This is a genomic window from Catenulispora sp. GAS73, from assembly GCF_041262085.1.
Taxonomy (GTDB): Bacteria; Actinomycetota; Actinomycetes; order Streptomycetales; family Catenulisporaceae; genus Catenulispora.
The window spans coordinates 1-101,851 of the sequence record NZ_JBGCCM010000042.1 but is presented as its reverse complement, the minus strand read 5'-3'; the positions used below and the strand labels follow the sequence as shown (position 1 = coordinate 101,851).

Genomic DNA, 101,851 nt, shown 5'->3' with positions numbered 1-101,851 from the left:
GGCGTTCGGGGCCCAGGGCAAGTACAACTACGCGACCGTGACCGGCGGAACAGCCTGCAACAACACACTCTTCGGCGACCCGGACCCCGGCGTGCCCAAGGCCTGCTACATCGAGGCTCCGCCTCCCGGGGTCACGACGTGGACTCCGTGCTCTGCTGAGACGATCAACTGCGCCTTCACCGGTACTCACGAGGTCGCCTTCGGCGCCAATGGCCGCTACGGATACAGCACGGTGACCGGCAATACCGCATGTGACGACGCGGTGTTCGGGGACCCCGATCCCGGGCAGGTCAAGGCCTGCTACATCCAATGAAGACGGCGCCACCTCGTCGTCCGGGCCGATGATCTCGACGTCCCCCTCGACCGCAGCCCAGTCCCACGCGGCCCGCGTGACGAACGTGGCGTGCTGTGGTTGTCGGAAACGTCATCCGTGGCCTGGCCACGACTGGCCCGACGCCAGTCGGCCTGGAAGGATCCCGAGATCCTTTTGCTGCGCCACCAGGTCGCGGTCCTGCAACGCTAGAGCAGGAGCGGGCCGAGGCTGTCCTGGGCCGACCGGGCGCTGATCGCCGCGCTGCTCGCGGTCATACCGCGTCGGCCCTACGGCGGCCTGCACCTGGCCGTGGCGCTGATTGGCTCAGGCCGAGCGCGGTGCGCCGGTCGTAGATGGCCTAGGCGATCTGTCCGGCCAGCCGGGCCTCCTCATAGACGGCGCGGGCCTCGGGGTCCAGGTCCTCGTCAGCGGCGAGCAGGTCACGGGCTTGGGCGGTCAAGGCCGGGTCGACCTTGGCGCTCTCGCGCATCCGTGTCTTACGGAACGCGGTCAAACAGCACTATGCGCCGGCCTGGGCCTGCCAGTACGTCACGCGCCAGTCGTTGGGTTCCAGGCGTATGCGAAGCTCGCGGACCGGACCACCGAGGTGTCGTGAGCGCGGTTCACCGAACGTCTCAGGTATGTCGGCGAGATCCCCCAGACCAACTTCGCCCAGAGCTCACCCATCCGCAGCTGGACCAGTTACCCGGCCAAGGCTGCGTGACGAGCTACTAGAATCCACCCGGGCTCGGCGAAGCGCGCTGGCCGCGGGAGGGTGGGATGTTCGACTTCGGCTTGCCTTCGGACCGGCCGCTCGATCTGGCGGTGATCGGTGCGACGATTGTGGTCACCTACTACGCCGGTCTTCTGTCCCTGATCCTCGTCATGCCCCCGCTGCGGATGTCGCTATTCTCCGTCCAGGTAGGCGCCGGCAAGGTGCTGCTGGTACGGCCGGGCCGGCGCGTGACGGTGCACTGGCGGGCCGCGCCGTGGAATCTCGGCGTGTCCGGCGTCTACCGGGACGCCCGGTCACTCGCGACGCGTATGTGGATGTTCCGGCTCTCCCAGCTGCTGGCGATTCTGGGGTGGGGGCTGCTGGCCTGTCTGCTGTTCGCGCCGGGAAGTCGTTTCCAGCGAGACGTCTTGGCTGGCACGCTGCTGGCGGCGTGCTTTTTGCTGGTGAGTCGCACCCGGGACAAGCGCCTCTACATCGCCTCGTTACTCAACCCGCGGTTGAAAGCAGATCCGCAGGCCATCGCCCGTGCCATCGCCGTGCGGTACGCCCACATCCGTTTCGGGCAGGGCGATGACCGGCCGATGCGTGAACTCGCCGCTGAGCAGGATCTCGCCTCGACGGTGGCCGCGCGTGTCGCCTACATGGAGGGCCGTTTCGCCGACGCCCTCGATGTCATCGATCGACACGTATCGCTCCTGGCCGCCCAGAACCCCGACGCCGCCGAGAAATTCCGTGCCGGGCAGGCGGTACACCTCGCCGAGCTCGCTTTGTACGCGGTCGAGTCCCGGCAGATCCCGGTCACCGAGGGTGTTCCGCGGGCGAAGGCCGTGATGGCCGGACAGCCGCTTCCACCCGCGTTCCAGGCTCTGATCGCCGTTTTGTCCGGCGATCCGGAAACCGCACTGCCCTTGGCGCGCAAGGCCCGCCGGCAGCCCGGCTCCCGACTCGATCTGGCCGACATCCACTGCACGCTCGCCCACGTCCACGGCGTCCTAGGCGATCATGCCAAGGCGAACGAATCTCTCAACCGTGCCCGTGGTCTGGTCCCGACCTATGCCCGCCCCGCTCACGTGGCCCGGCGGCTGGACAGTGCTGGCCCGCAGGTGGTCAACGCCGGCTGACCCGACGGAATCCCAGGGCTGAGGGCGCCGATAACCTATGCGACCTGCCGATACTCGTGGAGCAGCCCTCCGGCGCGATCACGCCCTTGCATTACCTCGCCAACGGTCAGGCCGACAACCGTGCCATCGTGTGCCCGAGCACGGCAACGAGAGCGCGGGCTGCACGCCGATCCTGGACGTCACCACCGCGGCGGGCACCGGCCGCACACCGGCGCACGGCGTGTGCACCGTGACCCAGGTCGGCACCGACGACGACGTGGTGTGGGGCCTGGTCACGCTGCCTGACGGCACGATCCTGTTCAACGAGCGCGACGCCCACGACATCGTGCACCTGAACCCGAAGACCGGCGCGAAGAAGAGCATCGGCACGGTGCCGAACGCGCAGAGCACCGACGGCGAGGGCGGCCTGACCGGGCTGGAGATCAACCCGGTGAGCTTCGGCTCGGACCACTGGCTCTACATCATGCACACCTCGCCGACCGACAACCGGATCGTCCGGATCAAGTACGACCCGACCACCGACTCGCTGCAAACCGCCACCGAGCAGATCCTGCTTACCGGCATCGAGCGCAACAAGTTCCACAACGGCGGACGGCTCCGCTTCAGCCCGGACGGCAGGTACCTCTACGCCGGCACCGGCGACGCACAGAACGGCGCCAACGCCCAGAACACCAGCAGCCTCAACGGCAAGGTGCTGCGGATCGACCCGGACGGCACCATCCCGCCGGACAACCCGTTCCACAACGCGGTCTGGAGCTACGGACACCGCAACGTCCAAGGCCTGGCCTTCGACTCCCAGGGCCGCCTGTGGGAGCAGGAGTTCGGCAACAACATCATGGACGAGACCAACCTGATCGTGAAGGGCGGCAACTACGGCTGGCCCTCGTGCGAGGGCACCTCGGGCACGTGCGGCACAGCAGGCTTCATCGCTCCGAAGCACACCTACCCGGTGGCCGAGGGCTCGTGCAGCGGAATCACCATCATCCGCGACTTCCTGTACGTGGCCTGCGAACGCGGCACCCGGCCGTACCGGGAACAGATCAGCGGCAGCAGCAACAACCAGATCTGTCACGTGACAGTGGCCTGACTCGGCGGGCCGCCCCGGGGATGTCGGGGGGCACGTCGCCCGGGGCGGTTCCATGCTGTCGGAAACGGGGAGCCAGACGTGTCCGACTCTCATCGTGGTCGCCCCGGTGTCGGCGTTCGACGCTAGCTTCGGTGCATGGAACCGATCTATGCGGACTTCTCCGTTGATCCGGCAAGGCTTGGCGGCGCCAGCGTCCGCCGCGGTGGTTGTTCCACCGCTCCCTCGCATCTGATGGTTGACGGTGGCGGGTGGGTGGAGGTGCACTTCGACGCGACCGGGCCGGGGGAGACGCCGCAGGCGGCGGTCACCGTGACGGCGCTGGTCTCCAAGCGTGGGCCGCTGCCCGGGTACGCTCCGATCGACGTGCTGATCAACGGGATCGTGCTTGTTGAGGGCCATGTCATCCCGGGCGGGGACCTTCCGGCGGACACGGCGGTGGCGGTGCCCGGTGAGTACCTCATCGCCGGGACCAATGTTTTGAGGATCCAGACCTCGGCGACGTCGATCACGCGGTTGTGGCTGTACCGGATCACCGTGGAGACGCTGGAGAACCGCGGGGGTGCCATTCGTGCCCTGCGACGTGAGGCTGCGGAGGCGGTCTCGGTCCGCGCCTTCCGTGCCGAGCGTCGCCCGGCCGGGACGGATGCCTGGCAGTCCGTCCCGCGTGTGCTGGTCCACATCGACCGCGGCGAGCACGCGGAGCTCAGCCACCTGTCCTGGCGCGGCGAGGACGGGGCGGAGGCCGCAGTGTCGTTCCAGGCCTCGATGGCCTCGTTCTACGGCCACCACCGGGCCGCGGACGCTACCGTCTCGGAGTTCCGCGGGCAGCTCTCCGAGTCCTGGGCCGCTCCGGAGCAGGTCGCGTCGGCGGCAGTGCACGTGTTCGGCACACAGGAGGGCTGGGGCGGGGGCTGGCACGACTCGGGCGAGCTGCGGGTGCTGCTCGACGATGGCGGCGCCGATGTGGAGCGCGTCAGTTGGCGTGACTGCGCGGACAACTCCGGTTCCGTGGCGCTGGACCTGGCCGTGCCGGGGCCGGACAGTGCGGTCGGGCGCGAGGGCGCGACACAGATTTCCGGTTTGGTAGCACAGATTTCCAGTTTGGGAACACAGACTTCCAGTTCAATACAGATCACGGCGAGCGGACAGAATCCGGGCGCCGGCGAGATCGCCGAGAATCTGCTTGAGGGCTCGGTCCACAGCAAATGGCTGACGTTCTCCCGCATCGCGCGACTCGACTTCACACTTGGCCGCCCCGCAGCCGTCGGCTTCTATGAGCTGACGTCGGCCGACGACTTCCCGGATCGTGATCCGCGCGACTGGACGCTCAGCGGCTCGCCGGACGGCCGGACGTGGACGGCGCTCGACACCCGCACGGGCGAGGCCTTCGCGGCGCGGCATCTGAGCCGGGCGTTCCGCATCCGGAGCCGGGAACAGGCCGTGTACCGGCACTACCGCCTGGAGATCTCCGAGAATGCGGGGTCGACTGAACTCCAGCTCGCGCGCATCCGATTCTTTCGCCCGGCGCTCGCCCCCGCTGTTGGATTCCTCGGCTACTACCAGCGGGCCGGGGAGGGACCCATCGGGTATCGGGGCACGGCCCTGGCGGCGGCCACGCCCTTGGGGAGGCCCTTGACGACCGGGCTCGCGGCCCCGCTCAAACCATTGGCTCCGTTCAAGGCCGCGGCTCCGCTCAGGGCCGCGGTGCCCTCCGTTCCTGCCGTGCCCGCCGCGCGCAGCGTTCCGGCGAAGCGTGGCGTTCCGGCCGAGGCCAAAATCGCGGCGTCCGCGCCGCCGCCCGCTTCCACCTCGCCGCTCACCACCGTCGAAGGATGGACGGCGTATCTGACCGAGTACGGCATGGATGTCGTGCGCGTCATGGACGAGCGGGAGCGCCGGGAGTTCACTGACGACCAGCTGTCCCGAGGCTGGCTCGGCGGGGACCCGGTCGACGAGTCGCGCATCGCGGCGCTGGAGGAGCGGCTCGGCGCGCGGCTGCCGGCGAGCTACCGTGCCTTCGTCGGCGCCAGTGACGGCTGGCGGAACATCGGCGAGTTCATGTGGGCGATGCGCGGGATCGACGAGATCGACTGGTTCCGCGCGGCCGATCCGCAGACCTGCGACATCCTCGGTGACGCCGATGACCTCGGCCCCATTGTGAAGCGTGCGCTGCTGATCTCCAAAGAGGGGGACGCACAGCACTGGTTCCTCGACCCGGCAGACGTCTCCCCGGACGGCGAGTGGGCCGCCTACACGTGGTCCTCCTGGGGCTTCTTGAGCGAGCGTTTCCCGTCGTTCGCGGCGCTGGTGGCCGACGAGCGCGAGTCGATGGAGCAGCTGCGGGGGTACAGCGGCTCGCCCATGCATCCCGACGGCGCCGACGAACTGCTCGCCGAAGGCCGCGCCCAAGCGCTGAACGGCGATGTCGACGCGGCGCTGCGGACGTTCGACCAGGCTGCGGTGAAGGGCTCCGGCGCGGCGGCGTATCTGAAGGTGATCCTGGAGATCTTCCTGAAGAGCGCCCATGGCCACCACGCCCTGCGCAACGGAGTGTTCGGTCGCCCGCACGTCATGGCCGCGGTCGGCCTGGAGCAGCTGCGCGCCGAGGCCGTGCCGCTGTTCCTGCACCTGACAGAGAAGGACCCCATCAGCGGCGTCCCGTCCTACCTGCCGCTGCTAGAGGACCTCCTGCCGCCGCTGCCGAGCGAGCTCGCCGACGGCTCCCGGGGAACGCAGGGAACGCAGGGAACGCAGGGAACGGAGACGAGCGACCCGGACGCGGAGGCCGCGAAGCGCCTGTTCGATCCGAACCGATTCCGCACGCAGCGGTCCATACCGGAGCTGACCGCGTCGCGGGAGAAGATGATTCCGCGGGCCGCAGCCTTCGTGCCGCCGGTGCTCCCGGAGCCGCCGGCGTTTCAGTGCGCCCTGGAAGAGGCCCGCGCGCTCGTCAGGGCCGGAAACGCGGACGGCGCGTGGGCGGTGATCGAAGCGGCCGTGCCGGGCTGGCACTCCGACTCCCCGACGCGCGTCGCCCCGGTCGTCCTGCTCGTCGATCCGGTGCTCAACACCTTGATCACGCCGATTCGGTCGCGACAGATCGTCCGGGTGCCCCGAGGTACCCAGGGGAGTGGACGTTGAGGTTCGCGCTGCCGAACATCGACCAGTGGTCACTGTTTGGAGAGCATTCAGTCTCAGATCATTGAGTCTCAGAGCTCTTCAACCCAGGAGGACACATGCGCGAGCCGTCCGCCCGCCGCCGACTCCTGACCGGGCTGCCGGTGCTGGGCTACCAGGGCCGTGGGAGACGATCAGAGCGTCCGCTGACCGGTTGATGTTTACGTCACGATGGTGAACTACGGAGAAATCCCACCAGTCTGGTAAGAACCAGGGTGATCGTGACCGAACGGGCAGTGGTACGGGCGCGAACGGGCAACCGCGTGGCGCATATCAGGGCTCTTCAGCACCATGGAACCTGTTCACCTGTTTACGTGTGAGCACTGGGGATTCGAGGAGGAACGATATGTCTACTCGCCGTTTGCGCACCGCCTTCGCCGCGGTCGGCATCACCATCGCCACGGCCACGGTCGTCATGACGAGCGCCGCCGCCGCGTCGGCCGACGGTGTGTTGGACCAGTGGTACCCGACCTACTACGACTGCCAGTACGCCGGCGACGTTTACGCTCAGCAGGGCATCATCCACAACTTCTCCTGCAACGCGGGCAACGGTGGCTGGATTCTGACCGGCTGGAACTAGTGCTCCGGTCGTGGCCGCCCGGCATCGAGCTCTGATCGGGCGGCCACGGCCCTGGGATCGCCGTCGTGCCCGTGCCGATCCCCGCGATGCGGGCGCCTCGCCGACCCGCGGACACCGCCGCGTCAGATCCTGGACGCACTCCCGTCGAATCGTGTGAAGTGGGCTGCCTCCGCGCCCCTGTAACCTCATCGTCGCGCTGCCGGTTTCCCTTGACAGGCAACGAGAACAAGCCGGAACAATACAAGACAGACAACGAACACAGGCAAGGCCAACAGCGCGATGGCAGGACGTTGACTGGCATGGATGACGGCCGCCTCAGGGTAGAGACCCTTGGACCGCTGCGCGCGTTCGCCGGGATCCGGGAACTCACGCTCGGACCGCCGAAGCAGCGAGCGGTGTTCGCCGTACTCGCGCTGAGCACGAACAGCGTGGTCTCGCGCGACGATCTGATCGATCACGTCTGGGGTGGCTCGCCGCCCGCCACGGCGGCCGGGAACCTCCACACCTACATGTCGGGCCTGCGCAAAGCCCTGGATCGGCTGGGCGAGCCGTTGAGCAGCTCCGGGTCGGGCTACTCGCTCCGGCTCGCCCCGGATGGGCTGGACGTCGCGGCGGCCCAGCGGTCGGCGGCGCGCGCCCGCGCGAGCCGGGCCGGGCAGGATCGCCTCGCCGCGGTCGCGGCTTTCGACGAGGCGCTGGCCCGCTGGCGTCCGGGCTCGGCCCTCGGCGGCCTGCCCGGCCCGTTCGCCGCCGAGCACCGGGCCCGGGTGGCGGATCTGCGGCTGCGGCTGCTGATCGAGCGCGCCGAGGTGCTGATGGAGCTGGATCGGCCGACCGCGGTGGCCGACCAGCTCCGGGACCACGTTCCGGCGAACCCCTATCACGAGCCGCTGCGAGCCCTGATGATCAGGGCACTGCACCAGGGCGGGCGGACCGCCGAGGCGCTCGCGCAGTACCGGGAGCTCAGGAAGCTGCTCGCCGACGATCTCGGCATCGACCCGTCGGCCCAGATGCAGGCCTTGCACGCGTCGATTCTGGCCGGCGACGCCGGATTCGCTTCCCCCGCGCCGAAGGCCGCCGCCGTGCGGGACCGCGTCGCTTCGCCGAAGCCCGCCGTCCAAGCCACCGTCCAAACCACCGTCCAAGCCGCAGACCGGGCCGCCGTCCAAGCCGCCGTCCAGCCGCCGATACAACCGACACAACCGACACAACCGATACAGACGCAGACACAGATGCCGCCGCCGGAAGCCGGCCCCCCGGTCCGGCCGGCGCAGCTGCCGCGCGGCATCGGGAACTTCGTCGGTCGTGTCGCCGCGATCCACGAGGTGCTGGAGGCGGCACGCGTCGCAGGCGTCGGCGCCGACCCGGAGGGAACCGACGGCCCGCAGATCGTGATGATCGTCGGCGCCGGCGGCATCGGGAAGACCGCCCTCGCCGTGCGGTCCGCCCACCTGCTGGCCGCCGCGTACCCGGACGGCCAGCTCTATGTGAACCTGCGCGGCTTCGACCCCAGCCACCCGGCGCGCTCACCGGAGGACGCCCTATACCACCTGCTCACCTCGGTGACCGGAAGGAGGATCCCGGACGGTCACGAGCAGCGGGTCGCCCTGTGGCGCAGTATCGTCCGCGATCAGCGCGTGCTCATCGTGCTGGACAACGCCGAGTCCGCCGACCAGGTGGAGGACCTGCTGCCCGGGGGCGGACCCTCCTTCGTCATCGTGACCAGCCGCAACCGGCTGTCCGGCCTGTCCGTCCGGTACGCGGCCCGGCGGGTGCGGCTGGACCCGCTGAGTCCGGAGGAGTCCCTGACGCTGCTGTTCACCTCGATCGGGAGCGTGCGGGTGGCCGCCGAGCTGTCGGCAGCCCGGCACCTGGCCGAGCTGTGCGACCACCTGCCGCTCGCCCTGCGGATCGCCGCCGAGCAGGTGTCCGCGGGGTCCGAGGTGAAGATCGTCGATCTGATCACCGGCCTGGAGAACGTGCGGCGCCGGCTGGACGCCCTGCAGATGCCGGATGACGAGCTCTCCTCGGTGCGCGGCGTCCTGTCCTGGTCCTACGCCAGGCTCGACACCGAGGCCGCCCGCGCCTTCCGCATGCTGGGGCTGGTCCCGGGGGTGGACATCCGGCCGGAGGCGGCCGCCGCGCTGCTGGGCGTCACGCTCGCCGAGGCCGCCGCCGTTCTGCACGACCTGGCCGCGCAGCATCTGGTCGAGACCACCGCCGACGGTTATCGGATGCACGACCTGACCCGCATCTACGCCGAGGAGGCCGCCCGGCGCGGCGAGACGGCCGCCTCCCGGCGACGGGCGCTCGAACGCATGCTGGAATGGTATGTACGGACCCTGGCACAGGGGTACCAGTCCGCCTCGATACCGCTCCCGTTCACCCTCGCCGACGACTTCCCGCACGAACCGGCGCACCTCGGCGACCAGAAGGAACGGGTCACCTGGTGCGGCCAGGAGTGGGACAACATCGCGCCGCTCGTGCGGGCGGCCCAGAAGATCGGGTGCCACGATCGCGCGTGGCAGCTGTGCTACCTGCTCTTCGACTACTTCTACGCGGCCGGACAGGCCCGCGACTGGGTCGAGACGGTGCGGATCGGGATGCGCGGCGCCGAACTGCTCCAGGACCGCAAGGCCCAGGCCGTGCTGCACAACCACCTGAGCGTGGCCTACTCCCGGCTGGGGCGCAACGATGACGCCGTGCGCGAGCTCCACAGCGGTCTGCGGCTCGCCGAAGACCTCGGCGAGGACCTGCTGCGCACCAGCCTGCTCGGCAACCTGGCGTCCACGCTCCGCGAAGCCAAGGACTACTCGGCGGCTCTGCCCTATGCCCTACAGGCCCTGGCCCTGGCGCGGCGCAGCGGGCTGGTCTACTACGAGGCGGGGTGCCTCGACGTCCTGTGCGAGCTGTACGCCGAACTCGGCGAGTCCGAGGAGTCGCTGCGGGTCGGCAGGCTCGGCCTGGAAGCGGCGCGGGCCTGCCAGAACGTGATGCTGGAAGCCAACATCCTGGTCAACCTCGGCGCGGCCGAGCACGGGCTGGGGCATGCCGACACGGCCCTGGGCTACTTCCGGGAAGCGCTGGCGATCAGCGAGTCCTGCGACGACTACCACGCGGCCCGAGCCCTGTTCGGCATGGCCAAGGTGCACCGGGCCGCGGCGGCACCCGGGCTCGCCGCCGACCTGGCGGGCCGGGCGCTGCTGCTGTTGCGGGACCTCGACGCCGAGGACGTCGACGAGGTCGCGGAGTTCCTTCGCTCGCTGCGCGCCGATCCGCCGACGCCCGTGCCGCGGGCGCCCGACCGGGCCGTGAAGGATCCGTGAAGGATCCTTGAAGCCCCATCCGTCACAATGGCAAAGTGCTGATAAAGCCGCATCAGCCGGCCCCTCCTCGCGGAATCGCGACGCTGCGCGGTTACGCACCGGCCGGCGTCGAGGACGTGGCCGACCCGGTGTGGCCCGTGTTCCCCGCGGACCCCGCGGACCCCGTGCGGATCGACCCCGTGCGGATCGCGGCGGATCCCGTGCGGGCGGGCGATCCGCCGGCCGCGCCGATCCCGGTCCGCGTCCTGGCGGATGATCCGGTCACGCGGGATGCCACGCTGGCCTGTCTGCGGTCCCGGCCGGGGATCAGGGTGCTGCCGGCCGACGACGCCGGTGCCGCACGGGTGGTGCTGGTCATGGCCGGGCGGGTCACCGACCGGACGTCGGCCTTGATGCGGGAGGCCGCGCGGGCCGCCGCGGGTGAAGTCGGGTTCGTCCTGGTCGGCGACGGCCTGCGTGAGCACCACCTGCTCGCGGCCGTCGCGTGCGGACCGCTCAGCGTGATCGCCCGGCGGGACGCGGACGCCGACCGGATCGTGCGGGCGATCCAGGGGGTCCCGCGGGGCCGGCTGGAGTTGCCCGACGAGGCCGTCGGATGGCTGGTCGCCAGGCTGCGGACGATCCACCGCGACGTGCTCCAGCCCCGAGGGTTGACCGCGGTGGGGCTGGGCACCCGGGAGGTCGATGTGCTCCGGCTGCTCGCCGACGGCCTGGACACCGCCGAGATCGCCGAGCGGATGAACTACTCGGAGCGTACCGTGAAGAACATTATCCACGGCGTGTTGACGCGGCGCCGACTGCGCAATCGCGCGCACGCCGTCGCTTTCCTGGTGCGGGCCGGGGCTCTGTGATGCCGGTGCCGGAGCCGATGCTGATTTTGCCCTCGAACAGGCAAGCACGCAGGGCGTCGATGGGCAATTAAATTCGTGTGAATTCTTTGAGAATTTGCAATCTCTTGGACGTTCTTCTGCGCGGGTTGGTATTCGTGCTATACAGATTGCTGATACGCGAAATATCCGCCGGCTCGCATCGTCATCATGACGCTGATGATGGGCGAGCACTTGGGGGAAGGTCCGATCGCTGTGTTGGAAACGACGTCCACGACCGCCGAGACTCTGCTCGCCGAGTCCCCGCCCGCGCAGACTCCGGCGCCGCCGGTCTTCGCGCCGGTGCCGGCCGACCGCCGCCCGCCGGGCCGGCGCGACGGGGCGCCGGCCGCCCCGATCCCGGTCGCCGTGCTCGCCGGCGACCCGATCACCGGCCAGGGGGTCGCCGCGTTCCTGTCCTCCTGCCCCGGGATCCTGGTCCTGCCGGTGGACCGCCAGCACGAGGCGGAGGTCGTGGTGATCCTGGTGTCCCGGGTGACCGACGACACCCTGGAGTGGATGCGGCAGGCCGCCGACCGGGCGCGCCGCGAGGTGCGGTTCGTGCTGGTCGGGGACGGCGTGCGGGGACCGCAGCTGCTCACCGCGGTCACCCACGGGCTGGTCAGCGTCATCCCGCGGCAGGAGGCTGATTTCGAGCGCATCCTGCGGGCGATCGAGGCGGTGCGCGAGGACCGGCTGGAGCTGCCCGAGGTCGCCCTGGGCTGGCTGGTCGACCAGGTCCGGGCGATCCAGCGGGAGGTGCTGGAGCCGATGGGGGTGACTCCGGCGGGGCTGGAGGCCCGGGAGGCCGACGTGCTGCGGCTGCTGGCCGAGGGTCTGGGGACCCCCGAGATCGCGGCGCGGCTGAACTACTCCGAGCGGACCGTGAAGAACATCATCCACGGCGTGCTCACCCGGTGGCGGCTGCGCAACCGCGCGCACGCCGTCGCCTTCGCCCTGCGCAACGGGGCGATCTGAGGCACCGGGGCGATCTGAGGCACCAGGGCACCAGAGCGCCAGGACATCGGGCACAGGGCATCGGGGCATCGGCGGGTGTCCGATCGGGCAACCCTCGCGGCCGGACCGGCACAGCCGCCCGGCCACCACATACCGTCGGCGTCGAGACACTTCAGCGGAGAAGGCCACACCACTCATGGGCACCGTCATCGTGAAGCGCCCCTCCCGGGCGGCCGCGCCGCCGCTCCCGGAAGGGCAGGTGGAGCTGGCCGAGCCGCCGGTGCTCGGCGAGCCGGCCACCGCCGATCTGGGCTCGATGATCGGCATGATGCCGATGGCCCTGGGCATGGGCACCATGGCCATGATGTTCTCGGCCGCCAAGGGCTCGGCGGGCACCTACCTGATGTCCGGCATGATGGGCGGCTCCATGGTCTTCATGGGCCTGGGCCAGGTCGGCCGGTCCGGGCTGGACCGCAAGCGGCGGATGCGTGCGGAGCGCCGCGACTACCTGCGCTACCTGGCCCAGCTGCGCAAGCAGGCGCTGGACGCCGCCGAGGCCCAGCGCGCCGCGGTGGCCTGGGACCATCCCGACCCGGCTGCGCTGTGGTCGCTGGCCACGGGTCCCCGGATCTGGGAGCGGCGCGGCGCCCACGAGGACTTCGCCCGGGTGCGCATCGGGCTGGGCGAGCGCCGTGCCGCGCTGGAGTTCATCCCGCCGCAGACCAAGCCGATCGAAGACCTCGAACCGCTGTGCGCGATCTCGCTGCGGCGTTTCAGCCGGGCCCACCAGACCGTCGCCGGGGTGCCGATCGCGCTGGGACTGCGCAACTTCACCAGTGTCGAGTTCGCCGGGCAGGGCGATCCCGCCCTGGGCCTGATGCGCTCGATGCTGGGCCAGCTGGCCGTCTTCCACTCGCCGGACGAGCTGCGGATCGCGGTGCTCACCGACGAGCCCGGCCTGGCCGAGTGGGACTGGCTCAAGTGGCTCCCGCACTCGGCCCACCCGGTTCTGGAGGACGCGGCGGGCCCGCTGCGCCAGGTGACCACCGACTACGACACGCTCGTGGAGCTGCTCGGGACCGAGGTCGACGAGCGGCCCGAGCACGACCGGGCGGCGGTGCCCGGCGGGGCGGAGCCGTTCGTCGTGGTGGTCGCGCACCGCACGGCGCTGCCGGGCACGTCCCGGCTGCTGGGCTCGGGGCTGCGCAACACCGTGCTCTTCGACGCCACCGGCGCGATGACCGGCGGCCCGAAGGTCCTGCGGCTGCACGTGCGGGACGGCAGCGTCGACTTCCCGGTCGGGGACGCCACCGCCTCCGCGGCCGCCGACGCGCTCTCCCCGGGCGCGGCGCTGTCGCTGGCCCGGGTGATCGCGCCGCTGCGGACCTCCGGCGCGGTCGACCTGGCCGACAAGCCGCTGGAGAGCGACTTCGAGCTGACCACGCTGCTGGGCATCCGCAACCCGCGGACCTTCGACGTCGCGGCGAAGTGGCGCCCCCGGGCCGTGCAGTCCGCACGCCTGCAGGTGCCCATCGGCGTCACCGAGAACGGCGAGGTCGTCGAGCTCGACGTCAAGGAGTCCGCGCAGGGCGGCATGGGGCCGCACGGCCTGCTGATCGGCGCCACCGGCTCGGGCAAGAGCGAGCTGCTGCGCACCCTGATCGTCGGCCTGGCCGCGACCCACTCCTCCGAGGTCCTGAACCTCGTGCTGGTGGATTTCAAGGGCGGCGCGACGTTCATGCACATGGACCGCCTGCCGCACACCTCGGCCGTGATCACCAACCTGGCCGGCGAGCTGCACCTGGTGGACCGGATGCAGGACTCGCTCAACGGCGAGGTGATCCGGCGCCAGGAGCTGCTGCGGGAGAGCGGCTACTCCTCGCAGTTCGACTACGAGAAGGCCCGGGCCGGCGGCGCCCGGCTCGCCCCGCTGCCCTCGCTGCTGGTCGTCGTCGACGAGTTCTCCGAGCTGCTGGCCAGCAAGCCGGAGTTCATCGAGCTGTTCGTGACGATCGGCCGGGTCGGGCGCAGCCTCGGCGTGCACCTGCTGCTCGCCTCGCAGCGGCTGGACGAGGGCCGCATCCACCGGGTCGAGGGCCACCTGTCGTACCGGATCGCGCTGCGCACCTTCTCCTCGATGGAGTCGCGCAGCGTCATCGGCGTCTCCAGCGCCTACGAGCTGCCGTCGGCGCCGGGCAACGGGTACCTGAAGATCGACACGACGAACCTGGTGCGGTTCAAGGCGGCCTACGTCTCCGGGCCCTGCCCGGTCTCGCCCGAGGCGGCCGGCTCGGCTGCCGCCGCCGAGGCGGTCGCCGCGGAGGTCGCGGAGTTCGGCCTGCGCCAGCGGACACCCCGGCCCGGCGGATCGGCCCCGGCGAGCGCCGCGGCGGGCGCCGCCCCGGTGCCGATCCTGGCCGATCCGGGCCCGGAGTCCGGCGAGGACGCCGACAGCCTGCTGGAAGTGCTCGTCGACCGGCTCGCCGCCGGCGGCGGCCCGCCGGCCCGCCAGGTCTGGCTCCCGCCGCTGTCCACCGCGCCGAGCCTGGACGAGCTGCTGCCCGGCATCGTGCCGGACCCGGCGCGCGGCCTGCACGCGGCCGGCTATCCCGCACTCGGCGCGCTGCGGGTCCCGGTGGGCGTCGTCGACCGCCCCTACGACCAGTCCCGCGAACTGCTCGTCGCGGACCTGCTGGGCGCCGAGGGCCACATCGGCATCGCCGGGGCGCCGCAGAGCGGCAAGTCCACCCTGCTCCGCACCCTGATGCTCTCCCTCGCGCTCACCCACACCCCGCACGACGTCCAGTTCTTCTGCCTCGACTTCGGCGGCGGCCTGGTCTCCACCGCGGGCCTGCCGCACGTCGGCTCCACGACCACGCGCCTGGACCGGGACCGCGTGCTGCGCACCATCGAGGAGGTCGCGCAGCTGATCGAGGTGCGCGAGGCCCGCTTCACCGAGCTCGGGCTGGAGTCGATGGCCGCCTACCGCGCGGCCCGGGCACGCGGGGCCTTCCAGGACCCCTTCGGGGACCTGTTCCTGGTCGTGGACGGCTGGGCCACGCTGCGCCAGGACTTCGAGGAGCTGGAGGCGCGGGTCAACGAACTCGCCGCCCGCGGCCTGTCGTTCGGCGTGCACCTGGTCGCCGCCGCGGTGCGCTGGTCGGAGTTCCGGCCGCGGCTGCGCGACCTGTTCGGCACCAAGCTCGAACTGCGGCTCGGCGACCCGATGGAGTCCGAGATCGGCAGTCGGCCGGCCGCCACGGTGCCGCAGCAGCCGGGCCGCGGCCTGACCCGGTCCGGGCACCACTTCCTGGCGGCCCTGCCGCGCCTGGACGGCGACGCCGGGACGGAGGACCTCACCACGGCGACCAAGACCGCCGCGAGCGAGCTCGAACTGTTCTGGACCGGGCCCCGCGCGCCGGGCGTGCGCATGCTGCCGACCCGGCTGCCCGCGGCCTCGCTGCCCGCCCCGAGCGGGGACCTGCGCATGTGCCTGGGCTGGGACGAGAAGCGCCTGCAGCCGGTGTGGCACGACTTCGAACACTCTCCGCACCTGCTGGTGTTCGGCGACGACGAGACCGGCAAGACGAACGCGCTGCGGTTGGCGATCAAGGCCATCACCGCCCGCTACACCCCGGCCGAGGCCCGGATCCTGCTCGGCGACCCCGGCCGCGGGCTGCACGAGCTCGTCCCCGAGGAGTTCCGAGTCGGATACGCCGTCGACACCGACTCCCTCGCCTCCCTCGCCGGGAGCGCCGCGGTGTCGATGACCGCGCGGCTGCCCGGCCCCGACGTGACACCCGAGCAACTCCAGCGCCGCGACTGGTGGCACGGGCCCCGGCTGTTCGCCGTCATCGACGACTACGACCTGTTCACCACCGGCAACGGCGCGGGCGGCCCGATGGGTCCGCTGGTGCGGCTGCTCGGCAGCAGCGCGCACATCGGCCTGCACATCGTGCTGGCCCGCAGTACCTCCGGCGCCATGCGCGCCATGATGGACCCGGTCCTGCGCCGGCTGTGGGAGCTCAACAGCCCCGCCGTGCTGTTCTCCTATCCGAAGGAGGAGGGCAAGTTCATCGGCGAGGCCAAGCCCCGTTCCCTGCTGCCCGGCCGCGCCCAGCTCGTGACCCGCCGCGACATCCGGCTGATCCAGACCGGGCTGGTCGGCGGCGATGAGTAAGAGCCCTGCCGTCGACGGGCTCGCACCCGTGGTCCCGCTCCGCCCCTCCGCCGACCCCCACGATCCCCACGCCGCGCTTCGCGCCGAGACCGGCGATGACGCGCGGCTCAGGAGCATGATGAACGCCACCGCCCCCACCGTCTCCACCACCACGCCCCGGCTCGCCCCCGGCGGAACCGACCTGTGCCGGATCACCGTGTCGGGCCCGGAACGGCGCGTCGACCTCGCCATCCCGGCCACGGCGACGCTCGGCGAACTGCTGCCGGTCGTGGTCCGGCACGCGGCCGGGACCGACGCGGCCGATCACGCGTGGGTGCTGCAGCGGCTCGGCGGCGCGCCGCTGGACTTCGGGGCGACCGCCGAATCCCTCGACCTGCGCGAGGGCGAGGTGCTGTATCTGAACCCGGAGGCCGCCGCGCTGCCGGCGCTCGACTTCGACGACGTCAGCGTCGGCGTCGCGCACTCGGTCGCGGCCCGTGCCGACCGGTGGCGCCCGGAGTTCACCAGGATCCTGCTGCTGGCCGCCTCCGCGCTGGCGGCGGCCGCCTTCGCGATCGGCGTCGCGGGCGTCCGGTCGACCCCGACGCGGATCGTGGACTACGGGCTGGCCTGCGTGCTGCTCGCGGTCGCGGCCGTGGCCGAGGGCCGGCGCGGTGCCGACCGGGGGAACGCGATCGTCGTGGGCCTGGGCGCCTGCGTCTTCGCCGGACTCGCCGGGTTCGCCGCCCGGCACGGGGCCCACGGTCTGTTCACCCTGGATCGCCGGGCCCTGATGATCACCGGATGTGCGACCGCGGCGGTCGCGATCCTGGTCGCGGTCGCCGGCCGGCTGTCCACGGCGGTGTTCGGCGCCGTGGCCGGGACGGGGATCTGCGCCGCCCTGGGCGCGGCGCTGGCCAGTGCGTTCGGCGCGAGCGCCGTGGCTGTCGCCGGGATCATCGCCGTCGTGGCGTATGCGGCGACGACGGTGAACCTCAGGATCGCGCTGCGCGTCGCCAAGCTGCGTGTCGCGCAGCTTCCCCGTACCGCCGAGGAACTGCAGGAGGACATCGATCCAGCGCCCGAAGCGCAGGTCACCGATCGCACCGGGCGCGCGGTCGCGCACCTGGACGCGCTGTTCGTCACCAGCTCGCTGGTGTACGGCACGGCCTTCGTGCAGCTGGTGCGCCAGCCGGGCTGGGCCGGCCAGACGCTCGCCGCCGCGTTCGGCCTCGCGGTCCTGCTCCAGGCCCGCGGTCTGAACCTGGCCTGGCAGCGCGCGCCGCTGGCCCTGAGCGGGGCGACCGGGCTCGCCCTGGTGGCGCTGAAGGTCATCGCGGGCCTGGATTCGTCCAGTCGCTCCACGGCTCTGCTCGTGGTGCTGCTCTGCGTCGGCTTGCTCCTGGCCGCCGCGCGGGAGATGCCCGGACGCCGCCTGCTCCCGGTCTGGGGCCAGCTCGCCGACAACCTGGAACTGCTGAGCTCGGTCGCCCTGCTGCCGCTCCTGCTCCAGGTGCTCCACGTCTACGCCCACTTCCGCGCGCTCATCAAATAAGGCGTGACATGCAGACCCGACGCGATCACATCCAGGCCTACCAGTTCGCGACCGGCCGGCTGGTCCACGCGCTGACCGCGGGCGACCCGGGGACCGGGGAGCAGCCGATGCGGCGCGCCAACCTGGGCGTCGTGCTCGGCGTGGTCTTCGCGCTCCTGCTGTCCGGCGGCGCCGTGGTCTTCGGCCTGATCTCCCCGGCGCCCGACAACTCGTGGCGCTCGCCGGGCTCGATCATCGTGGACAAGGACACGGGGACCCGCTACGTGCTGCTCGCGGGGGTCTTGTGGCCGACCGCGAACTACGCCTCGGCGCGGCTGGCCGGGAGCGGCAAGCCGGTGAGCGTGGTCGCCCACAAGACGCTGGCCGCGCTGCCGGTCGGGGCGCAGATCGGCATCGCCGGGGCGCCGGAGCGGCTGCCGGCGCCGACCGGGCTGCTGAACGGGGCGTGGGCGCTGTGCCTGGGGTCGGCCTCTGCCGGCGGGACCGTGGTCGACCTGGCCCCGGCGGGGCGGACCGACCCGGTGCCGCGGCAGCCGATCCTGGTCGAGGCCGTCGCGCCGGCCTCGCAGCCGGCGTCGAACAACTCGGGCGGCTCGAACAACTCGGGCGGCTCAAGCGTCTCGGGCATCTCCGGTGAGTACGTGCTCTGGGGCACTGAGAAGTTCCAGGTGCCCAACACCTCCGTCCTGGCCGCCCTCGGGCTCGGCGACCGGGCCCCGATTCCGGCCGATCCGATCTGGCTCGCCGCGTTCGCCACCGGCGACCCGCTCCGCCCCGCGACGATCCCGGCTGCCGGCGCGGGCGCACCGAAGGTCGCCGGACAGCCGGCGCGCGTCGGCCAGCTGTTCCAGACGACGGCGGCGGGTGTCTCACAGTTCTACGTCATGCAGAAAGACGGTCTGGCACCGATCACCCGCACCGAGGCGGCGCTGTTCGCCACCGTGCCCGGATACCGTCAGCCGGCCCAGGTCGGGCCCGCCGACATCGCCGCCGTGCCGGCCTCGCCCGACCAGTCGCTGCTGCGGCGCCTGCCGGACCTGCTGTCTTCGACCCCGTACGCGGCCGACGGCGTGCGGCTGTGCGTGCTCCAGCCGAGCGCCGGACCCGGCGCGCAGATCTCGGTGGTGACCGAGGCCGACCGGCTCCTGCCGGCGGACGCGCGGGTGGTGGTCCCGGCCGGCGCGGGGCTGCTGGCCGAGACGGCGTCGGCGGTGCCGCAGACCGGCTCCCCCCGGGTCTTCCTGATCACCGACGCGGGGAAGCGGTTCGAGATCCTGGGCACCGACGCGCTCGGGTCCCTCGGCTACACCGGGGTCACGGGGCACGTCGTGCCCGACGCGATCCTGGGCCTGCTGCCGGCCGGTCCTTCGCTGAGCGTCGCGGCGTCCAAGAAGGCGGCCTCGTGATGCGTGCCCTGAGCGCGCGGCGCCGCGGCGGGTCGCCGTCGATAGCCTGGACCGACCTGGGCGGCGCGGTGCTCCTGCACCCGGCGGCGGGCCCCGATCCGCAGGTGCTCGAACGCTGCGAGGACCTCGCCGCGCGGCACGAGCCCACGCTCGTCTTCCTGGACCTGCCGCCGGAAGCGGCCGTCCACGAGCGGAACACCGTCGCGGCGTGCCTGGCCGAGCGGCCCGGCGAGCTGCGGCTGGTCCCGGTCGGCCGGCCCGCCTCGTCCGCCGCGGGCCTGGGGGAGTGGCTCTCGCACCTGCTCGGACGGGTCGTGGTGGCCCCGGACGGCGCCGCCGTCGAGGTCGCCGAGGGCTGGTTCGTCCCGGCCGGGGCCGGCGCCGGGTGGACGCGCTTCGAGCCGGGCCGGGTCCCGGTCGCCCACTCGCGCCGGCTGCCGACCCCGGCCTGGGAGGGCCGGCCGTTCGCCGAGCCCCGCGACCTCGGCGGCGGGGTCCGCGTGGAGCCCCTGCCCGCGGGCGCGTGGATCACCGGGCCCGGAGCACCGCAGGCCGCCGACTCGCTGCGCAAGTGGCTGACCGGCGGGCTGCAGACGGACCCGGGGTACCCGCGGGTGGTCGTCGGCCATCCCGGGCCCGCGTCGGTGCCGCTCGCGGCCGTGGCGGAGTTCTGGCACCAGCTCGACGAGCGGACCCGGCTGGCGGTGCGCTTCGCCGAGTTCGGTGCGACGGACCAGACGGACGGGACCTGGGACCCGGAGACGGAGTCGGCGAGCCCGCCGGCCGGGTCGTTCGGCCAGGCGCTGGCGGACATGTTCGCCACGGCGGTGGTGGCGGCGACCGGCGTACCGGTCCTGGCCCCGTCGGGATCGGGCGGGTCGCGGGTCCGCGTCCTGCTGCCGAACGGCGCGATGCGCTGGCGGCCGTATGTCTGGGACCTGCGTTACCTGCCGCGGGCCGCGAACGGGACGGCGGGCGACCCCGGGCCGGTGGGCTACCGCGCCCCGATCGCGGGACTGGCCGAGGTGGCGTCGGGGGTGTACGAGTACGCGCCGGACGCGGTGCTGGAGGTGACCCGCAGCGGGCTCTGGATGCGGCCCCCGGGGCGGCCGGCCGACGGCGCCGCGGTCCGGGCCGCACCGGCCGAGCCGGACCGGACCCGGGTGTTCCACGCCGCACAGGAATCCGCGGCGGTCACCGAGCGGATGCGCCAGCTGGCGGACGAGGCGCTGCCGCGGCTGGAAGCGGAAGTGCGCGATATCGCCGAGGTGCTGCCCTCCACGGCGGCGACCGCGGTGACGGAGACGGCGGCGGTGACGGCCGCGCTCGGTCTGACGGGCAGCGAGCTGGTTCCGGAGTGGGAGTCCGGCGCCGCGGTGGCCGGGATCGCTTCGGTTGACGAGGCGGCGGGCGCGGTCTGCGAGCCGATTGTCGCCGAGGCCGAAGTCGCGGCGGTTGCCGGGCCGGTTCCGGCTGGCGTTGCCGGAGCGACGACCGAGTCGGTTCCGGCGGCCGCGGTCGAGGGGGTTGCCGAGGCGATTGTCGCCGAGGTTGACGTCGCGGCGGTTGCCGGGCCGGTTCTGGCCGGCGTTGCCGGAGCGACTGCCGGGCCGGTTCCGGCGGCCGCGGTCGTGGGGGTTGCCCAGGGGGTTGCCGAGGCGATTGTCGCCGAGGTTGAAGTCGCGGCGGTTGCCGAGCCGGTTCCGGCCGGCGTAGCAGGAGCGACGACCGAGCCGACCCTTGTCGCTGAGGGGGCTGCCGAAGCAGTAGTGGACCTCGTCGCCGAGTCGGTGGCACCCGCTGAGGCCGAGCCGGTACCCGCCCCCGAGATCGAGCCGGTTGTCGCCGAGGTCGAAGTCGCGGCGGTGCCAGAGCCGGCCTCCGTGCTCCCGGCCTCCACCCCGCCGCCGGTCGGCCGCTTCAGCCTGGAAAGCGGCTCACCCACGCTCGACTTCGCACTGCCCGTGGCTTCCACGCAGCCTCAGGTCCGCGCGAGCACGGGCGCGCCCGCCACCACGGCGTCGCCACCCTCGGCCCCCACACCGGCATCCGCACCGGTTCCGGCGGCTCCGTCCTCTGCCCCGAAGTCCACTGCCCCGAAGTCCGCCGCCGCCGGGTCCTCGGCCGCGCTCGCCCCCGGCCACACCATCACCCCGAACCAAGCCGCCGCGACCATGCGCGCCGCTGACACCGACCCGCTTCGACCGCCGTCCTTGCCGCAGTCGCCGCAGTCGCCGCAGTCGCCGCAGTCGCCGCAGTCGCCGCAGTCGCCGCAATCACCGCAGCCCCGGCGGATGCCCGGCGCACCCGGTCCCAGCTCCGCCGGTCTCGCTCCGACCACCACAGCGGCCCCGGGCCGCGATCGCGCCGCGCCCGGCCTCAGCCCCGCCGGCGCCCGCGTCCAACCGGTCCCCAGTCCCGAGACCACCGCGGTGCCGCCCTCCCGGTCCCTCGACCTCGAACGCCAATGGCTTCGGCGCAACCTCGCCGAGCAGTACGACGCCACTGTCGGCTCGGTCGTGCGCGTCCTGTCCGAGTTCCCCGGACTGCGCGCGGGCGGCGCGCCGACCGCCGACGTCCTGGTCGACCTGGTCGCGGTCCAGCTTTACCTGTCCGGCCACACCCGCCGGTTCGACGACCTGGTGCGCTCCGCGGCCGGCGGGCCGCATGTGCCGCTGGCCCGGTGCATCGCCTCCGGGCTGCGCCGCCTGCCGTCGCATCGCGGCCCGGTGCTGGTCCGCAGCACGCTGACGGAGCGGGAGCTGCGCTGGTACGGCGAGCGCAGGCTGGTCACCGAGTGGGGCTTCGCGCCGGGCCTGACCAGCGGCCGGTTCCGGCTGCCCGGCAGCGTCGACGTCCTGATCTGGTCGATGACCGCGCGGCGCACCCAGCTGGTCGCGCCCGAGCGGGGCGACCAGGTGGTCTTCCTGCCCGGGACCAGTTTCAAGGTGCTGAGCGTGGCGACCGGGGACGGCGCCCGGGTGCTGCTGCGGGAGCTGTCCGCCTCCGAGGTCGGGGCCGACGGCCGGGTGGACCCGGGCCGGGTGCCGCTCGACGAGGTCGCGCTCGACGGCCTGACCGAGGCGGGGGAGCGGTGGCGTTCGGAGGAGCCGTCCGAGGAGCTGCCCGAGCCCCTGTCCGGAAGGTACGGCAGTCCGCCCGGGCTCATCGTGCCGGCCGTCCCGGCGCCGAACCCGAACCCGAACACGAACACAGCCCCGAACACGAACCCGAACACGAACCCGAACACGAACACAGCCCCGAACCCAGCCGCGGCCCCGACCGCCGGCGCCGCCTCGACCGAGCGCGGCGGGCGGCGGGCAGGTGCCGCGGATCCGCCGGGTCCTGCCGCGCAATGGGAGGGGAAAGCCTCTTGAGAGATCACGCCAACCGGCCTCCGGCCGCCGCACCAGGAGGCACGGCCTCATGACCCGCCAGATACTCGTGGTCGCCCCCGACCGGCCCGACGCCTATCCGACCATCGCCGGCGCGCTGCGCCAGGCCCGCGACGGCGCCCTCGTCTCGATCGCCCCGGGCACCTACCCCGAGCGCGTCGTCCTGGATCGCGTCGTCACCCTGGCCGCCGAGCAGGCCCCGGGCAGTGTCCGGCTGGAGGGCGGCCCCGAGGGCAGCACCCTGATCGTCGACGCCGACGCCGTCCAGCTCTCCGGCCTGGTCCTGGTCGGCGCCAGCGAGCAGGCCCCGGCCGTCGAGGTGCGCCGCGGCGAGGCCGCCCTGGACGACTGCGAGGTCGGCGGCACGGCGTGGACCGCGGTGCTGGCGCACGCCGCCGGGACGCTCGCCGTGCGCGGCTGCCGCATAGCCAACCGCACCGGTGCCGGGATCGTGGTGACCTCCGGCGGCGCCAACGTGGTCGAGCGCACGGTGATCGAGGACGTCGGGTCCTCGGCGATCGTGGTCGCCGAGAGCGGCCGCCTGACGGTGCAGGGCTGCACGATCACCCGCCCGGCCGGGAACGGGATCGTCGCCAACGGCCACGGCCGGGTCGTCGTCGAGGACTGCGAGGTCACCGGGTGCGCCAAGCCCGCGCTGGCCGTCGAGCACTCGGCCGGCGCCCGCCTGGCCGGGGTGACCGTGAGCGGCGGCGACGTGCTCGACCTCTACGTCGCCACGCGCGGCGAGGTGGAGGTGACCGGCTGCCGGTTCACCGGGTCCGCGGGCCAGGCCGTCCACGTCGCCGAGGGCTCCGCGCCGGTGCTGACCGACTGCGTCGTCGCCGACGCCGCCCGCGGCGCGATCCACGTCACCGGGCAGGCCAGGCCCCGCTTCGAGCGGTGGCGGATCAGCGGCTCCCCGGTCGGCGTCGTGGCCGACGGCGGCAGCGACGCCCTGTTCATCGCGGTGGACGTCCGGGACGCGAGCCAGACCGCGGTGCTGGCCGCCGGCGCGGCCACCGCTCAGTTCGAGGAGCTCACCGTCGTTTCCGACGGTGCCGGGGTCACCGTGCAGGCCGGTGCCGTGGTCCAGATCCGCGGCGGCGCGCTGCGGACCGGCCGCACCGGCGTCGAGGCCTCCGGGGGCGCGACCGCCGAGCTCGGCCGGGTCGAGATCCACGCCGCGGACGGCAACGGCCTGGCCGTCGCCGACGGCGCCGGGGTCCGGTTGGAGTCGTGCGCGCTGCGTTCCTGCGGCGCCACCGCAGCCGAGGCCACCATCACCGCCGACGACACAGAGTTCGCCGAAGCACCGGCCGCGGCTGTGACGCTCCAGAACGGCGCGGTGCTCACCGCCACCAGGTGCCGCGTGCACGGGGCCAAGGGCCACGGCCTGGACGTCCACGACGGCGGCCGCGCCGAGCTGCACGGCTGCCGCGTCGTCGGCAACGCCGGCGACGGCGTGCACGCCGCCGACGGCGCGGTCGACCTGCTGGACTGCGAGATCCGCGACAACGGGGAGCCGCCGCGGCGCACCGAGGCCGGGGAACGCCGGAGCCCGCGGATCCGGCCGGGCGGCTTGGGCGGTACGGGCGGCCCGGGTGGCCCGGGTGGCACCGACGGCGCCGGCCGGGGCGAGTCAGGCCACGCCGACGAAGGCTCCGGGCGCGACCGGGACGACCGGCGCGACCCGGACGACCGCGACGGCGGGGACGACCGCGGCGCGCCCTCCGACGTGCCCGCCGGCGGCCGGGCCCGGCACATCGGCACCGGCCCGTTGGCCGACCTTGAGGCCCTGGTCGGTCTGACCAACGTCAAGCAGGAGGTCAACGGTCTGATCGACCTGATCAGGATGGCGCAGCGGCGCGAGGAGATGGGCCTGCCCATGCCGCCGATGAGCCGCCACCTGGTCTTCGCCGGCCCTCCCGGTACCGGCAAGACCACGGTCGCCCGCATCTACGGCGCGGTGCTGGCCGAGCTCGGCGTGCTGCCGAAGGGCCACATGATCGAGGTCGCCCGCGCCGACCTGGTCGCCCAGTACGTCGGCGCGACCGCGATCAAGACCACCGAGGTGGTGAACAAGGCGCTCGGCGGCGTGCTGTTCATCGACGAGGCCTACACCCTGACCAACCAGTCCAAGGGCGCGGGCCCGGACTTCGGCCGCGAGGCGGTCGAGACGCTGATGAAGATGATGGAGGACCACCGCAACGAACTCGTGGTGATCGCGGCCGGGTACTCCGAGCACATGGACCAGTTCCTGAGCTCCAACCCCGGCATGGCCTCCCGCTTCTCGCGCACGATCGAGTTCCCGAACTACAGCGTCGTCGAGCTCGTCACGATCCTGCGGGGCATGTGCGCCGCGCACCGCTACGACCTCGGCGACGACACGGTCGCCGCGCTCACCCGCTACTTCGAACAGGTGCCCAAGGGCCCCACCTTCGGCAACGGCCGCGTCGCCCGCAAGGTCTTCGAGGAGATGGTCGGCAACCAGGCCACCCGGCTGGCCTCGCACCCCGACTCCCACGACTCGGACCTGAGCCGGTTCACCCCCGAGGACATCGGCGCCCCGGCCGCCGGCGCCGGGGACGCCGGGCGCCGCGACAGCTTCGACGACACCCCCGGCATGCGTCTGCTCGCCGCGCTGGCCGGGCTCGACCAGGTGCGCGAGGCCCTCCGGGCCCGGCTGACCGGGCTGGTCCGGCTGCGCGACGGCGGACAGCCGACCACGGGCCTGGCCAATCTGGTGCTGGAAGGCCGCGCGGGCTCCGGCCGCGGTGCGGTCGCCGAGATCTACGCCCGCTGCCTGGCCGACCTCGGCCTGATCCGGTCCCGCGCCGTGCACGAGATCGCGCTCAGCGCTTTTCCGGCCCGGTGGCAGGGACAACCCGCCTTCTACGCGCGGTCCGTCTTCGCCGAGGCCGCCGGGGGAGTGCTGCTGCTGCGGCTCGACGACGCCTTCGCGGCGTCGGCCCCCGAGGCCCGCGACGCGGTGCTGGAAGCCGTGACGCAGGCCGTCGCCGACCATCCCGAGGTCGCCGTCGTCCTCGCCGTCCAGCCGCCGCACGCCGCGGACCTGCTGCGCGGCCGTGCCGACCTGCTCGACTGCTTCGCCGAGTCGCTGGTCCTGGCCGACTACTCGGCGGCGGACCTCGCCCTGCTGTCCGGCCGCCGGCTGGCCCGGCGCGGGTTCCAGATCGGCGACGCCGGGATGAGTGCCCTGGTGGACTGCTTCACCGGGGCACCGGCCGACACCGGGGTGCGCGTCGCGTTCGCGCTGGCCGACCGGGTCGGGGACCTGGCCCGCTCGCCCGTCCTGGACCCCGAGGACGTGCGGCTGGCGGCCGACGACCTGCCGTTCGCGCGCGCTGAGCACGAGCGGGAGTTGGTGTCCTGATGGGGCGGCCGGCCGACGCGGCCACTGACGCCGCCACTGACACAGCCACGGATACGGCCACAGATACGGCCACGGCCACAGCCAAAGCCGCAGCCGCCGCCCCGACCGCCGACGACGGCCCCCTGCCCCTGGTCGCCTACCGGGTCTCGCGTAACCACGTGGACATCGAAGCGGCCCCGATCCGCCGGGAATGGATGGACGCGACCAACGAACGCTTCGCCAACCGCTGCCTTCCGCTGCTGATCGCGAACCAGGCCGGCTGGTGGCTGCTCAACCAGGAGACCTTCGTCGCCCGCTGGGACGGCGGCGACGGGGCGTCCAGCCTGCGTCTGGAGTACGACGGGATCGCCCGGCACCACACCGCGTCGAGCCACTTCGGCTACGGCGTCGTGACCTGGCGGGTCCCTGTGCTCTTCCGCACCCCGCCGGGCTGGAACCTGCTGGTCCGGGGACCGGCGAACCTGCCCAAGGACGGCGCGTGGCCGCTGGAGGGCGTGGTCGAGACCGACTGGGCGGTCGCCTCGTTCACCATGAACTGGAAGATCACCCGGGTCGGCGCCGACGTCGAGTTCCGCGCCGGGGAGCCGTTCGCCATGATCGTCCCGCAGCGCCGGGGCGACCTGGAGCGGTTCGAGCCCGTGCGCGCCCCGCTCGCCAGCATGCCCGAGCAGGAGGAATACCGGGCCTGGTACGACAGCCGCTTCGACTTCCTCACCCGCCGGGAGACCCCGGGCGCGGATCCGGACGCGCCGCGGTGGCAGCGCGACTACATGACCGGAGTCGCGCCGGGCGTCGAGCGCTTTCCCGAGCATCAGCGCAGGCTGCGGCTGCGTGAGTTCGTGGACGAGAACCCCGGCGGTGCGGACGCCTCCGCTCCGGAATCGGAGCCGACCCGCTGCGGACGTCCGCCCGAGCCGCTGCCGGGCTGACGGCTGGGGTGACCGCTGGGGCAGCGGTCCATGGTGAGTCGGGCACCGCTGCCCCGAATCCGTGGTCACCGCCCGGGCGCGGACCGGACCATGAAGGCAAGGCGGCTGTCGAGCCGCGTCCCCCTCAGGAAGGAGGCCACGTGGCTACTCCGAACACTGCCGTCGACGTCCAGGGAATGATCGGCGCTCAGCAGGACTTCCAGAACGCCCTGGACCAGGTCAACACGGCGTACTCGGACATGTCCGAGGAGCAGGGCACTCTGGCGGCGAACTGGACCGGAGAGGCGGCTTCCACCTTCGGCACGGCCCTCACCGCCTACCTGGACGACCTGGGCGTCGTGCGGAGCCAGCTCGCGGCGATGTGCGAGAAGCTCTCGTCGCACACCGGCGTCTACACCAACACGCACGAGCAGTCCAACGAGATGGCCGGCGCCTTCAAGGGCGGCCTGGCCGGCCTGCAGGGCCTGTGAGCCCCCGGTCCGACGTCGAAAGGTTCTGATCCATGGCCACGTACACCGTCAACATGAGCAACGTCCAAGAGGTCGCCGCTCAGATGGGCATCATCGCCGGGCACATCCAGCGGCTGCTGACCGATCTCGACGACGGCTCGAAGCAGCACCTCGCGGAGTGGACGTCCGACTCGCAGCAGGCGTACTACGCCGCCAAGGCCGTCTGGGACGCGAAGGCGGCCGACATGGCCGTGCAGGCGCAGAACGCCATGAACTCGCTGGGCAGCATCAACGACGCCTACGCCAACGCCGAGTACCAGGGACTCGGCCTCTGGGAGCAGTGACCCGTGAGCGACGATCCGACCAGCGACATGAACTGGACGTCACCCGACGGCCAGTATCTGTACGACTACACCAGCAAGACATGGTATTCGAACACGTACAACGCGGGCTACGGAGACGGCGCCGGCTACTACTCGTGGGACCAGTGCGATCCGCCGCCCGGGCTCAATCCGCCGGCCCTGCAGTGGAATCCCGGCGACGCCAACCGGCCGAACACCAAGCCGCTGCCGAAGGACCCCGGCCCCACCGGGCCGAAGATCCCCGGAGGCAAGGGGACCGACGGTAACACCTCGGTGGACACGCCGTCGCTGGATCTGTTCGCCACCAACGTCAAGTCGCTGCAGGACCCGGTCAACGGCCTGATCAAGACGCTGAAGGGGATGACCCCCGTGCAGCCGGGGGCCTTCTACCACGCCGACCTGGTCCGGCAGAACATCAGCGGCGACAACGGCGACGCCGGCATCCAGGCGAAGTACCACAGCGTGGTCACCGACCTCGGCAACGGCCTGTTGAGCCTGCACGACGCCATCGTCTCGCTGAGCGGCAAGTACAAGACCACGGAGGACGCCAACAACGGAACGGCCGGGGACGTCTCGAAGGCGCTCAACGGCGCCCAGGGCTACTTCGGCGGAGTGGTCACCGACGCCGGCGGAACGGGTGGTCCGCCCGGCGGCAGCTGAGCGCCGTCCACAGGCCCGGCCCGGGCACGCCGAGGGACACACCTGGCGTGCCGCGGCCGGGTCCGTGGCGTTCAGCGGTTCAGCGGTTCAGCGGTACCAGTGACATCGGCGACCGGTTCATCGTGACGACGGCCACAGCGCTCCAGACCGTCGGGGCCGGACCGGACATCCAGCGAGGAACGGACGGGCATGGGCGACAACTCCGGGGTGTACGGCGACCCCACTAACCACGGGAGCAAGAACGACTACGCCGGCTGGGACTGGCACCAGATCGAGGCGGCCATCAACGGCGGCTCCGAGCTGCCGCCAGGCGACACCGGGGCCCAGTCCCGCGCCCGTGGCATAGCCGACCCGCAGACGCTGATCGACGCCGGGTACGGCTTCTACACCGTCCAGACGACGCTCCAGATGGTCGGCCAGAGCATCATGGACCAGGCGAACGCGCTGGCCGGGAAGGACGGCCCGTGGAACGGGGCCGCGGCCGACGCGTTCCTGACCGCGATGACGACGTTCTCCAACCAGGTGCTGGCGGTCGCCGAGAACCTGGCCGGCGGGCCGACCGGGGCGGACTCGATCCCGAACCAGCTCGTGAACAACGGCAACTACCTGGCCTGGGCGCAGTCGCAGATCTCGTCGATCGACTCCTACTACGCGAACGCCGCGCTGAACATGACCCCGCCGGCCTCGGTCGTCAACGGGCTGGTGATGATCCACGAGAAGCCCGAGCTGGTCACGATGATGACCAACGACATGCGCGGGGTCCTGAACACCCTGGTCAGCGACTACCAGGTGACGATCGACGGCGTGAAGGCGCCGCCGGCGGTCAACAATCCCACCGGCGCGGGCGGGAATCCGCCTCCGGTGCCGCCCCCGCCGCCTGTTCCGCCGCCGCCGGAGGTGCCTCCGCCCCCGCCCGTCGCGCCGCCTCCGCCGGTGGCTCCCCCGCCGCCGGTCGCGCCGCCTCCGCCGGTCGCGCCCCCGCCGCCGGTCGCGCCGCCTCCGCCCGTTCCCCCGCCGGGGACGGTGCCTCCGCCTGCGAGCGTGCCGCCTCCAGCGAGCGTTCCTCCGCCCGGGAGCGTGCCTCCGCCGAACGTGAAGTCCGTGGTGCCGCCCCCGGACAACGCGTTGGTGCCGCCGCCTGCGAGCGTGCCGCCACCGGGCTCGACGTCCGGGGCGGTGCCGCCCCCGGCGTCGGTCGCCCCGCCGCCGGGCACCGGCACCGGTCCCGGGAGCACCGGGCCGGGATCGGCTCACGTCGTGCCGCCGCCCTCGACGGGATCCGGCCCCGACGCCGTGCCCCTGCCCCTGCCGATCACCAACAAAAAGGCCACCAACCCGGACAACGCGCCAGTCGGCAACCCGCCCGGCGTGCACGACCCCGGGGTGTTGAACCCGGTCATGGACCAGGCGTTGAACCCGGGGAACTCGAAGGACAAGGGACCGGCGGGCACCACGCTGCCCAAGGACCTCTCGCTCTCGAACCCGCCCGGGTCGAGCGGGCTGCCCGGAGGTGCGAACAACCCGCTCGGGACGGGACTGCCCCCGACCGAGACGAGCGGGCTGCCCCGGAACCTGTCGGTCCCGGACCCGCTCGGGGGGAGCTCCAACCTGCCGTTGGAGACCGCACAGCACGATCCCGCGGGCTTCCCGATGACGCCACAGCCGGGCATGGGCGGGTCGCAGCCCAACAACCACCTTGAGCGTTCTGATGCTTCCGGCCTGCTCGGCGGGGTGAAGACGCCGTGGCAGGGCTCCACGCCGCCCGGCACCGTGGGCGAACCCGGTTCGTTCACCGGGGCGCCCGCGGGTGGACTGGGGCTGAAGGGTGCCACCGGCGGCGCCAACGGGCTGCCGAACGAGTCGGGCCTGCCGAACGGGTTCCCGAACGAGTCCGGGCTGCCCGGGAACGAGTCCCTGCCCGGCGGCCCGGCCGGTTCGGGGCTGGGCGGCGGGATGCCGATGGCGCCGCCGATGGGTGGCGGTGCGCAGCGTGATCAGGGTTCTTCCGAGCGTCCGGATGCCGCGGGTCTGCTCGGCGGGATCAAGGACCCGTGGACCGCGGAGGCTCCGCCTCAGCTGGCCGGCGAGATCGGTTCGTCTCGCGGCGCCGTCGGCGGTGGTCCGGGCTTGGCCGAGACGGTCGGCGAGCGGACCCCGGTCGCTCTGGGCGCCGACGGCCGGCCGTTGGCTGAGACTCCGCTGTCCGAGCCTCCGCTGTCCGAGCCGTTGGCGTCCTCTGGTCCCGGCGGGATGCCGATGGCGCCGCCGATGGGCGGCGGTGCGCAGCGTGATCAGGGTTCTTCCGAGCGTCCGGACGCCTCGGGCCTGCTCGGCGGGATCAAGGAGCCGTGGACGGCCGAGGCGCCGCCCGCGGTCGCCGGCGAGGTCGGTTCGCCCCTCGGCGCCGTCGAGGGCGGTCCGGGGCTGGCCGAGCCGGTCGCGCCGGCGACCCCGGTCGCTCTGGGCGCCGACGGTATGCCGCTGGCGCAGGAGGAGGCCCTGGCAGCGGAGGCGCTCGCACCTTCCGGCCCCGGCGGAATGCCGATGATGCCGCCGATGGGCTCGCAAGGCGCGGGTTCGCAGGGTTCGAATGCCGAGCGTCCGGATGCCTCCGGCCTGCTCGGCGGGGTCCAGGAGCCGTGGTCCGGCGACGCCCCCGAGTCGGTCGCCGGTGAGGCGGGTTCGGTCGAGGGCGTCGCCGCCGGGGGTCCGGGACTCACGGAATCGGCGCCCCGTTCGAAGACCGATCCCGAGCGTGGGCGCGAGACCGACGACGAGCACGAGCACGAGCACGAGTCCGCGGGCGTACCCGAGGCCGCGGCCGAGCCGGCGGTCGTGCCCGTGCTCCAGTCCGCCCCGGCCCTCGACGCGGTCCCCGTCCTCGGCCAGAGCGCCGGCGGCGAGGACCAGAGCGCCTGGGAGATCGGCGGCGCGGCGGCCTCCGCCCTGCTCGGGCTCAGCGGCCTGCGCCGGGCCGAGCCCGACGACCGGGAGATCGACGCCCGCATCGTCTCCTCCGAGCACGAGGCCTGGCTCGACGACGAACCGGCGGTCGCCCCGCCGGACGGCGCGGTGCCCCCGCCCGACGACGGGCCGGGCATGGCCACCTGGCGCCGGACCGCCGGCGCGGGGCCGGTCACCGCGGTCCGCGGTAATCCCGATCTGCGGTCCGGTCGCTTCCCGCCCGGCTATGTCCCGCCCGCCCCGCCGGATCCCGAGGACGAGCTCGTCGAGGACGACGAGGAGGAATCGGAGGAGGAGATCGGCACCGCCGCCGCGAAGCTCCTGACTCAGGACTCGTCGACCTGGGGCACCCGGGCGGACGACTTCGGCGCGCTGGAGTGAGTGGCCGGGACGGAAAAGGAAGACGGTGATGTCCGTTCGGGCAAGCCGCGCTCCGGGACCGCGATCGGTCCCGGAGCGTGCCCCTACCGTGGGATCCGGTATGTCGGCATCGGGAAGGCGAGTGATCATGAACCCGGACGGAACCGGCCGATGAGCCTGCCCTTCGACAGCGAGCTCGAAGCGCTGATGGCCGAGTACCGCAAGCGCCGGGCCCGTACCGCCGAGCTCCAGCGGCAGATCCGCGAGATCTCGGGCACCGCGGTCACGGCGCGCCAGACCGTCATGGTGAAGGTCGACGCGCAGGGCGGCCTGCTCTCGATCGAGTTCCCCACCGGCGCCTACAAGCGCATGGCGCCCAACGAGCTGGCCGAGGCCATCCAGGGCGCCGTCGCGGAGGCGAAGGTCAAGGCGCTGGAGGCGCTCGGCGAGCTGATGACGCCGGAACTGCCGCGCGGCCTGAACTTCGTCGACCTCGTGCAGGGCCGGGCCGACCTCACGAAGGCCCTGCCCGACGAGCCGCCGATGCCGGATGCCGTGCGCGAGTACATCGACACCGGCCGCGTGCCGGGACGAGCATCGGGAGGCATCGATGAGTGAGCCGGTCTGGGTCGACACCGACCGCATGGGGGTCGTGATCCCGCAGATCGTGGAACTGGACCAGCAGGCCGCCGCCGCGCGGTCGGGTCTGCTGGAGGGGCTCGCCCCGCTGTCCAACGCGGCGGGCACGGACGACGCGGCGGCGAAGGCCTTCTACGCCTCGCACAACGCGACCCGGGACATGGTGGTCAGCGCGCTGTCCGACTTCTCCAAGATCGCGAACGGCATGGTCACCGGCGTCCACACCATGGTCCGCGGCTACGAGGCCACCGAGCAGGGCAACACCGTGCCGAACTTCGGCGGCGGTGACAACCCGCCGCCCGAGCACACTCCCGGAGACCACGTCCGGCCGTGAGCATCGACATTCCCCCGGAACTCAACTGGGTGGTGGAGATCGCCGCGGGCCAGGCCTGGCCGCAGGCCGACGAGGACCAGCTCAACCAGCTCGGCGACGTCTGGTATCACACGCGGGACCAACTGGCCGCGGTGAACGACCGGATCGCGCCGATGGCCTCAGGGCTCAACGACGCGCTGAACGGCCCGGCGGGCGAGCAGTTCGGCGCCTTCGTCAAACAGCTGAACGCCACCATGCCGACCCTGGTCACCACCACGGGCCAGCTGGGCTCCATGTCGAAGGACACGGCGGTCCAGACCCAGTACTCGAAGCTGATGATCCTGGCCCAGCTGATGTGGATGGCCGAGCAGATCATCGAGTGGTCGAGCACGATCTGGGGCCTGGCCGTGGTCCCGGAGATCGAGGCGGTTGGGCGGCTGGTGATCCAGCAGCTCGCCAAGCGGTTCGCGATGTCGGTGATCTCGGCGACCGCCATCCAGACCGGGATGGACGCGGCGGTCCAGGCGTTCCAGATGTTCGTCCTCAAGGACCGCGACCACTGGGACACGAACAGCACGATCGGCGCGGTGGAGATGGGTGCGCTGGCCGGCGGCGTCGGCGGTGTGCTGCACGAGGTCGCGCACGTCGTCGCCCCCGACCTGATCAAGGACCTGTCGGGCAAGCTGGTGCTCGCGGGCACGACCGGCGTGACGGTCGCCGGGATCTCCAACGCCGCGTTCGGCGGCGGCCAGAACCTGGGGCTGGCCTTCGCCTCCGGCGTCACCGGGAGCCTGTTCGCCGGACGCGGCGGCGGCAAGGGCGGCAAGGAGCCGCCGAAGAAGCCGCCGGTCGATCTCAGCACGCTGAAGGACCTGGCGGCGCTGGCGCACGACCTGCCGGAGCCGCCGCCTCCGCCGGGGCCGGGTCCTCATGGGGGACCGGGACCGTCGCGGGATCACCCGCCCGCCCCGGGCGGCGGTGGCCGGGGGCCGGCCGGTGGGCTGCCCGGGTTCGAGCCGGTGCCGCCCGGCGGTAGTCATCCGGAGCCGATCGTGGAGCCGGTGAAGGAACCGGTCGTGGAGCCGGTTCAGGGGCCGGTCCTGGCGCCGGTCAAGGCGCCGGACGTGGTCAGGAAGCCGCCTGCGGTGACCGAGCCCCCGGCGGTGAAGACGGCCGAGCCCAATCCTCCTGCGGTGCCGGCGTCGGCGATCGCGGGCACGCCGCGTCCCGAGGACGTTCTCACCACGTCTTCCGGCCCGCGGCAGACCCCCGAGCCGGTGCTGACCCCCGAACCGAGGAAGTCGTCCGAGCAGCCGCAACCGATCGAGCAGCCGCGGCCTTTGGAAGCGCAGCGACCGGTCGAGCCTCAGACACCGGCGCCGAGGCCGGCCGATGTGCCGATCACAAGTCACGAGCCGGTGCTCGACCATTCCGCTGACAACTCCGCGGTGACCGAGACCAGCCACGCCACCGATACCAGCCACGCCACCGACACCACCGTGGTCACGGCCCCCGGCCAGACGCCGGTTCACGGGCATGCTCCCGCCGATACCAATGTGGTCGTCGCCCCGGCTCCGATTCACGCGCACGCCCCCGACGTCACCGGCGTCATCGTCAGCCACTCTGAGCCGCTGCCCTTCAGCCCGGGCAGATCGACCGCTCCCGTCCCCTACAACTTCCCGCGCCCGGTAGCCGATCCGCACACCTGGCCCTCCCACCCGGAGACCGCCCCGCAGCGCATTGAGACCTTCGCCGACACCGGACACGCCTCGTCGTTCCTGTCCCGCTTCGGCACCGGCTATGGCAACACCCTGCACCTCCAGGACGACGCCTCGCCCGGGGCCGCGGGCCAGGCGCACGCGGCGCGCGCCCTGGTGCCCGACTCCAGCGGGCGCTACACCATCGCCGCGCACGGCGACTCCGGCCGGGTCAGCGTCGGCGGCTACGACCTCAGTCCCAAGGCCTTCGCCGATCTCGTCCGCCAGCATCCGGACTTCGAACAGATCCAGCAGTCCGGCCTGCGGCTGATCATCTGCGACACCGGTGTCGCGCCGTCTGGCGGCCACGCGTACGCCCAGGAGGTCGCCAACGAACTCGGCGTCCACGTCGCGGCGCCCACGAACAAGGTCTGGACCTCGCATGACGGGGTGGCCCTGGTCGCCGAGCCAGATCCGCTGCGTCCCGGGCTCCCGAAGTACTCCTCGCAGGGTGTCTTCCACGACTTCGCGCCCGCGCCCGCGCACGCCCCGGCGGTCGAGCGGGGCGGCAAGCCTGCGCTCAGCCTCGTTTCCGAGCCGGCCGTCGCGCACACCGCCGAACCCACACCGAATCAGGGGACGACAACCCGCCCGGCACCTCAAGAAGTGACGCGCCCCGCGAACCAGACGGCGCCGCACCCGACGGACCGCCCGGCGACCGAGTCCACGTCCCGGCCCGCGCCCCAGCCCACGGACCACCAGCCGGTCACCTCAACCGAACACCCGGCCACCGGCCCGACCACCCGGCCGCCGGCCGAGGCCCCGACCCAGGCCCCAACCCAGGCCCCGCCCCACGCCCCGCCCCACTCGGTCGACACGCCACCGGCCGCGTCCCGCCCCCTCCCCGACGCCACCCACCACCCCGCCGAAGCCGCCCTCACTGACAGCGCCGACCACCCCCGCTGGCAGAGCGACGTCGTCCAGTGGTCCCCGCCCTACGCCGCCGCCGCCCGCAACCCCGACCACACCCTGACCGAACCCCTCGTCCCCTGGTACAACCGTCCGGGCATGGCCGGCCAGCCGCACGCGCTCGGCGACTTCTCGGTCGTCACCGCCGACCGTCCCCACGACGCGGCCGCGCAGAGCCACAACCTCCTCACCACCCTCAAGGCCGCCAACCTCACCGACTCGGCCGGCGTCAACACCGGGAACACCGCCGGCGACCACATCAACCGCCGTCTGGCCCGCGACTTCCAGCACCAGGTCACGAAGGCGCTGGAGAGCACCGACCCCCGCGAGTGGGAGAAGAACCTGCGCTCCGGGATCACCGTCGGCGGCGGCGACACGGTCGTGCGGGTCCGGTTCCGCCTCACCGGCGACGACGAGGCCCCGGCGGCCCGCGATCCCGATCCGGTGCTCCGGGAGTTCCTGTCCAAGTACGGCGACATCGCCCACGACCAGACCGACGTCGTGGAGAACAACCGCGGCATGGGCTTCCTGGCCGAGTACATGAAGACCTTCACGAGCAAGCTGTCCAGCCTGACGATCATGGTGCGGCCGAGCGTCGACGTCAGCACCAAGACCACGCACTCCCTGGCCCACGAGGTGCAGCTCGGCAACCGCGCCACCAACGGCGCCCGGGTCGGGGTCGCGCACCAGGTCCGGATCGAGGCCGAGGTGCACACCTCGGCGGGCCACACCGCCGCCGCGGCGCACGACGTGACCGACAAGACCGTCACCACCGCCTACCCCGCCGCCTACGGTCACGGCGCGCCCGACGGTACGCACCCCGTCATCAACGCCAGCCACCCCAAGGCGATGGAGCGCTACGACTACACGGTCGGCGCCGTGGACACCAAGCCGCTGGAGGACGCCTACCTCAAGGCTCTGATCGGTCCGGGCAAGGTCGCGCCACACCGGGCCGCGGAGATCGTGCACAGCGCCGTCGAGGAGGTCCTCGACGAGAAGTCGTTCCGGGACCGCGCGCAGGCGGCGTTCACCGACTCGCTGCCGGCCAACTTCGTCCGGACGAAGGGCTTCGCCGGCTACACCGGGCTCAAGGCCGAACTGGTGTCCGTGGAACGCGTCGGCACCACGACCGACGGCGGCATCCGCAACGACATCGCCGAGACCGTGACCGTCAAGCACGGCACGGAGCACGGCCAGGGCGTCGGGATCAAGGTCGGCCCGGAGTTCGGGTTCGTCGACGGCGTCACCGCGACGGTCGACGCGTTCGAGGGCTCCGTGGGCTCCAAGCACGGCATCGGCACCCAGGTCCAGGGCCAGGCCAAGACCGCCGTGACCCACGACGGCGACAAGGTCCGGTACAAGGCGGTCTTCCGGGTCACCGGCCAGGTCGACGCCGACCGCCGGATCCAGTCCGACCTGAGCCGGTCCCCGGCGGTGGTCACGTTCCACTCCGACCTCGTCGGCGAGCTCATGGTGCCCGTGCACCAGTCCGCGGCCTTCGAACACGACATCGCGGGCCGCGCCCCGGCGGTCCCCGTGCCGGCCCGGGCCGCGCTGACCCCGGCCGGGGCCGCCCGGGCCGCGAACCAGATCGGCCCGCGGACCCGTCCGCCGGGCCTGGGCGCGAACTCCGCCGTGAACCACCCGAAGATCTACCAGAAGCTCCTGAAGCTCAACGCGAGCAGGCTGCCGGCCTCGACGCCGTTCCCGCGTGCCGGCCTGCGCGACGGACACGACAACACCGCGCTCTACCAGCACCTCCGGAACACCGGCGGCCAAGCCTCCATCCACGTCCCGCCCAACCATGTCTTCACCCCGCGCGAACTCCAGCAACTCCACGACCTCCAGACCAACCACGGAGTGCGGGTCTTCGAGACCGACCCGAACGGCCAGCACCGCGTGCTCACCGTCACCCACAATCCGCCGCCGGTCCCCCGCCCCGACGGCACGATGGAGATGGGCCCGCACCTGCCCCCGCACACCACCGCCTGGGCGGGCACGGACCACGCCACCGTGTTCTCGCAGCCCCGGGGTTACCACCTCGACGCGAACGGCGTCAGCGGCGCCCGGACCGACAGGGGCTCCTTCCAGCCGAACCCGTCCCGGATCGCGCGTCCCGCCGACCGCGCCGTGCCGCCGGGCCAGAACGTCCACGGCATCAAGACCGTCAGAGACCTCGACTCCCGAAAAACCTCGGCCGCCGACGCCGCGCCGCCCCGGGACGTGGGCCTGGTCGCCCCGGCCCGACCCGGTGCCGGGCTGCAGCACTCGCTCGACGATGTGCGGGCCGAACCACAACTCCACGTCACGAACCTGACATCAGAGCACGACATCCTCACCCGCGCGAACCTCCCGGACGAGGGCTACGTCCTCAACCCCGCGGGCCACGTGGTGTGGGGCTGGCACGACAGCGGGCAGCACGCTTGGGGTGCCGACGGCACCGCCGGGAAGCACGACGCGCTGGTCGACCTGACGCGCCAGGCCGGTCGCACGGGTCTGCAACTCGTCGTACCGCGCGGCAGTCGGTTCGAGACCGAACTCCAGACCGCCGCGAACGGGCTCCGTCCCGCGAACAACGCTCAGCACAGCCCGCAAGAGCTCACCAACCGCCTGAACCTGCAGAACCGGATCAGCGCCGCCCGCGAGAACGACGGCGCGGGGCTGGACCATCTGTCCAACGACGATCTGCTCCGCACGCTGGTCTCGGACCGCTCCGTGCGCATCGTCGACGAGCACGGCATCGCCAGGCACGACCTCAACACCCGGCAGACCGTCCGCGAGGTCGTCCAGCGTGCCCCCGACGGGACCGAGACCGGGCGGCAGATCGTGGTGGTCTCGGACAAGCCGGTCGACACCTCACTGCGCCTGGGCGAGGAGAGGGCGATCCGCGACGGCGACGGCCAGTTGCTGCGCACCGTGTCCTGGAAGGGCGACGGCGGTGCGCAGACTCCCCACGTCCGCCGCGCCGTCAACGAATCCGACCCGCGCAGGGAGACCCCGGAACTGGTCGCCGGAGCCGGCCTGGGCAGCGCCGCCGTCAAGGAGCTGCCGCGGAGCGAGGAGATCCACTCCACGGCCCGGTCCCTCATCAGGGACCTTGCCTCGAACCAGAAGGGCATGCGCCGGGGACTCCCGCCCGGGGACCCCAAGGCCACCTCGCGCGCCGACGGCCGGCCGGCGCGGCTCCGCTACCGCCGCGACAAGCAGCTCCAGCTCGCGCTCGGTACGCCGAAGCTGCGCGGCGCCCGCGGCCGCGGCATGGACGCCGGGCACCAGGACGTGATCACCTACGGCGGCCGCACCTACAAGGTGTCCGTCGAACAGGTGATGCTGGACCGTCCGCACGGCGCCATCCCCTCCGACCCGGACGTCGCGATCGACCACCAGACCAAGGGCACGCGGGGCAGCGGTTCGTCGACCGAACGTTCCTGGACGGTCGGTACCGGCGGCGGCATCGGCGGCCGGGTCGAGCTGCCGCACGGCGGCGCGATCGACATCGGCGACTTCAGCGGCGGCGTGTCCGGCGGGAAGACGCACGGCCAGTCGGACGGCACCGCGTCCAAGAACTACAGCCGGCTGCGGGCGCCCAAGGGCGACGCGTTCCGGCCCGAGTACGACACCAGGTACCAGGTCACGGTCACCGAGGTCAAAAACCGCTTCGGCAGGCCCACCGGCAACCAGCGCACGGTGAGCCGGATCATCGAGGGCGACGGCGCCACCGTGCCGGCGCTGGTGCCCGCCGCGCTGCGGCCCAGCCAGGCCCACGCCGACCAGCCCGCTTACATCCAGGCGCACCACACGGTCGCCGCGACCGTCGGCCGCACGACCAAGCTCAGCGACGACGAGTACCAGGACCTGAAGAACCACCCCGACGTCATCGACTTCGGCAAGACCGGCACCGACGGGCTGCACGCCACCTTCGCCGGGCTGGACAAGTCGGTGCGGTCCTCCGCCGGCTTCGTGATCTCCCAGGCCAGGGCGGCACACCCCGAGGTGCCGCCCAAGGCGTGGGAGCATCCCGCCTACGTCGCCGAGGTGGAGCGGGCCCTGTCCGAGGGCTTCCTGCGCTCCAACCTGCCCCGGCTGCTGAGCGACGGCGGCATCCCGATCCCGCTGCCCAAGGAGTTCCACTGGGGCCCCGGCCTGCCGAACTACGAGCGTTCGTTCACGGTGAAGGGCTTCTTCGTCCGGGCCGACCCGACCGCCGGCCACGCGGCGCCGGACGCGGCGAACGAGAGTTACGCCGAGCACGACGTGAAGCAGACCGACAGCAAGAACTCGCACGTGGACTACAAGGTCGCCGGCTCGGTCGGCGGGGCGTACCGGCACAACGTCGAGACCGGCGGCACGGAAGGCTCCTCCGAGGCGGGCGCGGGGGGGTCGGGCAACCAGCCGAAGCCGTCGGCGACCAAGCGCGGCGTCGCGGACCAGATCGGCGCATCGGTCGGGGCCGAGGCGTCCGGGACCATCACGAGCAAGACCGATTCCACGACCAAGGGCAGCATCGACGTCTCGCTGCTCACAGAGAACACCGGACAACAGTTCGGCCGGGCGCACCTGGTCCTGGAGGTGACCTCGAACCGGCAGCCGGTTGACGCCGGGTGGATCAACGGGGGCTTGGGCAAGCTCTTCCGGCCGACCGCGTACGACACGACGCCCGAGTCCCACCGCCTGCTCATCGAGAACGCCGCCGAGCTGTCGATGAGCACGACCCTGCACTCCGACGTCAGCACGCTGCACGGCGACCCGACGGCCAACCCGCCGGTGCCCGCGGTGCCGACGCACCTCGACCCGCCGCCCAAGCCGAACCAGCCGCTGCACCTGACCCGGTACGACGCGGCGATGGCGGCCGGCTACGCGACCCATCTCGACGACCACGCGGCGGTCTTCCAGGAGAGCGGGCCGAAGCACCCCGGCGGACCGGTGACCCTCCCGGCCGGGACCGGCATCGTCGGCGCGATCAAGCACGGCCTGGCGACGACCGGCTCAGTGGGCGACGAGCACCTGACCGACGCCTCGGACGTGTGGCGGTCGTTCACGCACAAGTTCGACCCCGGCGAGTTGAAGGCGCACCCGGACGACCTGTTCGACACCGGCGTCACCCACCGTGCGGAGTTCCCGGGACTCGGGGGCAGCACGACCCAGGTCACCGTGCGGGTCACCGCACAGCGTGCCGACACCGACCACGTCCGCACCCGGGACCGCGGGGCGGTCACGTTCGGCGGGCAGTCGCTGAAACAAGAAGGCAAGCAGAACATCTCAAGGCACGACTTCTCGGTGGTCGGGAAGGTCGAGGGGCAGTTCACGGCGGACGGCCACGCCGGCGGTACGGGCGACTTCGCGACGCGCTGGGGGGCCGGCGTGGAGAAGGCGACAGGCAGCCAGAGCGTCGTGCGCGACATCCGCCGCACCGCGGCCGCGGTGCGGCCGAAGGGCGGCGACACCCCGCCGCAGGTGCCGAACGAGACCGATCAGCAGCGCAAGGACAGAGAGGACCGCACCCCGACCGCCGGCGAGGGTGAGGAGTTCACGCACAAGCTGAACCTCAAGATCGACATCTACGTCGGCCACGAGATGCCCGAGCCGCTGGCCCAGTTCCCCAGCACCAGCGTCTCGCGGACTCCGCCGACGCCCGTGGTGACGCTGCGGACCGGGAACGACGCGCACGGACCGACGCACATCACGATGCGGAACGTGGTGCCGCACCACTTCACCGAGGACGGCCCGCCGCCGGCCGAGCCCGCGGCGGCACCGCACCCGGCTGCCGCGGCACCCCACCCGCCCGGCGCCGCGCCACACCCGCCTGCCGCTGCCGCGCCGCTCCCGCCTGCCGTCCACGCGGCCGCCCCGGGCGAGCGCGTCCAGCCGAGCACCCTCGACCACGAACTCGCCGACCATCTCCAGGGCCTGACCTTTCCCGAACTGGACCACGTCGCGGCCTGGGCTCCGGCAGTGACCCTGCCGCGCGGCAAGGCCACGCCCTACATGGACGGCACCGGACCCGGGCTCGGCGGCACCCCGGCCGCGCCGCACCTGGGCCGCTACGCCCCGCACAGCGACCTCGGAGTCCGGCTGACGACCTCGCTGGCCAACCGCAACGTCCGCGACAACTCCGGCGACCTGTTCCGCGGCACCTTCGAGCTGCCGTCGCCGAAGAGCGAGCCGGTGCGGCTGGGGGCCCAGATCGAAGGGGTGATCCGGCCGACCGGCAAGCCCGCCAAATACAACGGCATGACCTTCACCGAGCGCGCCGACGAGCCCACCTTCAGCGAGAGCAAGGGCAGCGGCTGGTCCACCGACGTGTCGCTGGGCGGCAAGACCAACGACGGCGCCGGGATCCCGAGCGGGTCCGCCGGCAACCGCAAGGGCGTGGAGACCGAGGCGAACATCGGCGACTACACCGAATACAACCGGCAGTACTCGGACGACTCGTACACCTACGGCGGCAAGGTCTCCTACCTGCTCACCGGCCCCCACGACTGGTCGATGAAGATCGATTCCACGAAGAACTTCGAAGGGCTGCTGCCCAAGGGCTGGGCCGAGAACCTCGCCCAGAACCATCCGACTCAGGTCGTCCATCCGCTGGCCCGGCAGCTGCCCGACGATGCGGCCGCCCGAGCCGCGGAGGTCACGACGCTGAGCACGACCCCGCCGCCGGACGGACAACCGCACCGCGTGGTGGCCGACCTGAACGGCACCGCCACGATCGACGACCACCTGCGCGCCGCGCGGGATCTGGCCGTGGCGGCCAACCGGCCGGTGGACCTCACCCTGGTGCACTATGCGGGCGGGAACGCCGACCACCTGGAACACCACGTCTTCGACCCGGCCGACGCCGGCCACCGCGGCGCGGTCGACGACGCCGCGAACCAGCGGCGCCTCGACGGCCAGGCGCTGGCCCGGCAGCAAGCACTGCAGGACCGGCAGCAGGCGCGGCAACAGACCGTCGATCGGAACGCGCAGACTCTGCAGGACGGCCACGACGCCGACGTGGCCCTGCAGAATCACCAGAACCTGCACCCCGAGAACCTTCAGCAGCGGATCGCAGATCTTGAAGAAGCCCAGCGGCAGGCGCAGAACGCCGTGGACCGGGCGACCCAGCCCGGCCAGGCTCCGCCTCCGGCGCTGACCCAGGCCCGGGACGACGCCGCGGCACAGGTCGCCAACGCCCGCGCGACAGCAGCCCAGCGGACAGCGCTCGAAGACGAAGTCCGAAGGCTGACACCCCTCGTCGACACCGCGAACCGCGCGAACCAGGCCGCGCAGAACGCGGTCGACACCGCCCAGGCCCGGGTCGACGAGGTGCCCGCGGCCGCCGTCCAGGCCGCGGCCAGCCACACGGCCTCGACCGGCACCGCTCACGCCACCGGAGACCAGCAGACGACGGTCGCCGAACATCGCAACGACCTGTCCGGGAGCGCCACGCCGCGGGACGCGGTGCAGGCGGCCTGGCAGCCCATCCCCTCCGGCTTCGCCCTGCCGCGCGACAACACCGACCTGGCGAACGCCTTGCAGCGGCCGCCGCAGCGGGACACCCTGACGGTCTCGATCGGCGGGGCGCCGACTGCCGCGGGCGCTTACTCGGTGCGCGGCAGCGCCGCGACCCGCGACGAACTCGCCGCGGCGATCATCGAGCAGCTGGCGGCGTCGCCGGACCCGGTGCCCCGCCGCATCTTCATCGAGGGCGACGACAGTGCCGCGCTCGCCCAGGCGATCAGCACGGAGAACGCTCGGCGGGCCACGGCGAACCAGGCCTTGGCCGGCGGCCCTCCGCAAGCGGCGCTGCCGCCGGTCGACGTGATCGGCGTCCGGGGCACCGTCGCCCAGCTGTCAGACGACGGGATCTGGGTCGGCGGACTCAGCGGGCTCGGCGACCGCTTCCTGCGCCGGTGGGAGAACGCCCACGGCCTGATGGTCTACCGCGACGGGCAGCCGGTGGGCACGGCACCGTACCCCGACCTCGTCTCGCTGGTGGCCGCGCTCGACGCACCGCCGAAGCTGCCGCTCATCCCGCCGCGGACCGGAGGAAACACGTGACCGACATCGGCGTCACCACCCTCGCGGGAGCCTGCCACAGCCTGCTGCTGCGGCTCGCCGGGCGGGTCCCGGACGGGCTGCTGTGTCAGAGCCGGACGTGGCTCGCGGCGCTGGAACCGGAGGCGATGGCCAGTGCCCTGGCCTCGCACGCGGCTGCCGCGCGCCTGACGCTGGCCGCTGAGGACGTGGGCCTGCTGGGCTGGATCCTGACCGGGGCCGGGATGGACGCCGCGGTGCTGGCGCGGGTTCCGGTCGAGTCTGGGACGGATCGGGCGGACGGGATCGTGGCGCACGTGTTCGCACCCGCCGCACCCGAACTGATGGCGACGCGCGGCGGGGAGTTCGGGCCCTGTCTCGACCTGACCGCGGGCTCGCCGGGCTTACTGGGCTCGCCGCGATCACTTGGCTCACCGGGGGACGCGCCCGCCGGGCTGTCCGCCGACGCGCCCGGCGACGTGCCTGACGACCTGTCCGGCGACCTGTCCGGCGACTCGGCCGGTGACGTGGCCGACGATCTGGATCGGGCCGCCGCCGCGGCCGCCGCGCGGATCGCCGGTGCCACCGCGCTGTGGCGTGCTTGGCGCGCGCCGTCCGACGGCTCCCCGTGGCCCCCGCCCCGGCGCGTCTTCCTGCTGGCCCTGAACCCGGAGGCAGAGCCCTTCGAAGCCACGGCCGCGCTCCAGGGCCACCTCGCCGCGCTCGGCGAGACCGACCCCCAGGTCGAGGCCTTCGCCCCGGACCAGGATCTCCCGGCCTACCAGCGCTCCGCGCGCGCCAGGTCCGCCCTGCTGTGGATCTCCGGCAGCCCCGAGCCTGTCCGCCTCGCGCCGGTCTACGACGGTGTCACCGCCGACGGCACGCCCCTGTTCGACCTGGACCGCCCGCGCCTCACCGCGGCAGACCGGGAGCAGGTCGCGGCGGCGCTGGAGGCGGGGACTGTGCTGATGTCGACCACGGCCCGGCTCGACGACGTTCTGGACCCGGCCGACGGTCGCGGCCGGGTCCCCTCCGGGTTCCGGACCGACGGTCGGTGGGTCTGGAGCGACGCCGTCACGTACTACTTGCGCACCCACGGCGTCGCGCCGGTGGCCGGACTCCTCGGCCATCTCAACAGCCTGCAAACGGTTCCCGCGACGTTGCCGGACGCCGTCGACCTGTTCCGCGCCACCGCCGCCCTGACCCGTCCGACTGACAGGAGCCGCTGATGGAAGACGACCCGGTCCAGACCGCGCTGCGGCGCATCGAGGAAGCCCGCGCCGGCGGGCACACCGCGCTGACGTTGTCCGGCCTGGGCCTGCGCGACCTGCCGGACGAGCTGCGCGCACTCGTGGCCCTGCGGGAGCTCGATCTGTCGGCCAACGTGCTCACCGTCCTGCCGCCGTGGCTCGACACCTTCCCGGACCTGCGGGTCCTCGATCTGCGGCGCAACCGGCTGGTGGAGGTACCCTGGCAGCTCGGGACGCTCGGCCTGGCCGAGCTGGAGCTCGACGGGAACCCACACCTGCTCCTCCCGCCGCCGGAGACGGTCGCCGAGGGGACGGAGGCGGTGCTCGCGCATCTGCGGGCGTGCGCTCCGGACGAGGGGACTTCCGAGGTGCTTCGGCAGGGCGACGGTGCGGCGCCGGAGGGCAACCCGATTCTTGCGGCCGGTGGCGCGCCTGAAGACGCCGACCACTTCGCAGCCCCCTCCACCGGGCAGTCGATCGACCACTCGAACGCGCCCGCGACCGGCTCCTCGACCGACCCCGCGGTTCGCGGTTCGCGCACGGTTCCGAGGGCGGCTGCGGTCGTCGGCGCGGCCGCCCTGCTCTCGGCCGCGGCCATCGTCGCGGCCGCGGTCGGCACCGGCGGGACGTCGGCGAAGCATGACGGGCCGGTCGCGCTGACCGGACCCGGCGGCGTGTCCACGTCGCAGCCACTGGGGAACTTGCTGGCGGAGGGCGCTGCCGACACGCCGGGAGCGCCGACCCCGACCGGAACCGCGTCGACGACGGCGGCGATCCCGGCCCCGCCGAGCAGTTCACACGCCGCCGTGGCCACGACCGCGTCCGTGGGCGGGTCACCGGACGCGAACCCGATCGACACCGCCCCACCGGTCGTGCTGACGACGACGCAGACTGTGACGCACACGACCACCAGCGCACCCAAGCCCCGGACCGCCTCGCCGCCGCCCGCCCCCAAGACCACCGCCCCACCCAAGACCACGCCGCCGCCCCCTGCGCCCAAGACCACCGCGCCCCCGACCGGCCCCGTGCCGGTCTCCCATGCGGACGCCACCGGCCAGGTGATCGGGAACGGCAACCTGTGCATGGACGACTATGCGTCGAACACCGCCGACTACAGCGAGATCGACCTGTGGGGCTGCGACAACACCGGTGCCCAGAACTGGACGTACGTCGAGGCCGGGAGCACCCTGCACGTGCTGGGCGGTTGCCTGGACGTGCACAACGCCAGCACGGCCGCCGGAACGCAGGTCGACCTCTACCACTGCAACGGAACCGGCGCGCAGGTGTTCATCCCGCGCTCGGACGGGAGCCTGTTCAACCCGCAGTCCGGCAGGTGCCTGGACGACCCCAACGCGTCCACGAACTGGGGAACCGCGCTCCAGATCTGGGACTGCAACGGCAACGCGAGTCAGCAGTGGAAGCTGCCGTGACAGACGAACAGGGCAATGAACACGGCAACGAAGACGGCAACGCAGACGGCAACGAACAGGCCCATGAACACCGCGCGGCCGAAGCCGAGTCCCGCATCCGCGCGGCCCGGACCGCCGAGGCCACCGTGCTCTCTCTCGCCGGCCTGGGCCTGCGGGCGCTGCCCGGGAACCTCGCGGAGTTCAGCACACTGAGATCACTGAATCTGTCCGGCAACGCTCTGGGCGATCTGCCGGTCTGGTTCACGGAGCTCGCGGCGCTGCGCGAACTCGACCTGTCCGGCAACCAGCTGACCGAGGTCCCCGCGGTCATCGGGACGCTGGCAGAGCTGGAATCGCTGTCCGTGCGGGGCAACCGGCTCTCGGCGCTGCCGGACTGGTTGTCCGGGCTGACCGCGCTGGCGACGCTCGACGTCGCGGAGAACCAGCTCGTCGAACTGCCGCTGACGCTCGGCGAGCTGCCCGCGCTCGCTCAGCTCGGCATAGCGGGGAACCGGCACCTGATCCTTCCCTCGCCGGACATCGCCGCGCAGGGGACCGAGTCGGTGCTCGACTACTTGCGAGGCGTCGGCCCGGTGGTTCCGGCGGCGCCCGCCGTCGCGGTCGCCTCAGCCGCTTCGGTCACCTCGAACGCTTCGGTCACCTCAGCCGCAGAGCCCTTCGACCCGGCCGCGACCGCGTCCGGCGCGGCCGTCGGCCCGCTCCACCCGGCGGACCGGCCGACCCGTCGGGTGGGCGGTGACCGGCGGATCGGCGCGGCCGTCGCCACCGCGGTCGTCCTGGCCGGTACGGCCACGGCGATCGTCGCCGCGGGGGGCGCCGGCGGCGGCGCGGCGGATGCGCACGCCCCGGCCGTCGCTTCGTCCTCGGGTGCCGGGTCCGGGACGACCGCCGCGACGGACGGTGACCCGTGGGCCCCGACGACCCCCTCGTCCCCTGGACCCTCGGCACCCTCGACGCCGAGTACCACCGCGAGGCCGGTCACCCCGACCCCGCCGCCGCCCTCGGCGTCCTCGCCCGCCGCTCCCGCCCCGTGGTCCGCCGCGGCCCCGACCAAGGCTCCGACGACGACCGTTCCCGTCGCGCCGCGCGCCAGTTCGCCGAGTCCGGTCAGGACTTCGCCGAGCCAAGTCCTCACCCAGTACCCGGTCGCCCCGCCGAACGTGGACCTCGCGCTGCACCGCCCGGCGTCCGCCACGAGTTCCAAGGACCAATACGTCGCAGCCAACATGGTCGACGGGGACACAGGCTCGTACTGGGAGAGCGTGAACGGGTCGGCCGTCTTCCCGCAGGCGCTCACCGTCGACCTCGGAACCACGACCACCGTCGGCCGCGTCGTCCTGGACCTGCCGCCGGTCGCGGACTGGAACCAGCGGACCCAGACGATCACGATCCTCGGCGCGGGTGAAGACGGCGTGTTCACCACGATCGTCTCTTCGCGCGGCTACTCCTTCGACGCCCGCACCGGTGACACGGCCGCGGTGTCCTTCAACGCCGTGCACGCGCGCTACATCCAGCTCTACTTCACCGCCAACAGCGGCTGGCCCGCCGCCCAGTTGTCGGAGCTGCAGGTTTTCTCATAGCAGCGGGACCGGCATCCGGCGTCAGGACTCAGCGTCAGGACTCCGGCGGCGTCTGTTCGACCCCCAACAGCCTCGGTTCCTCGACCCCGAAAGGCAGAAGCGGTTCAGCGGGTAGCGCGGGTATCGCTTGCCGGGGTTCCAGCGGTAGCAAGGGTTCCAGCGGTTGCGAGGGCTCCATCGGTGTGGCCTCGACGCGGTCTGCGAGATGCAGCAACGGGGCCATTGGTTCGAGCATCGCTTGCCGGGGTTCCAGCGGTTGCAGGGGTTCCATCGGTGTGGCCTCGACGCGGTCTGCGAGACGCAGCAGCGGGGCCATTGGTTCGGCTATCGCTTGCCGGGCCTCCACCCGTCCGGCCTCGATACGCTCGCCCAGATGTCCGACTTCGACACGATCGGCCGCGAAAGACTGCACCGGTAGCAGCTGTCCCTCTACCCGTCGCTCGGCAACCATCTGTCCGGGCTCAAGGTGCACGGACTTGTAGGCCAGCCTCGGTGTCGCCTGTTCCTCGTCGTGTTCCCCGGTTTCCAGCGGTTCCATCCGTGCGACCGCCAACCGCCTGGCTTTCAGCTGTCCCGTCCGGGTCCCGAGAACGGACGCCCCCGGGAGTGCCTCCAGCCCGTCGAGTCCGTGCTGCTGGAACGCCGCGGCGACCTGCTGCGACGTCTCGTTCGCGTCACTGTAGATCCCGGTGTGGGTGGCCAGGCTCTCGGTGATGACCACGAGCTCCTGCCGAATCTGGTACAGGTCGTCGACCCAGGCACCCAGCGCCTGCCCGAACGCCGTCGCCGCCATACCGGACCAGTTCGCGCTGAGGTTGTCCTGCTCCTCGGACATCGCACCGTAGATCGAGTTCATCTCGTCCAGCGCCTGCTGGAAGTCCTCCTGCGCCAGCTGCATACCCTGGACGTCGACCGAGGTCGTCATGCCGGCCCTCCGTTTGCGATGGTGGGTTCATCAGCTGTCGTTCCCGGTCGCGGACGTCGTCGGGGACCGACTTTCGAACACTAGGAGCGAACTGTCCGCCGGCGCCACCATGCCGGTCGGGAAGAGGCCGTCGAGTCATCGAACACTGCCCGAACGACTATGGGTTCCGTGCCAGCCACCCGATCGATGCGGGGTCCCTCGGAGCGGGCACGGCCGCCGTGATGTCCCAGTCATGCGCACACGTCACCGGAGCATGATCAGACCACCGCTCCGCATAGCTCGCGGCGCACTCCGCTACCGCGGAGGAGGCGAGCTCCGCGAGGTTGGCTGACGCCATCTGGTAGTCGATCCGCCAGCCGCTGTCGTTGTCGAAGGCCTTGCCGCGGAAGCTCCACCACGAGTACGGGCCCTCGGTGCAGGGTGCGGACCACGTCCACGTAGCCGGCGTCGCTCAGGACGGTGCTGAGCCGCTGGCGTTCCTCGGGGAGGAAGCCGGAGTTCTTCTGGTTGGCCTTCCAGTTCTTGATGTCCGCTTCCTGGTGCGCGATATTCCAGTCGCCGCAGATCAGGACGGCGCGGCCGGTTTCGGCGGCCTCGGCGTTCAGGGTGGCCAGGTGGGTGTGGAAGGCCTCCATGAAGCGTTCCTTCTCCGCCTGGCGCTCGGTGCCGACCTCGCCTGCGGGCAGGTAGAGGCTGCCGACGGTGAGGGTGGGCAGCTGCATCTCGCCGTAGCGGCCGGAGGTGTCGAACTCGGGGGCGCCGAAGCCGATGCGGGTCGTGGTCGGGGCTACGCGGCTGTAGAGCGCGACGCCGGCGCGGCCCTTGGTGGCGGGGCCGGGTCGATGAGCGTGGCTTTCGGCAACTGGAGCGTGATCGAGCCCATGTACTCAGTGCGCGGCCTGCTCGGGTTTTACAACAGCGCAGGCGAATGCGTTTTGGTGATCGACGGGTCCAGCGTCCGGCGCTGCTGCCAGCTCGTGCCGACTCTCGATGGACTCGGTGACTTCGGGACGGCGCTGCCCCGGCTCATCGAACTCGGGATTCTCCCGCAGGATGCCAGTCCCTGATCGTTGGCCTGACCGACCTACACGTCGTCGTGGACATGCTGACCCGTCCGGCCGAGTTCGTCGGCTACATGGAGTTCCGCGATCGCTGGGCCGGTGAGCCACGGCTGGTCACGATCGACGAATACGAACTGCTCGCCCTATTCCTCTATCAGGTCGACCTGCCCGACCGACTCGCGCAAGTGTCCGAAGGTGGCGCCCTGGTGCACGCCACCAACCAGGCGCTGTACGACCGCCGGTATGCTGCTCAGTCCGGTTCCGGCCCTGTAGCGGCAAAACCGACCCTCAGAACGACCACGCGCATGCGCCGGTTCGTCGACGAACGCAGTCGAACGAAACCGACAGGACGGCTCGCCCCCACCACTGCGGCGTTACAGATCCCACACAGCTCGGCAGTCGCCCTTGACGGTCTCGAAGCCTCGCTGGCAGCCGAAGCACGTCGTGACGGCATCGTCGTACGCAGCGATGGAGACAGCACTCTGATCGTGGTAGAGGAGAACGAACCGTGGACGCAGGTCCTCGACGAACTCGAAGCGCACAAGGCCTTCGCCCATGCACCTCTTACCTGCCTACTGCCGCAGCATGGAGGCCGTCTTCAACTTGAAGACGTCAAGCTTGTTCGCAGCAAAAGTTCGTCGGGCTGATGGGTAGGTTCGGCTTCTGGATGACGGCAATCACCTGGCCGAAATCCTGCAGCTCAACTGCCGCCGCCAGCCCTCGGTGTTGTCCGTCAGGTCATCCGGCGGCTTCAATCGGGTGCGTGTAGCACCGCCACAGGACCCGGTCGAAGCCCGTCCAAACGCGCCGCCGCCCGCAGCCATCATCCTGTGCCAGGTCGGTCGGCAGCGCCGCTACCGTAAACCCGACATCGCCCGCGCCGGTGGCGTGCGTCGCGAGGAGCAGGCGCCGCTCGACGTCCACCGCGTACCTACTCACAGCGGTCTCCACAGGTTTGAGATTCGACTTCGCTTCCGTCCCCCGATTCTGCTCCGTGGGAAACCACTACCGCTGTGAAGTGCGGAAAGTCAGAACACTTGACGCTGTCAGACCACCTGAACTGGCGACAACACCGGGACTCGCAGACCGGAAGCGACACGGTGACACCACCAGAAACAGCCCGCGACCACACGGACTGCGCACGGGTGCTACCACATCGCTACCACACGTCCTGTTTTCGACGACTTCAGCCTCGACTTCGAGTCGAGTCACTGAGTCGAGAAACACAAAACCCCAGGTCAGCGACCTGGGGTTTTGGTTTTGCGAGTGCGCACGAAGGGATTCGAACCCCTAACCTTCTGATCCGTAGTCAGGGTTCTTATACAAAGCCTTTTATTATTTGTTGATATCCAAGCACGTCCGGTACTGTCTCGGCCGAGTCGACTCGACTCGTAGTTTCCACCTCGTGATGGGCAATACCACCTGTGAACGCGACGTCCGCTACCACACCGCTATCACAAGGCTCGCACGAGTCGCCACTCGCCGATCTCGTCAGTAGCCTGCAAACGATCACTCGAAAGGGGCGGCCCTCACCGAGTTGATCCACAGATCCCGTCTGATGACTTCCCTGTCAAGGGACAGTTCGATCAGGCTGCCGTGTCAGCTGACACTTCCCGCAGAGCCCGTGGGCCTGAGAGCTCAAACCCGATGAGCCTGGTAGTACACGGCATCCGCAAGGACCTCGCTGGCGACTACTGCTCCGTTACGCTGAACTGACGTCGGAATGACAGCAGTCTGTAATTGCGCTGCTAAGTTAGCCGTCCAGTGTCGAAGGGGGCGCATTGGAACGACAGCCTGATCGTCGTGCGCTGTGTGTTGGCATCCCCAGCTTCGGGTCATCAGCCGATGAACCGGCCACGGACGCGTTCGGTGACCTTCCCTATGCCGTCGATCGCGCGCGGGAGGTACAAGGCGCGCTGTCTCGGCTCGGATATGCCGACGTCTCGGACAACAACATGGACGCGGCTACAGCTGAACAGTTGGGCGCAGCCGTCAGAAGGCGCCTCACGGGTAGTGGCGTAAGCACAGTCCAAGTCGTGCACATCCTGACGCACGGAATGTTGACGCCCAGCGGCTTGTTCTTGGTCGGTGCGGACGGTGAGTTCAGCCCCGATACCGACGTGGCCCACTGGATCGCGACTGTGGAGAGCTTTGACGATCGGCCCACGACCCTGTTCCTCCTAGATACCTGTCACTCGGGAGATGCCGCCCGACTACCTTGGCTGGCGGCGGCGGGGGACGGGACCAAGGCATGGGTGATCGCCGCGTCCACGAAGCACGACGCGGCGTACGACGGCGTGTTCAGCACTGCGGTGGCACAGGTGCTCGCCGAGATTGCAGACGGCTCCATCGACGTGTACCCGAGCCGGTACATCCCGTTCGGCGTGCTAGTCGAACAGATCCGCCGCCGGGTTGCCGCGATCGGTGTGCGGGAGCAGGTGGTTACCGGAACGCCCGTGGACGGCGCGCCGGAGCCGCCGTTCGTGCCTAATCCGCGTCAACCTGCAGACCCTGGTGCGGCGCACGTTGCCAACGGCAGCGATGAGGTGCTGCGGCCGTTCCTCGACATGGATGTCGCATTGGACGCGGCGCATTTCGCCAACCGGGCTGCGGGTTGGCCACTGGATCGTGGCCTCCGGCAGGGGGTGTTCACGGGACGTCGCGAACTGCTGCGGGAGTTGTCTCGGTGGATGGAGGATGGCGGAGCTCCGCTGCGAGTGGTGACCGGCGGAGCCGGCTCGGGAAAGTCCGCCGTGCTGGGCATGCTAGTGTGCGCCGCACACCGAGATCTACGAGCGGCCACCGTCGGTCTACGCGAGGCGGTGCTTGAGGACGACCTGCCGGGTGTCATTGAGAACCTCGCGGGCCTGCATCTCCGTGAACGGGATCTCCGCGCGGCCGTGCAGGGGCTGCGACGTCAGCTGAACCTTCCATCTGCGGCGAATGTGCTGCCGGGCACCGAGGATGATGCTGATGCATTGGTTGCAGCGATCATCACACTGCCGAATCCGCCTGTGATCGTCGTCGACGCCTTGGACGAGGCGGTCGGACAGGAGATGATCGTCGGCGGACTGCTATCACCACTCGCTGTGGCCCGCCGTGCGGACGGAGCGCCGGCCTGCCGACTGCTGGTTGGGACCCGCCCGTGGGAGGAGTTCGAGCCGCTTTTCCGCCTGGCGAAGGCCAAAGGTACTGTCGTAGATCTGGATGCCATCCCATCGGAGCGATTGCATAGAGAACTGGTTGACTATGTCACGGACCTTCTCGCTACCGGATCAGAATTCACAGTAGGCGTGCGGCGCGAGACAGCAAAAGGCGTCGCGAATGCGTTGGTTACGCCGGACCGACCACGCGGCGGTGAATTTCTGTCCGCAGCCTTGTACACCAACCTTCTGGTGCAAGCCGGTAAGCGTTGGCTGAGAGAGCATGGCATAGCAGCAATGCTCGCATCGGTTCCAACCGGGGTGCCGGAGTTGCTGGCACTGGACTTGGCGCAACTGGAGGATAACGACCAGCAACTCGTCCGAGTTTGGGCACTACCCGTGCTCACCACGATCGCCCACGGCCACGGCAGCGGCATGCCGGCAACAGTCATCCGCCGTCTGGCCCCAGTATTTGCCGAGGCCAACTACTGTGAAGAAGGTCCGGCCGAGCTTTCAGACATTGTATTTCGCCAGGTACTGTCTCGTGTCCGCTTCTACCTACGATCGGCAGCCGGACCTGACGGGCTGACCGAGTACCGCCTTTTCCACCAAAGCCTCGTCGATCACCTGTGCGCAATAGACGACGAACGAGCCTATGCCACGCTCGGCGCCGCGTTTGACCGGCTGGTACAGCCTGCTGCCCTGACAGCCGACGGGTTGCGTGACTGGGATGCAGCCGAGCCCTACGTTAGACGGCACTGGCTGGAACACGCCGTAGAAGCTGGCAGGCTGGAGGAGGCTTTGGACGCTGACTCCACCGCCGTCCGCGAGGTGTGCAACTCCCGCCGCAACGACTTGGGACGCCTCGCAGCGGCCATATGGCGTGAAACCGAACGGGTGAAGCCAGCCACTGCAGAGCAGTGGCGTAGCATACTCAGCCTAAATGCCACGCGATACGGCAGTCAGCCGATTGCCTCGCGAGTGGCGACGCACTCCATCGAAGAATCGACGGTGTGGCGGGCGAGGTGGTCCACCGGCGGACAACTGTCCAGCCCAGCCCTTCGGGCGACAATCGCCAAGGGTGAAGGCAAGGGCGCGTTGGACCTCTTAGCATGTTTACCCTTCGAAGGGCAAACGCTCGCTATCACCCGCGGCACCCAGGCGCGGATCTGGGACCTGAGCACCGGCCGAGAAATCGATCACCCGCTCACCAGGGCAATTGATTGGGCGAGTGTCAGATCGTGCACCCTTCTCGACGGACGCCCGCATGCCATCACCCAGGGCGACGACAAGACGGTACGAATCTGGGATTTGACGACCGGCCGCCGGGTCGGCCAGGCCCTGATGGGCAATGTGACGCCGTTGACTTGCACCATGATCAACGGATACCTGCATTGCATCGCCGGTGGCGGCAGTTTTCACCACCGGACTTTGGAAATCTGGGACTTGAGTTCTGGCCAACGCACAGTTCATGTCAGGGACAGTCCATCAGGGCCACCGGAATGCGTCGCGATAGACGGCCGTCCGCACCTTGTTGCTCACAGCGACCGTGGCCTGCAGTTGTGGGATCTTATTAGTGGCCTGCACGCTGTCCATTGGTTGCCAGTCCATGCGACACGCTTTGCATGTACGGTCATCGACGGACAGCCACATGTTGTCACCGGAGATAATGACAAGACCCTGCGGATCTGGGACCTGTCTACGGGGCAAGAGATTGGCAAGCCTCTGATCGGACACGAGGGCAGCGTTACGGGGGTAGCGTGCACAGAAATCGACGGACGGCCGCACGCTGTCACCGGCGGTAGCGACCACACTGTACGCATCTGGGACCTGACCACGGGCGGGCAGGTTGGCCAGCCCCTAATCGGACACACCGACTGGGTGTACACGGTGGAGTGCACGGTCGTCGACGGAAGGCCGTACGCCGTCACCGGCAGTAGCGGCTTTGGCCATAGTGACCCATTGCATATCTGGGACCTGAGCAGCAGCGGGCACCATGCCGGCAGAACTCGGACCGGACATACCCGAACGGTACGGGCAGCTGCCGTCCTGGAGGTCAATGGCCAGGGAATCGTAGTCACAGTTGGTCTGGACGCGATGGCCTACCGATGGGACTTGGTCACCGGCCAGCAGGTCGGCAGCGCCTTGAGCGGACACCTTGACGCGGTCAACGCGGTGGCGTGCACCGTTATCGAGGGAAGGCCGCACGCTGTGACCGGTAGCAGCGACAAAACGCTCCGGATATGGGACTTGACCACAGGAAAGCAAATCGGCTCTCCTCTCACCGGGCACCACCGCAGCGTGACGGCGGTGGCATGCACGGCTATCGACGGAAAGCCGCACGCCGTGAGCGGCAGCAGCGACGAAACGGTGCGGATATGGGACCTGACTACAGGTCAACAAGTCGGCCCTGTCTTGATCGGGCACGACGACTGGGTCAACGCGGTGGCCTGCACGGATATCGATGGAAGGCCCCATGCCGTCACCGGGGGAGGTGACAAGAGCCTGCGGGTATGGGATTTGACCACGTGCCGGCAAGTCGGTGCGCCACTTACAGGACATGTCACCAGGGTGACTGCAGTGGCATGCACGATATACAACGGACGGCCGCACGCCGTCACCGGTAGCAGTGACGACGGAACGGTGCTCCTCTGGGACCTCACCGCCGGTACGCAGCCTCGCCCCATTCCGGCCGACTGCTATGGGGTGACTATGACGGCTTGCGCAACAATCGGAGGGCGAGCGCATGCCGTCACCAGCGGCACTGACAACATGCTGCGATTCTGGGATCTGACACATCTCCATGAAGTGTCGCGTGCGACCCTTCCCTATCGTCCCCGAACCGTGGCGTTCAGCGGCGAAGCACTGGTCGTCGGCTATGGGAACGAAGTCGCATGCTTCGACTACATCTCTGCGGGGGGAGACTCATGAACAGTTCATCTGTCAGCGTCCTCGGCATACACGGGGTACACAACTACCAAGCCGGTCTGGCCCCGGTAGAGGCATCGGCTCGGATGGCTACCTGGTGGAACGACGCCCTCCTCAAAGGACTCGCATCCACGGCCAGCGATACGAGTGCCGTAGTCGTCGACGTCGCCTACTACGCTCACCTTCTGCACTCCGGCACCGCGCAGGGCGACGATGACCACTGCCCACACACAGGGGTCGAGCTCCACCGCCGTCTGCCAGCGTTTCGCTACTCTGATCTGAGCATCGCCGTGAATGCAACGCTTGCAGACGGGTACTACTCGCTGGCTGGGCCTTCGAGGGGGGCGCCTTGACCCATCAGCCGACCGGTCGTGCACTGTGTATCGGCATTTCCACGTTCGGCTCGACAGAAGGCGAGCCCGCAACCGACGTACCGGGTGATCTCCCGTATGCGGTCGACCGAGCGGTCGATGTGCAGGACGCACTGGTCCGGCTCGGCTACGAGTGCTCCACGGTAGATGCGCGGGAACTTGACTCGGCGGATGCGCTTGGCGCGGTCGTTAAGGGCAGGTTGATATCAGCCAGGGCGGGTGCCGTTGAAGTTGTACATGTCCTGACACGCGGTGTCTTGAAGGATAGCGGTTTGTACTTGCTGGGAGCAGATGGCAAACATAGCCCTGACACTGACGTCGCGCATTGGGTAGCCACCGTAGAGAGCTTCGATGACCGGCCTACAACTTTGTTTCTGTTGGATGCATGCCATGCAGGGGATGCTGCCCGATTGTCATGGCTTCCAGCGGCCAGGGACGGGGCAAAGGCGTGGGTGATTGCTGCGACTACCAGGCATGACCCGGCCTATGACGGAGTGTTTAGCTTGGCAGTGGCGCAGGTGCTGACTGAGATCGCCGACGGTACCTTGGATGTTTACCCCAGTCAGTACGTTCCGTTCGGGGTGCTGGTTGAGCAGATCCGCCTCCGAGCCGCTGCGATTGGTGTGAGAGGGCAAGAGGTCACCAGTACCCCCGTGGACGGTGCCCCCGAGCCACCCTTCGTGCCCAACCCACGCCAGCCCGCTGGTCCTGTTGCGGCGCTGGTAGCGCAAAGCAGCGACGAGGTGTTACGTCCCTTTCTCGATTTGGACGTGTCGCTCGATGCGGCGCATTTCGCGGACCGGGCTGCTGGTCGACCTCTCGGCTATGGCTTGCAGCAGGGAGTATTTACTGGTCGGCGGCAGCTGTTGCGCGAACTGACTCGTTGGCTTGTTGGTGGTCGGGAAGCGCTGTGGGTGGTCACAGGCGGTGCGGGGTCGGGCAAATCCGCAGTGCTGGGGATCCTTATCTGCGCCACGCATCGAGATCTGCGGCCAGTCACTGCAGGGCTCCGCGATGCGGTGCCTGAGGAGGACCTGCCTCCTATCATCGAAGCGCTGGCGGGCATCCATCTGCGTGAGCGGGATCTGTCGGCTGTGGTGGCGGGACTGCGCCGACAACTTGCTTTGCCGATCGGGCCGGCTGATGCCAGCGGGCCCGAGGACGAAAACCACAACACATCACCGACCTCGACATCCGCCGACACGACCGACTCGGCGGAACCATCCACGAGTACCGGCACGCCGCCTGACCTGCCCGGACGACATTATCGGCAGGCGCAATCCTCCACGAGTACGAGCACGCAGCCTGACCTGCACGGATGGAATATTCGGCACCCACACGACCGGATCCGCCGCAAACGCCTCCTCGGCGGACTGATCCACGAGTACGAGACTGCGGCATAAAAGACCCGTTCAAGCCCGGTGCCCGAGCTACTGACCACTACAGGCGTCGTCAACGAGTATCGAATAGCAGCCTGACCAGTGCGGATGAATTTTTCGGCAAGCACACGTCGGCAAGGCAACCATCTCGGCCAGGCTCATCGGCCCGGGCCCTACCGTCCGATCAGTAGGCGGACAATCGCGCTTAGCGATGTCGAGCCAACCGCCGATTCCAACACTAGCTTGATTATCGAATCCGACGCGTTTCTGGTATCAAGTCGGACTCTGACATCCGAAAGGGTCTGGCGAGGCGGCGTGAGCTCCGGCGCACCATCGACGAGCACTGAAACGGCGATGGCTTGATTGCGGTGGATCAGTCCGGGGCCGAGGCGAAGGGTTTGGCCGCTCACGGCTACCGGTACCAACGGACTGTCCTCCGGAATAGAGACCACCGTAAGCAAGCCCATGATATCCACACCCAGATCAAGGACGATGGGCTCGTCGTTGAAGTCGGCCCGCAAGATGTCCTGACGGCCCTGTGCGGCCATTTGTAGTACAACTACCTGAGGCCGACTCAGGATTTTACCGTCGAAACGGACCTCCAGACGAGATCCGAGGTTTGGAGAATCATTAATTAGCGGGGCGACTGTTGGCATTGAGTACAACAGGCGACGTTTCGCGTTTGGGCCTCGCAGGGCCGCCCAAATGCCCACGGCGGTGGCGACGACCGCGATCACTGCCACCACGACCCCGATGAATCCCCAAGCTGGGGAGCTGTACCAGGCTGCTCCGATTGTCTGCACAAGGTATTCAACCAGCCGGCGTGCTGGCGCGAAGCAGAAAGCTGCTTCTAAACTGCGATCAGCAGATCGTGGTGTTCCGAGGTGGCAACAGGGGTGTCTGTCTCCTGGAACCGCGGACGGTTCCGTCAAGCGACCTCGACGCCTTCCGAGTCCAACGAATCCGCCGCGCAGGCGGTGTGATCAACGAGTGCCGGCCAGCAGCATGACCTGTACGGATGAGGTATTCGGCAAGGACAGCGTACACGGCTCTTCTGCAGTAGCCAGTGTCGGCAGCGGGCCTACCCGCATCGCCGGGACGCACAGATGAAGATGGCAAGGGGTGACTGAGGGCTCTATCCAGCACGGTGTTGCTCGTCGTCGCGGTCCACGCCAGAGGTGTCGGTTGTCCGCGCGTCGAGCGCTGCAAGGACCTTCGCGTATAGCCGGGCCACCAATTCGTTTGGGTCGTTGTCTTGTAGCCAGCCGCGGAGATCTTCGGCAGCGCCCTCTAGGCTGCCGGTCAGCTCGCGGAGAAATCCCCGATAAGCCCGTCGATCTCCCTGCCGCGACCACTCAGCCTGGACTAGGTCGAGTTCAGTGCGGGGGTCGAAGCCAGGCGCCGGAGCAGAGGCATCGGGCACGGTCGTCACGCGAGTACCGTTGATCGGCACGGTCGGCCAGGCCGACCAGCCGTCCAGGAGGCGAAGGAGCCATTTCTCCGGATAGGTGCTGTAGAGCGAGTTTCGGCCGCATCGGCGCAGGTTGTTGAGCTGTACGCTGTACATGGCCCGACGCTCGGGATCGTCCACCCCGAAGATGATCGTAGCGTTGGCATCGATCTCGATGACGATCTCGATGTTGCGGTCTGTGTCGCCGGTCGGCAGCTCGATGACGGCCGCTGTCTCGGCCTGGTGGCCGTCGCCGTTCTCGATGATGATGAGCTGCTGCGGCTCCTCTGAACCGCGTGTGGCAAGTGACTTGTACCTTTTTATCGGGAACGAGGCGTTTTGGGGAAAGATCGGCTCGACCCGGGTGAATTTTGTCGGGGGCACCGCGACACACAGGCCGAGCTCTCGATGTGTCACGTCGAGCAGCAGTGCATCGCGGACCTGGCCGTTCAGTACGCCAGCTGCGTGGCCGAGTCCAAAGACCACCGCGGTCTCCTGATAGGTCGAGACGACCGGGATATCAAGCCCCATCTTCTCGATCTCCTCGCGCACCGTGAAGATCTTGCTTCCCTGGCCAGCCAGGAACACCGCGGTGTCGGGCTGGTACCGCTTGTGGTTTAGGTGTTTCAAGCCCTTTTGCAAGACGTTGGCGACTCGGGTGTTGAGGTGGTTGGTGGCGTCACGGAACTGCTGGCGGCTGATCGGGATCTCCAGGTCGGACAGCCCGTACTGGCCGATTTCGACATCCCGGATCAGCAGCGTCGTCTCCCCCCGGGTGCTCAGGTCTCGCTTGGCTCCTTCGGCTGCTCGGTGCAGTTCCTCGCGTAGCCGAAAGTTCTGAGGTCTGAGGTCCAAGCCGTAGCGGGTCTTCAGTTCGTTTTCGACGAAGCCGACGACCGCTTCGTCGTAGTCGATACCGCCGACTTGAGCACTGCCGGCGACTGACTGCACCTCGGCAACAGTGAATCCGTCTCCCTCGTCCAGATCCCATGCGACCACAGAGACGTCGAACGTGCCGCCCCCGAGGTCGACGACGAAGTAGTTGCCGGTTCTCTCACGCCGCAGGGCTAACGTGGCGGCGCTAGGCTCGCCGATCATCCGCACGATCTCCAAGTCAGCCAGCTCATAAGCCCGCTCCAGCGCGGTGCGCTGGGCGATGCTGAAGCTCGCGGGGCAAGAAGCGACGCAACGTCGCACCGGGATGCCGAGGGTGTCCTGCGCGTTATCCCGAAGCGAGCGCAGGATCAGGCTTGCAGCGAGTTCCGGGGTGATGCTGCGTCCCTCGATCTCGTATTCGGTGTTGGTGCCCAGTGCCCGCTTCATATTGCGGATGGTGTTCTGCGGCCGGAGGCGGCCCGCCTCGGCCGCGGCCGTGCCGACGCGATAGTTGAGGTCGGGCAGGATGTGCACGACCGACGGCAACAGCAGGCGGTCGTCCGGCGTCGGCAGAAGCCTTACTTGTCCGTTCTCGGCCACAGAGACCGCTGAGTAGCTGGTGCCCAGATCGATGGCGACGATGGGCTCGCGATCGGTGGCCGGGACAGCCTTGTGAGGTCGGGCCGGGCCGAGGGGGCGCTGTTCCGAACCGAGCGGCACTGTAGAGCGCCAGAGGTTGCGCGTTCGGTCTGATACCAGTTCGAGGCGTCGTAGTTCCAGCGGTTCCACCCGACTGTAGGGCTGCTGCACCGGCTTATCATGCTGTCTGGCGATCTCCGGAACCGCACGGCCGACGAAGTCGACCAGTTCGTCGACCGTACGGCAATGCCCGACCGGACTCAGCGCCTGGCACAGCGCCTCGGTGAACACCCCGGACCGCAGCGCAGCGACTTCGTAGGAAACCGTCGTCGGCTCACAGGAGCAGATCGAGACCATACCGCGACGGAACAGGTTCGCAACGTCCAGCTGCCGGTACTCGTCCGGGACGCCCTTGGCCGACGACATGACGTTGCGGCACGCGTCGATGAACATCACGATGTGGCGTGCGGACCCGCAGTCGAGGTAGTTGAGCACCCTGTCGAACCGTAGGGCGGAGTCGTCCAGCGCGTGCCTGACGCTGTCGGCGGGCAGCAGATACTGGATACCGTCTGCTGTCTGGTATCCGTGGCCACTGAAGAAGAAGAAAAGCGTCCCGTCAAGCGGTCCTTGGTTCCGGGCTGCCGCGAGCCCGCGCAGGATGTTGGCGCGGTTGGGTGCGAGTCGGTCAGCGGAGCCGGAGCTGGGATCTGGATCGCAGAACAGCTTGATGGCGCCGGCTGGTACGCCGCAGACATCCCGGAGCACGTCGCTGAATCGGGCGGCGTCCCGGTGGGCATACTCGAGCGAGTCGATCTCGGGATCGTCGTACTGGGAGCAGCCGATGACGATGGCCGCGTTCATTGGCCCTCCCGGTCAGCCTTTCGCGAGTTTCGCCGCTGCCTGCAGCGCCTCGCTCAGCACGTCCAACGACACCTGCTCGCCGGTCACCCGCAGCACCGTCGGCTCGGCAGCACCTGGCGCCTCGATCGTGATCTCCACCGACCGCCGCCGGTCCCGCTGCAACCACAGCCGGAACAACTGGACGATCGCGTTCTCCCCGCCGGGCATCAGGGCCTTCGCGGCCCATTTCGTGACCACACCCTTCTGCCCGGTAACGGCAGCTGACTCGTCCTCGACCGCGACGCCCGGTATCTCGCCCACCGTCCCGAGCAGGTCGGCCAGCGCCAGTTCCACTGCGGAATGGGAGGACGGCAGGTCGTCGACCGAGATTCGGAAGGAAACCCCCACAGGCTGCTCCACGACGCCCCCTTTCTTCGGTGACACAGTACTCTGAGCCCGTCGGGATCTGAGCTGATGTGGGGGATTGCCACGTGTATCGGGCGCTGCTCGTGTGCAACTCCACGTTTCCGGAGGACCCTGTGGGCCTGTCCGCACTGTACGGACCGCGCGCTGACGGACTGCACTTGTGGCGCGCACTGACCGATCTGGCGACATCGATGTTCGATCCCGCCGAGGTCGAGGCGCTCTACGAGCGGACGCACGGCGAGATCGGTGCGGCGGCCGAGGACTTCTTCCGCAGTGCGCGGCGGGGCGATGTCCTGCTCTTCTACTACAGCGGCCACGGCCGTCGCACCGCGAGCCGGAAGCGGGTGCTGTGCGCCCGCGACTCCCGCTCGGACCGGCTGGAGACGACCACCGTTCGCAGTGAGGCCATCAAGGACCTGATCAACGCCTCGAGCGCCGAGGCCACCATCGTGGTCCTGGACTGTTGTCATGGGGCGGCCTTCGGCAAGGGTGAGGAGGATTTGGCGGCCGACTTGAAGGTGAAAGGCGAGGGCCACTACGTGATCGCTGCGGCTAGCGCTGCCGAGACTGCGCCGGACGCCGACCATGCCCGGCTTGTCCTGGTCAAAAACTCGGCCAACCGGCCTGACCTTGAGTGATCCCATGGCATGATCGAGGTCTGTGGCCGTCGGTCTGCTCTATCGGATCTTCGTGAACCTCCTGTCTTGGCTGGCGTTGCTGGCTCGATCGCAGGCGTCGAAGAACGCCGAGATACTGGTGTTGCGCCAGGAGGTCGCGGTGCTGTGTCGCGCGAATCCGAAGCCGAGGCTCGCCTGGACCGACCGGGCCGTGTTCGCGGCGCTGTCCAATCTCCTGCCCAAGGCACTTCGCGGCCACCGGATCGTCACGCCGGGCACGCTGTTGCGTTGGCATAGGCGTTTGGTCGCGGACCAGTGGCGCCAGCCGAAAGCGCCGGGCCGGCCGCCGCTCAGCGACGATCTCGTCCTGTTGATTCTCACCATGGCTCGGGAGAACCGCCGCTGGGGCGTGGTGCGGATCCAAGGCGAGCTGCGTCGGCTGGGACACCGCGTGGCCGCGGCCACGATCCGCAAGATCCTGCGCGCCCACCGGATCCCGCCACCGAGACACCGCGACGACTCCTGGCGCACATTTCTGCGCGCCCAGGCCGACACCCTGCTGGCCACAGACTTCTTTCACGTCGACTGTGCGGTCACCCTCACCAGGCTCTACGTCGCCTTCGTTATCGAGCACTCCACCCGCCGGGTGCATCTGCTCGGGATCACCCGGTATCCGAGCGCCGCCTGGGCCACCCAGCTGGCCCGCGACTTCACCGCCGACCTGGAAGCTGCAGTACACCGGTTCACCCATCTCGTCCGGGACCGCGATGCCAAGTTCACTGCCGCGTTCGACGCAGTGTTCACCGCGACCGGCATCACCGCGATCATGACCGCCCCGCTTGCGCCGAAGATGAACGCCATCGCCGAACGGTTCGTCGGATCGGTGCCCCGAGTGCACCGACCGGATGCTGATCGCCGGCGAACGCCACCTTCGCATCGTCTTGGACGAGTACGTCGCGCATTACAACGTCGGCCGCAGTCAACAAGGCGACGAAATGCGCCTATGTGCCCCGGATGACGACCCGAACGTGATCCCGTTCCCGGGTCCAGGCCGACCGGATCTATCGAAAACGCGTCCTCGGAGGACTGATCAACGAGTACGAGACTGCCGCATAACAGCGCTGGTCAAACCCGGTGGCCGAGTTTCTGACCACCACAGGCATCCTGCACGACTACGAGCACGCTGCCTGACCTGCGCGGATGAAATATTCGGCTCTGGCAAGATTTTCGTGACGGGGTGACGCGCTGTCGCCGGAGTGCCATCGTCTCTACTGTGCGATGAAGCGTTCGATGTCGTGTTTCCGCACCTGGAGAAGGTGCTGGTGGAGCACATCGGGGTGGAGAGCGGGACGGTTCGGATCAGTGCCCGTACCCGTGAGGGTGGCGAGGTCGCGTGTCCTGGCTGTGGCGTGGTGTCGGCGCGGGTTCATAGCCGTTATGAGCGGCACGTCGCTGATACCGCTGTGGGCGGACGTCCGGTCGTGGTGGACTTGACGGTCCGACGGCTGTTCTGTGACCAGGCTGGATGTCCAAGACGGACGTTCGTGGAGCAGGTCGAGGGCCTGACCGTCCGCTACGGTCGTTACACGCCGCTGCTTCTGGGAGTGCTGCAGGCCGTGGGCGTGGCGTTGGCTGGCCGAGCCGGCGCTCGGCTGCTGACTGTGCTGCATGCGGTGGTCAGTCGGGTGACGCTGCTGGCGCTGGTGATGGCGTTGCCTGATCCTGCGGTCTCGACTGTAACCATCGTCGGGGTTGATGACTTCGCGTTTCGCCGCGGGCATCGTTACGGCACCGTGCTCGTCGACGCCGAGACTCACCGGCCGCTGGATCTTCTCCCGGGACGGGAAGCTGAACCGTTCGCCGCTTGGCTGCGTGACCGGCCCGAGATTCAGGTCATCTGCCGCGACCGGGCCCCAGCTTATGCCGAGGCAGCCGCCCGCGCCGCGCCGCAGGCGGCGCAGGTCGCGGACCGCTGGCACTTGTGGCACAACTTGGGTCAGCATGTGGAGAAGGACGTCGCAGCCCACCGCCGGTGCCTGGGACAGCGTGCTGGGCCGGGGCCGCCACCGGACCCGGCGGCCATCGAGGCGCTACCGGCCCAGGCTCTGTCGGCCCAAGGCGTGCTGGAGGCTCGGACGCGCAAGCGGTTCCGTGATGTGCACGATCTGGCCGAACAGGGCTGGGCGATCGCGGAGATCGCCCGCGAGCTGCACCTGAACTACAAGACCGCCCGCACATTCGCCCGTGCGCAATGCGTCCAGGACCTGCTCGGGCACATCGCCGGAGCGCGACCCAGCATCCTGGATCCCTGGCGGGAGTACCTGCTGGAGCGCTGGAGCCAGGGCTGCCACTCAGCTACCGCGCTGCACGCCGAGCTGACCGAGCGCGGACTGGTCTGCAGCTTCCGCACCCTTTCCCGGTATCTGCGGACCCTGACGGTGCGCGGGGAGTTGCCGCCGGCGGCCGCCGCCCCGCCGAAGACCAGGGCCCTCGTCGGCTGGCTCATGCGGCCTGCCGCCGTGCTGACCGAGGAGGAGCGCAATAGTCTGAAACAGGTACTGGATGATTGTCCTGACCTGGCCCGTCTCCGTGAACATGTCGCCGCCTTCGCAGACCTGCTCACTAACCGGCCGAGCAAGGGACGCCTGCTCAAGTGGGTGACCGCGGCCCGATCAGACAGCCTTTCGGCGCTCAGGACCTTCGCCGTCGGCCTGGACAAGGACTGGGACGCGGTGCTCGGCGCGGTCACCTCGCCGTGGAACTCCGGCGTCGTCGAGGGCACGGTCGCCAAGATCATTATGTGGAATCTGATTTGTCAAGGCCTCCGAGTACATGTCCGTGCCCCCTGGTTTCGATCGCGGTGGCGAGAACCCGGTGGCAGGCCGAGCGGCAATTGTGTAGAAACCTGGAATGAGCCACGTCGCCAACGTCATGATCTCTGTCGAGCCGGATGACCGATCCGCGGTCGAGGCGCTGGGCCAGTGGCTGCAGACGTCCGCTCCACGGCGCGGTTTCGGACCCGATGCTGTCGGCTGGGTCGGCTCGCTCAACGAGACCACAGGCAACGACACACTTTGGGGCGGCGGCAAATACCCGGAGTGCGACGTCTATGCCGGAGCGCTCAACCACGCGGACCTGGCCGGGCTGGTTGCGCAGGTGGAGCGCGTTCCGTGGCAGCACCCCGAGTTCGTCCAGCTGTTGGTGATGGATCAGGAGCAGTCCTACTTTCGCGTGTGGATGTTCCACGGTGCGACGCTGCGGCAGATCGCGCCCGATCGCCGCGAGGAAGCCGTCTCACCCTCCGGCGGCCTGCCGGATATCCACACGCGCTTCGCGCTGGCCGACGACGCCGACCTGCTGCGCGACACGGTAGTCGCCGCCGTCAACTGGGCGCCCGGCCGCGACGCTCCACGTAAGGCGGTGCTGGCCGACCCGCACAACGCCCACTATGTGGACGGCTGGCCCCGGCGCGGCGACCTGGGTGTCGTGGCCGTCGCGACCTGGGAGATCAACCGCTGGGAGCCGGTCCCGGTTGGCGCCGCGTGGCTGCGGTACTTTACCGAGGACGATCCCGGCTATGGCTTCGTCGGCGCCGACGTGCCGGAGCTGAGCATCGGCGTCGCCGCAACGCAGCGCGGCCGCGGCATCGGAATCATGCTGATCCGACGCCTGCTGCGGGAAGCCGGCGAGGTTGGCATCGAGCGGGTCTCGCTGAGCGTTGAAGGGGCCAACCCCGCCATGCGGCTGTATGAGCGCGTTGGCTTCCGCGTTCATGACCCGCGCGAAGGACAAGACTCCCTGACGATGATCGCCAGCCTTCGCTGACATCGTCAGACCGGCTCTCGGTTGATCGCGATGACCGGCAGCAAGGTGGCCTGCGCCGGGATACCGATCTGACGGGGTGTGGGCCCGGCTGGGGTGGGGACGTCGGTGAGGCGTTCCAGGAGGTTGTCCAAGGCGGTCTGGCCGTCGTCGACGGCGGCGCGTTCGTCGTCTGACAGCGGGATGGCAGCGAGCATGCGCTGCAGATTGTCCTTGGCCTCCAGCAGCTGGCCCCGGGTGGAGTCCTTCGGGGTGTAGAAGTCGCACTTGGCGCAGGCCATGCGGTGCTGGCACTGCTCGAAGAAGGAGTAGCTGCAGAATCCGTGGCCGAGGTCGTAGTGCTGCCAGGGCTTCCCGGTTGTCGCGGCCCCGGTGGCGACGGCGTCGCGGTCGATGAGCACCTCGATGGTGCGCACGTTGCGGGCGAAGTAGCAGGCGTCGTCGTAGGCGCGGGTGAGCGTCTTGGGGCTGATTTTGGCGTAGAAGGCAGTGGACTGCGGCGAGCGATGGCCGAGCCAGGCTTGCAGCTCGAACAGCGTCATCGGCTCTTTGGCATTGTAGAGCTGGGAGGCGATGGTGGAGCGGGCCCGGTGGCTGGTGATGTTGCCCCGGAAGTCAGCGGCGGGGACGCCAGCCTTGCTGGTCAGCATGGGGATGACGGTGTTGTTGATGTAGGCCACCGATACCCGGCGGGCGCGGATCGCGAACAGCGGGTGCACCATCTCCCCGGTGCGCCGATCCAGAAGCCGGGGCTGGTCGGGGCGGACGGCGGACCAGGCGTCGATAGCCTGGCCGAGGAGAGGGTCGACCGGCTTGCTGAAAGAGGTGCCAGTCTTGTGGGCCGGGACGTCCAGCAGGCAGACCGCGTCGTCTGCGAGGACGTCGGCGTCGCCGGCGATCGGATGGCCATCGTGCTGCCAACGGATGCAGCCCAGGCGCAGCCGGGCAATCTCATCGGATCGTTGTCCGGAGAACAGCCAGGTCAGGGTGACCGCCCGGACTAGCTCGATGGGGTAGAAGAACCCGGAGTTGTTCACGGGTAGGTCGTCTTCGGTCAGGTTCAGTCCGGCCCACAGCAGCTTGGCCCAGATCTCGTCGGCGATCACCCTCGGGTTCGGCCCCAACAACGCGGCGATGCTGCGCGGGGTGGCCAGTGTCCGATATGGGTCGAAGCGGCGCGGCAGCCACTCCCATTCCTGGGCGTCCAGGAAGAACCGTCGCAGCGCGGAGATCCGGCCGGCTTTCGTCGCCGGATTCAGCGGCTTGCCGATCGAGTCCTTGAGTCCGACGGTGCGCTGCACGTAGTCGCCGATGCTCATCCGATCGGTCGCGGCGATCCAGGCCGCGCAGGTCGCCCTGGTCCAGGCGGTTGGGTCGGCGGCCTCGGGATGCTGGTCGGCGGCCCAGCGGCCGACCTTGAGAAGGTTCGAGCGGATGGCGCCGCGGGCCCTGGGAGTGAGCGTGGAGGTCGCATGCCAGCGGTCGACCCACTGCTCCCAGAGCACTGGACCGCCGCTGGCCCGCATGCTGTGACCGCCGGTCCTGTGCATCGGAGGATCGCAGAACCCGAGTGCGGCGATCGCGCGCTGCAGGGCGAACAAGGTGTTGGCTCTCGCGCCCGGCAGTAGCTGGGCGGTCCGGATCTGGTCGAACACCTCGGTGGTCAGATCCTCCAGATGCGGGCTGCCGACATGCAGGAACACCTGGCTGACGACCGCCGGCAGCAGAGTGTCGTGCTCTTCGCCGAGCTTGTAGCCCCAAGACGTGAGCACCGCACGGATGCGGGCGATCTCGGCGTCGACCCGGTCTCTGCCGAAGATCCGCCAGGATAGCGTCAGGCGTTGGAAGCTGCGCAAGTCGTGGAACTCACGGAACCCGCCGAGCAGCCAGGCGTGCGCGGCGAGGTAGGGGCGGACCTCGTCCCCGGCCCACGACGGCGCGTCACGCCGGAAGTCGGTCTGGGTGCGGCCCAGCAAACAGGTCCACTCCTGCGGCGTCCAGGCCCAGAACGTCCTGCCTGTCTCGGCGCATCGCGTGAGCAGCATGGCGACCACGTCCAGCATTGCCCGAGCTCGGTGCGGCGTCGGCGGGGAGTCCAGTCCGGCGTTCACCGCCTCCGCTGGCACCGTCAGCCTGCGGATCGTCCGCCAGCCTGGCGCGGCCGGGTCGTGGTATTGAAGACGTCGCAGGTTGCGGACGCCCAAGGCCACGATGGCCTCGGCCTCCTCGGCACGGACCAGCGGCTCGGTATCGAACCGCCGCCCAGCCAGCGGTGAAACCCACCGGCTCGGCGAAGGGTCCTCGATGCGGACCGCTGCCGCCGCGCTCACTTCGCCGTCCCCGTCGCCTCGGCACCGGTGAGCATCGCGACCCGCCAGGCATGGATGTGATCCATCCCCTTGGCCAGCTTGTCGGCCAGATCCCGGTCCGACAGATGGATGTACTGCAACGTGGTGTCCGTGTTCCGGTGCCCGGCGAACGTGGCGATCGCATGCAGCTCCCAACCCATCCGGGCCAGGTCGGTCAGACACAGATGCCGAGTGGTGTGTGTGGAGAACCGCTCTACTCCGGCGGCCAGCGCGATCCTGCGCACCACCTTCGACCACGTCCACAGCGTCAACGGTTCGCCGTGATTGCGCCGCGATTCGGACAGGAACAGCGGACCGCGGGCCCGGCTGATCGTCGCCCGACGCGCCAGATACCCGGTCAGCAGCACCCCGGTCGGCGCCGAGTACGGCACTGTCCGCTCCCGCCGGTTCTTCGTCACCTCGGCCCGCACTCGAAGCATCCGCCGCCCCGGATCAACATCATCGGTCCGCAGCGAACAGAGCTCCGCCCGCCGCAGCGCTGCGTCATAGGCCAAAGCGAGCATCACCCGGTTCCGGATCGGCTCGTCGGCGGCGACCGCGAGCACGTCACGCCACTGCTGCTCATCTGGGATCCAAGGCAGCTTCGTGAACCGAGGCACCAACCCGCGTCTCGTCCCACCGTGATGCCGGCCCGGAACAAACCGGCCCCGGCCCACCGGGTTCGACTCCCGCAGACCCTCCTCAACCAGGAAGCCGAAGAACAGCCGAACCGGCACCAGGCGCTGCTGAATCGTCGCGTTCGACAACCCCGCACCGGAGTCAATCGACGCCACATTCGCGCCACGCCGGTGCGGACGCTCGGTCAGCTCCCTGACGAACACCGCGACATCGGCCCGCCCCGCCGTCAGCGGATCAACACCCTCCCGCTCGCACACGATCAGGAACTCGGACAAGCCCCGGCCATAGGCATCGATCGTCCGGGCGGCCCGCCCCAGATCGCTCCACACCTGCAGCCACTCGGCCGCCTTCCCATGCCGGCCCAGCACCGGCCACTTCTCGACGAACACCACACTCGAAGACAACGAAGCTCCCGTGGACGCAGTGGCGCCGTGGACGGAACGAACCGTCCCCGGCGTGATTCCACGTAACTTCTAAGCTGGTCAAGCGGCGAATGTATGGACGAGCCGGGCTTCCGCTTCTCCGAAAACGCGTCCTGCTGCTGTGAAGGCAACCACCGAACACGTCACGAAAATCTTGCCAGAGCCAAATATTCGGCACCCACAGCGTCGTCCTCGACCAGTACACGGAGCACTACAACGCTGGCCGGACGCATCAAGGCCACGGGCTGAGCCTGCGTGCACCACTAGATGATCCGGACGTCGTCCCGTTCCCGGCTTACCGGATCACCCGAACGAAGATCCTCGGCGGTCTCATCAACGAATACGACGCCGCAATATAGGCCCAGCTCAACGCCCCGGCAGGGTTATTGAACCTCACAGGCGTTCCTCTCACGGCCGGGCCTCTCCATGCCGCGGTACGCCGCTCACCACCATAGGTTTCACTGCAGGCGGCGCCCCGCCAGGTTGACCTACGGCGGTGCCAGCTGACGCATGACCTCTTCCGGGGTGGTAATTCGGATTCCGGAGTCTCCGAGCTCAAGCACTAGAGCATCCGAATAGTCAACGATCCATGGGCTGTGCGTGGCGATGATGAACTGACTGCCCGCGGCCTCGGATTCGATCTGCTTGAGCAACTGTCGTTGACGCACTGGATGCCAGCGAGCCTCTGGTTCATCAAGGAGGTAAAGGCTGTTCGGCGCCAGGCAGAGATCATCATGACGAGGGTCGAGCGGCCGTGGTGTCGCCAGATAGTGAACCTGGTCCGGCTGCTGGCCGGTTCTTGTCAGTTCGAGATGCTGGGCGAGCTCTGCACCGTTTGCCGCGCTCCATTCGTCTCGCGGCTGGTCGCGAGTGAAGGTCGTGTGTGGAGACCGTACGACGTCGAGCAGCAAGGCCATGGCCGCCAGGACAGCGGTTTTCCCCGTGTTGTTTTCGCCGACAAGAACCGTAACCCGGGGGTGAAGGTCCACTTGCTTCCGGCTCAACGCTGGGATGTCCATAACGGAAGGACTATTGCTTGGGCGTGTGTGAATAGTGAAGGATCGGATGAAGCCGGAGCCGATGAGCAAGGGGGCAGACGCCGAGTCGTGGGAGTGCTCGCCGCCGGAGTTCTGGCCATCTGCGCCTAGGGCGTGACTAAGCTCGTCAAGCCGGTGTCGTTCGTTGCTGAGGAACGCCGCGACGCGGTTAAGTCCGCGCGCGATATCCGGGTGCTGGAACAGGTCTCGACCGGGCCGCGCAGGCAGAGGATCCCCGTGGGGCGCGTATTGAAGGCGGTCCAGGCGTTGTTCGAGGCGCCCGATGCGGCGAGTCTGAACGTCGAGCAGGCGCCGCGCCTTTTCGCGATGGTCTCGCGCGCGATCGAGCCAGCCAGCGGCGCAGGCGCGCTGCTGACTGTTCGTAGTCTCTTCCAGGACGATGAGAAGGAGATGGACTAACTGCCTCCCGTTCGAATAGAGCTGTTCCAAGTCCAGGATCAAGGCGTACGCTTCGCGAGGACTGAGTGCGGCGGCCAACCGATCTGCCGCAGCAGTGGCTACCCCGTGTTCCCGCAGCAGCGGCTCCGCGCTGGCGAGTAGCTCCGAACGTTCAGACGCGGTCCGCGTGCACAGGTCAGCAATGGCCTCGACGAACTCGCGGTCCAGGCCGATGCCAGCCATCCTGGCGGCGACCGTCGAGCGCCCTGGCACAGGACCGGTGAAGTGCTCGCAGGTCAGCCCCTGAGCAATGTCGCTGATTCGAAGATCAGCTCTGTCGGCCCATGCGCGAATCATTGCGGCAAGGGCGTTTTGCTCGTTGGTTCCTTTGAGTTGGCCCCACGGCCGGGTGCGCCGTCCTGCCATGATCCGCCCGTCCCAAGTCCTGGCCGCTGGTGGCTCCATCCTGACGTATGCCGTGTCAGCGTGCGGGTTATCCGGAGCTGTCCGTGGACATCATGGTCAAGCAGCGCTCCAACGGTGGCAGGTCGAACAGTGGGCACGACATCGGAGGCGCTGGAGGTGGATCATGAGTGGCCTGGTCGAGACCATGGTCGGCTGCACCGCGGCAGCGGCCGTGTACGCGGGAATCGTTGCAGTAATCTCGCTGACGGCCGTATTCAGCACAACGGAGGCTCGACGTGCCGAAGCCGTGCGAGTTTTGGAAATCTTGGTGCGACGCCGGACCTGACCGCCCCCGGCCCGCGCCTGCCGAATACCTCGTCCTTGCAGGTCAACGGCATAGGCGGGCTTGGTGTGGAGGCGGTCGACCCGGCATCGAATCTGGTGCTGTGTTCTCGGCGAAGGTTCGGGCATGATGGCCGGTTGTGCTGCTGCGTCTGGCCTATCGCCGCCATGAATGGCTTCGCGGTGCTGCGGCTGCTGCCGATGAGCGACCGGGACAAGGACGCGGAGATCTTGGCTCTGCGTCACCAGCTCGCGGTCCTGCAGCGGCAGCTTGGTTCGAACAGGGTCAGGTTCGCCCGCGAGGACCGGGCCTTCCTCGCTGCGCTGCTCAAGCCCCTGCCCCGTGATTCCCTTCGCCGACTGCATCTGATTGTCAGTCCGGACACGGTGCTGCGATGGCACCGCGATCTGATGCGCCGACGCCATGCGAACACCTGCCGGCCCCGGCGAGCCGGGCGCCCGCGTACGGTTGCTTCGATTCGGCGGCTGGTGCTGCGTCTGGTCCGTGAGAATCCGAGTTGGGGTTATCGCCGAGCGCACGGCGAGCTGGCCACCTTGGGCATCAAGATCGCCGCCTCGACCGTCTGGGAGATCCTCAAGGACGAGGGCATCGACCCGGCACCGGAGCGTACCGCCACCACCTGGGCGGCGTTCCTGCGCAGCCAGGCCGAGGCGCTGCTGGCGTGCGACTTCATCGAGACGGTCACGCTGACCGGCCAGCGCCAGTACATCCTGGCTGTTATCGAGCATGTCACTCGGCGGGTGCGGGTGCTGGGCACTACGGCCCATCCCACCGCTGCCTGGGTCGCTCAGGCGGCGCGGAACTTGGTCATCGACTTGGAAGAAGCCGGAGCCACAGTCAAGCACCTGATCCGGGACCGGGACGCGAAGTTCCCGCCGCTGTTCGACGAGATCCTTGGGCAGGCCGGGATCGAGGTCGTGCTCAGTGGCATCCGCGTGCCGCGGATGAACTCGGTCATGGAGCGGTGGGTGCAGACCTGCCGTCACGAACTGCTGGACCGCACCTTGACCTGGAACCAGGGACACCTGCTGCACGCCCTGCACGAGTACGAAACGCACTACAACAGCCAACCGTGCTCACCAAGCGATGGAGCAGGCCGCACCACTACGGGCAGTGCCCACACCGATCACCGACCCACAGCACATAACCGACCTCAACATACGCCGACACGACCGACTAGGCGGCATCGTCCACGAGTACCAACACGCAGCCTGACCTGCCTGGACGACATTATCGGCAGGCGCAATCCCCGGCTCCGGTCGCCCACGCCCCGGCTACGGCGCCGCGTTCGTTGTCCACCGCGTACTTGGTCACCATTTCCTCCAGCGCCGGACTCGACTCTTGCCCACGACCCGAATCGTTCCACTTCGAGGCTCTGGCTACGGCTGGAACCGAAAAAGTCCGAACGTCCGATACCTGCAAGGGTGACACTTGTGCGTTCACACGGACCGGAAGGCACACGGTGACACCACGAAAAACAGCCTGCTACTACACGGACTTCGTACGGCCGTCCTCACATCGTCCTCACACGGGCTGTTTTCGACGACTTTACGCCTCGAGTCGAGTCGACTTCGGCAGTCCATGGTGGGACCGGGAAACGCAAAACCCCAGCTCAGCTGCAGGAAGCTGGGGTTTTGCGGTGGTGCGCACGAAGGGATTCGAACCCCTAACCTTCTGATCCGTAGGCCACGAATACAAAGGCTCTCACAAAGAGTCTCAGATTATTTCGTATTGATTTAGGTGAATCTAGACTGATTCCCGAGTCGACACAATGTCAGGTCATGCTGCATGAGGCCGGAAGAGGCTACAACGGCCGTCCCCCAACCGTCCCCCAACCAGCCTTCGATTATCGGGAAGCCGTCTGATACGCCTCGGCCGTGCAGCCATCGATCCATCGGGTCAACACAAGCCTTTGACCAGCTTGGATGGATTTCTCGGCACCCTCAGGGTCGAAGGTGCATGTCTTGGCGGTGATCGAGCATGCCACTCGGCGAATACGTATCCTAGGCGCCACCTTTGCATCCCACCTCTGGCTGGATGGTGCAGCAGGCCAGGAATGTGGTGATGGATCTGGAGGACACCGGGTTGCGGGTGAAGTTCCTGATCCATGACAGGGACGCGTCCTTCGGCGCCGCGTTCGATGCGGTGTTCACTGCCGCAGGCATCGAGGTGATCCGGACCGGGGTTCGGGCACCTCGCCAGAACTCGATCATGGAGTGGTGGTTCCGGACCCTGCGTGCGGAGCTCACCGACCGCACCCTGGTCTGGAACCCGCCCCATCTGATGCGACTGCTCCGCGAGTATGAACAGCACTACAACGGCCACCGCCCGCACCGCGCCCTTGGCCAGGCCGCACCTACCCGGCAGCTGCCGGACAACGTAATTGACCTCGACGACTTCCGGGTCAGACGACGAGACCGTGCCGGAGGTGTGATCCACGAATACCGGCAGGTTGCCTACGTTATCGGCACCCTCAACTCAGAGGCGGCGACCAAACCCTACCCCACCTGCGCGGATGACATTCTCGGCACCCACAACCTTGCCGGCCACCACGAGCCGAAACCGCCAGGACCCACCCTGACGAACGATCTACACCACAGGCATCCACCCACGACCAGCACGAGTACCAGTACCCACGAACCTTGCCACACCAGCACCCTGAGCAGCAGCTTCACGATGGTGGATCTTCATTGGGCGCCGACCTGGTTGACGGTGACGTGCATGGTCCCTTCGGTCACCGCGTACACGGTTCCGTTGTTTTCCGCGGAGTTCCGCTGGCGGCTCTCCGTGGGGGTCTGGTGTGTCATCGTGACGCTGTTGTGGTCGCCGTAGATGATCGTGCCGATCGCTGTCTCCAGCGCGGCGGCGGCGGTGGCCAGGTGCGCTACTCCCGCGACGCCAACGCCGATGCCGCGGATCAGGGCCATCACCGTGTGTTTGTTGCGCTTCTCCTTGCCAAGCTCGGCCCTGACGGCCTGCCCGGTCTCAACGAGGTCGGGCGGGATGTGTCCGTCCGCCGAGGCCGTGGACAGTTGCTGCAGGAAATCCTCGAGCTGCGCGATGACCGCGGTCGTACGATCGTCGGAACTGCTCCCGGCGCGGTTCACGGCCCGTGCGTTCTGGCCGGCGGCCATCGCGCCGGCATTGACGGTACCGGAGCCGCTGATGATGATGCCCTGGTTCCCGGTACCGGGTTCCGTTGTCATGTTGGCCTCCTAAGCTGACCTCGATGCTTCCGAAACGGCCCAGCGGCAAGCCGCGCGTGGCAGCCAACCGTCCGGTTCGCCGGTGGCGACCATGGATACCGCCTGGTTCGACTGTGGGCGGCTGACCGGTTTGTCCAGGTGGCGCCGCCGTGGCCGTGGCGGCCGGAAGCTGCGGGTGTTTCGCCCCGGCACCCCACGTCTAGGACCTGCCCATGGGCACGCTGGCGGGGGCACTCTGCTTCACCGCGTTCATCGCGCGCGACATTGTGCCCGCGCTTACCGCCCCGGCGTTGAGCTGGCCGCCGGTCACCATGATGCCGTTATTCTGGATGACGCTGAACCGCGCCCGCAGGTCGTCCGAAGAGATGCCGTGTTCTTCGAGGAAGTCCGCAAGCACGTCGAAGAGCTCCTGCTCGACGAGCTTGACGTACATCTGGCGGTCGACCCGCTGGAAGTAGCGGTGGTACATGCGGCTCGCTGCCAGTTCGCGGGGAATGACCGTCGGCCCGTATGCGAATGAGCCGTCTCGGATCGCTTTCTCGTTCGCCTGGCGCTGGCGCGACAACGTCACCGGCCGCATCAAGGTCTGTGCGGTGTTCACCAGGCTTTGCAGCAGGGTCGGCAGGGTCATGGCCAGAGAGCGGCGTAGCAGGTGATTGGCGGACGAGACGCGGTCGACGTCGTGGAACTCGTCCCGGTACGGCGCGAGCAGGGACCGGCTCAGCTCGACGAAGAGGAGGTCACGCTTGGGCAGCATGACGAATCGCAGGAACAGCGTGGCGACGATCTCGCCGCTCCACCCGGTCACACGAATCACGAGGTAGGAGCGGGCCCGGTTGCCGGGCTCCTCCCGCAGCTTGCGGATATACGAATCGTCCACGTGCCAGACTGGCGGACGGAATGGGTCGGGCAGCAGCACGCGGGCGTCCGCCGGGTCGAGGAAGGCGCGGAGGTCGTCGCCGTTGACCAACACCCGCGACGTGATCGAGACCCCGGGCAGGCCGAGCGCTGAGAGGTTGTGTTCCACCCGGTCGTAGAGCTCGTGGATGGTAAACGGCTTCACGGTCTCACCCGGCGCGGCTGTGTCGACAGTGAGCGCGAAGGACCAGTCGGTGTCCGCGACGCCGAACCCGGTGAAAGGGCTGTAGCCGTTGCTGACGATGACGTTCTCGTCCCGGCTCATCGTGGCGATCTGGTCGGCCCGGGCCCGGTGCGCCGCGGACATCGGTTGCGGCGCGGCGTTCCGGTCGAAGGCATCCCGGCGCAGATGAGGCATCAGTACTTTGTGATAGGTGTGCCAGCGCTCCACGTACACGGTGAGCCAGGCCGTCAGCAGGGGCACTCCGAGCAGCGGGATGGCCAGGATGGCCTGGAGCGCGAGCAGCGCGTCCCGGATCCGGAGCCGGCGCCGCGCGGCGAGCGCGTGCTTGAGGACGGTGGACAGGTCGACGCCCGGGGAAAACGCCACGGCGCGGTGCTCGTCGTCGATCAGCGCGCGGATCACCAGTTCGTTGAGCTGTGAGTTGGTGTGGACGGCCGCACACAAGTAGCGGGTCGCATCCTTGGCGAAGGCCGGCGAGCCCAGGGATTGCCGGTTGTACGGGTTCGTGGCCATCGTGGCCTTGCCCGAGTGCGTGAAGGGTGTCGACAGCATTATCGGTGCCGCCGGGGTAGCCTGCGTCGGCACGGTACCGGTGCGGGCCGAGGCAGCAGTGCCGCCGGACATGTCGATCACCCGCTTCCTGCCGCAGGTGGCGCAGTACACAAAGTTCGCGGCGTTGGAGGCCCCACAGGCGGAGCATTTCATCGCGGCTCCTGGACGGGAAAGAGAAGGGTGAGGGTCAGCGCCCCAGTGGGCCTTTCGGCTCATTTGACGCGTACGTCGGGACCGGCAGCCAGGTCGGACCCGAGGTTTCCAGGGACGTGCCGGAGACGCCTGGGCTGGCAGGCGAACAGTTCGAGGGCGCGCTGGGGGATCTGCGCGTGCCGGACGCCGTCGGGTGTTCGTCCTGCGTCGTCGACTGCGTCTTCGGGGTGGTGATCGTGGTCCCGTGCGAGTCCGGTGGCGTTGCGCCGACGGTGAATCTCACCACCAGCGCCAAGAAAACCAGGGCGCTGGCGATGCTCAGATGCCTGACGCCCGGATGCTTCCGGACGCCGTCGATCAGAGGGCCGGCCATCATCAGTCCATGTACTCGGGTGTGATGCTGATGTAGCCGGCGGCCTGGCTCGGGATCTGCATGGTTTCCGCGAGCGAAGACTGGACCAGAGAGTTGAGCAGGCTGTTGATGGCCTCGGCCAGCGCTGCCTCCTGGTCGATCCCGCCTTCGGCCACGAAGGCCGCCTTGGTGGAGACTTTGGCCATCACGTTCGACGGCGCGCCGCCGAAGCCGTAGGTGATGACGTGCGGTCGCCGCTTCCACGACCGGTCGACCAGGTGTCGGAAGGACTGCTCCCAGCTCTTGTCGGTCGGTGCACCGTCGGTGAGGAAGAAGACCGCGGGTCGCAGCACAGCGCGCTGCTGGGCCACGAGGTTGTCGACGTCGATGTCGATCTGTGAGCGGACCAGGTCGAACGCCTCGCCGTACCGTGTCTCGCCGTTGCAGACGATGTCCGGAAGGCCAGGGATCTGGTCCATCTCGGTCATCGGGATGACCAGGTGCGCGTTGGTTGAGAAGGCGATGACCGAGATGTGCGCGAACTCGGACACCCTGGGGCTCATGGCCAGTGTCCCGTGGAGCTTGGCGAGCGTGTTGTTCAGAGTGGTCTGGTGCGGCGTCATCGAGGTCGACGCGTCGATGACGATGTATGTGGGCAGGCACTTCTGCTTCATGGTGTAGGCCGAGAAGTCCTCGGTCATGCGGTACTCCTTGAAAGGGGACGGAATGTTGCGGGGTCAGTGGGACGCGCCGACTGCGATGAGCACTATGACGACCGCGATGACGATGAGCACCCCGACAATGGCATCGGAGGGCCGCTGAGTTTTCCCGGACCCGCCGGTGGTGTACGGGTTTCGGGTCTGCTGATTCGACGCAGGCATCGCCGGGTGATGAGGGTTGATGGTCGTGGTGGTGCCCGCCGGGGGGACGACGGGGCGCACGGCCTTCGGCGGCGGCGCGGGAGGAAGCGGGATACGCACCGGGCTCGGCATGGGGCGGACATAGAAGCCGCCGGTCAGTACGGAATGGAGCTGAGTGGTCGCGGGTCGCCGCTCGCGGTCGTTGGACAGGAGGCAGTCCATCAGGACTTCGGTGAGCGCGGGCTGGCTGTACTTGCCGCCCAGCGACGGCAGGGCCCGCAGGGCGTCGGCGTCCCGCATCCCTGTCAGGCAGCGCGCCGCCAGCAGGGCGACACGGTATCGATCCGTGTACTTGTCCGCGGGTGTAGTACTGGGGGTGCGTGGGTCGTCCCAGTTGGGCTGGTGCAGGTTCGGGGCCTTGCCGCTCTGACAACCGTCGATGTCGATCACGTAGAGCTGTCGGTGCACGGGCGACCAGAACGCGTTGGAGTAGGACCAGTCGGAATAGACGAGGTCTAGCCGGTCCAGGACGGCGGCCAGCGCAACGAGCGTCGTCACCGCCTGCAGGCGGTCGTCCGGCTTGGGGACCGGCAGCCCGACACGGCGGATCGCCTCGTCGTCCCGGGCGAGCCAGTCCACCTCCACGAACCGGGTGTCGGTGGAGCGTCCGGCGGACAACGTCGCCTTGAATTGGTCGGGTGCTGTTGGGATGACGCACCCCAGCGTCGAGCCGTCGGGGGCGGTGATCCGGGCCGCCGGCCAGGACGACGAAGAGAGCAGGACGCTCTGCTCGGTCGGCGAAAGCGCACGCGGCGCGGCCACCAGGCCGTCGAGTTGCTTGGCGTCGCCAGGGACAAGAGGCTTCTGGTAGAACTTGGCTAGCCAGCCCGGGTGGTTGTCCAGGGTGTGGATCCCACGGCTCTGCGCGGTCGCGGCGCTGATGGTCCCGCCGAGTGTGCCGAGCGCAGAGACGGTGACGGTGGCCGGAAGCGGCCAGGATGGCGTGGTCATGCGCGATCGTTCCAGACCACGACGGCCGTCCGGTCGTCGATGAAACGCTCGGCGTCGTAGGACACATCATTAAGGAAGGCGGTCGCCGAGGGCGGGCTCGCCCACGCCCTGGCGAAGTACCGGTTCGCGGCCTCGATCGAGGCCAGGGCGTCGCCGACACCGTCGCTAACCAGGGCCAGCGCCGCGCCGGGCGGGACGCGCATGGCCATGGTCTCGACGCGTTCCGGGGTGCCAGGGAGCGTGCCCGTGACGGCGTTCGACGACATCTCGTCTGAGTCGTCCTTCCGGTCGCCGGCGACGAACTTCCAGACATCCGAATTCGGGAGCAGCAACCACGCTGAGACGTCGCCGATCCACGATAGCCAGGCGAAGGCGTCCGCACCGTCATAAGCGGGCGTCTCGACGACTGCGGCGATCATCACTGCGTCGATGTCACGCGAGCTCAGCCGCCGGTTGGCGGCCTGCTGGTTCATCCCCTCCGCGATGGTGGAGTAGAGCCACCGGATGTCCACGGTCTTGGGGTGCACGCCCTTCTCGATCTCATCGCGCAGGAGGCTGACCGCACTGCTGACGGCGGTGTTGGCCCCGAGTTCGGACTGCTTCCCGCTGGACAGGCCATCCGCGACGGCCACCAGCGCGAAACGGTTCCGGCTGTCCCGGCTAATCCGGTACGCATCCTGGCGGGGTACCACCGGCTCCTCGCAGCGGTGGCCGGGACCGACGATGGACGCAGCCCGTAGGGCCAGCCCGCCCACCTGCGCCCGGTCCGCGGCGATCCCATTCGGAACGGTACGGCTCGGGGTCAGCCACGGGAAGCTGTGTGCCCGGGCGCCCCGACCGAAGACCGGCACCGCCGCGTATTCGAGGCGAGAGGGTTGCCGGTGCACCGGAGTCGGTGGCCGCGGCGATGAGGCCTGCTTGCCATTGCCCAACTGGTTGGCCAACCCGGGCCGTGTCCAGACCACACCTGGCTCACCCGAGGCGGTCCTAGGCTGGTCCGTTCCCCGCGCCGTGGAGTCGCGAGCGCTTTGTTGGCCGTGCGGCGACGTCGGTGGCGTCGGAGTACGCGCCAGTAGCGCCATGCCTGTGGCCATGACGGCGGCCAGAGCGAGCAGATCGACGACCCAGCCCGCCTTGCGTCCCGGAAAAGCCACCTCGATAAAAGCGGAAATAAAAATGGTCGCCGGCCATGCCAGGCGTACCCCCCTGGTACCCACGCGGGCAGCGTAACGGTCGGAGTACCCGGTTACAGACCCATGATTGATTTCCGCCACTTCCGCGTGCTGGCGGACGACGTGGATGTTCTGCCGGGCGTCGACATGGTCGGATGTCATGCAGTCCCGCCGCGGGATGCGTCGGTTGTCGTGTCAGTCCGGTCGGGCCCCGGTGCGGGTGCTACGCGGCCGGAGACGCCTTGATGGTGATGGAGGCTGCCGTACATCACCGCGTAGAGGGTTGAGGCGTCATGTGCGGTGTTGTGTTGCTCGTGCACCGGGCGCGCGTTCGGTAGCGACTTTCCTATCGCGGCCAGGACTTGGTCCAACTCCGGTGCTCGGCCGGGATCGTCCCGTAGGAGACTGGACAACCGCAGGCGCCAAGCGGGCATGAGGGCGGCGCGAGCTGGTTCCCGAGCAGGGATGTCGGTGGTACCGACGAGCCGGTTGTCGGCGTCGAGCTGAGCGACAACCGAGGCGTCCGCTGTGGGTTCCCCCGTGAAGAGTCGCGCCATGCACGTACGTACCGGCTCAAACGCCTGGGTCGCGAAAGACCCGACCAACACCGCTGCACTCCGTCCCGCGATTTCATCAAGCTTCTCCGCCGTGGCGGGCTGATGCTCCATTCTGCGTACCTCCTGGCTTGGCCGGCGACCGCTGGCGATCCATGCCCTTCAGTTTCTGAACTCAACGTAAAAAGGTTGACTCCCGAAAAGACTGCGAAGCCGATCCGGCCACATCATCAGCCCTTATTCGGCAATCTTGATCGGCCGCTGAAGCATCCTCGCGTCCTGTTCACCGACCGTCGGCGACTTGGATGTGCTGATCTCCGTGTTGCGTCGCGTAAATAACGCTATTGTCATTTGCTGTGTTGACCATTGATCCGCGAGAAGACGGCTCAGGATAGCCGGAGGTACGGGGAGAGGGTGACAAGGCAGGCGGCGAAGGTGTCTCCTTAGGGTGGCCAGACGCGTTCGGCACCCAGATCCACACGGCGCCGCGGTATTCCTTCTCGACGGCCTCGACTCGCCAGAACCGTCCAGGGCGCAACGTCGTGTAGCCGGGGCGGATAACATCTACGTAGATCGGCTCGGAAACGCCCACCGCGAGGTGGGCGTCTGGAGCCTGCGCCAGCGCGGCCTTCAGTCCATCGCTGGCGTTGAGGCGGGCCAGTTCCACTGGTCCGGGCCCGACGAATCCCAAGTCGCCACGCGAAGCCGGGCCGTAGTGGACGGTGGCCCGCAAACGCAGCCATGCTTGCGGAAGCCGACTTTCGTTGTAGTTTCGTAGACCCGCTTCCAACGCCCGCATGAAGGTGTCGACAAGCGCCGGCTCGGACGTCCCTTCCGGTAAGACGGCGAACAGCGCGTCACCCTGAGCCTGGGTCTCCCAGTCCGAGTACCGCAGCCCCGCGGCATGCGCGGCAGCCTCCACTAGACGAGGAATCGCTTCTTGGAATTCACGCTGCCGAATCGGGCCGCTGGCGCCATACCCCTTGGCATCAACCAGAAGAAGCAGGCGCCGACCGAACTGCTGGCCGCTAGCCGCCCCTAGTGGATCACTCATATTGATCACCTTCCGTTCCCGGTCGACGACAAGGAGAGAATCAGAATGACGTATTAGCCGCGCCAGGCGCAGTGAAACCGCGATGCTCCCCGCTCGACGGGAACTCTTCGACCGGCGGTGCCTCCCCTCCCCGCGCCGCTGGTGGATCAGTAGTACACCCGCCGTCACCGCAAGAACCCGCAATAGTGCGGGTTCCTGATAAACCCGTAGAACTGCCTGGTCTCCGCCTCGAAAGCATGACCTAATCGTGTCAGGGCTCGAAGATATGAGGGAACCGTCTGAGGAGGGGTTGATGGCGGCCAGGGCATCAGCCAAACGGCGGCAGCCGGAACCGACCGCGCCGGAGCGGCTCATGCTGGCGGCGCTGCAGAACACGCACCAGCACGCCGACGCCAAAGCCGGGGTCCTGGTGGCTGTTCAAGGGATGATTATCGCCACAGCAGGCGCTTGGAACCGGCAAGCATTGGAGGCATGGGAGCGCGGCGGATTGCCAGGGACAGTCAGCGCAGCCTTACTTGTGCTGTTCGCCCTCGGCCTGTCGGGCGGCGCCAGTTGCGTAACACTGGCCCTGTGGCCACGCCTGTTGCAACCGGCCGGCCCCAACCGCTTCAGTTTCGTCGATCTCGCCCGCGGCGCGGCAGGACCCGCGCCTTGGAGTCTGTCACCCACTCCAGCCACCGATCCTGTAGCCGATCGCGCAGCTGAACACCTGGAGTTAGTCGAGACCGTCCGATTCCTCGCCGGGGTCGCAGTGATCAAATATCGGTCTCTGATGGGCGCGGTCTTGTTCACAGCCTTGATGGGGCTAAGCGGGAGCCTGCTCCTGGTCCTACAGCCGATACTGCTGTGAGCCGCGCGGCGAATTCGTATCGTCGCCCGCGTACGACCTCACCCCTCGACCAGTTCTCCCACTTGTTTGAGCCGTGCCAGGTCTTGGAGCACGGTGGAGCGGTATCCGGTCTCCAACAGACCCGCTTCACGGAGTTCCCGCAACGCCTTGTGGATTGTCCTCTCGGCCGCCCCAGTCAGCGTTGCGATCTCCGGCTGGGTCAGCTGACAGCCCACCACGACACCGTGCGGCTCCGGGTGCCCGTATACCTCGGCCAGCTCCACCAACAACCGCGCCAGGCGCACTTTAACCGGATAACCCCCGAAGTCCAGCCGCCGCCGATTCGCCCACCGCAGCTGATCCGAGACACTGCGGGTAAGAGCCATCGCCACCTCCGGCCGCCGCGCAGTAAGGTCCGCCACCGTCGCGGGCGAGAGAACTCGTGCAGCCAGCGGACCACACGCGGTCACGGTGGCTGACCGCGGAGAGCCGTCCACCGCTGCCATCTCGCCGATCATGTCCCCACCAACACGAACCGACAGAAGCGACTCTTGACCATTCTCGACAGTAGCCGTTACCTTCACGAACCCCGAGAGCAGCAGGAAAGCATGCCGGTCTCGTGCCCCTTCGGACAGCAATACATCGCCAGGACCGAACGACACAACGGTCCCGGCCCGGAGCAACTCCTCTCGGATCGGCGTCGGCAGCACCCCGAGCAGACTACGGTGGGGCCATACGGCTGTCGCTGACGCTCTTATCATCCTCGCCTCCCAAATTCGACAACCTGCTCTATCAGGGCTCCGATATCGGGTACCGATAAGGCCATGGGCTGCCGAAGCCTCTCACTTCGGCCACTCAGATCCATTTTGGCACCCAGATCAAGCCACCTGCGGGTCACCAGCTCGGCTCAACTCGCAGATAGCTGCGATTAACTGATCACGGCAACGAGACCTCCGACCCCGCGCCGGCGACGCAGGTCGCGATCAGGATACGAAGCACCGCGAAGCTTCATGGCACGCCAAAGCGCTGGAGATCGTCGAGCGTGATCTGCGCATCAATCTTCCCGTGTGGGAGCGCGATGTGAGCGGATGTCGTGGTGCCACGCGAAACCAGGCACATCTGAGCGGAACCAGTCGCCGGGTTGCACACGGACGAAGCAGGATGTTATGACACGAGCGAACAGCCAAGGAGGCGCGATATCAAGACCCTGATTATCCTATGGACCAGAAGGTTGGGGGTTCGAATCCCTTCGTGCGCACGTCGAAATGCCCCAGGCCGGTTCGCTGACCTGGGGCTTTGCGTCGCTCAGGGATGAATAGCGAGGCAATCCAGCGTCCGTGCGGTATAGGGCGGCGGTCTTGGGGGACGGTTGGGGACGGGTCGCCACGGTCTAGCTGGAGAGATGTCAGCCGAGCGTGGATCCGCCGATACCCCCACGAAGGGTTCTGGCGAGCCAGCAGCAGCACCAGAGCTCGGATGTTCCGATGGATGCAGGGGCGCCCTGGACGCCTCGATCTGGACTTCGCTGCCAATCGGCGACGCAGCAGATCCCGGTGCCAGCCGAGCAGTGTGCCAGGCGTGACGATCAGCCGGATCCGTACAGGGACGAGACCGGGACCAGTCCGGCCAGCAGTGCCAGCCACGCCCGGTCACCCCAGGTGAGCTTCCGCGCGATCCGCGGATCCCGACGCTGCGCAACCGCGAGCTGATGCCGAAGGATCAAGATTTCCACGTCCTTGGCCGTGGAACCACGCAGACTCAGCCGCCCCCACGTGAACAACCCACGGACAACCAGATAGATCAGCTTCAACCTCACGAACCAGTATCATCCCAGGTCGGAAGGGTTATCGGCACGCTCAGGTCAGCACAAGCCTTTGACCAGCTTGGATGGATTTCTCGGCACCCTCAGCGTTCGCCTACCGCAATCCTGGCAACCAGCGCCTCCGTGCCCGCTGCGCCACCACCCGACGCGCCCGAGGTCATCTCAAGACCCACACCAGCGGGAAGACACAGCCAGACAGGCCGATCCTTAAGACCCCGGCGGCACGGTTAACCTCCAAGACTCCTTATGCCGATGTACCAGGTTGGTCTACGAAGACGAATCGACGCTTGAGATCGTTGCCGCGACTATAGGGCCACCGCTGTTCGAATTGGAGACGTCCGACGACGATGTCTGGGCCAATCCCCAGCTCTTCAGCGAAGCTGACCACGTCTCGCGACGTGCGCAGCGTGGCGAGACGAGATTCACGCTTTCGGGGAATGAGCAACTGCGAGGCGAAGGCATCTGCTTCCTGTTCGGCTCCGGAGTGTGGACCCGGGTCGTTAATAAAAACATCCTTCTTGGAGTGTAGGAGTAAGTGGCCGATCTCATGAAAGAAAGTGAACCAGAAAATATCACTCCAACTGTGACGCAGTGAGAGCTGGACAAGCGCCTTGTTGGGAGTGAGCCAACGGGCGGCGCCGGCTACGCGAGCTCCTGGGATTTCTTTCTCGAACACCACAGCGATGCCGACTTGTCCGCAAAGCGAAAGGAGTGGGTCGTGCCACTCCTGGGGCCCATCAGAACGGGTCAGCGCACGTAGGTCGTCGATCCGCTCTAGGAGACCGGTGCGGTCGTAGGGCTCGCACAACATCTTTGCGGCACGCCGCTCGCCGATCCGCAGCCATGCAGCGACTGCACCAGGATTGCTAGTAAACGACCTGGAGCGGCGGTAAGCGGTCGGTTTCTCCCACACTGCTTCCCAGGAATCCCTATTCGCGACGCCGAAGAAGTTGCAGACGTCGCGGAGACGCTCCACCAAGTCTGAAGTCTTCGAAATATATCCGCGTTTCACCAGTTCTTTTATCGGAAGTTGTTCGAGCCAGTCGAGGTCTGACTCGAGGCGCTCGGTTTCAGCCCGTTCTGACTTCGATACTTGGTAGAGGCCTTCCAAGCTGGTCCAAGTAACAGCTGGCACGCCTGTAGCGCGCTCCAACAGCAAGGCGGTCTCGGCGGTAAGGCTGACGTTCCCGTTCACTAACTGGTTGATGTGCTTCGTAGACAGCCCGGTGCGAACCGCCAGATCGCTCTGTGTCATATCTCTGTCGTTGAGTACGTCCTGCAGCGTGGCACCGGGAGGGAGAACCTCCTCCGGCGTGTAGGTACGGTCGGCGGCGGCCGTCACGTCGAGCTCCTTGGGGATCGGTGGTCGTCGACGATGTCGGTGATCATGATGCGGTCGACGGCATCCCAGACCAACTTCCCGCCGACATGCGGAACGGCGTCGAGTGCTGGGCGGAACACGAGCTGATGTTTTCGCGCGTCGACGGCTAGCCGCCAGTCCGGATCCCCCTCGAGTTCGCGGCAGCGGCCCGGGAGCTGGCGCATCTGCTCAAGGCTGGGTACGCCCCAGAGCTGCTGCATGCGCAGATCAAGGTAGGCGGCGGCTTCGGGTCCGAAGCGCGCGATCCGCATGGCGCGCTTCACGAGCACGGTTGCCAACTCCTCGGTGGCGAAGAGGACGTCCATCGGCCCTCCCGCTCCGGTGGCATTTTGTCCACACGGTAGCACGGATGTCCTTCTGTAGCACGCCAACGCTCTAGAGGAGTGGAATATTCTGTTGCACCCCTCAGGTATAGAAAAAGGGTGTACTCTGCTGGAGCAAGATCGGTCATAGATTCAGAAGGGAGGGGCCATGCCCCCGAGGCCCAGGTCAAGCAGAAGACGATCTACGTCAACACCCGCGCCGTCCAGATCGAAGGGCACGAGATCAGCTTCGAACGGCTGGTCGAGCTTGCCTACCCGGGATCGCACGGTGACGAGGTCACCTTCACGATCAGCTACACGGATGGTCCCGAGGGGCACGAGTCCGGCTCGCTCACCCCGCACCACAGCGTCGAGGTCAAGAACGGCATGATCTTCGATGTCATCCGCACCGTTCGCTCGTAGCGACGATCTGCGGCGCCTGCTTAATGAGGGGTACGACGTCGAACTCATCGACGCGCACCTCCTCGTCAAGCAGGTGCCGTACGTCGACGCCGAATGTCGCGTGAAGTTCGGAACGCTCGTCTCTCCGGTTACCTTCAGCGGCGAGCAGACCGCGCCCAACCCGAACCACCAGTGTTGGTTCATCGGGGATACGCCCTGCGACCAGCATGGGAAGCGCCTAAGCGCGATCATCATTGACGAAACCGACCAACAGCTCGCTCCGGAGATCCGGGTGAACTTCGGTTTCTCCAGCAAGCCGCACGAGGGATACGCGGATTACTACGCGAAGATGGTCGCTTACTCGCGCATGCTGTCCGGCCACGCCCAGGCGCTGCAGCCGCACGCCGACGCACGCGTGTTCCCGACTGTTGCCGGACCGGAAGACTCTTGGCCGTTTGTCTACCGCGACTCGGCGTCGAGCCGTGGGGGCATCGCAGCGCTCATGGACGTATTCCGAGGCCAAAAGATCGCGATCGTGGGCCTCGGCGGTACCGGCTCGTACATCCTCGACTACGTCAGCAAAACCCCCGTAGACGCGATCCACCTGTTCGACGGGGACTGGATGCTCAACCACAACGCCTTCCGGGCACCCGGCGCCGCGTCGGTCGAGGAACTGAACGACCGGCCGCTCAAGGTCGACTACTTGGCCGCGAGGTACTCGAAAATGCACCGCGGCATCGTGCCGCACGGTTACCACATCACGGCTGCCAACGTCGACGAGCTTGCGGACATGGACTTCGTGTTCCTCACCGCTGACCAGGGCATGGACAAGGCACCCGTCGTCGCCCGGCTCGAAGAACTCGACAGGCCCTTCATCGAAGTAGGCATGGGCGTGGAAAACGTCGACGGGGCCCTAACCGGGCTACTCCGCGTCACCACGTCCCTTCCGGGCCGGCGCAGCCACGTGCACGAGAACAACCGAATCCCGGAGGCTGGGGACGGACGGCCCGACGACTACGGCTCCAACATCCAGATCGCAGATCTCAACAGCCTGAACGCCATTCTCGCCGTCATGCGGTGGAAGCGACACCTCGGCCTCTATCACGACATGAAGAACGAGTGCTACACCACCTTCTCGTTCACCACCAACAGGATCGTGAACGCGGACACTCCATGAAGACCATCACGATCAGTCATGCCTTCGTCGAGTCGATCCCCAAGCCGATGCAGCCCAGAATGGTCTACATCAGCATCCGCTTCGCGATGGTCGGGCACTTGTGTTGCTGTGGCTGCGGCGAAGAGGTTATGACGCCTCTCAACCCGGTGCGCTGGCGGCTCGAATACGACGGCCGGTCCGTCAGCCTGCGCCCGTCGATCGGCAACTGGAGCCTGCCGTGCCGCTCGCACTACTGGATCATCAACAACTCCATCCAATGGGCGGAAGACTGGAGCGAGGCGAAGATCGCCCGCGCGATCAAAGCCGACCGTCGGACCCTTGACGAACACATCGAGTACGAAATGGTCGAGCGCAGTCCGGATCAGACGCCCGCACCTGGTTGGTTCGCCAAGTTGCGATCCTGGCTCGTGCGCAACCGATGACCCACGTACGTTGAAACACTGAAAAAGTGAACGAACCTGCTTGCCGATATCAGCAGTGCGGCAGTCATGCTGAGCACCTGCGACTCTACACAGAGCGCGCCAATGTGGCCTCGGGGCCGCCGACGCTTAGCCGACTGCGGCCTTCTGGCCCGGAGCCCGGAACCATATCGTCGTCGAACGCGGCGAGGTAGCGCTCGGCGTCCAACGCTGCCGTGCACCCGGAGCTGGCGGCGGTGATTGATGGCTTGGCGGTACGTGTGGTCGACGACGTCGCCGCACGCGAAGACGCCGGGGACGAAGAACTTGTTCCCCACCGCAGTTCCCCCTTTGGATGACCCACACGATGTTCCCGCTCTCACGACGCCCGGGCCGCAGCTCTGGTTGCCAGGGCGATCGAAAATTCTCAAGGCGACGGCCGAAGCAGCTTGGGTGGCGACAGACAGCCGACCGCCGGCGCCCCGCGCAATGCGCCAGCCGGTCCGGCAGCATCGGCTCAATTATGCGCGCCGCCTATCGCCTTAGACCTTGGCGACGTTGAAGGCGAAGGCCGCGTTCATGCCGGGGTGTGCTGACCGTCCGGCCCCGATGAAGGTGACAACCACCTGCTGGGCGAGTTGCTCAAGGCCAGGGCGTTTCGGCCCTGGCCCGGCGCGGCCCACCCCGATCTCAGAACAAGTAGCGACCGTGCACGGCCGACACGACCTGATCCCGGACCCGGTCGCTGACGGCACCGGGGCCACCGAAGATGATCACCGAACGGGTCCGTGTGGTCTCGGGGTCGGAGCCCATCATGCCGAGCACGTTTGCGGTGCTGCCGGGCAGCGACAACGGATCCGTGAGCAGCAGTGGCTGGCCCGTGCTCGCTGCGAACGCGCCGCCGCTGAGCGCGTCGGGGAAGTCGGTCCCGGTCGCGACGGCCGGATGCTCTGGGTAGCCCCACTGACCGGCCAGCTGGCTTGATGTCGCGTAGCGGTCCTTGCCGACGATCCCGTCAACGCAGGCGAACTTGGTGCGGTTGCGGTCATGCGCCGCGGGAAGCGACAGGAACGCCTGGACTGCAGGGCCGCCTACCGCCGTGATTGCGTTCGGATTCACGCAGTTGACGCCGCCGTTGGCGGCGATACGGCTGCTGATGTAAGCGGCGGTGCCCGGGTCGGTGAACGCCTCGTTGCCGTCCGACCTTCCCGACAGCAGGATGGCCGCGGGCTTGCCGTTCACGACCTCGGCTCCGTTGGACGCGTACGGCCCGGCGGCGAGGGCGTCCGCGAAGGTGTCGCCGGTGGCCAGGATGAGGTGGGCTGGATCTCCGAGCCCTAGGTGCGCGATCTGCAGCGCGGTCCCGAAGCGATCGGCGCCGCCGAACCGGACGACGTTGTACCCGAGGGACTTCAGCTCCTCCTCGATCGACGAGGAGACCGCGTTCTGTCCGCCGAGGAGGTAGACGGTGTGGTTGTGGTCGCCCGGGATGACCCGCTGGATCTCTCTGAGAGTCGCGGTGTCGAGCGTCTTCGGATCGGTGAGCAGCAAGGGCCCGCGTTTGTACGAAGCCAGCGGCACCCCCGCCAGAGCGTCAGGGAACTGGTCACCGCGTGCCAGGACGACCGCCTGTGCCGTCTCGTTCGCCAGGCCGTCAATGCTGTTCGCGGAACCCCAGCGAGCCTGCGACGCGGCGATGGCGGTCGCGTAGCGGTCCCCGCCTGCGACGCGGTGGACCACCGGGGTGGTGCCCACCGAAGGCGGCGGGCCCTGTGGCTCGGTGGCGGTGAACTGCTGGGTGGTCGACATCGTCGGGCCCCCCGCCGCGCCGTTGGCCCACAAGGTCACCGTGTATGTACCCGGCTTCCAGTAGGTGTGGGTCGTGGTCCAGGTCGGGGGGTAGAGCGTGTCACGGCCGCTGTTGTCGCCGAAGTCGATGACTTCATTGGCCGCTCCGGTGGTGCCGGAGGTGTCCACCTTCACCGTCATGGGGTCGCCCGATTCCGGCGACAACCGCAGGACCGGGACGACCGGCGTGGCGACGTAGGTGGTTGGACCCGAGACCGTCTCGATGATGCCGCCCCGGGCATCCAATGCTGTCACCTGCACCGTGAACTGTCCGGGCTGGGTGTAGACGTGCTGGATCTGCCCGGCCGACACCTGCTCGACCGACCCGTCGCCGAAGTCGTAGCGATAGGACGCCGCCTGGTACCACGAGCGTGATGAGTCCACGGTCACCAGGACCGTCCACGGCGGCGAACCGACAGAGGATGTCGTGCCCACTGGCTTCACATCCACGATGAAGCTGGGCATACCGCGCGTGAGCTCGACCGCACCGCGATCGCGCACCCCCGTGCCGGTGCCGGTGTTCGGCACAGTCGGGTCGTCGACCGCTGTATCGCCGTAGATGTCGGTGGGCGACTCGCCGACAGCGTTCTCATCAGCAGAATCGATGGGGACAGAGCCTTCTTCGGGACTGTAGAGGGGCGACGTGGCTGCAATTTTGGCGTCGGCCACGATGTCGTGCGCGCCGAGACCGGTCGCGGCGGTGAGTTCGGCCGCGGTCGAGAACTGCTCGCTGCCGACGACGTAATTGGCCCTCGGCGGGAAGGGGGCCACAGACGAGTACGGGTACACCACGTTGTAGTCCAGGTGCGTGGTCGTAGCATCCGCCACGGAGATCTGGGCCCCGCCCGACTGAACGCCGCCAGGGCAGTTCTGCTGCGGGTAGGGCGACAGCAGGTTGTTGTCCTCCACGATGTCATTCTCGACCGTCGTGTTCATCGCACCGCTTCCCAGCGCGATCCCGAACCCGCAGTTGCCTTCGATGGTGTTGCCGCTCACCGCCGCACCCGAAGTGCCGTCGACGAGCACACCCGTGCCGACGGCCCAGTCCTTCACAATGACGTCGCTGGCGATGGTGACGCCGGCGCCGTCGTTCTGAACCGTCACGCCGGTGGCATTGTGCACCACGAAGCTCCGAGTGACCTCGACGTTCGACGACCCCGTCACCGAGACACCCGCGCCCGGCCCGTCCAGGACCTCGAACCCGTCGACCACGACATCGTGCTGCCCCGCGACCGTCACCATTCCAGGCAGCGCTCCGTTCGCGGTAAGGCCCTTGCCTTCTATGACGGCGCGCTGTCCGTCGGCGAGCGAGGCCGACCTGATCGTGACCGGGTGCCCGGCAGTCCCAGACTTGTCGATGTTCACCTGCGCGGCATACGTGCCGGCGGCGACGAGTACGGTCGTCCCTGGCCCGGTTGACGGCGAGTCGATAGCAGCCTGGATGGTGCAGAACGGCGCTGACTGCGATCCTGCAGTCGCCCCCGTGTCGCCGCATACGGCGCTGCTAGTCGCGCCTATATAGACGACAGAGGCCGTCGTGTCGGCGTGCGCCGCCGAAACACTCAGCAATCCGAACTCCGCGGTCAGTGCTGTGATGCCGATGAGCGCTACGTGGCGCCGGGCCGAAGCGGTACGCGGCTTGGACGGCAAAGTGGAGACCCCCTGAGACGATGTGAGCATCCAGAGGATGCGGGCCGTTGAATCCCCACGTCAAGCACTAGTTCTTCTACGCTTTCGACAGGATGGGCGAAACGTCGTCGACGAGTGAACCAGGATGCACCAGTACTGAAACCGGCCTGTAGTCGATCTCGATGCTTTCCGAGCCTGCGTAACGACAGGCGCGCAGACTCCTGTGCTGGTCAGCAATTCGGTCACTGTCCCGGACCTGGGGTGATGCCGTGGGACGATCGGGTCTGTGGCTGTCGGTCTGCTATACCGGATCTTCGTGAACGTCCTGTCCTGGCTGGCGTTGCTGGCCCGATCGCAGGCGTCCAAGGACGCCGAGATACTGGTGTTGCGCCACGAGGTCGCGGTGCTGCGCCGGACGAACCTGAAGCCGAAGCTGGGCTGGACCGACCGCGCGGTCCTCGCGGCGCTGTCCAAGCTGCTGCCCAGGGCACTGCGTAGCCACCGGATCGTTACCCGAGCACACTGCTTCGCTGCATCGGCGTCTGGCAGCGGACAAGTGGCGCCAACCGAAGGCACCGGGCCGGCCACCTATTAGCGACGACCTCGTCCAGCTGATCCTCACCCTGGCTCGGGAGAACCGCACCTGGGGCGCGGTGCGGATCCAAGGCGAACTGCGCCGACTTGGACACCGCGTGGCCGCGGCCACGATCCGCAAAATCCTGCGCACCCACCGGATCCCGCCGCCGAAACACCGCGACGACTCCTGGCACACATTCTTGCGCGCCCAGGCCGACACTCTCCTGGCCACGGACTTCTTTCATGTCGACTGCGCGGTCACCCTCACCAGGCTCTACGTCGCGTTCGTTATCGACCACTCGACGCGTCGGGTCCACCTGCTGGGGGTCACCCGGTACCCGACCGCGGCCTGGGTCACCCAACTGGCCCGGGGCTTCACCGCCGACGTCGAAGCCGCAGGACACCGCTTCACCCACCTCATCCGGGATCGCGACGCCAAGTTCACCGCCGCGTTCGACGCGGTGTTCAGCGCGACCGGCATCACTGCGATCACGACCGCACCGCAAGCACCGAAGATGAACGCCATCGCCGAACGGTTCGTCGGCACCATGCGCCGGGAGTGTACCGACCGGATGCTGATCACAGACGAACGCCACCTTCGCATCGTCTTGGACCAGTACGTCGCGCATTACAACGCCGGCCTCAGCCACCAAGGCGACGGAATGAGCCTGCGCGCGTCAGACGACGACTCGAACGTGATCCCGTTCCCGGTCCAGACCGACCGGATCCGCCGAAAACGCGTCCTCGGCGGCCTGATTAACGAGTACGAGACTGCCGCACAACAGCCCTGGTCAACCCCAGTGGCCGAGTTCCTGACCACCACAGGCATGATCCACGAGTACCAACATGCGGCCTGACCTGGGTGGACGCCCTTTTCGGCAGGCGCAATGTCGCTTTGATCGTCTTGGATCGCGACGGGCAACAGAGTCCCTCAGGTTCCATGGCCCTGAACACGCCAACCGGGCGACACGACTGGCTACGCCCATCGCGATCACCCGGCTGCTTGTTCGTTACCGACCCACGCTCCTAGCGGCTAGTTCCAGGACCACTTCTGGTAGTTGTTGCCGTTGCAGGGGAACCACATGGCTACCCCGGCTTGCCCTCCGTCGAGGCACGTGTTGTAGTTCCGCGCCCAGTGGAAGTAGTAGTAGTTGCGGCCCCCGACGTTGCCCGCGTACTGGAAGGTCCACTGCTGCCAGTTGCCGGCGTTGCAGGGGAACTCCCCGTTGGACTGACCCCCGTCGGTGCACGTGCCGTACAGGTCGGACGGCTGGTAGGTGGAGCTGCTGGTGGACTGCAGGTCATGCCAGGTCTGGAACCCGTCGCCGTTGCAGGGGCTGACACTGAGGATGTTGTAGCTGCTGTCCAGGCACTCGGCTGTCTCCAGGTTGTACAGCGCGCCGTCGCGCCAGACCCCGGGCAGCTTCGGAGCGGAACGGTGCACCGGTGCGGTCGTGGTGGTATGCGAGGCTGCCGGCGAAGCCTGGGAGGCAGGTGCGGTCAGGGCGAGTCCGGTGATCGCCAGTGTGGTGGCTGCGAGCAGGCCCGCAGCCTTGCGGGTGAGGTTCATCAGCGTTTTCCTTCCTTCTTCGGCGTGGGCCGTGGGTGTCCCGCACTACAGGTCGATGTCGTCCTTCACGGGTGCTCCTTCGGCTCATCGCGTAGTGGTTGCCGGGCTCCTGCGGAACAGGGCCCGCACCTGCTATTCCAATGCACTAGTGAGCCGTTGGTAATTGTCCTTCGGTACACATCACGGCGTGGTAGCTCTCTGCAACAAGGCAGGCTTGCAACCGCGAGATGCTCAGCTTTTCGAGGATGCGTCCGACATGAGCCTTGACTGTCCGCTCACTCAGGCACAACACGCGGGCGAGGTCCTGGTTCGACGGGCCTGACCCCAGGAGCAGGAATACTTCACGCTCGCGACGCGAGAGTCGCAAGATCCGGTCGTGCAACGCTATGAGCCGTTCGATCCGGTCGAAGTGGCGGGTTTTGGGGCCGGCGGCGCACAGCGGACAGACTTCAAGATCAGCAGAGTGCATGTTCCCCCGTACGCTGTCATTGCCGATCAGGTGTGAGGCAACGTCGTGGTGCGTAGCAGAGATGAATGCCATCTTGGCTACAGGCCAGGGCAGCCTCTCGTTCGGAGTGTCCGGTTTAACAGCCGCATCGGCTGTCCCCGGATCAGGCGCCGCAGACGGACTCACTGGCGCCACACCGATACTGGCCACGACGTACCGGGTCTCACCGTTTGCAGCCGCCCTGGTTCGCCCGGCTCCATGCACCAGTACTCGTTGCTGGCGCCCGGCGACGAGTACCAGGTGATGACATCGGTTCCGCTGCCGCCAGCGCCGGAGACGTTCAGGTAGCCGCGCGGCGTGTTGTCGTTCGGGCCCATGGACTGGAAGGTCCAGTCGTGCAAGCAGCGGTTGACCGCTGGCGTCGGGTGGGCCGTGACCGCCTGTGCCGACGCGGCCGGCGCCCAGAGTGCGAGCGCCGCGGCTGCCGCGAAGGCGGCTGCGGTGACGCGGTTGAGTTTGCGCACGACGATGTCCTTTCGTCGTTTCTGGTGGTTCGGTGCAGTTCCTGTAGTTCGGGCTTCAGTTCCAGCCCGTGAACAGGTAGAAGCCCAGGTCACGGTTGCCGTCCCCGGAGACCCGGCGCGGCGGTGCGAGCGGGATGGCGCTGTACCACCTTGCTGGCGTTCGCGATGAGCATGTTTTCCCTTCCTCTGGTCGTGCGAATGAGTGCTGTCCCCAGGCGGAGACCTGGGCCTTGATGTGGTCCGCCCCGTGCCGGCCACGACTCCGGTGTAGCGCTGCTTCGTTGTCCGGTGTCGGCGGTTGGACACTGGACATCAGAGTTCTGACAACGAGAGGCGGCGCCGCGCGTTATGGTTCTGTGACCTGAGAGGGACGGGGGAGGTCATGCCGCGCATCGAGCAACCGCTGCCGGCGGACGGCGGGGTGCTGGGGGAGTTCGCCGCGGAACTCAGAAGGCTGCGACAGAAGGCGGGTACGCCGCCGTACCGCGAGCTCGCCCGCCGCGCGCTCTTCTCAGCCACCACCCTCGCCGACGCCGCCGGGGGACGCCGGCTGCCGAGCCTGCCGGTGGTCCTGGCCTTTGTCCGGTCCTGCAACGGCGACGTGCGCGAATGGGAATCACGCTGGCGGCTGCTCGCTGCCGAACTGGCGAGGGCGGACGGCCGAGAACCGGGAACGGACACCGACGACAAGTCCTGCCCCTACCTGGGCCTGGCCTCCTACGGTACGGGGGACGCCGACCGGTTCTTCGGCCGCGAGGTCCTGACCCGGCAACTCGTGGAGGCGGTCCGCACGCGGCGTTTCGTCGGCGTCGTCGGCGCCTCCGGCTGCGGCAAATCCTCCTTGCTGCACGCCGGGCTCCAAGCCTGGGCGACGCGTCCGGCCCCCGAAGGCCCACGATGGCGCTGCCTGGACTTCACTCCGGGCGCGCATCCGCTCCAGGAATGCGCAGCCCGGCTGGCATCCCTGTCCGGCGTATCGGCAGCCAGCCTCTTTCGCGACCTCCAGACGAGCCCGGAGGCGCTGCATCTCAGTGTCCTGCAGATCCTGGCCGCCGACCGGCCGGACAGCCAGCTGCTGATCGTGATCGACCAGTTCGAGGAACTTTTCACGCTCTGCACCGAGGAAGACCAGCGAGAAAGCTTCATCGCCGCGCTCGCCGGCGCCGCGAACGCCGGCAACAGCCGGGCCCGCGTGGTCATCGGGGTCCGCGCCGACTTCTACGCGCACTGCGCGCGCCATCCGGCGCTGGTGGACCTGTTGCAGGGCGCCCAGCTGCTGGTCGGGCCGATGACCGGCGAGGAATTGCGAACCGCGGTCAGCCGGCCGGCCGCCGGGGTCGGCTGCGCCGTGGAAGCGGCATTGCAGGCGCGCGTCGTGGCTGACGCCGCCGGGCAGCCCGCCGCCCTGCCGCTGGTGTCCCACGCGATGCGCGAGGCCTGGCGCCGCCGGCGTGGCAACACCTTGACGCTCGCCGGCTACGAGGCCTGCGGCGGCATCACCAATGCCCTGGCTCGGACCGCCGAGACCGCCTATACCGGGTTGCCGGGGAATCAGCAGCGGGTGGCCCGGCAGTTGCTGCTGCGTCTGGTCCGCGTGGGCCCGAACGAGGAAGTCACGAAGCAACGTCTGGACCGGCGCGAGCTGGACGCCGGAACCACCGAGGTCCTCACGGCGCTGGTCGGCGCCCGGCTCCTCGCCGTCGACGCGGACAGCGTGCAGATCACCCACGAGGCCCTGCTGTCGGCCTGGCCGCGGCTGCGGTCCTGGATCGAGCAGAACCGCGCCGGGCTGCTGGTCCGCCAGCAGCTCGTCGAAGCCGCCGCGATCTGGGCCGAAGCCGGCTGCGATCCCGGCCTGCTGTTGCGATCCGGCCGCCTGGCCCTGGCCGCCGAGTGGGCGGCGGGCCACGGCGACGACATCCGTGCCGCTCCGACCCTGAGCGGATACCTGTCCGCCTCGCGGCGCCGCGCGACCCTGGCCGCCAGGGTCCGGAAGCTGGTTGTCGCGACCCTGACCGCTCTCAGTGTCCTGACCATGATGGCGTCGGTGGTGGCCTTCGAGCAGCGCGTGGCGGCGAGGGCAGCGCAGAACCGGGTGGTCGCCGACGAGATGGCCGAGGACGTCCCCGCGCTGCTCAGCCAGGACGGCTCCATGGCCGCGCTCGTGGAGCTGGCGTCGTACCGAATCAGCCACGACGCCAACACCGGCACCGATCTGATGAGTACCGAGCACCAGCCACTCGCCCGGGTGCTCGACACGTCCTCCGACGAGGTGGGTGCCCTCGGATACAGCCGCGACGGGAAGGTTCTGGCCACCAGCGGCGGCGTCGACACGGACGGAAAACCTGCCGGAAAACACCTGGCTGCAGCCGGGAACCGCAACGAGGTCCGGCTGTGGGACGCAGGGTCGTCGGCGCCGCTGACCGCACCCCTGCTCGCCGACGAACCCATCAGCGGCCTCACGTTCAGTGCCGATGACAAGGTACTGGTCGGCTCCGGCGCGGCGGGGGTCCGGCTGTGGGATACGTCGGACCCCCGCGATCCCGCTCCGTTAGATATCTCGTCAACCGGCCTCGCCAGGAGCCAAGCGGTTTGCGCCTCGTTCAGCGCGAAAGGCCGCCTCCTCGCGACCGCGAACGGCGACGGCGTCGTCGACGTCTGGGATATGACAGACCCCTCCCGTCCGCGCTCGGTCAGCCGGTTTCCGAGCGGTGGCGGGGGTGTCACGTCGGCCATGTTCGTGCGCGACGGTCTTCTGGCCACGTCAGGGCCCGACGGTACCATCCGCCTGTGGGACCTGAACCATCCGCACAGCACACCCACGGCGCTGATTGGGAACGCGACTGACGGCAGCGGCACCAGGGCAGTCGCGTTCAGCCCTGACGGCACCGTCATGGCCCTCGCGGACAACGACTACACCGTCCGGTTGTGGAGCCTGGCCAACCCCGCTCGGCCGACTGCGCTCGGGCGGCCGCTCACCGGCTTCACCGGGGCCGTCGAGGCCGTGGCGTTCAGCTCAGACGGCGACGTCCTGGCCACCGCGGGCGCCGACCACGCCGTGCGCCTGTGGAACGTCGCCGACCCGGCAGCCGCGGTCGCGCTCGGCCAGCCGCTGACCGGGCACACGGACCCGGTCGACAAGGTCGCCTTCCGCCCCGGCGGCCGTGAACTCGCCAGCGCCGACGGCGGCGGCGCCGTGCGGGTCTGGACCCTGCCCGGCACCGTGCTGGTCGGCCACACCGCCCCCGTCACCGCGCTCGCCTACCGGCCGGACGGCCAGGTACTGGCCAGCGGCGGCGACGACGCGACGATCCGGCTCTGGGACGTGACCGACCCCTGGCATCCGTCGGCCCTCGGGGACGGGCCCCAGGCTGGCGACATGGGCACCGTGAGCGTCCTGACGTTCCGTCCCGATGGCGCGGTCCTAGTCGGCGGTTCGCAGGACGGCGCGATCCGGTTGTGGGACGTGTCAGAGCCCGCACATCTGCGGGCGATCGGCGCGCTCCAGACGGGATTCCAGGGCGCGGTGACCTGCCTGTCGTTCAGCCCTGACGGCCGAACCCTGGCGGCCTCCGCCCAGGACGGGACCGTGCGCCTGTGGGACCTCTCCAATCCGGCGGCCCCGACCACCGCGGCGTCGCCGCTGTACAAGTTCGCCGAGCCCGTCCACGTCCTCTCCTTCAGCCCGGACGGCAGCACGCTCACTGCGGGCGCCGGCAGCACGGTCCGGCGATGGCTGATGACGCGCGCCCCGCAACCCGTACTGTCCATGTACTCCTCGCTGGCCGGCGTGCCTGACGGCATGACGGACCTGGCCCTGAGCCCTGACGGGGACACGCTGGCCGCAGTCGGCCCAGACGCGGACATCGGCCTGTGGGACATGTCGGCGTGGGCCGCTCACAAACAGGCACCCCGGGAAGCGACGCCGACCGGCGACACCCGCGGCGTCACCGTCGTCGCCTTCAGCCCGTACCGCCACACGCTGGCCGGCGGTGCCGACGACGGCACCCTCCGGCTGTGGGACACCGCCGATCCGACCGAGGCCACACCGCGCGGGTCTCCAATCACCGGCCACAATGCGGCCGTCGACGCCATGGCGTTCAGCCCGGACGGCAGCTCGGTCGCCACTGCCGGCGACGACCACACCGTGCAGATCACGGTCCTGGACCCGGACGCAGCGGGGAGGAACATCTGCTCGATGACCGGCGGGGCGGCCGACCGGCATCGATGGCACCGATATCTGCCCAAGGTGCGGTACGAGGACCCTTGCCGCTGACTGGGCATTTCATAACGGCTTGCGGCCATATTCGCAGGTAGGTGACGTAGCCGAGTCGTCCACTCCGCCCTCGATGCCGGATTCCAGTCGGCGAAACCATAAAGAACCATAGGCTGGTTCGCCCGCTTGTTCTTCCGGATCGTGTTTGATTCGACTGGGTCCCGGACTCGCCGGATTCGCAGTTCCCTAGACCGAGGCACGGCCGATAGTAAAGCTCTGTCATGACCCGAGCCGGGCCTACCCGTCCGACGCCCGCTGGGTACTGATCGAGCCCACGCTGTCCGCTTGGCGCCAGGCTCGCATCCGCCGGGCACGCCAACGTCGGCACACCTCGGCCTGTCCGGCGCGATCCGCGGCGGACAAAAGATCCGCATCACTACCTGTGGTGGTCAGAAATTACTGACCAGCAGGGGCGATGAGCGGATACAAACGTCGAGGGCGCTCCCGAATGGCTGGTCGAGTACGCCGGTGCGATCACGGCCTGGCGCGATGGGCGCTCATCGGCATAGATGCCTGGCGGCATCGACCCAGGCGTCCGGCGTGCCTATGTGTGCTTCAGCTGGGTTGGCCAAACTTCGTGTTCGGGATCCCACCACAGCACGTGAAAGATATTCCCCACGCGGAAACCATACAGACGCCCCTTGCCGTTAGTCTGCAGCCGAGAGATCTGGGTCTGGTCCGACAAGTGGGCTAGTGCATCAAGGCGCTGAGATACCTGTTTGTTCTTCCGGCGGACATCGGCGATGTCGTAGTCGGCCCGGCTGCCCCCTGAACAGGTACCCGGCCCTGTAACGGCTAGTGTTCGAGTCGTCGGGCGATGGCGTTGGCGGCAGTGTGTAGGGCGTGGTCGGTGGTCGCCGGGTACAGGTCGAGGGTGACGGTGATGCTGGAGTGCCCGAGCATGTCGGACACGACTTTGGCCGGGACGCCGGCGTCCAAGGCCTGGGTGGCCGCGCCGTGGCGCAGGTCGTGCAGCCGGATCGGCGGCAGCCTGGCTTCGCGCACCAGGTGCTTGAAGGTGTCGGAGACGGCAGCGGGGTTCAGTGCGGCGCCGTTCGCGCCGGTGAACACCAGCCCTGTGTCGACCCAGGCAGTCCCCGCGGCTCGGCGCTCGGCGTTCTGAAGGCGACGCCAGGCGGTCAAGGCGTCGGTCACGGCCGGGGCGAGGGCGACGGTGCGAATGCTGGCGGCGGTCTTCGGCGGTGCTTCGATCGTGCGGCTGCCGACCTGGACCAGTTGGCGGCGGATGGCCGCCTCGCGGGCGTGCAGGTCGACGTCGTCCCAGCGCAGTCCGCAGGCCTCACCGCGGCGCGCTCCGGTGTACGCCAGCACCACGAACACGGCGTGCAGCCGGTGCTTCGTGATCCAGGTCAGAAACGTGCGGGTCTGGGCCGGGGTCCACACCATCACTGGCGACGGCCGCTGACCGGTCTCGCGCCATGCCCGCTCCCGGGCCGGGGTCCACTCCAGCGGCCGGGCACGGCGCGGCGCCGGGATTCGGACCAGCTTGGCGACATTGACCGCCACCAGTTCCCGGCGTACCGCCTCGGACAGCGCGGAGCGCAGCACCGCACGGATCCGCTGCACTGTCGCCAAGGAGGCCGGACGCCGGAACCCCGGCAGCGATGTCAGTTCGGCGCGGGCCGCTCGCGCGGCGACTGTGTCGTGTCGGGACCAGGCCCGCTTGGTTTCGGCGATGGCGGCGTGCCGCTCGGCGTTGTGTTGAGCGGTCTGCTCGGCGTCGGTGGTGATCCGGGCCAGCGCGGCGCGTACGTGCTCGGGGCGCAAGTCCTCCAACAGCAGCCCACCCAGCAGCGGCACCAGGTAGGTCTCGGCCAGGCTGCGATACGACAGAGCGGTGGCCGGGCGTAGGTCGGTGCGCTCATCTAGCCAGGTGCACAGCCACTGCTCGACCGTTATGGCCTGCACCGGGGGCAAGCCGCGGCGGATCCGGACCCGCACCTGCCCGACGTCCGGCAGCAGCCGTCCCGCGGCGATCGCGGCATGGACCGCCGTACCGATCGCCGCCCGCGCGGTGGCCGGATCGACAGCCAGCTGTGCGGCCTCCAGCAGCTTGTGGACCGTGGCCAGCTCTGTGCACGCCTCGTCGCGGGTGGCGAACCCGCCGCGCCGGAAGTACGACCGGCCAGACATCGCTGATACCGGGTCATCCAGCTGGAAGAACCACGAACCGTGGGTCGGACTCCAGAACCCGTCTGAGCCGTACAGCTGTGGACAACTCGCGCCCAACTGCCGACGCCGTACCCAACCGTCAGTCCCGCGCACCGGAACACCGTCCGTATCGAGGACGACTTGACTGCATCCACACCGCTTGAACACGATCCCGTCCACGACCAACCACCACCGCAACTGAGAGGAAATACCTTTCTATTCGGAAACGGATCCGGGTGGTAGCTGGTTCGACCGGGCCGGCGCCGCCATAGACGACACGACCCGCCACGGGGTGACACGCCTTGATAATCGGACTAGGCACGTTGCGGCACATTCCACGCTGGTTTGTGCCTCCGCGGCGCATCGCGACACGCCCTGGCACGCCACAAGTCGAAACGGGAGGCGGCGCGAACCGCACCTTCTGATTTGAAGACCGGAAATCAGATGGCCGATACCCACCTTGACCTGCGGTTTCGTGGCGAGGAAATTCGCGAGGAATGAACCCACGTCGAACCCACACTTAGGCATGTCGTGACTATGTCAACACTCAAACGGGCTATGGCGAACAGAAAACCCCAGGTCAGAAGCTTGACCCGGGGTGAATATCTGTGCGCACGAAGGGATTCGAACCCCTAACCTTCTGATCCGTAGTCAGAGAGAAACAGGGGGCTAGAGGTTCAAATCGCAGGTCAACGACATCGTA

The 101,851-nt window shown here is 68.8% G+C and carries 59 protein-coding genes, 1 tRNA gene and 8 pseudogenes; 42 read left to right on the top strand and 26 right to left on the bottom strand.

What is annotated here, in order from left to right; translation table 11 throughout:
- Window positions 1–313: pseudogene (locus ABH935_RS42835) on the top strand (hypothetical protein); the annotation flags it as partial.
- A 358-nt stretch (window positions 314–671) separates the two neighbouring features.
- Here the strand turns inward: ABH935_RS42835 and ABH935_RS42830 are convergent.
- Window positions 672–827: a hypothetical protein gene (locus ABH935_RS42830; protein ID WP_370383730.1), complete on the bottom strand. Its 156-nt coding sequence runs from the start codon at window positions 825–827 to the stop codon at window positions 672–674.
- Window positions 828–1,093: 266 nt separating this feature from the next.
- Here ABH935_RS42830 and ABH935_RS42825 point away from each other — a divergent pair, with 266 nt between their 5' ends.
- From ABH935_RS42825 to ABH935_RS42715, 23 genes and pseudogenes are all read left to right on the top strand, one after another.
- Window positions 1,094–2,170, top strand: coding sequence for a hypothetical protein (locus tag ABH935_RS42825; RefSeq protein ID WP_370383729.1), 1,077 nt, complete (start codon window positions 1,094–1,096; stop codon window positions 2,168–2,170).
- Between the two features lie 220 nt (window positions 2,171–2,390).
- Window positions 2,391–3,224 (top strand): annotated as a pseudogene (locus ABH935_RS42820) (sorbosone dehydrogenase family protein); the annotation flags it as partial.
- Window positions 3,225–3,392: 168 nt separating this feature from the next.
- Window positions 3,393–6,398, top strand: a complete 3,006-nt coding sequence (locus ABH935_RS42815) for an SMI1/KNR4 family protein (RefSeq protein ID WP_370383728.1) — start codon at window positions 3,393–3,395, stop codon at window positions 6,396–6,398.
- Between the two features lie 382 nt (window positions 6,399–6,780).
- A complete protein-coding gene (locus ABH935_RS42810) occupies window positions 6,781–7,014 on the top strand; it encodes a hypothetical protein (protein ID WP_370383727.1) in 234 nt (77 codons plus the stop codon).
- Between the two features lie 299 nt (window positions 7,015–7,313).
- On the top strand, window positions 7,314–10,340 hold the full coding sequence (locus ABH935_RS42805) for a BTAD domain-containing putative transcriptional regulator (RefSeq protein WP_370383726.1): 3,027 nt from the start codon (window positions 7,314–7,316) through the stop codon (window positions 10,338–10,340).
- 35 nt (window positions 10,341–10,375) lie between these two features.
- Window positions 10,376–11,191 carry a LuxR C-terminal-related transcriptional regulator gene (locus tag ABH935_RS42800; RefSeq protein WP_370383725.1) on the top strand — a complete coding sequence of 272 codons (816 nt, stop codon included), beginning with the start codon at window positions 10,376–10,378 and terminating at the stop codon, window positions 11,189–11,191.
- 186 nt (window positions 11,192–11,377) lie between these two features.
- On the top strand, window positions 11,378–12,184 hold the full coding sequence (locus ABH935_RS42795) for a response regulator transcription factor (RefSeq protein WP_370383724.1): 807 nt from the start codon (window positions 11,378–11,380) through the stop codon (window positions 12,182–12,184).
- 175 nt (window positions 12,185–12,359) lie between these two features.
- A complete protein-coding gene (gene eccCa / locus ABH935_RS42790; protein ID WP_370383723.1) occupies window positions 12,360–16,343 on the top strand; it encodes a type VII secretion protein EccCa in 3,984 nt (1,327 codons plus the stop codon).
- Complete coding sequence (gene eccD, locus ABH935_RS42785; protein WP_370383722.1) at window positions 16,336–17,877, top strand: type VII secretion integral membrane protein EccD; 1,542 nt, start codon at window positions 16,336–16,338, stop codon at window positions 17,875–17,877. Before eccCa ends, eccD begins: the two co-directional genes overlap by 8 nt.
- Window positions 17,878–17,885: 8 nt before the next feature.
- A complete protein-coding gene (gene eccB, locus ABH935_RS42780) occupies window positions 17,886–19,283 on the top strand; it encodes a type VII secretion protein EccB (protein WP_370383721.1) in 1,398 nt (465 codons plus the stop codon).
- A complete protein-coding gene (locus ABH935_RS42775; protein ID WP_370383720.1) occupies window positions 19,283–22,660 on the top strand; it encodes a hypothetical protein in 3,378 nt (1,125 codons plus the stop codon). The genes eccB and ABH935_RS42775 overlap by 1 nt, the downstream gene beginning before the upstream one ends.
- A gap of 49 nt (window positions 22,661–22,709) precedes the next feature.
- The gene (locus ABH935_RS42770) at window positions 22,710–26,072 is read left to right on the top strand and encodes a right-handed parallel beta-helix repeat-containing protein (RefSeq protein WP_370383719.1); all 3,363 of its coding nucleotides are present in this window, start codon (window positions 22,710–22,712) and stop codon (window positions 26,070–26,072) included.
- Window positions 26,072–27,001 carry a DUF6065 family protein gene (locus tag ABH935_RS42765; RefSeq protein WP_370383718.1) on the top strand — a complete coding sequence of 310 codons (930 nt, stop codon included), beginning with the start codon at window positions 26,072–26,074 and terminating at the stop codon, window positions 26,999–27,001. Before ABH935_RS42770 ends, ABH935_RS42765 begins: the two co-directional genes overlap by 1 nt.
- A 140-nt stretch (window positions 27,002–27,141) precedes the next feature.
- Window positions 27,142–27,471: a WXG100 family type VII secretion target gene (locus ABH935_RS42760; protein WP_370383717.1), complete on the top strand. Its 330-nt coding sequence runs from the start codon at window positions 27,142–27,144 to the stop codon at window positions 27,469–27,471.
- Window positions 27,472–27,503: 32 nt separating this feature from the next.
- Window positions 27,504–27,794: a WXG100 family type VII secretion target gene (locus tag ABH935_RS42755; RefSeq protein WP_370383715.1), complete on the top strand. Its 291-nt coding sequence runs from the start codon at window positions 27,504–27,506 to the stop codon at window positions 27,792–27,794.
- 3 nt (window positions 27,795–27,797) lie between these two features.
- Window positions 27,798–28,472, top strand: coding sequence for a hypothetical protein (locus tag ABH935_RS42750; RefSeq protein ID WP_370383714.1), 675 nt, complete (start codon window positions 27,798–27,800; stop codon window positions 28,470–28,472).
- A 189-nt stretch (window positions 28,473–28,661) separates the two neighbouring features.
- Window positions 28,662–31,817 (top strand): hypothetical protein, encoded by a 3,156-nt coding sequence (locus ABH935_RS42745; protein WP_370383713.1) that lies wholly within the window; start codon window positions 28,662–28,664, stop codon window positions 31,815–31,817.
- 150 nt (window positions 31,818–31,967) lie between these two features.
- Window positions 31,968–32,414, top strand: a complete 447-nt coding sequence (locus ABH935_RS42740) for a YbaB/EbfC family nucleoid-associated protein (protein ID WP_370383712.1) — start codon at window positions 31,968–31,970, stop codon at window positions 32,412–32,414.
- On the top strand, window positions 32,407–32,769 hold the full coding sequence (locus tag ABH935_RS42735; RefSeq protein ID WP_370383711.1) for a hypothetical protein: 363 nt from the start codon (window positions 32,407–32,409) through the stop codon (window positions 32,767–32,769). Before ABH935_RS42740 ends, ABH935_RS42735 begins: the two co-directional genes overlap by 8 nt.
- Window positions 32,766–43,451, top strand: a complete 10,686-nt coding sequence (locus ABH935_RS42730; RefSeq protein ID WP_370383710.1) for a hypothetical protein — start codon at window positions 32,766–32,768, stop codon at window positions 43,449–43,451. The genes ABH935_RS42735 and ABH935_RS42730 overlap by 4 nt, the downstream gene beginning before the upstream one ends.
- Window positions 43,448–44,656, top strand: coding sequence for a hypothetical protein (locus ABH935_RS42725; protein ID WP_370383709.1), 1,209 nt, complete (start codon window positions 43,448–43,450; stop codon window positions 44,654–44,656). Before ABH935_RS42730 ends, ABH935_RS42725 begins: the two co-directional genes overlap by 4 nt.
- Complete coding sequence (locus ABH935_RS42720) at window positions 44,656–46,107, top strand: ricin-type beta-trefoil lectin domain protein (protein ID WP_370383708.1); 1,452 nt, start codon at window positions 44,656–44,658, stop codon at window positions 46,105–46,107. Before ABH935_RS42725 ends, ABH935_RS42720 begins: the two co-directional genes overlap by 1 nt.
- On the top strand, window positions 46,104–47,687 hold the full coding sequence (locus ABH935_RS42715) for a leucine-rich repeat domain-containing protein (protein WP_370383707.1): 1,584 nt from the start codon (window positions 46,104–46,106) through the stop codon (window positions 47,685–47,687). Before ABH935_RS42720 ends, ABH935_RS42715 begins: the two co-directional genes overlap by 4 nt.
- 34 nt (window positions 47,688–47,721) lie before the next feature.
- Here ABH935_RS42715 and ABH935_RS42710 read toward each other — a convergent pair whose 3' ends face one another.
- Both ABH935_RS42710 and ABH935_RS42705 read right to left on the bottom strand, forming a co-directional pair.
- Window positions 47,722–48,612 carry a WXG100 family type VII secretion target gene (locus ABH935_RS42710; protein WP_370383706.1) on the bottom strand — a complete coding sequence of 297 codons (891 nt, stop codon included), beginning with the start codon at window positions 48,610–48,612 and terminating at the stop codon, window positions 47,722–47,724.
- A gap of 157 nt (window positions 48,613–48,769) precedes the next feature.
- A pseudogene (locus ABH935_RS42705) lies at window positions 48,770–49,463 on the bottom strand (exodeoxyribonuclease III); the annotation flags it as partial.
- Between ABH935_RS42705 and ABH935_RS42700 the strand changes: the two are divergent.
- On the top strand, window positions 49,455–49,679 hold the full coding sequence (locus ABH935_RS42700) for a hypothetical protein (protein WP_370383705.1): 225 nt from the start codon (window positions 49,455–49,457) through the stop codon (window positions 49,677–49,679). The pseudogene ABH935_RS42705 and the gene ABH935_RS42700 overlap by 9 nt on opposite strands.
- A 29-nt stretch (window positions 49,680–49,708) precedes the next feature.
- Window positions 49,709–50,320 carry a hypothetical protein gene (locus tag ABH935_RS42695; protein ID WP_370383704.1) on the top strand — a complete coding sequence of 204 codons (612 nt, stop codon included), beginning with the start codon at window positions 49,709–49,711 and terminating at the stop codon, window positions 50,318–50,320.
- Between the two features lie 91 nt (window positions 50,321–50,411).
- On the opposite strand, the gene ABH935_RS42690 is transcribed toward ABH935_RS42695, so the two are convergent.
- The gene (locus ABH935_RS42690; protein ID WP_370383703.1) at window positions 50,412–50,612 is read right to left on the bottom strand and encodes a hypothetical protein; all 201 of its coding nucleotides are present in this window, start codon (window positions 50,610–50,612) and stop codon (window positions 50,412–50,414) included.
- A 1,097-nt stretch (window positions 50,613–51,709) separates the two neighbouring features.
- On the opposite strand from ABH935_RS42690, the gene ABH935_RS42685 reads away from it, so the two are divergent.
- A complete protein-coding gene (locus tag ABH935_RS42685; RefSeq protein ID WP_370383702.1) occupies window positions 51,710–55,747 on the top strand; it encodes a hypothetical protein in 4,038 nt (1,345 codons plus the stop codon).
- Window positions 55,748–56,093: 346 nt separating this feature from the next.
- The gene (locus ABH935_RS42680) at window positions 56,094–57,518 is read left to right on the top strand and encodes a hypothetical protein (protein WP_370383701.1); all 1,425 of its coding nucleotides are present in this window, start codon (window positions 56,094–56,096) and stop codon (window positions 57,516–57,518) included.
- A gap of 149 nt (window positions 57,519–57,667) precedes the next feature.
- Here ABH935_RS42680 and ABH935_RS42675 read toward each other — a convergent pair whose 3' ends face one another.
- The 3 genes from ABH935_RS42675 to ABH935_RS42665 all read right to left on the bottom strand — a co-directional run bounded on the left by ABH935_RS42675 (window position 57,668) and on the right by ABH935_RS42665 (window position 61,719).
- The gene (locus tag ABH935_RS42675) at window positions 57,668–58,240 is read right to left on the bottom strand and encodes a hypothetical protein (protein ID WP_370383700.1); all 573 of its coding nucleotides are present in this window, start codon (window positions 58,238–58,240) and stop codon (window positions 57,668–57,670) included.
- A 389-nt stretch (window positions 58,241–58,629) separates the two neighbouring features.
- Window positions 58,630–61,320 (bottom strand): Hsp70 family protein, encoded by a 2,691-nt coding sequence (locus tag ABH935_RS42670; protein WP_370383699.1) that lies wholly within the window; start codon window positions 61,318–61,320, stop codon window positions 58,630–58,632.
- 12 nt (window positions 61,321–61,332) lie between these two features.
- Complete coding sequence (locus ABH935_RS42665) at window positions 61,333–61,719, bottom strand: hypothetical protein (RefSeq protein WP_370383698.1); 387 nt, start codon at window positions 61,717–61,719, stop codon at window positions 61,333–61,335.
- A 71-nt stretch (window positions 61,720–61,790) separates the two neighbouring features.
- Here ABH935_RS42665 and ABH935_RS42660 point away from each other — a divergent pair, with 71 nt between their 5' ends.
- The 4 genes and pseudogenes from ABH935_RS42660 to ABH935_RS42645 all read left to right on the top strand — a co-directional run bounded on the left by ABH935_RS42660 (window position 61,791) and on the right by ABH935_RS42645 (window position 66,167).
- The gene (locus ABH935_RS42660) at window positions 61,791–62,363 is read left to right on the top strand and encodes a caspase domain-containing protein (protein ID WP_370383697.1); all 573 of its coding nucleotides are present in this window, start codon (window positions 61,791–61,793) and stop codon (window positions 62,361–62,363) included.
- 22 nt (window positions 62,364–62,385) lie between these two features.
- A pseudogene (locus ABH935_RS42655) lies at window positions 62,386–63,458 on the top strand (integrase core domain-containing protein).
- Window positions 63,459–63,598: 140 nt separating this feature from the next.
- Window positions 63,599–65,296, top strand: coding sequence for an ISL3 family transposase (locus ABH935_RS42650; RefSeq protein ID WP_370383696.1), 1,698 nt, complete (start codon window positions 63,599–63,601; stop codon window positions 65,294–65,296).
- Complete coding sequence (locus tag ABH935_RS42645; protein WP_370383695.1) at window positions 65,253–66,167, top strand: N-acetyltransferase family protein; 915 nt, start codon at window positions 65,253–65,255, stop codon at window positions 66,165–66,167. The genes ABH935_RS42650 and ABH935_RS42645 overlap by 44 nt, the downstream gene beginning before the upstream one ends.
- A gap of 5 nt (window positions 66,168–66,172) precedes the next feature.
- Here ABH935_RS42645 and ABH935_RS42640 read toward each other — a convergent pair whose 3' ends face one another.
- The 3 genes from ABH935_RS42640 to ABH935_RS42630 all read right to left on the bottom strand — a co-directional run bounded on the left by ABH935_RS42640 (window position 66,173) and on the right by ABH935_RS42630 (window position 71,435).
- Window positions 66,173–68,494: a tyrosine-type recombinase/integrase gene (locus ABH935_RS42640; RefSeq protein WP_370383694.1), complete on the bottom strand. Its 2,322-nt coding sequence runs from the start codon at window positions 68,492–68,494 to the stop codon at window positions 66,173–66,175.
- Window positions 68,491–69,555, bottom strand: a complete 1,065-nt coding sequence (locus tag ABH935_RS42635) for a tyrosine-type recombinase/integrase (RefSeq protein WP_370383693.1) — start codon at window positions 69,553–69,555, stop codon at window positions 68,491–68,493. Before ABH935_RS42635 ends, ABH935_RS42640 begins: the two co-directional genes overlap by 4 nt.
- Window positions 69,556–70,061: 506 nt before the next feature.
- Window positions 70,062–71,435 (bottom strand): AAA family ATPase, encoded by a 1,374-nt coding sequence (locus tag ABH935_RS42630; protein WP_370383692.1) that lies wholly within the window; start codon window positions 71,433–71,435, stop codon window positions 70,062–70,064.
- Window positions 71,436–71,896: 461 nt separating this feature from the next.
- Between ABH935_RS42630 and ABH935_RS42625 the strand changes: the two are divergent.
- Together ABH935_RS42625 and ABH935_RS42620 are read left to right on the top strand one after the other, a co-directional pair.
- Window positions 71,897–72,993: pseudogene (locus ABH935_RS42625) on the top strand (integrase core domain-containing protein).
- Window positions 72,994–73,815: 822 nt separating this feature from the next.
- A complete protein-coding gene (locus ABH935_RS42620) occupies window positions 73,816–74,610 on the top strand; it encodes an integrase core domain-containing protein (protein WP_370383691.1) in 795 nt (264 codons plus the stop codon).
- Window positions 74,611–75,183: 573 nt separating this feature from the next.
- Here the strand turns inward: ABH935_RS42620 and ABH935_RS42615 are convergent.
- Window positions 75,184–76,791: a hypothetical protein gene (locus ABH935_RS42615; RefSeq protein WP_370383690.1), complete on the bottom strand. Its 1,608-nt coding sequence runs from the start codon at window positions 76,789–76,791 to the stop codon at window positions 75,184–75,186.
- A gap of 116 nt (window positions 76,792–76,907) precedes the next feature.
- Here ABH935_RS42615 and ABH935_RS42610 point away from each other — a divergent pair, with 116 nt between their 5' ends.
- On the top strand, window positions 76,908–77,189 hold the full coding sequence (locus ABH935_RS42610) for a hypothetical protein (protein WP_370383689.1): 282 nt from the start codon (window positions 76,908–76,910) through the stop codon (window positions 77,187–77,189).
- On the opposite strand, the gene ABH935_RS42605 is transcribed toward ABH935_RS42610, so the two are convergent.
- From ABH935_RS42605 to ABH935_RS42590, 4 genes are all read right to left on the bottom strand, one after another.
- On the bottom strand, window positions 77,167–77,844 hold the full coding sequence (locus tag ABH935_RS42605; RefSeq protein ID WP_370383688.1) for a VWA domain-containing protein: 678 nt from the start codon (window positions 77,842–77,844) through the stop codon (window positions 77,167–77,169). The two genes, ABH935_RS42610 and ABH935_RS42605, sit on opposite strands and share 23 nt — an antisense overlap.
- A 36-nt stretch (window positions 77,845–77,880) precedes the next feature.
- A complete protein-coding gene (locus ABH935_RS42600; protein WP_370383687.1) occupies window positions 77,881–79,014 on the bottom strand; it encodes a hypothetical protein in 1,134 nt (377 codons plus the stop codon).
- On the bottom strand, window positions 79,011–80,348 hold the full coding sequence (locus ABH935_RS42595; protein WP_370383686.1) for a protein phosphatase 2C domain-containing protein: 1,338 nt from the start codon (window positions 80,346–80,348) through the stop codon (window positions 79,011–79,013). Before ABH935_RS42595 ends, ABH935_RS42600 begins: the two co-directional genes overlap by 4 nt.
- Before the next feature lie 675 nt (window positions 80,349–81,023).
- Entirely contained in the window at window positions 81,024–81,794 is a 771-nt protein-coding gene (locus ABH935_RS42590) for a hypothetical protein (RefSeq protein WP_370383685.1), read from the bottom strand.
- Window positions 81,795–82,086: 292 nt separating this feature from the next.
- Here ABH935_RS42590 and ABH935_RS42585 point away from each other — a divergent pair, with 292 nt between their 5' ends.
- Window positions 82,087–82,644 carry a hypothetical protein gene (locus ABH935_RS42585; RefSeq protein WP_370383684.1) on the top strand — a complete coding sequence of 186 codons (558 nt, stop codon included), beginning with the start codon at window positions 82,087–82,089 and terminating at the stop codon, window positions 82,642–82,644.
- A gap of 38 nt (window positions 82,645–82,682) precedes the next feature.
- Here ABH935_RS42585 and ABH935_RS42580 read toward each other — a convergent pair whose 3' ends face one another.
- The 4 genes from ABH935_RS42580 to ABH935_RS42565 form a co-directional block, all read right to left on the bottom strand.
- Window positions 82,683–83,333, bottom strand: a complete 651-nt coding sequence (locus ABH935_RS42580) for a Crp/Fnr family transcriptional regulator (RefSeq protein ID WP_370383683.1) — start codon at window positions 83,331–83,333, stop codon at window positions 82,683–82,685.
- 875 nt (window positions 83,334–84,208) lie between these two features.
- Window positions 84,209–84,439: a hypothetical protein gene (locus ABH935_RS42575; protein WP_370383682.1), complete on the bottom strand. Its 231-nt coding sequence runs from the start codon at window positions 84,437–84,439 to the stop codon at window positions 84,209–84,211.
- Window positions 84,440–84,689: 250 nt separating this feature from the next.
- A complete protein-coding gene (locus ABH935_RS42570; protein WP_370383681.1) occupies window positions 84,690–85,787 on the bottom strand; it encodes an ImmA/IrrE family metallo-endopeptidase in 1,098 nt (365 codons plus the stop codon).
- Complete coding sequence (locus tag ABH935_RS42565; RefSeq protein ID WP_370383680.1) at window positions 85,784–86,131, bottom strand: hypothetical protein; 348 nt, start codon at window positions 86,129–86,131, stop codon at window positions 85,784–85,786. Before ABH935_RS42565 ends, ABH935_RS42570 begins: the two co-directional genes overlap by 4 nt.
- A gap of 117 nt (window positions 86,132–86,248) precedes the next feature.
- Here ABH935_RS42565 and ABH935_RS42560 point away from each other — a divergent pair, with 117 nt between their 5' ends.
- From ABH935_RS42560 to ABH935_RS42550, 3 genes are read left to right on the top strand one after another with little or no spacing between them, the layout of a single operon-like run.
- Entirely contained in the window at window positions 86,249–86,551 is a 303-nt protein-coding gene (locus tag ABH935_RS42560) for a multiubiquitin domain-containing protein (RefSeq protein WP_370383679.1), read from the top strand.
- Entirely contained in the window at window positions 86,526–87,707 is a 1,182-nt protein-coding gene (locus tag ABH935_RS42555) for a ThiF family adenylyltransferase (RefSeq protein ID WP_370383678.1), read from the top strand. The genes ABH935_RS42560 and ABH935_RS42555 overlap by 26 nt, the downstream gene beginning before the upstream one ends.
- A complete protein-coding gene (locus ABH935_RS42550) occupies window positions 87,704–88,129 on the top strand; it encodes a DUF6527 family protein (RefSeq protein ID WP_370383677.1) in 426 nt (141 codons plus the stop codon). The genes ABH935_RS42555 and ABH935_RS42550 overlap by 4 nt, the downstream gene beginning before the upstream one ends.
- 85 nt (window positions 88,130–88,214) lie before the next feature.
- Here ABH935_RS42550 and ABH935_RS42545 read toward each other — a convergent pair.
- Window positions 88,215–88,425 (bottom strand): annotated as a pseudogene (locus ABH935_RS42545) (hypothetical protein); the annotation flags it as partial.
- Between the two features lie 370 nt (window positions 88,426–88,795).
- Entirely contained in the window at window positions 88,796–91,318 is a 2,523-nt protein-coding gene (locus ABH935_RS42540) for a cell wall-binding repeat-containing protein (protein ID WP_370383676.1), read from the bottom strand.
- A 550-nt stretch (window positions 91,319–91,868) separates the two neighbouring features.
- Here ABH935_RS42540 and ABH935_RS42535 point away from each other — a divergent pair.
- Window positions 91,869–93,015: pseudogene (locus ABH935_RS42535) on the top strand (integrase core domain-containing protein).
- Between the two features lie 176 nt (window positions 93,016–93,191).
- On the opposite strand, the gene ABH935_RS42530 reads toward ABH935_RS42535, so the two are convergent.
- The 3 genes from ABH935_RS42530 to ABH935_RS42520 form a co-directional block, all read right to left on the bottom strand.
- Window positions 93,192–93,728, bottom strand: coding sequence for a hypothetical protein (locus tag ABH935_RS42530; protein ID WP_370383675.1), 537 nt, complete (start codon window positions 93,726–93,728; stop codon window positions 93,192–93,194).
- Window positions 93,729–93,873: 145 nt separating this feature from the next.
- Window positions 93,874–94,269 carry a helix-turn-helix transcriptional regulator gene (locus ABH935_RS42525; protein WP_370383674.1) on the bottom strand — a complete coding sequence of 132 codons (396 nt, stop codon included), beginning with the start codon at window positions 94,267–94,269 and terminating at the stop codon, window positions 93,874–93,876.
- Window positions 94,270–94,358: 89 nt separating this feature from the next.
- The gene (locus ABH935_RS42520) at window positions 94,359–94,700 is read right to left on the bottom strand and encodes a hypothetical protein (RefSeq protein WP_370383673.1); all 342 of its coding nucleotides are present in this window, start codon (window positions 94,698–94,700) and stop codon (window positions 94,359–94,361) included.
- A gap of 382 nt (window positions 94,701–95,082) precedes the next feature.
- Here ABH935_RS42520 and ABH935_RS42515 point away from each other — a divergent pair, with 382 nt between their 5' ends.
- Complete coding sequence (locus ABH935_RS42515) at window positions 95,083–98,976, top strand: helix-turn-helix domain-containing protein (protein WP_370383672.1); 3,894 nt, start codon at window positions 95,083–95,085, stop codon at window positions 98,974–98,976.
- A 205-nt stretch (window positions 98,977–99,181) separates the two neighbouring features.
- A pseudogene (locus tag ABH935_RS42510) lies at window positions 99,182–99,277 on the top strand (IS5/IS1182 family transposase); the annotation flags it as partial.
- A gap of 494 nt (window positions 99,278–99,771) precedes the next feature.
- Here ABH935_RS42510 and ABH935_RS42505 read toward each other — a convergent pair.
- Both ABH935_RS42505 and ABH935_RS42500 read right to left on the bottom strand, forming a co-directional pair.
- On the bottom strand, window positions 99,772–101,130 hold the full coding sequence (locus ABH935_RS42505; protein ID WP_370383671.1) for a tyrosine-type recombinase/integrase: 1,359 nt from the start codon (window positions 101,128–101,130) through the stop codon (window positions 99,772–99,774).
- Between the two features lie 627 nt (window positions 101,131–101,757).
- Window positions 101,758–101,834: transfer RNA gene (locus ABH935_RS42500), tRNA-Ser, on the bottom strand.
- Window positions 101,835–101,851: the final 17 nt, after the last annotated feature.

What these genes read in the sequence shown, in the direction of transcription:
- ABH935_RS42595 (WP_370383686.1), bottom strand. Translation starts at nt 80,348, where the DNA reads ATGACATCCGACCATGTCGACGCCCGGCAGAACATCCACGTCGTCCGC.
- ABH935_RS42775 (WP_370383720.1), top strand. Translation starts at nt 19,283, where the DNA reads ATGCGTGCCCTGAGCGCGCGGCGCCGCGGCGGGTCGCCGTCGATAGCC.
- ABH935_RS42615 (WP_370383690.1), bottom strand. Translation starts at nt 76,791, where the DNA reads ATGAAATGCTCCGCCTGTGGGGCCTCCAACGCCGCGAACTTTGTGTAC.
- ABH935_RS42565 (WP_370383680.1), bottom strand. Translation starts at nt 86,131, where the DNA reads ATGGACGTCCTCTTCGCCACCGAGGAGTTGGCAACCGTGCTCGTGAAG.
- ABH935_RS42825 (WP_370383729.1), top strand. Translation starts at nt 1,094, where the DNA reads ATGTTCGACTTCGGCTTGCCTTCGGACCGGCCGCTCGATCTGGCGGTG.
- ABH935_RS42600 (WP_370383687.1), bottom strand. Translation starts at nt 79,014, where the DNA reads ATGACCACGCCATCCTGGCCGCTTCCGGCCACCGTCACCGTCTCTGCG.
- ABH935_RS42770 (WP_370383719.1), top strand. Translation starts at nt 22,710, where the DNA reads ATGACCCGCCAGATACTCGTGGTCGCCCCCGACCGGCCCGACGCCTAT.
- ABH935_RS42630 (WP_370383692.1), bottom strand. Translation starts at nt 71,435, where the DNA reads ATGGCAGGACGGCGCACCCGGCCGTGGGGCCAACTCAAAGGAACCAAC.
- ABH935_RS42700 (WP_370383705.1), top strand. Translation starts at nt 49,455, where the DNA reads ATGAGCGTGGCTTTCGGCAACTGGAGCGTGATCGAGCCCATGTACTCA.
- ABH935_RS42745 (WP_370383713.1), top strand. Translation starts at nt 28,662, where the DNA reads ATGGGCGACAACTCCGGGGTGTACGGCGACCCCACTAACCACGGGAGC.
- ABH935_RS42590 (WP_370383685.1), bottom strand. Translation starts at nt 81,794, where the DNA reads ATGAGTGATCCACTAGGGGCGGCTAGCGGCCAGCAGTTCGGTCGGCGC.
- ABH935_RS42815 (WP_370383728.1), top strand. Translation starts at nt 3,393, where the DNA reads ATGGAACCGATCTATGCGGACTTCTCCGTTGATCCGGCAAGGCTTGGC.
- ABH935_RS42805 (WP_370383726.1), top strand. Translation starts at nt 7,314, where the DNA reads ATGGATGACGGCCGCCTCAGGGTAGAGACCCTTGGACCGCTGCGCGCG.
- ABH935_RS42755 (WP_370383715.1), top strand. Translation starts at nt 27,504, where the DNA reads ATGGCCACGTACACCGTCAACATGAGCAACGTCCAAGAGGTCGCCGCT.
- ABH935_RS42670 (WP_370383699.1), bottom strand. Translation starts at nt 61,320, where the DNA reads ATGAACGCGGCCATCGTCATCGGCTGCTCCCAGTACGACGATCCCGAG.
- ABH935_RS42720 (WP_370383708.1), top strand. Translation starts at nt 44,656, where the DNA reads ATGGAAGACGACCCGGTCCAGACCGCGCTGCGGCGCATCGAGGAAGCC.
- ABH935_RS42585 (WP_370383684.1), top strand. Translation starts at nt 82,087, where the DNA reads ATGGCGGCCAGGGCATCAGCCAAACGGCGGCAGCCGGAACCGACCGCG.
- ABH935_RS42810 (WP_370383727.1), top strand. Translation starts at nt 6,781, where the DNA reads ATGTCTACTCGCCGTTTGCGCACCGCCTTCGCCGCGGTCGGCATCACC.
- eccCa (WP_370383723.1), top strand. Translation starts at nt 12,360, where the DNA reads ATGGGCACCGTCATCGTGAAGCGCCCCTCCCGGGCGGCCGCGCCGCCG.
- eccD (WP_370383722.1), top strand. Translation starts at nt 16,336, where the DNA reads ATGAGTAAGAGCCCTGCCGTCGACGGGCTCGCACCCGTGGTCCCGCTC.
- ABH935_RS42765 (WP_370383718.1), top strand. Translation starts at nt 26,072, where the DNA reads ATGGGGCGGCCGGCCGACGCGGCCACTGACGCCGCCACTGACACAGCC.
- ABH935_RS42555 (WP_370383678.1), top strand. Translation starts at nt 86,526, where the DNA reads ATGTCATCCGCACCGTTCGCTCGTAGCGACGATCTGCGGCGCCTGCTT.
- ABH935_RS42710 (WP_370383706.1), bottom strand. Translation starts at nt 48,612, where the DNA reads ATGACGACCTCGGTCGACGTCCAGGGTATGCAGCTGGCGCAGGAGGAC.
- ABH935_RS42605 (WP_370383688.1), bottom strand. Translation starts at nt 77,844, where the DNA reads ATGACCGAGGACTTCTCGGCCTACACCATGAAGCAGAAGTGCCTGCCC.
- eccB (WP_370383721.1), top strand. Translation starts at nt 17,886, where the DNA reads ATGCAGACCCGACGCGATCACATCCAGGCCTACCAGTTCGCGACCGGC.
- ABH935_RS42525 (WP_370383674.1), bottom strand. Translation starts at nt 94,269, where the DNA reads ATGGCATTCATCTCTGCTACGCACCACGACGTTGCCTCACACCTGATC.
- ABH935_RS42645 (WP_370383695.1), top strand. Translation starts at nt 65,253, where the DNA reads ATGAGCCACGTCGCCAACGTCATGATCTCTGTCGAGCCGGATGACCGA.
- ABH935_RS42620 (WP_370383691.1), top strand. Translation starts at nt 73,816, where the DNA reads ATGGTGCAGCAGGCCAGGAATGTGGTGATGGATCTGGAGGACACCGGG.
- ABH935_RS42505 (WP_370383671.1), bottom strand. Translation starts at nt 101,130, where the DNA reads ATGTCTGGCCGGTCGTACTTCCGGCGCGGCGGGTTCGCCACCCGCGAC.
- ABH935_RS42530 (WP_370383675.1), bottom strand. Translation starts at nt 93,728, where the DNA reads ATGAACCTCACCCGCAAGGCTGCGGGCCTGCTCGCAGCCACCACACTG.
- ABH935_RS42515 (WP_370383672.1), top strand. Translation starts at nt 95,083, where the DNA reads ATGCCGCGCATCGAGCAACCGCTGCCGGCGGACGGCGGGGTGCTGGGG.
- ABH935_RS42795 (WP_370383724.1), top strand. Translation starts at nt 11,378, where the DNA reads ATGACGCTGATGATGGGCGAGCACTTGGGGGAAGGTCCGATCGCTGTG.
- ABH935_RS42735 (WP_370383711.1), top strand. Translation starts at nt 32,407, where the DNA reads ATGAGTGAGCCGGTCTGGGTCGACACCGACCGCATGGGGGTCGTGATC.
- ABH935_RS42740 (WP_370383712.1), top strand. Translation starts at nt 31,968, where the DNA reads ATGAGCCTGCCCTTCGACAGCGAGCTCGAAGCGCTGATGGCCGAGTAC.
- ABH935_RS42550 (WP_370383677.1), top strand. Translation starts at nt 87,704, where the DNA reads ATGAAGACCATCACGATCAGTCATGCCTTCGTCGAGTCGATCCCCAAG.